Origin of the sequence: Halalkalibacterium halodurans, assembly GCF_005671335.1 — a bacterium.
GTDB lineage: Bacteria > Bacillota > Bacilli > Bacillales > Bacillaceae_D > Halalkalibacterium > Halalkalibacterium halodurans.
Window position 1 is genome coordinate 2,076,177 of sequence record NZ_CP040441.1, and the last position, 115,343, is coordinate 2,191,519.

A 115,343-nucleotide genomic window follows, 5' to 3' on the forward strand; every position below is an offset into this window, starting at 1 on the left:
GCAATACTTACGAATCATGTCAGATGAGCTGGAGCGAGTTCGCAAGCTCGTAAATGATTTTGTGATCGTCTCAAAGCCGGAGCCGCCAGAGTTAAAGAAAACGAGTCTACATACTCTTGTTGAGCAAGTAATTCGCTTTATGGAAAGTCAAGGATCTTTACATAATGTTCAAATGGAAGTAAATCATTCGATTGATGAAACGGATGAATTACTAGTAGATGCAAGTCAAATGAAGCAAGTGTTGATCAATCTCCTAACGAACGCGATGGATGCGATGGAGCGCGGGGGAGCCATTCGAGTAGAGACCGGAAAAGATTTAGGGAATGGCATGTTCTCAATCAAAGTCCAAGATGAAGGATGTGGAATGAGCGAAGACCAATTAAATCAATTATTTAACCCGTTCTTCACAACGAAAGATGATGGATTAGGATTAGGATTATCGATTTGTTATCGAATCATTAAAAACCATGGAGGAACGATCAATGTTGTTTCCCAGCTGGGTGAAGGCTCGACATTCGAAATATTACTTCCGGTAAAAGAAGGACGAGAAGCATTCATTTTTGAATGATGCTACTTGAACAAGAAAAAATTCAGTAAACGGATTTTATAACTATGAGGAGAGATAAATGTGTCAGCTTTTGAAAATGCACTAAAGGCATATATTACTGCAACTAATACCCATCGGTTTGAGGAAGTTGAAAAGTGCCTGCACCCTCACGCCGTCTATTGGTTTACAGACGAAACATGTACAACGATGGAACAAATTCGAGCTTATTTCGAGCACGCTTGGAATACCGTTCAAGATGAAATTTACTCTGCTCATAATGTATATTGGCTAACGACAGGGGATGACAATGCTACATGTATTTATACGTTTCATTATGAAGGGATTATGAACGGGAAACATGTGACAGGCAGTGGTCGAGCCACCAATGTATTTACGAAGGTTAAGCATGGAGAGTGGTTGTTAATTCATGAACATTTGAGTGCACCGTCCGAGCGGAAATAACCAAGAGGGAGGAACGAGATGGAAACTCCTTCACATCATCTAAATCTGTTTGAATCTCACTTGTTACGTTATTATCAAGCAGCATCCCTGTTCGGCGATGAGGAGAGCATTGAGCGTACGCTGCTTGCTCATTATAAATGGCTGAAAAAAAGCCATATTTTCGATCAACGAGATCTTACAGCTACAACCATTCAACGCTTCATCCATGATTGCAAACGATTTAGTCGTAAACCGAAAGACCCTTTACTCAAGCAACTACCTAATTGGTGCTGTTCACATTTTTAAGCTTCCCATTGAGCAAGCTGCCGATGTATTGGGTATTTCTTACAGTAAACTGTTGAAACGTCAACTTCAGATTATTGAAAAGGTTGAGCCTTCTGTGGCTGTCATCGGATCGTGCTCTGTACCTCAAACGTTGCTCGTTGAATATGTTTATGATCAGCTTTATTTCTGAGCGAGAGAGGGTAACAAGCTCCATGGGTTTCTGGCAGCAACAGTCCACTCATGTCGACGAAGCAAATGCCACATATGAAGGGGATTTTTATTTGCAGCCGATCCATGCAGATGAAGGATACCTCTCTTTAGAAATACGAGATCTATTTGTACATAATTGGGATGCATCGGGTGATTGGGAGTCTCATGTTGTTTATGGTGAGTGGCATTTTGAGATTCCTGTAGAAAAATCACCTACTGTCATCAAGCAGGTAGATGAAAAAACAACCATCATCGATCAAGATTGGTTTATTGATGAAGTGATATTTGCTCCGACAGCTACCTTTATCCATTATTATTCAGAAATCAACGATACTCATTTCGCTTCCTTCTCGCCTAAGATGATCGATCAAAATGGGAAAGAAGTGGAAGCGATCGATCCATTGACTCCGTTTGAAACATCTCTTTTTACTCAAGAAGTGTGGGATTCCTATTTAGTTTTTCCGCCATTGTACGACGACATTCCAGATCAATTAATCATAAAGATGACAATGGCAGAAATCTTAAAAGAGGTCTTTTTTGAACAAAAGCTTACATTACATGAAGGGGAAGAGACGACTTTTTCATTTTTAAACTCTGACATTCAGGTGAGCCGCTTATCAGGTGAGCGATTTTCAACGTTTGTCTTTACGTTCGAAGAAAACATAGAGCGGCCTTTTCATCATATTGATATTTCTGCGAGCGTTAAGCTAGCTGATAAAGTTAGAAGATTAAACAATTACTCATTTACAACCAATTCAATCATTCACCTTGAACGAAATGGTCAGGAAATTCCAGAAGCACAATTAGAGCGGTTTACTTATCAAGATTTTATAAGTTTGCCGTTAGAAATATCGATGGAATTTTCGAACATACCTGAGGATCTATCGGACGTTACGTTTGAGATTTTACTTTATTCAAAAAGTGAATTCCTTGATGAAAAAATGATCATTGATTTGTCAGAAGAATCGTTCGAAAAGCGTAGCCATTAAAGGAAGGCTATGCTTTTTCACATGACTTGAACTAAGAAAAAGTATTTTACGGAAAATAAAAAAAACTCTTGCCAAGGGAAAGAAAAACGACTACAATAATTTACGAAAGCGGTTTCATTATTTATTATATAAATTCTCTGTCTCTATGGCAATCATAGAGATATTACTAGAATCTTTTTCGAAAGCGCTTTAGTTATTTGGTGGAGAGGAGTTTTAACGTGTCGATCATTCAATTTCCGAAAGAAATGAAATGGGGAGTGGCAACCGCTTCCTATCAAATTGAAGGAGCAATCAATGCTGGAGGTAGAGGCGCTTCAATATGGGACGTCTTTGCGAAAACTCCAGGGAAAGTAAAGAACGGTGACAATGGAGATGTGGCTTGTGATAGCTATCATCGATATGAAGAAGATATTGAGATAATGAAGGATTTAGGCGTGGATATGTATCGCTTCTCTGTTGCTTGGCCGCGAATTTTTCCGAATGGTACAGGGGAGGTGTCACGTGAAGGATTAGATTATTACCATCGACTTGTTGATCGTTTAACCGAAAACGGGATTCAACCGATGTGTACTCTCTACCATTGGGATTTGCCGCAAGCATTGCAAGAAAAAGGCGGATGGGATAATCGCGACACGATCGATGCTTTTGTCTGTTATGCTGAGATTATGTTCGAAGAGTTCGGGGATAAAATCGACCACTGGATTACCTTTAATGAACCGTGGTGCGTTTCTTTCCTTTCAAATTACATCGGTGTCCATGCACCTGGGAATACCGATCTCCAGTTAGCGGCAAATGTGGCCCACCATCTTCTAGTTGCTCATGGAAAAGCGGTTCAGTCGTATCGAAAAATGGGGCTTAATGGACAAATCGGATACGCGCCAAATGTGGAATGGAATGAGCCTTTCAGCAATCAAAGGGAAGACGCGGAAGCTTGCAAACGGGGAAATGGTTGGTTTATCGAATGGTTTATGGATCCTGTCTTCAAGGGAGCTTACCCATCTTTCTTAGTCGAATGGTTTGAGAAGAAAGGGATAACCGTACCCATTGAGGCTGGAGATATGGAGACGATTCAGCAACCAATTGATTTTTTAGGAATTAACTATTATACAGGAAGTGTTGCCCGCTACAAGGAGAACGAAGGACTATTTGATCTAGAAAAAGTAGACGCAGGGTATGAGAAAACGGATATTGGCTGGAACATTTATCCTGAAGGCTTTTACAAAGTGTTGTCCTATATAACTGAGCAATATGGTCAAATTCCGATTTATATTACGGAAAATGGGTCTTGTTACAATGATGAGCCTGTGAATGGGCAAGTGAAGGATGAGGGACGAATCCGCTACTTGAGACAGCATTTGACGGCACTAAAGCGTAGCATGGAGTCAGGTGTCAATATTAAAGGATACATGGCGTGGTCATTGCTCGATAATTTTGAATGGGCCGAGGGCTACAGTATGAGGTTTGGCATCGTTCACGTCAATTATCGAACGTTAGAACGGACGAAGAAGGATAGTTTCTATTGGTATAAACAAATGATTGCCAATCAGTTCTTTGAACTTTAAGAGGTTAATTGATTTATAGCAGCAAGCGACCATTTTTTCTCAAGATTCAACTTACTTTAATGGTTTGCGAAAGCGCTTTAGGTTTTGTGATCGCATGAAAGGAGGTGAAATGAGAAAAATCGATTATTTAGGATTCTATGCTAAAAGAATGAAGGGGGAAAAACGATGAAAAAGATGAAATTGCTTAGCGTTGGTTTTGTTTCAGCACTCTTGCTCGTTGGTTGTAATGGTCAGCAAGCGTCAGACAACGATCCTGAGTCGCCTACTAGTGAAGATCAAGTCGAATTAGTGTTTTGGGAGTTTGGAAACACAGGTTATGACAAACTCATTGCCGAGTACGAAGAAGAAAATCCTCATGTGAAGATTAACCTACAAAACAGTGACATGAATGACCTTCATGATAATTTATTTACATCCATATCTGCTGGAAGTGGAGCACCAGATATTACGATGATTGAAGAAGCGCAAATGGAACGTTATCGTAACGCAGAACAAGCGTTTCACAATTTGTATGAATTCGGTGCGGAGAATGTACAAGATCAATACTTAGATTGGGTTTGGAGACGAGGCGAGAATGCAGATGGGACCTTTATGTTTGGATTACCAACAGACATTGGACCGACGGTCATGTATTACCGTGCCGATGTGTTTGAAGAAGCCGGCTTTGATTCATCGCCAGAGGCTGTAAGTGAGCTCGTCGCAACTTGGGATGATTTTGAACGCGTGGCAGACGAGATTTATGAGAAAACAGGCAAGCAAATGGCAGATGGCGCAGAGTTAATTTATAACGCAAAGCGTGATCAAGCAAAACAACAATACTTTAATGAAGAAGATCAGTTGATCATTGAAGACCACGAGCACATTCGTGACGCTTTCGACTATACCGCTCGTTTGCTTGACAAAGGTGTTATTGGTGATATTCCTCTTTGGACGCCAGAATGGTTTGCTGGTATGGGCGATGGCTCGTATGCAACGATGTTAGCGCCTGCATGGATGCAAGGAGTTATTAAAGACAATGAACCAGAAGAAGGTGTTTGGTCGATCTCCACTATGCCTGAAGGTGCTGGAAACTGGGGAGGCTCATATGTAGCAATTCCAGCGGAATCAGAGCATCCTGAAGAGGCGTACAAATTTGTCGAGTGGTTAACTGCACCTGAGCAACAATTAAAGTCATTTTTAGACTATGGACTGTTCCCATCAGCTCCAGCCGTTTACGAGATGTCAGAATTTATGGATTATGAAGATGCGTATTTTGGTGGATTGAAAACAGCACAAATATTTTCTGAAGCAGCACAAGCTGTCGAGCCTGTTTATAAAGGAAGAAACTATTATCCAATAGATGAGGAAATCAAACAAGCAATCGATAATGTTGCCGCGGGCTCAGAGCCAGATGACGAGTGGGAGGCAGCGATAAAACGGATTCAAGATGTTTTAAATCGTCAATAGGTGGCAGTTGAAGGGAGAGGGATTCTTCTCTCCCTTCGCTCCACAAAGGAAGGAGGAAATTCGTTGGCACACTCGGCGAAGGAACGATGGTTAACAGAAGAAAGACGGACGGCACTATCAGCGTATGCGTTCATCTCACCCTTTTTTATTCTGTTTGCAGTTTTCGGTTTGTTTCCAATGATCTTCAGTTTTTACTTGTCATTTTTCAGGTGGGACGGTCTGAACCCAATGAGCTATGTGGGTTTAGCCAATTTTCAACTTATTTTTAATGATCCGACGTTTTTTTCTGCCATCAAAAATACGTTCATTATTGGAATTCTCGGGACGTTACCGCAAATTATCGTCGGTATTTTACTCGCGTTCGCGTTGAATTCCGCGTTGATTCGATTTCAGCATACATTTCGGACGCTTGTTTTTTTACCTTACATTACGTCGATCGTCGCTGTGGCGATTATTTTCGGCCTCGTGTTTAATAATCAGCCGTTCGGGCTTGCGAACTATGTATTAAGTTTATTTAATATGGATCCGGTCCGCTGGAGTCAGGAATACTGGCCGGTAAAAATCGCGATTGCGACCATGGTGTTTTGGCGCTGGGTTGGGTACAACACGATTATCTTTTTGGCAGGAATGCAAAGCATTCCAAAGGAGCTTTATGAAGCGGCGAAAATTGACGGTGCCACCATTGGGCAGCAAATTCGCCTCATTACGGTACCGATGCTAAAGCCGTTTATTTTGTTTGTGGTGTTTACGGCAACGATAGGAAGCTTGCAGCTATTTACGGAGCCGTTAATCTTTTTAGGGCGCGGCCTGCGAGAAGAAGGGATCACAATGGTTGCGTACTTATGGCGAGATGCGTTTGTGCTTAATGCCTTTGGAACAGCTTCTGCTGCAGCGATTGTTTTATTTTTCATTATTATTACCCTTACGGCGATCAATTTGCTCATTACGAATCGGATTGGCCGTTCAAAAAAAGTGATGTGAGGAGGGAACAAAAGTGGATCGAACGAAAGAGAAAGAAGTAGGGAGCCCTCGATTTTCGATAAAAAAACTGGCCGTCTACCTGTTTTTACTTATCGCGTCGCTTGCCTCGCTATTTCCGTTTTACTATATGTTTGTTATGGCAACGCGGCTGAACCGTGAGATCAATCAAGTACCTCCACCTTTTACCCCAGGGCGAGACTTGGTGAACAATTTCCAAAAAGTACTTGACAACATCGACTTCTTTGGTGCAATGTGGAACTCCCTTGTCGTGTCTACATCGGTCACGATCGGAACGTTATTTCTTTGCTCACTCGCGGGCTATGCGTTTGCGAAGCTTGCGTTCAAAGGGAAAAATGTACTGTTCGTCTTTATTTTGATTACGATGATGGTCCCGCCTCAATTGGGGCTGATTCCTCAATATTACATTATTACGGAACTTGGCTGGCTGAACGATTATCGCGCCATCATTGTCCCTGGATTAATTAATGCATTCGGGATTTTTTGGATGAGGCAATATATTAAAGAAGGGGTGCCGACTGAATTAATAGAAGCGGCACGAATGGATGGGTGCTCAACCTTTAGAATTTATTGGAACATTGTCGTTCCCATGATTCTCCCTGCATTCGCTACGCTAGGAATCATCGTCTTTATGCAAGTATGGAACGATTTCCTCTGGCCGCTCGTCGTCCTGCGTGATCCTTCCATGCATACGTTGCAAGTGGCCTTACGATCGTTAAACGATGCAAGGCAAATGGATTATGGGATGATCATGTCAGGAACATTTTGGGCTACTGTCCCGCTAATTATCGTCTTTCTCTTGTTCAATCGACTGTTTATCGACAGTCTGTCTGAAGGGGCAGTGAAAAGCTAAGTCTGAAAAAAAGAAAAGCGAGGGGTTACAATGATCAATCAAAAGATGGTTCAATTCGCCCATGCGGTTTATTTTTTCACCGTGTTAAATCTCCTCTGGTTGCTAGGTTCTTTGCTAGGTTTAGGGGTTTTCGGTGTCATGCCCGCAACGGTCGCCTTGTTTTCTGTCATTCGTGCAAAGTTGAGGAGAGATCAAGAACTTCAGCTCGTGCCTGCCTTTTTCGACGCTTACAAAACGGCGTTTGTTCGCTCGAATGTCCTCGGACTTTTCTTTGGATTAGGCTTTTATGTCCTTTATGTGAATGCAGCATTTGCGACTTATTTTTATGAGAAGGATGTTCAATTTTTTATTTACCTCGTCGTGTTTTTCTTTGCGGCTATTATGACTTTAGCCTTCATCAATTTATTTTCGATCATGGCTCATTTTGAGATGAAGACCATCCAATATGTGAAAGCAGCAATTGGTCTTGTGTTTGTTCATCCACTAAAAACGGTGATGCAATTCATTTGGCTCGTCGCCTATGTTTTGCTTGCCATCTTTTTACCGAAAGTATTTCTTGTCGTAGGAGTGAGTGTGATTTCCTATGTGTGGATGAGTCAAAATCTCACGACATTTATAAAGAAATATGCTAGTTAAGGACAGTATATTGGTCGTGAGTGCCTTACTTTATGATTGACACATATAGAGACGTGAAATAGAATGGGTTCGAAAGGGTTTTCGCACAAAAGGAGATCAAACATGGCGACCATTTATGATATAGCAAAAAAGACCGGTTATTCCATCACGACTGTCTCAAAAGTGTTGAACAATTATACAGATGTTAGTGACAAAGCAAGAAAAAAAGTAATGGATGCGGTTACAGAAATGGGGTATTTTCCGAGCTCTAGCGCGCGCATGCTAACGACGAAAAAATCGTGGACGATCGGTGTCGTATTCGTAGAGAAGGCAGGAGTGGGGATGGAGCATCCTTTCTTTAGCTCGGTGATCGAAAATTTTAAGAAAAATGTCGAACGCTTCGGATATGATTTGTTATTTGCGTCCAATCAAATTGGTAATGAAGCGAAGACCTATTTAGAGCATTTCCGCTATCGCGGGGTGGACGGGATTGTTGTTGTTTGCTCTTTATTAAATGATCCTGAAGTCGAAAAACTGATGAAAGCAGACATTCCGTCCGTTGTCATTGACTTAGATAGTAAAGGCTCTAGTGCCGTTTATAGTGATAATGAGTATGGAAGCGAACTAGCAGTGGATTACTTGGTTAGCTTAGGCCATCGATCAATCGCTCACATCTCCGGTGATCAAGGGCTTTTCGTTGGCGTCCAACGGTTAAAAGGATTTAAAGATGCGATTCAAAAACTTAACCTCTCCATTTCTGATGAGTTTATTGTTGATGGTGGCTTTTTTACTTATGAAGGAGGACAGCGAGCGATGGAGGCCCTTCTTCGTAACCGTGTGCGACCAACCGCTGTTTACGCAGCAGGAGATTTAATGGCTTTAGGAGCGATTGACACGATCCGAAAGCACGGTCTTAGCGTCCCTGAAGATTTTTCTATTGTCGGTTTTGACGATATTCAGATGATCCGTTATACGGCTCCTGCTTTGACGACGATTCGTCAAAATACAGATCTGATCGGGAAAACGGCGGCAAATCTTTTGTTGGATCAAATTAATGAAAATGAAAAGCAAAGCCTTTCTGTGAAAATTCCCGTCACCCTCATCGAGAGGGATTCATGTCGAAAGATTTAAGTAGCATACTATTGTTTTATGGAGTGAGCATCCACTAGGGTGGTCACTTTTCTTTTTTGCGCTGTAAGAACATACAGGCATGGAGCATGTAGGAAGCAGGAGTTTTTAACCATCCCCTTCTCTATGGAATTCGCCTTTTTTCATAGAGAAGGGACAAACATCTTTACGCTTGTCTCCCTCCAATCATAGATTGTTAAAACCACGGATGATAGGAGGAATTAAGATGTTTGGATATTCCATGGTACAGACTGTCCGCTCCAATGCTCATAAATTAGATAAACCGTTGAGAGAACAAATGCTGAGCATGTATAAACCATTTAAATGGACACCATGCTTCTTTCACAGCGTTTTTGAAAAAATGTTGCTGAAACGTAAAACCTATTCGGTGATTGTTGAATTGAATCAAGGGTGTTTTGATCAAGGCTCCATGACGGTGGAGCATGTGTTGAAAAAGCATCAAAAGTGTCAGCTTCGCCATTCATTCTCGAAAATCCGCTGTGTTAGCGCCAACGTCACGCCAGAGTCATTGCAAGAGATGCTCGTGTGCAAAGATATTCGAAAAATCTATTTAAATCGAGAGGTTCATGCACTGCTTGATACAGCAGTTGAATCTGCTCAAGCATTTGAAGTGATTCGCAACGGGGAAACGTTAACTGGAAAAGACGTGACGATTGCTGTCATCGATACAGGAATCTATCCCCATGAAGACTTAGAAGGTAGAATTAAAGCTTTTGTTGATTTTGTCAACCAACGGGAAGAGCCATACGATGACAATGGTCACGGAACTCATTGCGCTGGAGACGCAGCAGGTAACGGAGCAAGCTCTGATGGTCAGTATCGCGGCCCAGCCCCAGAGGCTAATGTCATTGGTGTCAAAGTTTTAAATAAGCAAGGAATGGGATCTCTTGAATCGATTATGCAAGGAGTGGAGTGGTGTATTCAATATAACGAAAAACACCCAGACGATCCGATTCATATCATCAGCATGTCTCTAGGTGGGCAAGCACTTCCGTACGAAAACGAGCAGGAAGATCCAATGGTTCGCATTGTGGAAGAGGCGTGGAACGCTGGGATTACTGTATGTGTCGCTGCTGGAAATAGCGGTCCAGATGCACAGACGATTGCCAGTCCTGGGGTGAGTGAAAAGGTGATCACAGTTGGTGCCCTTGATGACCGAGATACAACCGATCGAGAGGATGATGATGTTGCCCCATTTTCAAGTAGAGGCCCTACGATTTACGGTAAACCTAAGCCGGACATTCTCGCGCCAGGTGTGAACATCGTATCGCTTCGGTCACCAAATTCATTTTATGACAAAATTCAAAAAGGAAGTCGTGTCGGCTCCCACTATACGATGATGTCAGGTACATCGATGGCGACACCCGTTTGTGCAGGAGTTGTGGCACTTATGCTTCAACATGAGCCAAACTTAACACCTGATGAAGTGAAAACGAGGCTAATGGAAGGTACGGATCGTTGGGCGGATAGGGATCCAAACGTATACGGAGCAGGATATATTTCAGCAGAGGGTGCGATTCCGAACAGCGAAGAAGAATAGAGAGTAAAAAAGATCTTAAAAATGGCAAACATTCATCTAAAAATAAGCACCGATTATCCCTTCCAGATCGATTACAATATTTTTAAAAGTCAGCGATAGAACGGAAGGGGAAAATTGTGAAACATTCACTGTCGATCATTTTTATATTAATAGCCGCTATGATGTGGGGGACAACCGGTACGGCTCAAGTATTTGCTCCGGCTGAGGCCCATCCGATTATCATTGGAGCAAGTCGACTTGCTGTCGGGGGACTGTCGTTATTTATATTCTTGATGGCCCAGGGAAAATTCCAGCTTCGAGGATGGCCAGTCCTCCCTACTTTTATCGCAGCTCTTAGCATGGCTGCGTATCAGCCCTTTTTCTTTTCAGCCGTATCGATCACCGGTGTTGCGGTTGGAACAGTGGTGGCAATTGGGAGTGCGCCGATCATTGCCGGGTTACTCGATTGGGTAATCCAGCGCAAACCTCCTGGTCCGACATGGGGAATCGCCACCATTTTAGCAATCGCCGGCTGTCTTCTGTTGACACTGCCAGGCGAAGAGGTGACAGTCTCACCGGTAGGATTCTTACTAGCCATCGGGGCTGGATTGTCCTTTGCCGTTTATACGGCTGCGAGTAAGGAGCTTCTTCAACAGCAACCGTCTGAAGCGGTAGTCGCTGTTGTCTTTTCCTTAAGTGCACTATTTTTAGTGCCACTCTTTTTTCTCTACGATTTATCTTGGCTCACAGAGTTTCGCGGAATTTTCGTTGTGCTTCATCTCGGAATCGTCGCTACAGCGATCGCTTATTTACTCTTTACCCGCGGGTTGACAGGCGTTGCATCATCAACTGCCGTTACTCTCGCATTAGCAGAACCACTCACTGCAGCTTTACTAGGTGTATTTCTTGTGGGTGAAGCTTTATCCTTTATCGCATGGGGAGGAGTATTACTGCTGTTACTCGGATTAGCTGTTTTAACCGGTTTTACTGGGGCTAAGACTCCTTCTACACGATTTTTGAGAAACAAGAAAGACAAAGTAAACGTTGAATGAAGAACAGAGTAAGAACATCAACGTTTGTGTCAAAAGCATTGTGTTGGCCTCAAATCCATTATGTTCTATAACCACAATGAAGGGTCCTTCACTGTGTTTTTTTACAGTTCGTGAATGCAATTAATCAAAATACTGAATGGGAATGTCGACAAAAAATATGAAAGCCTTTACAAATAAAAAAAGGAATTGATCACCGGCTGTCGTATTTGTCAATAGCCGCAAGATCTAACGCGATTTTCTGTCATTTATTTTTTGGAAGGGGCTGACGAATATGATGAACTCACCACTTTTACTCTCTCATTTCATTGAACGAGCAGAACGTTATTTTCCTACAAAACAAGTCATTAGCCGAACGCTTAACGGAAAAAAGAGCTTAACGTATCAGCAAATTGGGGAACGAACGAGAAGATTGGCATCGGCTCTGGCCCAATTTGGCATTAAGAAAGGAGATCGAATAGGGACCTTTGCATGGAACACACATCGACATTTGGAGGCGTATTTCGCCATACCAGGGATTGGCGCCGTGCTCCATACGATTAATTTACGTCTCTCTCAAGATCATATTGCCTATGTGATCAACCATGCCGAAGACCGGGTGCTTTTCGTCGATGCAGATGTTTGGCCGCTCATTGCCCAGCTCCGTGATCAACTCTCGTCAGTTGAAGCGTTTGTTTTGATGTCTGATGGTGAGCTTCCGGAAGTCGATTGGCCGAATGTTTTCTCGTATGAAGAGTTCATCGCGAAAGGGGACCCTTCCTTCGAGTTTGTTCAGTCGATCGATGAGACATCTCCGGCAGGAATTTGCTACACCTCAGCTACAACTGGAAAACCAAAAGGGGTTGTTTACAGCCATCGGGGAATTTATTTGCACAGCATGGCATTAGGACTTGCTGATACCGCAGGATTGTCAGAAAAAGACGTGCTCATGCCAGTCGTCCCTATGTTCCATGTAAATGCGTGGGGTCTCCCTTTTGCTGCGACTTGGTTTGGCACAACACAGGTGATGCCAGGCCCTCAGTTTACGCCACAAGTGCTGGCAGAGCTAATCGATGAAGAAAAGGTAACACTTGCGGCAGGAGTGCCAACGATTTGGTTAGGTCTCCTGAGAGAGCTAGAGACGGGAGTTTATCAAACAGAGCATCTCCGTGCCATCTTATGCGGAGGGTCTGCCGCACCAGCAGCCATGATTCAAACCTTTGAGCAAAAGTACAACGTTCCATTTCTTCATGCTTATGGAATGACAGAAACCAGTCCTCTTGTGACAGTTTCGATGGTAAAAAGCTATCAAGCTGATTTGAATGAAGAGGAAACGTTAGAATTACGGGCAAAGCAAGGGTTAGTTGTCCCAGGATTGGAGGTGAAGGTCGTTGGGCCTAATGGGGAGGTTAAACCTGATGGGGCGGAAATGGGCGAGCTTCTCATCCGTGGACCTTGGATTGCCGACCACTATTATAAGGCAGAGGAGGTATCAGATGCTTTTGCCGATGGATGGCTCCATACAGGGGATGTGGCGACGATTGATGAAGAAGGATTCATTAAGCTTGTGGATCGAACGAAGGATTTAATTAAGAGTGGGGGCGAATGGATTTCTTCTGTTGATTTAGAAAATGCGATCATGGCCCATGAGGATGTTTTTGAAGCAGCAGTCGTTAGCGTCCCTGATCCGAAATGGCAAGAACGCCCAGTTGCATGTGTCGTGCTAAAAGATCCAAATAAAGGGTCGGTAGCTGAAGCAGATATTCGTCGCTTTCTAGAAGGGAAGTTTCCATCTTGGTGGCTTCCAGACCGGGTGATCTTTATGGATGAGCTACCAAAAACATCGGTCGGAAAATTTTTGAAACGGGCTCTCCGTGAGCAAGTAAAAGAACAAATGGAAGCCAATAGGTAACAATGCGCCCTAATGGGTCTATTTTCCTAAAAAGACAACAATGCCTTTCCCTTTTCGCTCAGTTTCTTTATAATGAAACTCGAACTTAATAGAAATAACTAGGGGAGTCCAATGAGCTGGGCTGAGAAAAAAACGCGATGAAGTTTTTAAACCCTCGGGACCTGATCTGGATCATACCAGCGTGGGGAAGTTATCATGTTATACCACACGAATGTATTTTATGCCAGGGTCCGTCTGAATGACGAAAACCCTGGCTTATTTTATTAAAAAAATACACTCCTATTCCCACCTTTTATGGATTCAGAATCTTGTCCTGACGACTACACACGCGAAGGAGAGATTCCATGTCCAAATCAACGATCGACCTCAAGCAATTATCGATTCAATCCTCATTTCCAAACAGCCAAAAACGGTACGTTACAGGTTCTAGGTCTGACATCCGTGTCCCATTTCGCGAAATTTCCCAGCACCCGACCGTGACAGATAGCGGCGAAGCGGAAAATGAGCCGATCCTCGTCTACGATTCCAGCGGCCCCTATACCGATGAATCCTATGAAGTGAATATCGAAAAAGGGTTGCCTGCGATTCGTAAGTCATGGATTTTAGAGCGGGGTGACTGTGAAAAATATGAAGGACGGGATGTGCGTCCAGAAGACAATGGCTTTACGAAGGACGATGATCCACGCGCGGCGCGAGAAGTGTTTCCGCGCACCAGCTCGCACAAGCCGTTAAGAGCAAAAAAAGGTGCTAATGTGACACAAATGCATTACGCCAAAAAAGGAATTGTCACACCGGAAATGGAGTTTGTCGCAATCCGTGAAAATGTTTCCCCAGAGTTTGTTCGTGATGAACTTGCACGTGGGCGAGCGATTTTGCCGTCCAATATCAACCATCCAGAAAGCGAACCGATGATCATCGGGCGGAATTTCCATGTTAAGATTAATGCGAATATTGGCAATTCGGCTGTTTCATCGTCGATTGCTGAAGAAGTGGAAAAAATGACGTGGGCTACGCGCTGGGGAGCCGATACGATCATGGACCTTTCGACAGGGAAAAACATTCATACGACCCGGGAATGGATCATTCGCAATTCTCCTGTGCCAGTCGGGACCGTACCGATCTACCAAGCGTTAGAAAAAGTAAACGGAGTAGCAGAAGACTTAACGTGGGAAGTGTATCGCGATACGTTAATTGAGCAAGCAGAGCAAGGGGTCGATTATTTTACGATCCATGCCGGTGTTTTACTTCGCTACATTCCGTTAACAGCAAAGCGCGTGACAGGCATTGTCTCCCGCGGTGGTTCGATCATGGCGCAGTGGTGTTTGTACCATCATAAAGAAAACTTTTTATACACCCATTTCGAAGAGATTTGCGAGATTATGAAAACATATGATATCGCCTTCTCCCTAGGGGATGGACTGAGACCAGGTTCGATCGCTGATGCCAATGATGAAGCGCAGTTTGCCGAGCTTGAAACGCTAGGAGAGTTAACGAAAATCGCCTGGGAGCATGACGTACAAGTGATGGTTGAAGGTCCAGGACATGTTCCGATGCATCAAATTAAAGAAAATATGGATAAACAGTTAGACATTTGTCAGGAAGCCCCTTTTTATACGTTAGGACCGCTCACGACCGACATCGCGCCGGGGTATGACCACATTACATCAGCGATTGGAGCAGCGATGATCGGCTGGTACGGAACAGCCATGCTTTGTTACGTGACACCGAAGGAGCATTTGGGCTTACCGAATAAAGATGATGTAAGGGAAGGTGTCATCACGTATAAAATCGCAGCCCATGCAGCAGATCTGGCGAAAGGACACCCAGGGGCACAAAAACGGGATGACGCTTTATCGAAAGCGCGTTTTGAGTTCAGATGGCGTGACCAGTTTAATTTATCTCTTGACCCAGAACGGGCAATGGAATTCCATGACGAAACATTACCGGCTGAGGGAGCAAAAACCGCTCATTTCTGTTCCATGTGTGGTCCAAAATTTTGTAGCATGAGAATCTCTCAAGACATTCGCACCTATGCGAAAGAACAGGGTCTTGATACGGAGGAAGCGATTGAAAAAGGGTTAGAAGAGAAAGCCGATGAATTTAAACAAGCGGGAGGTAACCTATACCGATAAGGAGGGATCATCCTGGTTATTCAAGAGCTACGAAAAAAGCTGGAGCAATTAAAAGACGAAACAACTCGGATCGAAAAGGAGATCAAGCAGCATGAAATGAGCTGTGAGCACCATTTTCAAAAAGGCCCTACCTATCAAACGTGCGAAAAGTGTGGAAAAATAGAGCCCCTCTACTACTAAGGTGGGAAGGGGTTGTCTCAAAAGCCCTTAAAAAGAAAAGCCTGAAGTGACATTTATAAGTCGCTTCAGGCTTTTTGTCTCCGATGATCGGTTTATCTCTTCCTGAAACAGGCGGATGGTCTTCGCCTGTTTCAGGAAGTTGTGGGCGATTGCGATCAGCCCAAACTCAATGTTCACCTTGTCAAGGCCACGAAGGTGAAAACGACGGAACGACCGATTGCCCTTGATATGACCGAACACGCTTTCGACCTCTGTTTTCCGTTTTCGATAGGTCTTTGCGCCTTCTTCCGTATCAAGGGCTCGTTTCATTTTTGATTTTCCTTCTTCATATACCGGATTATAGTGAATCTGGCGATTGCCTTTCGCTTTTGTACAATCCGTCTTGAATGGACACCCAGTACAGTCTTCACATTCATATATTTTGAAGTCTCGTTCGTATCCGTAGGCATCCGTTCGTTTGCGGTAGTATCGAAAAGTCACTCTCCGGTTATTTGGGCATATATAGGTATCATCATGTTCCAAATACGTCCAGTTCTGTACCTTCCATGGGTCGTTCCGATAGACCCGGCTTTCTTCTTTTCTCATCGTATGATAAGGGATGAGGGCATCCCATTCGTTTTCAGCGATATATAAATAGTTGGGCTCACTTCCATAACCAGCGTCTGCGATTAGCTTCTTTGGAAAGGGGAGTTGGCGTTCTTCAAGCATACGAAGGTGTGGAATCAAACAACGAGTATCTGTTGGGCGTTGATGAATGGAATAACCGACAATGAATTGATTTTCGGTCCCTGCCTGTACATTATATCCGGGTTTCAGTTGACCGTTTTTCATATGATCTTCCTTCATACGCATAAATGTGGCATCTCGATCGGTTTTGGAGAAACTATTTCGATCACCGAATGTCGCTAATTGATCTTCGTATCTTTCTAAGCGTGGCAGATAGTCTGTGTTTAACTTCTTATGTAATTGGCGCCAGTGACGAGCTTCCGCTTTTTTCTCTTTTTTCAGAACCGGATCTTGTTCGTCATGAAGGGCTTGTTCCGCTTGATTCGCCTGTTTTTCCACTTGAGTGACAGCTTCACGTAACTGTTCAGAAGTCACACGCTTGTTTTCCCCTTGATCATTCTCTACCTGCTGGTTATCGGAATCAATCGTCTCTTCAATGTGGGCGAATAATTCTTCGAGCTTGTCCTGTAGCCGCTCCTTATACTTCTGGACGGACTTTTTCCAAACAAACGTATATCGATTGGCATTCGCCTCGATTTTGGTTCCATCGAGAAAGTAGTTGTCCATGGTGATGTAGTTTTGGTCGAGCAGTAACTGAATGAGGGACGTAAACAATGGCTCAATGATGTCTTTCATTCGTTCCGAGCGAAAACGATTAATGGTGCGGAAATCTGGTGTTTGACGAGCGGCCAACCACATCATCGGAAGATGTTCACGCAGGGACTTGGCAATGTCGCGACACGAATATAATTTTTGCGTGTAGGCATACAAAATGATTTTCGTCATCATCTTTGGGTGGTAGGCACTCCGGCCGCCACCTTTGTATGGGGCGTAGAAGAGATCTTCATCCACCATTTCCACCATGTCATTCACCACACGCGCCACATGGTCTTCGGGGATGAGATCGCTAAAATCCATTGGAAGGACTAATTGGTCCATGTTATAATGAATGAAAGTAGCTATAGAGTTACTCAAAAGAATCGCCTCCGTTTTCTTATTTTGTTTGTGTGGGTACTTACATTATAACGAACGGGGCGATTTTTTTGTATTCAAAAGGGCTGCCCATAAGTCAATCATTTTGACTTATGGGACAGCCTCTTTTTAACTATAGTGAAAAGGCTCTAACGGTAGGACTTCGCTTCAATTATAGATATAACGGATTTTTATGAAGTGGGCGGTCATTCATTAATCGGTCGAGCGATTTCTACGGATGATTACCCGTATTCAAAAGCATTCTATGGAACGTTCAAAAGTGCATTTCTATTTAAAATACTCTTACCATAGGAAAAATTGTTTTCGGTTGCTTTTTTAACATAGAGAGGCCTATTCATCATGCATATTTTTCCCTAGATGGCAAAGGTTAAGTTTATAAAGATGACTTAGATTGCTTTAATGATACTTTAAATGGGGAGAGAGATCGCGATGAGACGGACGAAGGGATTATCATCCATTGTAAAACGGAAGCGGCCCATTGATCAGGTTCATGAAGTGAACCATATTAGGGAAAATGAGATGCTATCTGAAAGTCTCGAGGAAAATAAAAAAAAAATCAAAGAGCTGCTCGGAAATAGTAGCGATTTAGTTATTCGTGAGTTAATGATCATCCATGAACCAGAAATTAGTGGAGTTGCAGTGTTCATCAATGGTCTGGCTGATGAGCAACTGGTCAGCGAATGTATCGTCAGTGCGACTCTCCACCCTTCAAAGGAAGCTCACTACTTTAAGGAAGATACGAAGGATAAACGTCTTTCGATAATCGAAACACAAATTTTATCGGTCGCGAGAGTACAGGCGTATGACTTGTGGAGTCCGATCATCCACTCGCTATTATCAGGCAATTCGATCGTACTAATCGATGGATTTGATAAAGCCTTAAGTTGCAGCACCCCAGGAAGCAAATGGCGCTCGATTGAGGAGCCTTCCACGGAAACGACGGTTCGCGGTCCGAAAGATGCATTCAATGAATCGCTGCAAACGAATCTTTCTCTCATTCGCAGAAGAGTAAAATCAAACCGTCTACGTGTGGAAAATACGGAGCTTGGCGAGACAACACATACCGATGTGGCCCTTGTTTATGTGGACGATTTAGTTGACAAAAAACTCTTGCAAGAAATCAAACAACGTCTCAACCGTGTCATCACCCACAAAGTGATTAGCGAGGCTAATATTGAGGAAGCGATGCAGGACGAGATGCTAACACCATTTCCAACGATTTATAATACGGAGCGACCTGATATGGTGGCATATGCACTTGTGGAAGAGAAAGTCGCTTTAATTATTGATGGAACGCCGTTTGCTTTAATTTTACCAACTGATTTCGCCCAGTTTTTTAAAGCGGCAGAAGACTATTACCAGCGGTATGATTTGTCGACGTTTATTCGTTTATTGCGTTACTTTGCTTTTACTGTTTCATTACTCGGTCCTTCTTTGTATGTAGCCTTGATTACATTTCATCAAGATTTAATCCCAACAACGCTGCTAATCCGATTGGCATCACAACGAGAGGGGATCCCCTTTCCTGCCTTGGTTGAAGCGCTTATTATGGAATTTACCTTTGAATTACTTCGTGAAGCAGGATTGCGAATGCCTCGGGCAATTGGTCAGGCAGTATCGATTGTCGGAGCTCTTGTCATTGGTCAAGCAGCGGTGCAAGCGGGAATTGTATCGGCCTCGATGGTCATCGTCGTGGCAGCGACCGGGATCGCAAGCTTTACAACACCGGCATATAACTTAGCCGTTGCCGCTCGTTTATTGCGTTTTTTTATGATGCTACTCGCTGCTACTTTCGGCTTATATGGGATTATTTTAGGGCTTATTATGCTTGTTGCTCATTTATCGAGTTTGCGTTCCGTTGGAATGCCTTACTTTGCACCATTTGCTCCGTTCAGTATGAAAGCACAAAAAGACGGACTGTTTCGCCTACCGTTAAAATGGCTTGATAAGAGACATGTAGAAGACAAAAACAGTTAAGTTTTTAGCTAGATTAGAAAGGGACGAACGCTTATGAGATGGCGCAAAACTCAGCTACTGGTTCTTTTCTTCGCGACTCTACTGATGTCAAGCTGCTGGGATGCTAGTGAGTTGTCGGATTTGTCGATTATTTCTGGTGTCGGAATCGATAAAGGGGAAAACGGAACGTACAAAGTGTCATTCCAAATTATCAATCCTTCAGAAGTATCAGCCGATGAAGATGGGGTTCAGCAAGGATCAACGTCAACGGTCGTCATTTCCAGTGTCGGAAACTCTATTTTCGAAGCAGTTCGAAAAGCATCGGAGCAGTTGTCTCGTCGTATTTATTCTCCCCATACGAATTTGGTCGTTATCGGAGAGGACTTTGCAAGAGAGGAAGGTTTAAATAAAGCCCTCGATTGGTTCGAGCGCGATCACGCCTTTCGAACGAACATCCCGATGGTCATTGCGAGAGGAAGTACAGCGGAAGAAGTCCTTCTCGTCCAGTCTCCTTTTGAGCGGATTCCTGCAAAAAAAATTGATGAAGCGATTAAAACCTCAGGAGCCGTATGGGGAGAGACGAAAGAAGTGGAAATCCAAGATGTGATTATTAATCAGCTAAGAATGGGCCGGGAAAATACGATCAGCGGAATCAAAATTGTTGGAGACTTATCTGAAGCAGTGGAAGGGGAGGGGCTAGGTAAATCAAAGCCACCTGTCATTTTGCAAGCTGCCGGAATGGCCATGTTCAGAGATGGTCATTTACACTCGTGGTTAGATCACAAAGCTGCGAGGGGGACCAATTGGATTGACAATGCGATTGAAAGTACTGTGGTTACGTTGCCATGCCATAACGATGAAAAAATAGCGATTGAAATTATCCAGTCTAATGCACAAATGGAAGCTAAGATGACGGATCAAGAAACGTTGGAAATAAACCTAACCATTTTTGCAGAAGGAAACATCGGGGAAGTTAATTGCCGTGTTGATCTGACTGTCATTGAAAACATCCATAAGGTGGAAAAACAACTAGAGGACGAAATTCGCAGCGAGGCACTAGAAGCGATTCAAATTAGTCAAGAGGAGCAAATCGATATTTTCGGGTTTGGGGAAGAGGTGCATCGTAAGTATCCTGATCAATGGAAGATGCTTAAAGATCAGTGGAATGAGCATTTTGCCGAGCTTCAAGTTAATGTCCAAGTAAATACGTTTATTCGCCGAACAGGATTCCGAAACAATCCGTTCATCGAATAAATTGAATCGAGGAGATATCCGATGAAGAATGGAACGACGATTAGCACATATCAATTTTTTTCCATGATTGTATTGTTTGAATTAGGGAGCGCCATTGTCGTCGGAGTGGGGCTAGACGCAGGACAAGATGCATGGATTACGGTTCTAACAGCAATGCTAGCAGGGTTAGTGCTTTATTGTGTTTTGTATTACTTGCATAGCCACTTTCCAAGCGATACTTGGATCGCCTATTTGCAAAAAGTTCTTACGGTCCCGATCGGTTGGTTCATCGGTTTTCTCTATTGTCTTTATTTCATTTACATTGCTACGAGGGTTTTACGTGATTTTGGCGACTTGTTAACCACGTCCATGCTAACAGACACCCCGCTCATGGTGATTAATTTAATGGTGGTTTTGGTCATTGTCTACGTTTTGTTTCATGGCATAAATGTACTTGCGAGAACGGGAGAGTTTTTTCTCATCATTTTATTTTTCATCGGCTTTTTTTCCGTCACGCTTATATTTAGTACAGACCTTTACAACATAAAAAATCTGCTGCCCATTTTAGAAAATGGCTGGATACCTGTCCTGAGACAAGCGTTCCCTGTAACGTTTACGTTTCCGTTCGGAGAAATTATTGTTTTTACAATGCTTTTTCATTTTTTAAACAAAAAAGAGATGGGATTTCGGATCGGTCTTTTAGCGATCAGCGTGAGCGGACTACTGCTCGCACTAACGACGATTTTATACATTATTGTATTAGGGGTAGATATTACGAATCGGGCCACGTTTCCACTGTTAACGATGGTAGGGAAAATCCAAGCGGCCGACTTTATCGAGCGGCTCGATGCTTTAGCGGTAACCGTGCTAGTCGTTGCCATGTTCTTTAAAGTAGCCATCTTTTTTTATGCCGGAGTCGCTGGAATTAGTGAGTTGTTTAAAGTGGACAAGTTCCAAAAAATCTTACCTCTTTTCGGTGCGATCCTTGTATTTAATTCTATACAAATTGCGGCCAATTTTAGTGAACATTTAAAAGAAGGGTTGGAGGTTGTTCCATATTATCTCCATTTACCGTTCCAAGTAGGGATTCCTTTGATTGTGTTAGGAATTCTACTCATTCAGAAAAAGATGGGGAAAGTGAAAAACTCAAGCTCACTTTCATGAGGAACGTTTACCGTAAAAGCTGGAAGCCATATAAGTCGTTCCAATCAGTGCGAAGAAGATCATCGACCAAAAAATAAGTCTCTCTGACTGAGCCATCACTTGAAACGGGTGTAAAAAATAGGTTATTGAGCGATTGAATGATACCCCTGTCAACAAATTCATAATTAAGTTATTAACCATGAGGATCGCGAAAACAAAGAGTGAAATCATGATAATTTTAATCATAGTACACCTCTAAAAGACCGTCTTTAGATTAGTGTAGGCCAGTTGAAAGGGATCATGTAAGGATAAAAAAGGAACCTTTCCATTGACAGTTGCATCACCTCGGTTGGTATACTTAAGGGGTGTGATAGATCGTATTTGCGGAGAAGGGGAGCTTCATTGTGCGGATTAAGTTTGTAACTGCTGTGTTTCTAGGAGCTTGCTCATACGGGGTTTTGTCCACTCTTGTAAAGCTTGCATACGAAAATGGAGTTCCTACAGCGGTGGTGACCTCGAGTCAATTTCTGATCGGATGGTTTTTGTTAGCAGCATTGTTAGCCTTTACGCAAAAGAAGCAAAGGCTAACAATGAAAGAAAAAATCCAATTGATGTTAGCTGGCATTCCTACAGGCCTTGTGGGGATTTTTTACTACTTATCCCTTGTCACAATTGAGGCATCAGTAGCCATCATTCTTTTATTTCAATTCGTATGGATAGGGGTTGTCCTTGAAAGTTTAATCAATCGCCAGTTTCCAACGAAAAAAACGGTCGGTTCCCTTATCATTTTGTTAATTGGCACCGTGTTAGCTAGCGGTAGCTCATGGGTCAATCAAGGGACGGTTCATTGGCTCGGTGTTTTGTTCGGTTTACTGGCGGCTGTTTCATTTGCCCTGTTCATCCTAGCAAACGCAAAAGTATTGCCCCAGCTACCCACCGTTCAACGGAGTTATTACATGGTGTCAGGCAGCTTAATGGCCGTTTTATTCATTTTTGGACCACAGCTTATCCATCAACCTTTAACAATGTACGGACAACTTGGTTGGTATGGAGTGTTGCTCGGACTTTTTGGCGTTTGTATTCCGCCATTGTTGTTTGCCTATGGGATGCCGCAAATCGGTTCAGGATTAGGCAGTATTCTGAGTTCGATCGAGTTACCTGTCGCTGTTCTGCTGTCAGTGATCGTTTTAAAAGAAACTGTAATATTGTCCCAATGGCTCGGTGTTTTCTTTATTTTTCTTGCCATCATCCTCCCGAATATAGAATGGAAAAAAGAACAGCTGGGCAAAAACCCTCTTTAATGAACGAAAGAGGGTTCTTTTATCTGGAATTGGATTATGAGGGATGAATCATTTTTTCAAGATAAGCGCGAATCGCCATGACATTGTCAGAGATCGCCCGTTCTCTAGCTCCATCGTCTGCTTGCTTTTTCTTCGCTTTTTGTAAAACGTTCTCTTCTTGTCCTTTCGGTATCACTGTAACGCCATCAGCGTCGCCTACAATGAGATCACCTGGCCGAATCGGTACGCCACCGCAAGAAATGGGCACGTTGATATTCCCAATACCTGTTTTCTGGCTAGCAGCAATCGTCGTCCCTCGGCAAAAAATCGGGAAATTTAGCCCTTTACTCGCTCGTATGTCACGGATTGCTCCATCAACCACAAATCCTGCGATTCCAAGAGTCTTCGCCATTCCTAATACAAAATCACCAGCAATCGCTCGGGTACAGTCTCCTTTAGCATCAATGACAATCACATCCCCTGGCGATGCTTCATACATGGCTTTGAGCACAGCAAGGTTATCACCAGTAGCTACTTGGACCGTTCGAGCTGGTCCAACCACTTGATCGTTTTCGTTTAACGGCTTTATGCTGGAGGTTAGATTGGTGAGACCGTCTAAGGCATCTGATATACATGTCGTCGGAATTGTGCGGAACTGCGTAATGAAATCAATCTCTGCTTGTGACATTAAAATCGCTCCTTCCAGTGTAATGGTTCTGTCTTCCATTTTGTATATCTATACTATAGCAAATAGTGCTATTGATCACGTATGAAAGCTCAATATTTCGTTATTTAAAAATCTTTAGTATTTTGATAACAAAAACTTATCAGACGTGTAAAGAGCAAGAGGAAGCACAGCTGGGAGATGCTAAAGGAAAAGTAAGCTCGCTAGTTGGAAGAGGGGAGAAAGTGTTTATTATGCGGAGACTATAGAGCTATGCTACTAAAAAGATACGGTTATTATGAATTTATACTAACTGAAATCGAAACGCGAGGAGAGTTACAGAATTTAAAGTAAAAAGAACCGATGATGGGCAGTTAATTAAGTTGATCGAGCACAATTGAAGTTGCCTCTTTTGATTTTGCCACCAGAGTTTATTGATCGAGGACGTAAAGAAAAGTGGTTTTTAGATCTGCACACACCATCACTAAACCAACTTGTCCTTGCACGTTTTATTCAAGAAGGTCATTTAGAGCGACATTTAATGAAAATGCGAAAATCTTATAAGAAAAAAAGAGATCGCCTGATCGATTGTTTACATGACGCATTTACTGGAGAAATGAAAGTACTTGGTGCATCCACCGGCCTGCATCTTATCGTTGAGTTCAGAGGCCGAACATTCACAGAACGAACGATGGAGCGGATGCGTACTTGTGGTGTTTTCGTTGACTCTGTCGAAAGTCATGCGATTAAAAAAGGAAGTCAACTTGAACGAATCATTTTAGGCTATGGTCACTTGTCAATGGAACAAATCGAAGAGGGAGTGAGAAGACTTCAACAAGCCTTGACATTTGATTAAAATGAGCAAAGTAAAGGGGATTTTATTCCTCGCTTCAGGATGTGACATTCTTAATCTTGTTATCTTAAGCCCTGAAGTAGAAGACTTAGCGCAAGTGAAATAGGTTAAAAAATCGTTCTAAGTTGTCATTTCAAACAAATTCCATTAAAGTATAAGTACGTCTTCTCGATTCATCGATTCGCTATAAATCAGCTGAGCGTTAGATCGCTAGTGACAAATGTTTTAAAGGTACAAAAAATTCACGAAATCTCCCTTTCTATTTTCCTTTGTTTTATGATACGTTCAGTTTTGGAATGTTGCATTTAATTCGAAATGAAAGGGAACAAGGAAGGGGTGTTATATGAGCAAAAAGGTTGAAAACCTCATGCTTGGCTCTTGGCTTACGGCATTAACGGCGATGCTTGGCTCGCTTTATTTTTCTGAAATTAGGATGTACGAGCCTTGTACCCTGTGTTGGTACCAGCGCATCATCATGTATCCGCTCGTACTCATTCTTTTTATTGGCTATCTTAAACGGGATGTCAACGTGGCGTTGTACTCCCTCTGGTTTTCGCTCATCGGGATGTTCACGTCGCTCTATCATTATTCAATACAAAAGCTCCCATTTTTAACGGATGCCGCTCCCGCTTGTGGTCGGGTTCCGTGTACAGGTCAGTATATCAATTGGTTCGGCTTTGTGACGATTCCATTTTTAGCTTTTACAGCATTTGTCATTATTTTCATTTGCAGTTTACTCATTATTCGTGAGAAGTAGGAGGATGACCATTGAAAAAGTTAGCCATTTTTGGAAGCATTATTGTGTTATTATTTGTAGCGATTGCGGTTGTTACCAACTTATCGCAAAAGCAACAAATTGAAGGGAATCCGTTTGGTAAGGAGACATTGGATCCGACTACAATTGAGCTGTTAGACGATCCAAATTATCAAAATGTGATTTTACCAGATGAATTGGAAGACATTTTAGCAGGAGAAGGGGAAGCAACGGTTTATTTCTACGCCTCTGATTGCCCTTATTGTAAAGAAGCAACACCGCGCCTCGTTCCGATTGCTGAAGATTTAGGAATTGACCTTGTCCAGTATAATGTGAAGGAATTTCAACAGGGATGGAATGACTACAACATCGAGTCTACACCAACGATCATTCATTTTGAAAATGGTGAAGAAGTGGCTCGGCTTGTAGGTAGTCACTCTGACGAAGGATTCACGTTATTCTTAGAAGAAAACGTACTCGATTAACGATGTGGAAAAAGGGCTGGGACAGAACACAGTGAATAAGAGTGGCACTTTCACCGCCGGTGAGTGCCACTCTTATTTTTCTGGTGTTTTGTAGTTTGAAGAAACCATTCAAAGGAAGGAGAAGGGTCATGCTCCTTGAGACACCTGAGCTTCGCCTACGCAAAACAACAACGGAGGACCTAGCGTTTGTTTTAAAGTTAGAAGCGATCGAGGAAAATAAACGATATATTATTCCGTGGGATGAAAGAAAGCATCAACAGACCTTGGAAGATCGAGATTGTCTACACCTTATGATTGAAAGTAAAAAAGCAGGAAAAACGGTCGGCTACGTCATTCTCCACGGTGTACACAATGAAAATGATAGCATTGAGCTTGTTAGACTTACGATCCATGACAAGGAAAAAGGGTTTGGACAACAGGTGCTTAGTCTAATGAAACAATGGGTTTTTACAGAGGCAAAGGCCAACCGATTATGGCTTGATGTGAAGACAAACAATGCTCGTGCAATGCACGTATATGAAAAGCAAGGATTTGTCCTAGAAGGGACACTTCGAGAATGTTTAAAAAGTAAATATGGTTTCGAATCCTTGAATGTGATGAGCGTATTAAAGAGTGAATACGAGGAAGAACAGAAGAAAAAAGAACTACTATGAAAAAAATAATCTTAAATTGTTACCTGCTAGGAATGATAAACTTCACTTGCGCTTTTGGTATTGTTTAAATTTATTGTAAAAAGAACGCATGAAGTGTTTAAGTCAAAGCAGCAGTCAAGTATTCATTTCAATGGTGCAAAACGTAAAGCTCGTTCCAAGCTGGACGATTGTTTCGACCTAACGAAAAAAGACAGTATACTGTTGAGACCGTTGTTTTAACAGGTCATAGGAAGAAAGCAAGGTTTTCTAAAAGACTTCAAATTTTTTTCACAATCTAGTGGTAGAATAACAAACAGAGTGAGTTTATGACGAAGGAGAAACATGAATGAACCAGAGCCGATTGATTTGTTTCGTTGCACTGCTGTTTATGTTGAGTGGGTGCCAAGGAAAACATGTGACGATTCCAGAAGAAGATGGTCCTATGGTCGTCGTCTCCCATATAAAAGAATCGACCTTTTCCTTTATTAGCAAAAACAAGATGGAGTTGCTAGAAACCGAGGAAAGTCCCTATCCATTGACCGCGATGGTGGACATCGAGGGTGGACATATTGTGGTTACAAGTCAAACGGAAGACACGCTTTTTTTATTTGATACGGTTCAAGGGAAGATCCTGCCGTTTATAACGCTAAATAAAGGCTTAACCGTGATGGAATTTGATCGAGCCAAACGGATGCTATTTGTCGCTGATACGTTAAATGATGAAATCATCCAAATTGATGTGGACAAACGAGAGGTACAGACGCGGATCGCAATCGATTGTTCACCAACGGATCTGCAAGTAATCGATGATCTGTTATTTATTTTGAGCAGTGAGACAAGTACGGTCTTTATCTACGATATGCGATCGGAAACGATGATCCAATCATTTTCGGTTACCGAACGACCAGCAGGGATGTTTTATGATGGATCTCATCTATGGATCGGTGGACATGGGCCTTACGGGGATTTAAACAAACGAATCTTCGCGTATAACATAAAAACAGGTGTAATTGATCAGGAAGTTGAAGTGGGCCTAATGCCAATTACGATTTATCAAGACCAGCACGACACCTATGTATACGTTCTCTGCCATGGAGATGATGCTTTGTACAAAGTAGATCTAGACGCAAAGCGTGTCGAGGCATCCCTCTCAGTTGGTCATAATCCTTATTATCTAAAAGGGGACGGCGATCATTTGTACGTGAGCAATTTGGACGATGATACTTTTTCCATCATTGAACGAACAACATTTCAGGTAGTAAATGAGATTAATGTGCCAGCAGGGCCTTACGCCATTGTTTTGGAGGAAGAAGAATGAACAAGCGGCATAACATTTTGATTGTAGATGATGAACTAGATCTACGCGAACTCGTAACGTCCTATTTACGAAAAGAAGGGTTTGCTGTTTATACAGCAGAGACGGGAGATGAAGCAATCAAACGGCTTGAACAGGAGCCAATGGATCTTGTCGTCCTTGATGTCATGATGGATGAAATGGACGGCTTTACTGCTTGTAAAGAAATCCGTGCGTTTTCGCAAATACCGATTATTATGTTGACAGCAAGAGGTGGAGAAGACGACAAAGTCATGGGCTTACAAATCGGAGCCGATGATTACATTGTCAAACCGTTTAGTCCCCGTGAGCTCGTCGCCCGAATCGAAGTTGCCTTGCGAAGAACGCAAGGAATCCAGCAAGTGGATGATACCGGATATCGCTTCAACGAGCTTCGCATCCAGCCTAGCGGTCGCAAGGTGTTTGTGAATGGTCAAGAGATCTCACTAACAAAAAAAGAGTACGATTTGCTAGTTTTTCTATTGGAACATCGTGGACGTGTGTTTACACGAGAGCATCTCCATGACCGCTTGTGGGGAATGGATACCCAGCAAGGGACGCTTCGGACAGTTGATACTCACATCAAAACGTTACGCTTAAAACTAAAGCCAGCTGATCGATTCATCAAAACCGTTTGGGGTGTCGGGTATAAGTTCGAGGTAGACTCATGAAAAATTGGTCGATCAAAGCAAAAGTATGGAGCGCTATATTCGCAATCATCGTCGCCGTTAGTGTTGGCGCCCTTTCGATGACATTTTTCCTTTATGAACGACTTTATATCGACAAGCAGATCGATCGTTTATTCATGGAAGGGCAAGAGCTTCGCACTGTATATGCGGAGCATGGAGCGAATGACTATTTTTTCGAACGGATTCAATGGGCAAACGACAGCAAAGAGCTCACGCTAACTTATACAGAGGATCCGATGCAGCTTGGGAGTGGCTCACCATTTGAACCTTTTGCAAATGAACATTTGATCACGTTTGACGAAAGACAGCAGCTGCTAGAAGGGGAAACGGTCGTCATGATACGGGAGAATGCGTACTTTGAGCAAAAAATTCTCGGGGTAGCGATCCCTTTATTTGACAATGAACAACTCGCTGGAGCGTTATTTTTTTCGCTGCCGCTATCCGATGTGTATGAGCCGTTTTTAAACGTAGGAAAAATACTATTGCTTTCTTTAAGCGTCATCATCTTGCTGATTATCCTAATCGGTAAAAAGGTTGTGAACCATGTGGTTACCCCACTGACCGACATGAAAGAAGCAGCGATTCAGATGGCGAAGGGGGATTTTTCGTTACGTATTTCTTCAACAAGAAGTCGAAAGGACGAGATAGGTCAACTGGCTGAATCCTTTAATACGTTATCGTCATCCCTCGAACGAGTGGAAGAAAAGCGGCGGGAGTTTCTTGCTGATGTGTCTCATGAGCTGCGTACGCCGCTTAGTTATATGAAAGGTTACGCAGAGGGTGTAGAGGAAGGAGTGATTGATCCGAGCAAAGGGCTTTCCATCATTCAAAAGGAAGCAAACCGATTGGAGCGACTCGTTAATGACTTATTGGATTTGGCTCAACTAGAAGGGGAGTCCTATGTGATGAAGGATGAACCGATTGCATTCGCCCAGCTAGTCTATGAGGTAGTGGAGCAATTTCGCTATCTCGCAGCGCAAAAAAGGCTTCAGGTCCACTTAGATCTAGATGAGGATGTCATTATTTCAGGAGATCCTGATCGGATCGAGCAAGTCATTCGCAATCTGTTAGATAATGCGATCAAATACGCACATGAAGAGACAACAATCTCACTTACGATAGGGCGTGAAGGAAGCAGGGCCCAATTTATTCTTTCGGATCAAGGGATCGGCATTCCCGAGGACAAGCTCGCTCTTGTGTTCGAACGTTTTTATCGTGTAAATAAATCTCGGTCTCGGAAAAAGGGCGGGACGGGATTAGGCTTGGCGATCGCCTCACAAATTATTAAAAAGCATGGGGGCACCATAGACATCACTTCACAGGAACTAAAAGGGACGACCGTAACGATTACATTGAAAACGTTATAAAGGCCTTGCACGATTTACAAGAGAAAACATACGATAAAGCAGTGAAAAAAATTAACTTTTTTATGATGAAGCTTGCCTATAGTTTAAAAAATATTGTTGACAGGTAAAAAATAAACGTGTTACATTCAAACATGTAAATTGAATCATCCTCGTTAGGTGAGGCTCCTGTGCTGGAGATACGCTGCTGCCCAAAAACGTCCAAAGACGCCAATGGGTCAACAGAAACCATCGACATAAGGTGGTTTTTAACGTAGCTGGCTTCGTCCTATGCCGCACAGTGCTAAAGCTCTACGAATGGAGGAGTTTGGTGATCATTAGTCATGCTTTTTTTGTGTTGCTCATGTTGACACCTTCCATTCGTGGAGGGTGTTTTTTGTTTAAATTTCAAGGAGGTGAGGCACGATGGATAGTAGTCCTGAACCCAGCCTGATGCCATCAATCCAGACAACTGAATTAAGGAAGGCAGGCGTGCCTTACTCTCTTAGAGGCATGTTCTTCCTTTCATAAAAAAGGAGGAATTTAAATGGTAAGATTAACAAAACAAACAAGAGATGATTATATTCGAACTGTGGTTGATGTTATTACATCGAAAAAGATCGAGAGATTTCGTGAACTGTTTTTAGATCTACACCCGACCGATCAAGCGGATCTATACTTATTGCTTGATGCGGAGGATCGTCAGTTTGTCTACGCTGCTTTAACGCCAGAAGAAATGGCGGAAGTGTTCAAGCAGTTAGATGTCAGCGAACAAAAAGAGCTCATTTTAGAGTTGGATCGTGAATACTCTACTGCGATGCTTAATGATATGTACGCCGATGATGCGGCCAATTTTTTAGCAGAGATTGATCAAGTGAAGGCACAAGAAATTTTAGTGGCGATGAATAAAAAGGAAGCAAGCGAGATCAAGGAGCTTATGTCCTATCCACCGGAGACGGCTGGAGCGATTATGACGAAAGAATTTATTGTCCTTCGCTCGACCGATACGGCTGCTGACGTCATCGACCATTTGCGAAAAGAAGGCCCTGATGCGGAAACGATCTATTATTTATATGTAGTGGATGAACAGAAAAAACTCGTTGGCGTTGTGTCGTTACGGGATTTGATAACCGCCCCATCGGATCAAACCATTGAAACGATTATGAGCACTCGCGTAGTTTCTGTTTTGGTAGGTGAGGACCAAGAAGACGTGGCAAAATTAATTAAGAAATACGATTTCCTCGCAGCACCTGTCGTTACAGAGCAAGGGACATTAGTTGGAATTGTGACGGTTGATGACATTATCGATGTACTAGAGGAGGAAACAGAAGAAGACTTTGGAGAAATGGCCGCTGCTAGAGGCTCGATGGATACCAACATTTCTGCCTTTACAGCTGCAAGAAAACGGGCACCATGGATCATTATGCTGATGTTTTTAGGCCTCATTACCGCAGAAGTGATCGGTCAATTCGAAGAAACGTTGGAAGCTGTCATTCTTTTATCTGTCTTTATCCCGCTCATTATGGATTCAGCTGGAAATACGGGAACACAGGCTTTGGCGGTTGTTGTTCGTGGATTAGCTGTTGGAACAGTAGACCGATCCACCGTTGGTAAAATGCTGAAGCGAGAGTTTGGAACCGGCATTATGCTCGGAATCATGTGTGCCGTAACCCTTTTAATCGTCATTCCTTTCCTTTATGGAAGCTTCGTGTTAGCGGGAATCGTCGGTGTTTCGTTACTATTGACATTAAGTGTCGCGACAATGGTAGGAGCCACAATCCCTCTCATCATTAATAAACTAAAAATTGACCCAGCGGTTGCATCAGGGCCGTTCATTACGACCTTGAATGACATTCTTGGCCTTTTCATCTATTTTTCGATCGCAACCGCATTGCTTCAATATTTGCCGCAATAACGTAAAAGGTGCTGCCTCAAAAGTCTATCTTTAGAGGCAGCTTTTCTGATTCGTTTAAAATCGCGACTTGGCGGACGCTTTCACCAAAAGCACAAGTGCAACCATCGACTCACGCACATCTTGTTTGCATTCGTTGTGTTTTCTTTGCCGCGGGCAACGCTCCAGCTTCCTTGTTTGCTTTTCCCGAAGGAGTCGCCGCCTGTCTCTCGTTCGACTCCCATTAACGCGCGAGAGAACATACAAAAAAATTGCCCGATCGTTCTTATAAGGAATGACATGAAAAGTGTGAGATTCTAGACCTTTTCAAGAAGTTGTATGGTTCCCACTTTAACAATCCTCAGCTCAGCATTGCTTAAAACGGATGATTTTTATAATGAATTGTCATACAATAGAAAGGGAGTTGGTAAAAAACAACAGATCTAGGCGGGAGTACATTTGTATGCTAAGAGAATCTTGCCGCGAGGGTGTGTCGATCGTAGGAAAGGTCAATTGACACGAACGTGAATCTGGATATTCGATTGCTTTACGAAAAAGCTGACAAATACCTTCAAAATGTTAAAGGCAAGATAAAAGGAGAGGGTGATATGAACGAACAAATCATCGAGGATTTGTCGAGTCCGTGGTCAGGTAATACGGTTCACTTAGTCACGGTAGACGGGAGTCAATTGATTAAAAAGCAATACCGAAAAAAAGAAGGGTATTTACGAGAAGTGCATGCGCTACGTACTGTCCCTCAAGCCATTTGTCCTTCTCTCGTGGATGCATATGAGCAGCTGACATACGAGCCGCTACAGAAAAACATCCAAGCGGCTGACTTAGACGAAATTATTGGAAGCTTATTACGTGAACTTCATCAACATACTGTTCAAAAGCCAAGCGTGTTTGACCCTGGAAATGGTGTAACGAAAGAAACCTGGCTTGATTACCTTGAATCGTTTGCACCGAATTGGCTCCAGACGATTGGAACAGAAAAATATGAGTCTATGTATTGGTCGGCTATCAATTCCGTCCGAGCAGCCTACGATAGAAATCAAAGAGCACTTTGTCTCATCCATCGCGATGCTAGGCTTGCAAATGTTGGAGAGGGAAGTGATGGTCGTTTTCTTTTCCTAGATTTTGAGCTAGCGATCATTGGGGACCCGTTGTGGGATGTGGCTCGGTATCTTATTCAATCCGTTCATTCTGAAACAACGTTTCTTAAAGCATACGAATTTGATCACACGGAGATAGAAGTGTTGCAAGCCTACAAAAAGCTTTATGCGATGAGCTTTATGAACTATTTAATAAAAAACAAGCAAGCAGACACTCTTGATTTTAAAAAATGCGTAAACGTATTGACCAATTGAACAGTCGATGAAATAAAAGGAGGATGAGATGAGATCAATCAAAGTAGAACATTACGAAGCATTTAGTACAGTACCATCGAAAGGAAATCCTGCTGGAATCGTTTTAGACGGGGAGGGCTTGACTGATTCGGATAGGCAAAAAATCGCGAAGGAAGTAGGTTTTAATGAAACTGCCTTCCCGCTTCCATCCGAACGAGCAGATGTAAACATTCGGTTCTTTACACCAGGTCACGAAATAAATCTTTGTGGACATGCCACAATGGCAACGATCTATGCGTTAAAGACGAAAGGATTACTTCCAGATCGAGACGAGATCACGATTGAAACGAAAGCAGGCATTTTGCCCATTCGGCTGAGCATAGATGTAGATCGTTCGATGATGATTACGATGAAGCAAGCCGCACCTCAGCTTCGAGCATTTAGTGGATCACGATCGGAATTGGCCGCTTCGCTTGCCCTTGAAGAAAAGGATCTCCATGAGGAGCTACCAGTAGTCTATGGTAGCACTGGTACGTGGACCTTACTGATTCCGATTAAAAAGCTCGATGCTTTTAAGCGAATGCAGCCAAACAATCAACATTTCCCTCATATTTTGCAAGAAATGCCTCGCGCCTCTGTCCATCCGTTTTGTTTAGAAACGTATGACCAAGAGGCCGATATGCACGCTCGCCATTTTTCTTCACCGTATTCCGGTACGGTAGAGGACCCAGTTACAGGAACGGCTTCTGGCGTGATGGGCGCCTATTATCATAAATACATAGAGTCATCACCTTCGCTCCAGTTAATCGTCGAACAAGGGCATGAAATCGGTAAAGATGGTCGTATTGCCGTCACAGTTACTGAGCAAACGGATGATGTCATGATCGAAATCTCAGGTAATGCCGTGCTTATAAGGGAGTTTGAAGTTCGTATTTAATTTTCGAATAGCAAAAGGGGGAGTAGTTAACACATTAAACGAACAATCAATCATCGTGACGGGGGCAGCCAAAAGCGCCGTTGCTTGGATTGACGAAAAGCTGTGTGATGATCTTCGCCCCATGGATTAGAAGATGAGACGCTTCATTTGATTGCTTCGCCTTTGTTGCCAGAAAAAAGTAGCTGATACCGTCGTTGTTTGCTGTCAGATCAGGCGAAGCACTATACAGGAGACACATTTAATCAAAAAAGCGAGCTGCTTGATCCTTTGAAAACGTCAGCTCGCTTCTCTTTATTATTAAGGCTCAAAAACGACTTTCATGGTTTGGCCTTTTTTCTTATTTGCCGCAGTTGCCAGTGCTTCACGGTACGCTTCCAACGGAAAACGATGGGTAATTAAAGGGGAGAGATCTACCTTCCCGTCGGCTATTAAATCGACTGCGATTTGTAACGTTCGTTTTTTTCCTCCCTGCCAATCTTCCATGCCGTAAGTGAAACTGCCTTTAACCTCTAGCTCATTTAGCCAAATCATCGTCATATCAAGGTTGTCGATAAAGCTTGCGAGTCCGATCAAGACGACTTTGCCCCCTTTACGGGCAAATCGCAAAGAGTCATGCAAGCTTTTGCGATTTCCGACACATTCGTATACGATGTCCGCCCCTCCATGTACAATCGGTTCACCAAAAACGGGATGAAGGACATTGGCGTTGAATGACTCGGCAACCGCTGTAACGTAGTCTCGTTTTCGCGAAAGAAATACGATTTCGTCCGCCCCAAATTGCTTAGCAAGTTCCGCTTGAAAGGGGTGTTTGGCTAACGTCACGATTTTGCATGGGATCTCTAACGCTCTAATGGCAGCGATCACGCAAATGCCAATCACCCCCGATCCGATGACAAATACCGTGTCTGAAGGCTTCGGCCTGTTTTGCAAGACCGCATGAAGGGCACAGGCAAATGGCTCCACGAGTACACCATTGTCATCATCCACACTAGAAGGCAACGAAATAACCTGACTTTGATGGGCGACCAAGTACCGGCCCCAACTACCACCTGTGTCTTTGCATGTTCCTGTCAATAAACCAGGGGCAATGTCGCCATCGTTCATATGGTGACATAGGTTATAATTTCCGTTTGCACATTCAGAACAGACGGGGGTAATGCCGCGAACCTCGCAGGAAAGAAGCGGATCGATGACGACGCGCTGACCCACTTGTAAATTTGTCACACTTTTTCTTGCTTTAGAAATCGTCCCAACCATTTCATGCCCAAGGGTAAACGGGAAGGAAACGAAAGGAGAGGTAGCTGGACTGTCATTTAAAAAAATGAGGTTTAGGTCACTCCCGCAGATTCCCCCATATTTCACTTTAATTTCTACCCAGTGGTCGTTCGGGAGAGCCGGTTTTTCTACGTCTCTTAGTTGAAGGCATGAAAACGGCGATTCCACATAGAGAGACGAATTCATTTTTCCCATCGCCTTGCTTAATGCATATTTAGGAATGCTTAGATCAAATTGGATCGCTTTCATGTTTTCACCTATTTCTTCTGTTTTTTTATGGTGAATTTCGTTATAATGATTCTAATCCATCGGAACTTGAGGAATGATTTTTCCATCAATCCGTTCGAAAATGTCATCTAAATCACGACCGGTGATCGTGAGCCCATGGTTTTTCAAGCCGATTACCGTTCGAGACGGATCCTCCGATTCACTAACCATTTGCGCAACGGTTTCGGCTAGTTCAAGGGTGCCGCATGGATAATTGAATTGTGTCGCTTGAATCCCGTCCATCCATGCGTGAATATGAACGATCGCACCGACCTCAGGATGCTCACGATAGATCATCCAATGCTCGATCGCATCTACAGACGCCCGCTTCGGCTTGATTTTTGGCGGGATGCTCACCTTCATCGCATTGCTTTTTTCATCGTAGCCAGAAATGTATAGAAAGTCTTTGCCTACATCGCTCATATTTGATTTGTCAATCCCGCTTGCGCTCATCCAGAAGTTGTTCTCATCTTTTCGTGCACTCAAGTTTCCATAGCTCAGGCCACCGATACCATAAAGGCGATTCAAATGACGAATGTCCCTTGGGGTAAGAACTTCCTCTAACGGGAAGGGAGCAGGGAGTAAATTCATCGTATCTAATTTCTTACCTGACACACTTAAGGATTCCGTCACTTCATCTCCTTCCCAGAGCGGCTCTGGTAAATCTTCATAGAAATCATTGTTGATCACAAGCCTTGAGGATGCGAGGGGTTCCAGCCGTTCAAAGATTTTCTCGAAAATTTCCTCATCGCTTTGATTTGAATCAACCATGATCGAATATCGCCCTTGCTCAGGCGTTAGAAAATATAGCTCGGTTCCGTCGCTATGGTGTACAACATACATTAGGTGGTTGGCAAGTGTCCGCACTAAATAGGGATACGCTTCTTTATGAATATCCTTTGGTTTTTGAAACGTTTCAATGATAGTTACTACAAATGTCGCTTGAGATTTTCTGCGATAAGGTCGTGGATTCTCCATATCCGCTAAATGAAACACGAGCTTAGGGTGATCTTCTGGAGCAGGCAAATAGGTATAGCCTCGCGTAGAAAAAATCTCTTTCATTCCTTCCGTTAACCAACTGGAAAACGGCTGATTCGGTATACCGTGAAATGTAAATGTTTTCATATATTCAACCTCCAGAATGTATGTAAATTTCTCTTCTTATGAATAATATCTTCAACCAAAACCAAAATTATACATATAAACACACGATGTTTTTTTTGACGAACGGGAAAGAGGAAGAAAGAAGGTGGTACAGGTCATGTACGGTTTTATAGTCAATAAAGCTTCTGGTAACGGGAAAGGGCAACGTACGTGGAAAAAGGTTGAGTATGAGCTACAAATAAGAAACACGCCCTACCTTGTCCGTTTTACAAGCGGATCTGGTCATGCAACAACGATTGTCAAAGAGCTTTTAACAGAGGGAGTGAAAACAATCATTGCCGTTGGTGGGGATGGCACGATTAATGAAGTAGCCAATGGTCTTGTTAACCATCGCGTCCCACTAGGAATTATTCCAGCCGGCTCTGGCAACGACTTTGCCCGCTGTTTAAATATTCCGATGCATTATGAAAAGGCGTTACACCGTATTTTTGAAAACAAGCAAAAAAAAGTGGATTTGCTCCACCTTGGACAGCGACATTGTTTAACGGTTACAGGTATTGGATTTGATGGGAAGATAGCAAAAACAGTGAATGAGGCGATCTATAAAAATTGGTTCAACCAGTTCGGTTTTGGTGGGCTTTCCTATGTGTTAAGCATGCTAGAAGTCTTGAAGGATTACCGTCCAACGAATATTCAAATCACAGTCGATGGAAAGGAATTATTTTTCTCTGGTGTTTGGCTTGTGGCGGTGGCGAACTCACCTAACTACGGGGGAGGGATTCGGATTTGCCCAGAAGCTAGTTACGATGATGGCCTTTTAAACATTTGTGTGGTACACGGAATGTCAAAGTGGCAGCTGCTCCGATTGTTTCCGAAAGCGTACAAAGGAAAACATGTAGTGATGGAACAACATGTGACTCTTTTGACCGGTAAGGATGTTTACGTTCAATCTGATACCCCCGTCCTTGTCCAAGGCGATGGGGAACCAATAATGGAAAGCCCTGTTCGTTTGCAAATTAAAAAAGGTGCTCTCTCCGTTGTGTGAGGGCATCTTTTTTAGTGAAAAGGTAGTCATGTTCAATCTTGGCCATCCTGAGTCTGTTCATGATGAGGCTTTTCTTCCTCAAACACCTGACCGTACTCATGCTGGATAAGGGAGTAAATTACTTCTGTCATCGTTTCCTTCATTTGATCAAAGGACAAATTCACATTATTCACTCCTTTCTTTTAGTTCCCTCGTCAATTGCAAAATCCACGTTTTCAAATCGACAATTCGCAAAAACGGTGGCTGAGACTCGGTTCCCGCCACGAGTAACGGAATAAGGGAGTCATCGTTATGAAAGCCACCATGGCTTGCTCCGTTTTCATGATGGGGGGTACTTTCTCCGATAAATTCATGGCCTGGCTTTGTCGCGCAAACAACAAAATCACCGTCATGAGAGTGAAGGCAGCTATGAAGCCTTTTTAAGGCGTCAGGATACTCGCCAAACGACAGGTTCGACCCATTTACATTCAAATCAAGGACGGTGGTGTCGCCTTCAATCGTCCACATCTGCTCATATACGTCTTTTACGTTTCCATTTTCCTTAAATCGCAGCGTGCCTTGTTTATCTCCAGAAATAACGTGAATCCACTCTTGCTCTTTCCACGCGATGACTTCAATTCGAGCGTCAGATTGTAGTTTTTTCGCAATTTCGTCTAATGGGAGAACGTCTGGATGCAAGGAGTAGACAAAGCAAGAACGTAAATTCATCCCGAGTACGATTTGGTCATCAGGCTGCACACCTTTTCTTAACTTTGTGATTTTCCAAGGCTCCAGAAGGCGACGGAGATCCACTAGTGCCTGCTCTTTGTTTTCGCCAACCGTCGCTTGACCGTTATCACCCATAAGAATCCAAATGTTGCGCTCAAGGGCTTCTTCCCAAGAAGAAAACGCGTTTAACAGTTGCTGTAGTTGTTCGTCCATTTGCTTTATGCCTTTTAGGTCCATTCGGCCATGCTTATGAACGCGCTTATCATGATCGGGCAAATAGACGATAGAGAAGTGGGGGATCATGTCCTGTTCAACAAAATAGGTAAATTCCTGTATGGAAAAGTGGTTGTTAAAACCGTATTTATTCCAAACATGACTGTATTTTGTCCATGGGCTCATTTTTGAAAACTTCCCGTACACAAAGTGCGAAGGGCCTTTGGTTGGGATGGTCCGATCTAACGGAACAAACAAGCGGAGCAAGCGAGGTAGCTTTAACTCATTTTCAACAGACCCTCGATAAACGAGCGCATTGACCGAAGCGGCTGTCTTCCCTTCTTGATAGAGGTCTTCATAAATCGTTGTAACATTAGGGTTTAAATGCTCGTTGTTTAAACGATAAAACGTGTCATATACACACCTTGATAAACCGAGCTTCATCTGTTCTATGACATGGGTTCCATAATTAATAATTCGCTGTTCTTTTTGATTAAACCAAGCTAACGCGGGGATGTGATGCTGATCTGAATAGTGGCCAGTGATAAACGTACTTTCCACATTGACAGACATCGTTGGAAAAGGAGCAACGACATCAGGATAATAATGGTTTGCTTTCTCCATGAAAAACTGTAATGCCGGCAATGACTCTTCCTCTAACGCCCGTTGTAGAGGTTCGTCCATTAATGTATCAAGCATCATCATGATCACATGTTCACGTGGATTGTTCTCAGACATGTCAACCTTCCTTTGATCGAAAAATGTAAGTTGTCACTTAGTATGATAAACTCCGCCAAATTTATACTTTTGTTGCTTATCGTGATGCGATTTCTTTGAAGATGAATGGAAGGAATTGAGCAACAATCCATTGAATGATTCACACGCCCCTTTGTCACAATATATAAGGACGATCATGGCTTCGACATCTTTGAAAGAGAGGAAATGAAAATGGAACGAGGACCATTGATATTTTCCGCTTCTATAGGCAATGGACATAACCAGGCTGCCAAAGCCCTTCAAGTGGAGTTTCAAAACAAAGGATATCAACCAGAAATCATTGATACGTTTTATTCGTTAAGTCCGGCCTTACACAAATTTATGCTTACGAGCTATGTAAACTTGCTTAAGGTGGGTCCAAGGATCTGGCAAAAGATTTACTTTCAAGCGGAAAAATATCCGTTGTTTTTGTTTTTAGATCAGTTTGCTACTTTCTTTGTAGAAAGCCTCCATGCGACTGTGAAAAGCAACCGGTGTTCCTTTTTAGTTTCCACCCATCCGTTTGTCACCGCCTTTCTCGTTCGTTTAAAAAGCAAGAAGCAGTTAAATCTGCCGTTATATACAGTGATTACCGATTTCGTTCTTCACCCAGCCTATCTCCGCCCTGAAATTGATGGCTACTTTACAAGTGATCCGAACTTTACCGACTTTGCGAAATTGAACAACGTATCCGATGATCGCTTCTTTCCAACGGGTATCCCGATTCCTAATCTGGAATCAATCGATCAACCGAAATGGAAAGTGAGGAACGATCTAGGATTAGACCCTCAACGTAAAGTGTTGATTATTGCAGGAGGGGGCATTGGCTTAACCAATTACGCTCAAGTGATCCGCGCCCTTGAATGTTTACCCGAGCCCATTCAACTGTTATGTATGATTGGTCACAATTACCAGGTGAAAGAAAAAATTTCACGAATCAAAAGCAAACACGAATTAAAAGTAATCGAGTTTACCGATAAATTTTTACTATACCTCAAAGCAAGCGATGCGATTTTGTCTAAGGCCGGGGGCTTAACGATGGCTGAATCATTAGTGTGTGAGACGCCAATTATCATTCACCAGCCAGTGCCTGGTCATGAGGAACACAACGCAAAATTTTTAATTGACGCTGGCGCAGCGCTAAGGGTAAAGGGAAGCAAGGAAATTCCTACAACAATCAAGCGAGTTCTTTACGAAGAAGCGTGCTTTGGTCCGATGATCGAAAATGCGAGAAAACTAAAAAAGCCAAATGCTTCCAATGAGATTGTGGAGCAGATGTTGCTTTTAGTGAAGGAACAGCAGCACGCCTTCCGCTAGCTAAGAAAAGATCACCAATCAAATGAGTGTGATCTTTTTTCGTGTAGTTCTTTTGATCTGATTTTAAAATGAGGCAAAAGACCTTAAAAGTAAAGAAGATCAAGGGTGGACGCGAAAAGACAAATAAAACATACTAAAACGGTTGAAATTGACAAAGAAATACGTTGAAACTACTATAGATTGAGGAAATAACCGATAGTACCTGGGCGACTGATTTTTCTATTAAATAAATCTTCTTGACTTTTAAAGGATGGTGTTATTATTACAGAAAAATCCAGTTCTTGATACATGTGAAATGCTGAGCGAATAAGTATCTGTCGATTTTTGATTCAGGACGTCGGTTGAAAATGAGGAGGAAAACATTGATACACGTCATCATTGCGACTGAGGATGCAACATTCGCCGACCGTCTTAAATCCATCATTGTTTCAGCGCAAAACCAATTTAGCCGTTTAGCGATTTCAGATTCGGATCAAAAAATGCTGCAACTTGTAAAAGATTTGTTTACAATTATATTGATTGACGAAACAGATTTACCGCTTCAGAACAACATGGATCTGATTCAAACCATACAAAAACAGCATCCGAAAACACAAACCGTCCTTTTAAGAAATCGAAAGAACTTTAATGATGAAATAATGAAAACGGAACAAAGTAGTAAACATTCAGCTCCAGAAATCGTTTTGAAAAATGTACTACATGAAATGTTTCAAGAAATTGTGCAGAAACAGGAAAACTGTTATGAAACCTTTGTACGTTCTTTAATACATGGAGATCTTGGAACGGGTGTTTCGTTTACAAATAGCCACCGCTATCGTCATCATTTACTGGTATTGTGCTGCGCTGAATTAGTTTCATCGTTTGACCAAAGCAAAGAGATTCCGGCACAAGTCTTTTGGAAACAAAGTGATTGGCAAGAACGCTTATCTGTACAGTTAAAAGGAATTGCTGAATGTACTATAGTGGATGGGGCAACGCCCTCAGAAAAATGGCTCATGATTTCATTTTATCAACAGCAGAAAGATCATTCGGTTCAACATTGGATAGAACTTGTCGGCAACCTCTTAAACCAAGGTATGAACGTTACGATTAGTCACAGTAATTTATTTCACTCATTTGATGAAGTACGTGAATTAACTAAAATGTTAAGAATGGTCTTGATCAAGCATATTCGCTTAGCTGTTTCTGACTGTTTTTCTCTAGCTGATCTTGAACGTACAGTAGCTGATCCGGCTCCTGATCCGATTTTTGAAAAAGAATTCGCTTTTGCTCTTGAGCAAAGAGATCTAAAACTTGTCAAGAATGTGTTGTATGGGCTTTTCGTTCAGTGGCAAGAAACAAAGCCGCAGCAAAACTATCTAGCTAGACAGCTAATGGGGATCTTGATTAAAATCCAGCAAGTCTTTCATTGCTCTTCATCCTACACACTAGATTTATTTTACGCAGACTTGAGTGATGCCATGCTACGTGCATTGGATTACGATGACTTGTATCGATCGACTTGTCGAATGATCGATTTATTTGCAGCCGTAGCAAAAGACATTGTTGAGGGTCAACATCATGACAACGACTTGCTAGCTCAAGAGATTGAAGCGTATATCGATGAGCATTTTCCCGAACCGATTAATCATCAAACATTATCTCAACGGTTCGGACTGGTTCCTTCATATTTAAGTAAAATTTTCAGTCGTTATAAAGGGATATCTCCAGCAAAATATATTGTGAAACTTCGATTAGAGGCAACAAAAGAGTTGTTGTTAGAAAATCTAGGATTAACAATTAAAGATATAGCCTATGTTGTTGGTTTTGAAGATCCTAGTTATCTCAGTCGTATATTTAAACGAGAGACAGGGTTAAGTCCATCAGAATTTCGTAAACAACAAAAGGTTTTACCTACCGTTGACGATTTTTCAATGTACAGAAAGTGAGGCAGAGGATTGTGAATGTTTATTATCAAACATCTCAAGCTCAGGTATACTGGGACCCAGCCTTAAAAGCCGTGGTTCTAAGATGGAAAGGATTTGCCCAGGGAAAACAGTTTAAAAAAATTAACGACAAAGCTCTTGAATTATTGAAACAGAAAAGGGGAAAAAAATTGCTGATTGATTCAAGAGAGCAGTCTGTTATTGTTCAGGAAGATGAAGCTTGGCTTTCAAAAGATTGGATGCCAAAAGCGGTTGAGATAGGATTAAAATATAGTGCACTTGTTAAGCCGAGGAATGCGATCCCTAAGGCGAATTTAAAAAATCATGCTTTAAAATGGGAAAATTGCCATACACGGGAATTCTTTTCGACTATCATTAGAATGATAAGAAAATATAATCAAAATTCATAAATAATCCTAAATTTTATTATAAATAAAATTCGATACAATGAAAGAAAGGGGGAATGAAATTGAATATTCATGTTACTATTCGTGAAGCGACAGAGGGAGACTTAGAGCAAATGGTTCATATGCTCGCTGATGACGTGTTAGGCCGTAAACGGGAGCGTTATGAAAAGCCACTACCAGTAAGCTACGTCCGCGCATTTAAAGAAATTAAAAAAGATAAGAATAATGAGTTAATTGTCGCTTGTAATGGGGAAGAGATCGTCGGTATGTTGCAAGTAACATTTACCCCATACCTTACGTATCAAGGGAGCTGGCGAGCAACGATTGAAGGGGTAAGAACTCATTCAGCTGCACGCGGCCAAGGAATCGGGAGCCAATTGGTATGTTGGGCAATCGAGCGAGCAAAGGAACGAGGCTGCCACCTCATTCAACTGACAACAGATAAACAGCGTCCCGACGCTTTGCGTTTTTATGAGCAGCTAGGCTTTAAAGCTTCTCACGAAGGACTTAAAATGCATTTTTAAGCTTTTGTATCATGAGCGTTGATTAGACTTCGTCTTTGAAATACTTCAAAGCGAAGTCAGCAATCGCTCTAAATCGTATAAATAACCGCCAAGCGATACTGGATTTGTTTCAACCCAAGCATGCACTCGTACTCATCCTGTTCTTGCACACTCACTTTCAATCGTTCGATCTCTAACTCAATGTCTTGGTAGTCTTCGAGCTCTCCTAGAAGTTGCATTTTCCATTTTTGATTGGCATAGTGCGCTTCAAAATTTTCAATGTTTGCAAGGGCTTCTTCCCATTTCTGATGTTCAATTTGCTGCTGCAATTCCATTACTTGATCAAAAAGAAGCTCATCATTTTTCGTCTTAAATAAGTCTCCCACATTACAGCCTGACAATAATGTCAAAAGAAGAGCTGCTGTTACGATGTATACATATTTTCCCATTCAGATTCCTCCCTCGATTAATAGAGAAGTATGACTTCCATTAGTTTGCCCCATAATAAACAAAAAATCGCCTTTTTTTAAAGAGGGAGGAAACAGATGACTGATTTAGGGAATGTTTTTATTCGAGGAGTCGTTGCTTTTATTGTTTTATTTATATTAGTGCGGATAATGGGAAAAAAGCATATCACCGATATGACGTATTATGAATACATCGTAGGCATTACAATTGGTAACATTGCTGCGCAACTAACGTTTAGTCCACATGTAAGAATGTCGAACACTTTATTTGGAATGATCATCTGGGCGATCTTTCCGATGGTTTTGTCAAAGCTTGAATTAAAATCTTTTCGCTTCCGTTCTTTATCCGAAGGTGAACCAACGGTTTTAATCGAAAATGGAAACATCCTTGAAGAAAACTTGAAAAAGGAAAACTTAACCGTTGATGAGCTAATGATTCACCTTAGACAAAAGGATGCGTTTAAACTTGATGACGTTGAATCTGCTGTAATGGAGAAAAGCGGACTCATAAGTGTTATGAAAAAAAGCAATGTTCAACCGCTCACCCCAAAGGATGCTGGACTAGTGATCGAGCTAGACCATTCTCCGCAAATTGTCATGATTGCTGGGAATGTGCTCGAAAAAAGTTTGCAAGATTATGGATATACGAAAGAATGGTTGCTCGCAGAAGTGACAAAGCAAGGGGCAAAACGATTTGAGGATGTTTTTCTTGCCCAAATTGATTCAAAAGGGAACGTCTATGTCGATTTATACAATGATCAACAATCAAACATGCCTGAAGTGAAACAAAAATTGTTAATGGCAGCAAACATTAAACAATTGCAAGCCGATCTCATCCAAATTTCCATGCAGGTGACAGATGCTAAAACGAAGGAGCAATTTAAAGCGCATGCAAAGCAAATGGATCAACTCTTTCATGAGCTATCAGCACACATGGTGGAGACATCTTCCACTTAGTCATAGATTTTTTGCGTAACATTCATTTCTCAGAAAGAGCGGTTGCTGCAATCAATTTGGAGAACGGTTTGTGGGATAAAATGTAGTCATCGACCCAATCAGCATGGCCATTGTTTATGTGATCTTCGTCTAAAATTTCACACACAATGTACGGATCAGTATTTTTCATTTTGGCCATCTGTTTAATGGTTGACGCGATTAACAATACCTTTCCATCTTCAGCTGTTACGTCAACCGGGTAGTCGGAGGCAAAAAGACAAACCGACTTTGCTTCCAGTACATTCGCTTTATCAAGAATTTCAACCTTACTTGGATCGCCTTTTACATAATAAACGTTGTCATCGTCAATCGGAGCCTCTTCCAGCTTATCGATTACGACGATATCCGTTGTCTTCTTTTCGTTTAGAATTTCCATAATGGAGAGTTTTGCCTTCTCAGACCAGGTGATCATCACGACATGATTTTTGCCTTGATAGACCATCGTGTTGTCCTCCTTTAACTCCTCATACTTTTGAATAAAATCGATCCATTTCGCAATCATCACCGCAAAAAAACTAATACCAAAAAGGTAAATCACAGTCGTGAATCATCTTCCTGCAACGGTCTCTGGAATGTAATCTCCTAAACCAACTTGGGATACCGTTGTCATAACGAACCAAAATCCGATATAAGGGCTTTTAAACTCTTCAGGTTCAATCCAATGAATCACAAATGAGCTAATGAAAATAAACAGAATTCCAAAGAAGATGATTTTCCAATGTTCAATTCGGATGCTGTGGTGAAGCACTTTTTTAATCAAACTAATCATCATTATATATATAAAAACTCCTTACTTTTTATACTAAGGTTGTGCGGAAGTCGAGATTTCATTCTTTCCAAATGTTAAATGATGATTAGATACGATCACTGCTAGCGAAGAACCGGATGTTTAGGTGCAATATGATGTGAGTAAAGGGAGATGTGCATGTTATGAGTTTCGTTGATGGATCCAAAAAATATATCGGAAATATTGTGATAGCCAAGTTGCTTTAACGTTTGATGCAGCCAGTCTTCCGTTAAGCCTAAGTTGTGTAGCACTTGCTTTTGAACCGTTCCTTCCACAATAATGGGGTAGGCAATCGTCCCTTTTTCGGGTGGTAACTGAAAATCCTTTCTTGTGACTGGGACGTGCGATGATTTCATCTGTATGCTTAAATCACCGTTAGCCTCAATGATTCCAAGCTCGACCAAGGATACATCAAAAACATTTTGCTGGCGCAGCATGGACAGGATATTATCGACTGTATAGCGTATGTTTTTTATTAAGTTCTGCTCAAGAAATTGCCCGTTTTGGATGACGATCGTAGGAGGAAAGGTGATTAATTTGCGGAAGCGATCAAAGCTAATCAGTGACGTTGCCACAGCTTTTTGAAGAAGAGCAATCGCAAGTATGGCAATCACCGTTGGAAGATGTTTGACGTCCGGGTCTGCCAAATCTGCCCCAACGACCGATCCCAGTACTAAAAACACAATGTAATCGAAGACGGGAAGTTCTGAAATTGAGCGTCTCCCCATAAATAGGGTAACGACTAATAGCAAAGGCAAGATCATGGCGACTCGACCTAATACCGTAGGAATATCCTGAGCCCATTCCATCTGTTTCACCTCGAACATAAGATAACTTGCCGTTGTCCACTGTTAAGGAGAGGAATTTGATAGTGTTCATGGTTTGGATGTATGACAGCTGCAAGCCCATCCTCTAAAAACCATTGTTTTGCTTCCTCTCTCCCCATTAAATGAGAGACGAACATACCATCCACATAAAGGTCTGATCCTTTAATTTCCATAAGCCCTTCTGTCACTGACGCGATGTCCCCGATTTTTTGCCGCTCCGTAAAGCGCTTCAGCAAATAAAATAGACTCAAACCGACCGCGGCCCCAACGAAAATTTCAACCCATCTAGAAACGTCTAAAAACTCTTGAAGTAGCTGAATTGTCAAGGCTGTTGTAAACGAAACAAGCATGGCGATATAGTTTCGCGCTTCGAAGATTTTTGCAATCCCATCGATGTATGCATCTCCACGTCTTGCAAATTCATCACCTTCAAGATCTAGCAAGCTTTCCCGTTCGGTTTTTCGCACGTCACGGAAATACTGAATGGCTAACGCAAGAAAGGTCACAGCAGCAAAGCCTTTGCCATTAATGTCGGAATGACAATAGCCCCTAATGCGGAGGCTAGCCCGCCTGTGACGACATGAATAAGGTATCCATTCGGATAATTCGGATATTGCCGATAGTCTAATTTAATAGTCAGAAGCCGAGCGATGGTGCCAATCACTGTTGCTGTAATAATTAACACTAACATTTCTGGTGAAATGATGTCATTGTTATTTGACATAAAGGGTGAACTCCTTACGAACAATTTTGCTATTAGGATGAATAAAACGTCTATTTTTATTCAATAGCAAATCATCCCCAAAGTATGCGAATGGGTTTTCGTTAATAAGCAATACTAACAAAATGAACCTTTTTGTTTGGAAAAACTTGTTTTTCAGAGGTGCTTTATGATGAGTCGAAGTATTGGAAAAAGCATTTATCGTAAAGAGGCAATGGCAAAAGTGACAGGGGGCTGCAAAATATACGGCAGACTGGGCGACATCCGAGATGCTACATATCAAGCTTGTCACAAGCCCTTATGCCCATGCACTCATAAAAGATATTGACTTAACCGAAGCCTATCAAGTACCGGGTGTTCGGCGAATTGTCATCGGACAGCCATTTCCTCTTACTGGAGAAGAACTACAAGATCGCCCTCCGATCGCCTATCATAAAGTACGCTACCACGGGGAGCCTGTCGCGGCGGTTGTTGCAGATGATCCTGTGCAAGCAAAAAAAGCAGCGGAACAGGTTAAGGTTACCTATGAACCCCTTCCCGTTGTGAACTCGGTCACCGATGCGCTTCATCCCAACGCGGTGTTGGTTCATGACCATGTCGAAACCTATGAACGGATTGAACATGTATATCCTGAAGCAAACAGCAACATAGCAGACCATACAAAAATCCGCAAAGGAAACATAGAAGAAGGCTGGGCGCAAAGTGATGTGACGGTCAATGCTCACTTTTCGTTTTCACCCTCGGACCATATCGCGATGGAAACTCGCTGTGTTACAGCGGAAATCTGCCCAGACGGGAAAGTTGTCTTTACCTCATCGACCCAATCACCCTATATCATCAAAAAGTTAATGAAAAAATACTTTGAGATTGATGAAGGGAGCGTGATTGTGCACACTCCGTTAGTAGGAGGGGGCTATGGCGGGAAGGTAGCGGTCCAACTTGAACTCATTGCTTATATGGCAACGCTCGCAGTCGGTGGAAGAAAGGTGAAACTTTTAAATACACGGGAGGAGGATATGATTACATCGCCCGTGCACATCGGGCTCGAAGCAGATATCAAACTAGGAGCATCAAAAGATGGATTTTTAAAAGCAGCCGAAATCTTGTACAAGTTTGATACAGGGGCCTATTCTGATAAAGGGGCGACGATCAGCCGAGCGGCGGCTGTCACTTGTACAGGCCCATATCACATCGAAAACATTTGGTGCGATTCCCTTTGTGTCTATACAAACCATCCGTATGCGACAGCTTACAGAGGGTTCAGTCACTCTGAGCTACTATTTGTTTTCGAGCGAGCGATGGATCAACTAGCGCGAAAATTGGGAATAGATCCATTAGAAATACGGCTAAAAAATGCCATCTTACCAGGGCATACAACCCCGACGCAAATGCGATTAAATCAAAGCACTGTCGGAGACTTGCCGCAGTGTATCAATAAATTGAAAACGTTAATGAATTGGACAGAAGGCCAAGTTATTCCAATTAATGACCGAAAAATACGGGTGAAAGGCGTAAGCTGTCTTTGGAAAACATCAACAATTGATTCACAGGCAAGCTCCGGTGTTGTCCTAATCTTTAATGCAGACGGAAGCATCAACGTCCTATCGGGTCTAGTTGAAATCGGGACAGGGACAAAAACAATCCTAGCTCAATTACTTGCAGAAAAGTTGAGCATGGATGTGGATAAGATCCACGTCAAAATGGAAGTAGACACCCAATCGATGCCAGAGCATTGGAAAACCGTGGCAAGTAGAGGGACGTTAATGGCGGGAAGGGCGTTATTACATGCTGCAGACGACGTCATTCGTCAATTAAAGGATTTGGCCTCACGGGTTCTCATCTGCTCCCCTGAGGATTTAGAAGTTGGAAATGAGAGGGTGTACGTTCGTGATGAACCTGACACATTTATTAAAGTCTCCGATATTTGTCATGGCTATAAATACCCGAGTGGTTACGCCATCGGGGCACCGATTGTTGGAAGAGGTCACTACACATTAAGGCACATCACCCACCTGGAGCATGATACTGGGGTCGGAAAGCCTGGACCTGAATATGCTGTTGGTGCCCAAGGGGTAGAAGTGGAATTTGACCTGCGAGACTATACGTATAAAATTTTGAAGGCTTACGCCGTAATCGATATCGGAAGAGTGTTAAATGAAAAGGCGGCAAAAGGGCAAGTAATGGGGGCGATGAGCATGGGGTTAAACTTTGGTAGCAGTGAGACATTCGTGTTCAATGAGGATGGTCAAGTGTTAAATCCTCGCCTGCGAACCTATACACCGTTTCGTTATGGTGACCACCCTGAATATATAGTGGATTTTGTCGAGACTCCCCATATTGATGGACCCTATGGTGGGCGTGGCATCGGTGAACACGGCTTAATCGGCATGCCGGCAGCATTGGCCAACAGTCTGTCACTTGCTGCAGGTGTGGATCTCAATCAGCTGCCATTAACTCCGGAGCTCATTTGGCAAGAGAAAAGGCGGTCCTCCTCATGATTTCGTTTGAATTTGAATATTACAAACCAGCCTCCGTCATAGAAGCGACAACATTATTTCAATCGTTGGATCAAGCGGGGAAAGACCCGATGTATGTTTCGGGCGCTACCGAACTCATTACGCTAGGGCGAGTCAACCAACTAAAATCAGGTGCCATCATTGATCTGAAGGAATTTCCGCATGCGTTTAGCGGGCTTTGCGCTTTTCCGTTTCGAGATCAAACCATGGAGCAATGGTTAAATGATCATCAATTATCTACAGAACAACGGATTGAAAAATCGATTGAGCAAGTGCCGGCGCCGATTGTAAATGACGTGCATGGATCATCCGAGTACCGAACGTTTGTCCTAAAAAACACATTGACTGATGTATTGAATGAGTTGGAGGGCGAAGGTCATGTATAAAACAGAAATCACATTAGACGTAAACAACGAACAGCGAACGGTTTATGTGAGAAATGCCGATCTATTGTTAGATGTATTGCGTGAGCCATTAGGGTTAACAGGAGCGAAGCCAGGTTGCTTAAATGGAGATTGCGGCACATGTACCATCGAGGTGGATGGGGAAACAATGAAAGCGTGCTTAATGCTAGCCGTAGAGGCTGTCGGAAAAAAATCACAACGATTGAAGGCTTAAAAGGTACGCTAGTGCAAGGAGCGTTCATTGAGAAGTTCGCCTTCCAATGCGGGTACTGTACACCGGGGTTTATTATCAATTGCCATACACTCTTGCAAAAATACCCGACGGCAGACGATACCGTCATCAAGGATTGGTTAGAATCGAACATATGTCGTTGCACAGGTTACCAAGAAATTGAGGAGGCAGTAAAAGCGGTCCAAGATCAATTAAAAAATGGCTCCCGAGAATAAAGGGTATGCATGACTACGGAAGGTTACATACTAACGATGAAACAGCAACAATCATCATGAGGAGGTCGATCAAACATGCAACAAAACCAGCAAGCCCAACAAGCGGCGCAACAAGCAGAACAAGCGATTCAACAGGCGCAACAAGCCATCCAGCAAGCAACACAACAAGCAAATCCTCAAGCGATTCAGCAAGCGCAGCAACAGTTAAACCAAGCCGCTCAGCTCGTACAGCAAGCGCAAACAAGCGCACAACCTGCCCAACAGCAACAATTTCAGCAGGTTCAGCAACTGTTACAACAGGCGACACAACAGCTAACCCAAGCGCAACAACAGCAACAAAGCCAACAATAACGTTTGTTTGACAAGAGGCTGGGACAAATCTAACTAAGAAGTAATTGTAGAAAGGGCCGACCATCAAAATAAGATGTTTGGACCCTTTTTAGTTGTATTTTTGGTCATCTGTTGTCCTATTAACTGCTCATGGCGGTGTACTTTCTCAAGTTCACCGCCATGAATGCAAAACCTAATTCATTTTTTACCTTCTCTTTTCCTCTCACTGACATACGAGTGAAACCCAAATTAGCCTTCAAAAATCCGAAGACTGGTTCCACATCAATCTTACGTTTACCGTAGATTTCGCCCGTTTTCTCTTCTGAAAGCTTTTGTCTGATGGATTCCTTTTGCTGTTCCCATTTTTCATTGTAGTGTATTTTTCGATTATGGCCTTCTTTAGCCTTGGTGCATTGGGAACGGAATGGGCAACCTGAACAATCCTCACACTCGTAGACTTTAAATGCTCGTGTAAAACCACTTTTATCTTTCCGATTCGATAGGTAACGGAACGTCAACTTTTGCCCGTTTGGACATGTAAAAGAATCTGTTTCCTCGTCATATTCCCAATTGGCAGAGTGAAAGTCGTTATTTTTATATCTTTTTTTCTTCTCCTTACGGTACATATTATACGTGATAAGTGGAGTGCACTCCCGATTCATTACATCTTCATAATTCTGTTCACTACCATACCCTGCATCAGCGACAATGTACTGGGGCAGCTTAAAGAAGTGTTCCTCAATCTTATCCAGAAAAGGAATAAGCGTGCGTGTATCTGTTGGATTTGCGAAGACATCAAATGCAAGCGTATATTGCCCTTCTGTCGCAATTTGCACATTATATCCTGCTTTTAGCTGGCCGTTCTTCATGTAATCATCTTTCATTCGCATAAAAGTGGCATCCGGATCCGTCTTGGAATAACTGTTACGCTCTCCGAATATGGACATGTCGTTTTGGTATTTTTGTTTGCGGGCCAAAAAATCTTTGAACTGTTTGAGGTACTGTTTCGATCTTTTGCGTTCCGAACGTAGTTGTTTACGTTCCTCTACTTCTGCACTTTCTTTAATTTTTTTATCAAATTCCTCCACTTTCTCGTCAAGCTTTTGCACGACCTCGTGGAGTTCTTTAGGAGATAGTTCTTCCTGATCTTCCCGTTCTATTACCGGAATAATTTCCTTTTCCAGCAATTCATCATACATTTGATTGGATTTCTCCACCAAAGCTGCACTGTATTTTTCCGTCGCTTTGCGCCAAACAAACGTAAATTTATTGGCGTTCGCTTCGATCTTCGTCCCGTCAATAAAGATAGCTTCTTCCTCTATCAATTTTTCCTGCACAAGCTGGCAACGAAATTGGACGAAGCACTGACGTAGTAGTTCTTTTACGTCTTCGTGGACACGAAAGCGATTGATGGTACGGTAACTCGGTTCGTATCCTTGAGCCAGCCACATCATACGAATACTATCCTTGAGTAATGCTTCCATTTTTCTTCCGGAGAAAACAGATTGTGTGTAAGCACATAAAATCACTTTCATCATCATTCGTGGATGGTAAGCAGGGCTGCCCGTGTCACGCAAAAAACTGGCGAAGGCTTCATCAGGAATCTGTTCCACGAGGTCATTTACAGTGTAGGCAATATCCTTTTCCTGAAGCTTTACTTCTAAATCTAACGGCAAAATCACTTGATCCATGTTATAATATTTAAACATAAGGACACCCCCGGTAAGTTATTGTGTGGTTACTTTAATTTTACCAGAAGGTGTCCTTTAGGTTTCAACAAATTAGTTGATTGTAGCGAAAGGAGCGAGACGCCTTCGGGAAAAGCATTCGGCGAAGATCCCGCAGGGCGGTTTTCCCGAGGAAGCTGAGGCAATGCCCGAGGCAAGCGAGCATCCTGTAGCGAAAATCAACAACAAAGTTTAGCAGAGCATAAAAAGGAAAGAGAGACACCCACCCAAACTTATTGGGATGAGTGCCTCTCTATTTTTTATTTACCGGGTTTTGTCCCAGCCTCTTTCTTTTTTTAACCTGTTTAACTAGGCTAAAGAACCTCTTTCCCCACAGACTACATACACCACGTTCAGTGGGAAGGAAAAGAGACCTCTTACTGAATGAAATTTTACTTCGAGATGTAAGTCAAGAATGAAATAAGGATCATTGCGAGAGTGATTGAAAAGCTATTGCAATACAGGTCAAACAGGTCTTAATCAGGAAAGACGTCCTCTTTTTTACAATTTTATCGTATAGAACCTTAAGTCAGCGACAAACTAAGGTTGTCATAAAAATTTCCAGTACGATATGTACATCATTTCATGTACGTAAAAACAGATTGGAGGAAAGTGGAGTGGACAAAGACCAACAAGGAACCGAATCATCTGAAAATAAGAAGAATGAACAGCTAGAACCATTCAAGGTGGATCACAAAAACACGAAGCTCACAACGAATCAAGGGGTGAGAGTATCTGACACGGACGATTCCCTTAAAGCAGGGGATCGAGGCCCTACCTTAATGGAAGACTTCCATTTTCGGGAAAAAATGACTCATTTTGATCATGAACGGATTCCTGAGCGTGTCGTTCATGCGCGAGGTTTCGGTGCCCACGGCTACTTTCAAGTGTATGAGCCAATGACCGAATATACGAAAGCATCATTTTTACAGGACCCTAATGTAAAGACACCGGTGTTTGTCCGTTTTTCTACAGTGGTCGGTTCGCGCGGGTCAGCCGATACGGTTCGTGACGTAAGGGGATTTGCGACGAAGTTTTACACAGAGGACGGAAACTATGACCTAGTAGCAAACAACATCCCGATCTTTTTTATTCAGGACGCTATTAAGTTCCCAGATGTGGTTCACGCCTTAAAACCTGAACCGCACAATGAAATCCCGCAAGCTTCTGCAGCGCACGACACGTTCTGGGATTTTGTCGTTAGCAACACAGAAACCGCTCATATGATTATGTGGCTCCTTTCAGACAGAGCAATCCCGCGCAGCTTTCGAATGATGGAAGGGTTTGGCGTCAACACGTTCCGGTTCGTGAACGAACAAGGGAAGGCCCGATTCGTAAAATTCCATTGGAAGCCGAAGCTCGGAGTTCATTCGCTCGTTTGGGATGAAGCGCAAAAGCTTGCCGGGAAAGATCCTGACTTCCATCGTCGCGATTTGTGGGAAGCGATTAACATGGGAGAATACCCTGAATACGAGTTAGGCGTGCAAATGATTGAGGAAGAAGATGAGTTTTCGTTTGATTTCGATATCCTTGATCCGACGAAGTTTTGGCCAGAGGAAATGGTTCCGGTAAAGCTTATCGGGAAAATGACATTGAATCGAAATCAGGACAATTTCTTCGCCGAAACCGAACAAGTCGCATTTCATGCAGGGAATGTCGTCCCAGGGATTGATTTCAGCAATGACCCGCTCTTACAAGGTCGGCTTTTCTCTTATCTTGACACCCAACTGCTTCGCTTAAGTGGTCCGAACTTTCACGAAATCCCGATCAATCGACCAATTGCCCCTGTCAACAACAACCAGCGAGATGGATTCCATCGGATGACGATTGACAAGGGGGCTGTTAGCTACTCGCCAAATACGCTTCGCAATAACTCGCCTGAACCAGCATCGGATCAAGAACACGGATACGTTCATTATATGGAAAAGGTCGAAGGACAAAAAATTCGCAGGCGCAGTGAGAGCTTTAACGATCATTTCAGCCAAGCCACTTTGTTTTGGAACAGTTTGTCGACAGCGGAAAAACAACACCTGATCAAGGCGTTCCATTTTGAAGTCGGAAGTGTAAAGGATAAAAACCTCAAACAACGTGTTGTTGAGATGTTTAATCAAGTCGATGGAAAGTTAGCGGCAGAGATCGCGAAAGGAATCGGTGTCAACCCTCCGACCACACCTGGGGGAACGGGAGTAACAGCGTCATCTCCAGCCGTCAGTCAAGAAAATACGATCAAACTGGCAAGAACGCGAAAAGTGGCCGTTCTAATTGATCATGGCTTTGCTTTCGACGAGGTGTCACAAGTGGTCACTGCGCTACAATCCGCTGGTCTCGGAGTAGATCTCGTGAGTAAGCAGTTAGGGATGATTTCCAGCGCTGAAGGGGAGCAACTAGAAGCAAACAAAAGCTTCGCCACTACCGGTGCCATCATGTACGACGCACTTTACATCGGCGGTGGTGCCCAATCCATTAGTAGCCTCAATTTGTACAGTGAATCGAAAACCTTTGTTGATGAAGCATTTAAACATGCGAAAACAATCGGAGCTACAAATGAAGGCATTGAACTACTAATAGCTGCACAAGTTCAAGGAATTACATTCGCAGGTCCTGATTCGAACGATCATGTTGTGAACGACCTAGGGATTATTACAATTCAAACAGATAAAGATTTTAAGGCATTTACTGATGAAATGATCCACGCCATTGCCCAGCACCGCCATTGGATGCGGGAATTTAAGGATGGCAAATTGTCCGGTTAAGCGGTAAGACGAACGCCCCTTTCATTAAGTTGCGAGGGGTGTTTACATTTAACAAAAAAACGTAAATCCTCTAAATTTTTGTTGACACCTCTAACTTAAAGCGCTTACAATAAAAGCAGTTATTAGTTATTAGAGGTGGAACCTTCTTGTCCAAACATAAAAGTCATCGCATCGGTCAGCTCGCGATTTTACTAGCGGTCAGTGAAGAACCTGGCATTGTTGAAGCGAGCATTCTGTCATCAGACTATCAATCTTGTATCGGTCGAGTTGGGTCCATGGAGTCAAATAAGATTGTTGCTGCGATTGAGACGGCAGCGAAGAAAAATGGATTCATCCGTGAAGGGGTTTACCGAGAAGCCCATGCCTTGTACCACGCAATTATCGAAGCATTGCACGGAGTCACAAGGGGGCAAGTCCAATTAGGTTCATTTCAGCGAACGGTTGGATTACGGTTCGCCATTGTCCGCGGCAAGCCTTACAAGGAGGAAGCCGAAGGAGAGTGGATCGCGGTTGCCCTTTATGGAACAATCGGTGCTCCGATCAAAGGTCAAGAGCATGAAACAATTGGATTAGGCATCAACCATATTTAATTTGCCCAGAGTGATTAGACATGAGGGGGCTATATCTAAGGATCTTGATGATTCTTTGGTATAGCCCCTTTTTGTGTCTAAACAAGGGCATAAGTGGAGGAAGGTGACGAACTTGAAGTTGTTAGATGGACGCTCCTTATCCCTTCATGATTTGCATCGAATCATTTATGAAGGTGAGACGGTAGGAGCTTCAGATGAAAGTATGGAGAAGGTAAAACAGAGTCGAAAAGCAGTCGAACAAATCGTCGCAGACGAAAAAATTATTTATGGGATTACGACCGGGTTTGGGAAGTTTAGCGATATTTTCATCGATCCAGACGATGTGGAGAATTTGCAGCACAACTTGATCTATTCTCATGCTTGCGGTGTAGGGCCCCCGTTCCCAGAAACAGTAAGCCGAACCATGCTCGTTCTTCGGGCCAATGCCCTACTAAAAGGATTTTCTGGCGTAAGGCCCCTTGTGATTGAACGACTTCTCGCCCTTGTGAATGCAAATATTCATCCCGTTATTCCCCAGCAAGGGTCACTTGGAGCGAGCGGTGATTTAGCCCCGTTGTCTCACTTAGCCCTCGTACTCCTAGGAGAAGGAGAAGTGTTTTACAAAGGCACGAAAACGAAGGCAAGCTTCGCCTTAAAGGAAGAAGAGATTGAGCCGATTACGTTAACTGCAAAGGAGGGGCTCGCCTTGATCAATGGGACACAAGCGATGACAGCAATGGGGGTGATTGCTTATTTGGAAGCGGAGAAGCTGGCCTTTCAATCGGAAATCATCGCCTCTTTAACAATGGAAGGATTACGTGGCATCATCGACGCCTTTGATGAACAAATTCATTTCGCTCGCGGCTATGTCGAGCAAGTCGACGTCGCTCGAAGGATGGAGTCCTATCTTCAAGACAGTCAATTAACGACTAGGCAAGGAGAGCTCCGAGTCCAGGATGCGTACTCGCTGCGTTGCATCCCCCAAGTCCATGGTGCCACGTGGCAAACGTTGCGCTATGTGAAGGAAAAGCTAGAAATTGAGATGAATGCAGCGACCGACAATCCATTAATCTTTGATAATGGTCAAAAAGTGATCTCTGGCGGAAATTTTCATGGGCAGCCAATTGCCTTGGCCATGGACTTTTTAGGAATCGCCATGGCTGAGCTTGCCAACATTTCCGAGCGCCGTATCGAGCGTTTAGTGAACCCTCAATTAAATGACTTGCCGCCATTTTTAAGTGCGGCACCTGGCGTTCAGTCAGGGGTCATGATCTTGCAATATTGTGCGGCTTCACTTGTCTCTGAAAACAAGACGTTAGCCCATCCAGCAAGCGTCGATTCGATCCCATCCTCTGCTAATCAAGAAGACCATGTCAGCATGGGGACGATCGGATCTCGTCACGCTTATCAAATCATCCAAAATGTCCGTAACGTTCTTGCGATTGAATTGATTTGTGCCATGCAGGCGGTTGACATTCGCGGCCGGGAAAAGATGGCTAGTTTCACGAAAAACATACTAGAAAAAGGAAGAGAGCACGTTCCTTATATTGATCAGGATCGAATGTTTGCCAAAGATATTGAACGCGCTGCTAAATGGCTGAAGGATGGCAGTTGGGATTTCACAAAAATGCGTGAAAAGGAAAGGACCAATCACTACTAAAAGGGAGGCTTTGATGATGGTAAAGGAAACAAAACGTATGATCCAAGCAAAGAAAGGTATAGAGCTAGAATGCAAAGGCTGGGAACAAGAAGCGGTGTTACGGATGCTTTACAACAATTTGGACCCTGAAGTAGCGGAAAAACCTGACGAGTTAATTGTTTATGGTGGGATTGGAAAAGCCGCTCGCAACTGGGCTGCCTTCGAAGCGATCGTCGAGCAGCTACGAACGTTAGAGAAGGATGAGACCCTTTTGATTCAATCTGGTAAACCAGTTGGGCGGTTCAAAACCCATGAGCAGGCGCCGCGCGTCTTGTTATCAAATTCTGTTCTAGTGCCAAAGTGGGCCCATTGGGAGCATTTCAATGAGCTTGAGAAACAAGGGCTTATGATGTACGGACAAATGACGGCAGGAAGCTGGATCTATATCGGGTCGCAAGGGATATTACAAGGGACGTATGAGACGTTTGCTGAACTGGCGAGACAACACTTCGGGGGAAGTTTAAAAGGAACGCTCACGTTAACAGCAGGACTTGGAGGCATGGGTGGGGCTCAGCCGCTTGCTGTTACGATGAATGGAGGCGTCGTCATCGGTGTGGATGTGGATCGATCACGGATTGAGAAGCGAATCGCAACAAAGTACACCGATCGAATCACCGAATCACTCGATCAGGCATTGGCTTGGGCAAGCGAAGCAAAGGCTAAAGGTGAACCGCTCTCTATTGGACTTGTTGGAAATGCTGCCCACCTTCACCATGAAATTTTACGACGGGGAGTCGAAGTAGACGTAGTCACCGATCAAACATCGGCTCATGATCCATTGAACGGCTACGTTCCTGAAGGGCACTCGTTAGAGGGAGCTGAGCTTCTGCGAAAAGAAAACCCACAACGGTATATGGCGCTAGCCAAACAGAGCATGAAAAAGCACGTGGAAGCGATGCTTGCGTTTCAACGACGAGGGGCGATTGTCTTTGATTATGGGAACAACATCCGTCAAGTAGCAAAAGATGAAGGATTAGAAGAGGCGTTCGCTTTCCCAGGATTTGTGCCAGCTTATATTCGACCATTGTTTTGTGAAGGGAAAGGGCCGTTCCGTTGGGCTGCTCTGTCAGGAGACCCAGAGGACATCTACCGGACTGATCGTTTAATCAAGGAACTGTTTCCTGAGAACGAAGCTTTAATTCGTTGGATCGACATAGCGCAAGAAAAAGTCGCGTTTCAAGGACTTCCAGCTCGAATTTGTTGGCTCGGGTACGGCGAGCGAATGAAAATGGGACTTGAAATCAACCGGCTTGTTCGCAATGGAGAACTTAAGGCACCGATTGTCATTGGTCGGGATCATCTTGATTGTGGTTCGGTTGCTTCGCCTAACCGAGAAACGGAAGCGATGAAGGACGGCAGTGATGCTGTTGGGGATTGGGCGATCTTAAATGCTTTAATTAACACTGCTGCAGGGGGAAGCTGGATATCCGTTCATCATGGCGGCGGGGTTGGAATGGGCTATTCGTTACATGCTGGAATGGTTGTTGTTGCGGACGGAACAGAGAATGCCGAAAAACGATTGCGTCGTGTGCTTACAACAGATCCGGGAATGGGCATCATTCGACACGCGGATGCGGGTTATGAGCTGGCAAAACAAGTGGCGCGGGAAAAAGGTGTCATGATTCCAATGGAGGACAAAAATGAGGAGGGAGTTTAATGGTTCAGCATTTTGATACATTACTCGTTAACATTGGCCAGCTATTGCCAATGGAAAGTAAAGGACCGAAAAGAGGGAAGGAGATGAGTGAGCTGCAGCTATTGGAACATGCAGCTCTCGGAATACGCGACGGCAAGGTAGCCTTTATCGGGACGATGGTGGAAGCAGATACGTTTACAGCCAATCAAATGATCGATTGCCAAGGAAAGCTCGTCACACCGGGCCTTGTTGATCCCCACACCCACCTTATTTTCGGAGGGTCACGGGAGCACGAAATGGCGTTAAAGCAACAAGGTGTTCCTTACCTTGAAATCTTGAAAAACGGAGGAGGAATCCTCGCGACCGTGGAAGCCACACGGGCCGCTTCGGAAGAGGAACTGATCACTAAAGCAATCTGTCACCTCAATCGCATGCTTTCATACGGAGTGACGACAATTGAGGCAAAGAGTGGCTACGGTCTCGACCGGGAAACAGAATGGAAACAATTACGTGCAGCTAAAGCTGTTGGAGAGCAACATCCAATCGATATCGTCTCTACGTTTCTAGGAGCTCATGCGATCCCGACATCCCATCGAAATGATCCTGATCGCTTTCTTGATGAAATGGCAGATATGCTTGGTGAAATCAAAGAACAGAATCTCGCCGAATTCGTCGACATCTTCACGGAAACGGGCGTATTTACTGTTGAACAATCTCGAACGTTTTTACAAAAAGCAAAGGAAAAAGGATTTGGTTTAAAGCTACATGCTGATGAGATCGATCCACTTGGAGGAGCTGAGCTTGCAGGGGAGCTTGGAGCCATTTCAGCCGATCATCTTGTTGGCGCTTCAGATCAAGGCATTCAAAAAATGGCCGTTGCAGGAACGATAGCATGCCTGCTGCCAGGGACAACGTTTTATTTAGGAAAAGATACGTACGCACGAGCAAGGGACATGATCGATCAAGGATTAGCGGTGACCATTTCAACTGATTTTAATCCGGGAAGTTCCCCGACGGAAAACCTCCAGCTGATAATGTCCATCGCCGCTTTACGGTTAAAAATGACACCAGAAGAGATTTGGCATGCGGTGACGGTGAACGGTGCCCATGCCATTGGCCGAGGGGATACAGCCGGTCAACTAGCGGTCGGACGCGCGGCAGATGTAGTGGTTTGGGACGCTAAAAATTATTACTATGTACCATATCATTACGGCGTCAATCACGTGCATTCAGTATGGAAAAAAGGGGAGGTTGTGTATGAGAGGAGAAGAGCGTTTGAAGGGCTATCCATTTCTCGATAAAGCAAATGCTCCTTTTGTGGATCGCCATGTGACAAAAGCAGGAGAGATTTTTTATCCGTGGGATGGAAAGAGAATTGACGGATTCGGATTAATCGGGGCCCCATTATCTAAATCATCAATTAGCCACTCTGGCGCTTCGTTCGCCCCGACAGTTATTCGTAAATGCTTACATGCCTATTCTACCTATTCTGTGGAGGAAGATCTGGACTTAGCACAGTTAAAGCTACCAGACCTTGGCGACATTACGATGCACGTGACCGATATTGTTGGCTCGCAGGCTCGGATCGAAGAAACGATGACAAAGCTGCTAGAAAATGAGCCGAATTGGCAGCCAATCGTTCTAGGAGGCGATCACTCGATTAGCTTCCCGAGTATTAAGGCGTTCGCAAGTGCAAAAGGAACCGTTGGCGTCATCCAATTCGATGCGCACCATGATTTACGCAATTTAGAAGATGGCGGGCCATGCAATGGAACTCCGTTTCGCAGCTTACTCGAAACTGGATCGCTTGTAGGAGAACATCTCGTCCAAGTCGGAATCCGCGATTTTTCGAATAGCTATCCTTATAGAAAATACGCAGAAAAGCACAGGGTCAAAGTGTACACGATGAAAGATGTAAACGCCCGTGGCATCCTGACGATTCTAGATGAAGCGGTGGCAAAATTGAAGAGGAGCGTAGATGTTATCTATGTTTCGGTTGACATGGATGTGCTCGATCAAGCCCACGCTCCCGGCTGTCCTGCGATCAGCCCGGGCGGGATGGATAGCACAACATTGTTACAAGGAATCTTTCATTTAGGAAAGGACTCGCTCGTACAAGGGATGGATATTGTGGAAGTCGATCCTACCCTTGACTTTCGTGAGATGACGAGCCGGGCAGCCGCTCACGTCATTTTGAATTATTTAAAAGGAAAATGCATCAAATCAATCGGCTAGTGGGGCAAATGCCCCTTGCTAGCTTCTGAAAGGTCGGAATTTTCGGTCGAATCCACAATGAAAAAGGGAGGTAAGGTATGTTCAATGCTGTCGTAATCTCCGTTGTTGTCATGATCGTGTTAAGCTTGCTGCGGGTGAATGTCATCCTTGCCATCATTCTTGCCGCTATTACAGCAGGACTTGTTGCTTCATTATCGATTACAGACACGATGCAACTTTTGCTATCGGGTATGGGAGGGCAAGCCAATACTGCTCTAAGCTATATTTTGCTAGGTGGATTTGCTGTGATGATCGGGTACTCGGGAATTACGAGCTTTTTAGTTAAACGTCTCATTACGGTCTTGAAAGGGAGACGGGCCTTTATGCTCCTAGCTATTGCTGGGATAGCGTCCCTCTCTCAAAATGTCATTCCTGTACACATAGCGTTCATTCCGATATTGATTCCACCGCTTTTGCTCTTGTTTGACAAAATGAAAGTGGATCGCCGCGGGGTTGCAGCTTCTTTAACATTTGGCTTAAAGGCTCCGTATATTCTGATTCCTGCAGGATACGGCCTTTTGTTTCATAGTATTATTGCTGATGAAATGACCGCAAACGGCATGAGCATATCGATAAAACAGATTCCGCTAGCAATGCTGTTTCCAGGACTTGCAATGGTGGTAGGTTTACTCGTTGCTATATTCATTACATATGGAAAAGATCGCAACCCACGAAATGATGCTCAAGTCGATGAACAATCAACAATTAACGAAACTGCAGCCACAGAAGAAAGGGAGTCCTTTTCACTTAAACATGTACTCACACTTCTAGCGATTGTTGCTGCTCTTACCGTTCAGATCCTGTTCCAATCCCTCGTCCTCGGAGCGTTAACAGGTATCATCCTCATGTTCGCTTTTCGAGTCGTTCCTTTTCATCGAGGCGACGAGGTGATGAATGAAGGGGTTAAAATGATGGGTACGATTGCCTTTGTGATGCTGATTGCTTCTGGTTATGCAACTGTCTTGAAAGAAACGGGTGCTGTTGAACAGCTTGTCGCCTCAACCTCAAGCTCATTAGGAAGCCATTCATTTCTTATTGCACTCGTGTTAATCTTCATTGGTCTAGTGATTACAATGGGCATCGGCTCCTCCTTTGGAACAATTCCGATCATTGCGGCACTCTATGTTCCGTTATGCGCAGCGGCAGGATTTTCTCCGCTAGCAACGGCTGCATTAATCGGGACTGCAGGCGTCCTAGGTGATGCTGGATCTCCAGCGTCTGATAGTACTCTCGGTCCTACGTCTGGCTTAAACGCCGACGGAAAGCATCACCATATTTGGGATACGTGCGTACCGACCTTCCTTCACTACAACATCCCACTGATCGTCTTTGGTTTGATCGCAGCAATGGTATTATAGTTTCTTTCGATCATTTCCATGAGAAATTACAAATAAAGAAAAAAGCGTTTAGGATCTAAAAGTGACAGGAAAAAAAGGATTTACTTCAGAGTGACAAAGAAGATGGAGCATTTGAAAGCGATCGTGAAAAGCAATACGGAATAGACTGTTTGAGCACCTCTCCACCGAGGAGGAGAAGACTCACATATTGACCTCTATTAATGGGGTCTCTTTGTTTTTATATTGGATCTATAAATATCTTAATTAACGATGGCGATAAAAGGAGAAAAACCTCTATTATTGTAGCTTTTTGCGTTTTTATTGAATATTTAGACGATTTCTGCCGATTGAGGTCGCATTTTATCTAATCTATGATGTAGTTAATTCATAGAAAACAAGCTATTTCTGATCAACATCCTTCAAGCAAAGCAACATTTTTGTCATTCCTCAACTTTACATACAACTGTAGCGCAAGCTGTCGAGACTTCCACCAACTTTATAAGAGAAATCACACAAACAAAATAATACAAAATTTAATAGTAATACGTCCCATGCTCCATTCGTTGTTTTTGACCTTTTCTCCAAAGCATCCAGATTATAGAGATGAAGGAGGGACAGCTTTTGCCTGAACAAATTGCACATCAAGAAGTAGCCAATTCATTAAATGAATGGTATGGTGCCATCTTGAAGCGAGATAAATGGACGGCTACTCAATTACGTAAAGAAATAGAAGACAGCTTACCATACATGACAAAAAATCAGAATATTCTCCTATATTTTAATTTAATTGAATCTAGACACAAGTTGTTAATGGAAGAATATGATGATTCGGGCAAAATTTTAGGGAATATTGAGACAATAAAAGCACTTGAGCAAGTGACAGACGAAGTCATTCAATATTATTATTATTTCTTTTCTGGTGTCTACGAATTTTACCAAAAAAAATATATTCAGGCGATTCGCTTTTATCGCCAGGCGGAAGCCATTATTGATAAAATTCCTGACGAGATTGAGGTCGCAGAATTTCACTATCAATTAGCGATGGCTTATTACCGAATCGATCAACACTTTTTTTCGATCAACCACGCAGAACAAGCCTTACAATTATTCAAATGCCAACAAGGATATGTTGAAAAAGAAATTTATTGTGAAATGATCATCGGGGCAAACAAATTAGACATGAGGAATTATACCGAGTGCGAAAAACACTATCAAAATGCCTTGAGAAAATCAATACAAGCAGGATTTACATTTTCTGAAAGCTTAGCGTATTTCAATTTAGGGCTGTGCTATGGTAGGCAGCATCTTTATCCGACGTCTGCTGAATATTTTAAAATGGCTTTAAGTATTCACGAACATAAGAGTTCTACTGTTGGAATGAAATCCATGTTTGAGCTAGCACATGTTTTATATAAAGATGAAAAATTCGAAGAAGCTCAAGAGTGGCATAAAAAAGGCTTATACGAAGCCGAAAAAGGAGGCGAAGAAGAGTACAAGGCTAAGTTCATCTTTATTGACGGTCTGTACAACACAAAGGATGCTCTTTCTATGGAATTAGCGCTTGATCATTTAGAAGATCAGAAGCTCTGGACAGATGTTGCAGAATTAACGTTAGATGCAGCTTTCCATCACAAGAAAAAAGGAGATACTTTGCTATCGTCACACTATTTTGAAAAGGCTCATTATGCAAGAGATCAAATTATAAGATTAATGGAGGGATTAAATTGAAAAAAGTATTCGGAGTAGTTCTAGCGTCGGCGCTCGTCTTATCAGCAGCATTTTCTGTATCAACTGTGATTTCAACCGAATCTGGAGTAAGCAATTCATCAAACGATGCTCTCATGGCTGGTAAAGCTGAATTTGGAGTTTAAATGTTTAAACAGCGATCTCTTATTAGAGAGGTCGCTGTTTTATCTAGCTTCAAGGCATCTTTTGTTCGTTTTTTTGCCCTCCTTGAGGTTTCAACGAGGTAAATGGCGCTCGAACAATGACTTCGAACCAGCTTTTCAACTTTAAGGGAGCAAAAGGGGTCATATAATACTCACCGAAGCTGCGGAGTCCTACGAGATGAATGTTAATGGCGATATAGACGAGAATGATTCCGTATAACCCGAGGGAAGCTGCTGCAAACATCATAAGAAACCTTAAGATGCGAAAGGTTATACTGACACTATAGGCTGGAAGCACAAACGAGGCAATCGCGGTTAAAGCAACAACAATGACCATGATTGGACTAACAATTCCTGCTCGTACCGCTGCTTCACCAATAATTAAACCACCGACAATGCCAACGGTTGACCCAATTAATCGCGGAAGCCTAACCCCTGCTTCTCGTAACAGTTCGATGGCAATTTCCATGAAAATCGCTTCTAAAAAAGCAGGGAAAGGAACTCCTTCACGAGCTGCTGCAATCGAAAGAGCAAGCTGGGTAGGAATCAACCCAGGGTGAAAGGACGTTAATGCAATATAAATGGACGGAAGAAGTATGCTAATAAATAATGCTAAATAGCGTAACAATCGAATCAACGAACTAAATACCCAGTTTTGATAATCATCTTCTGGTGAATTAAGCAACTCTGAAAGCTTGACCGGCGCCATTAGTGCAAAAGGGGAACCATTGAGTAAAATAACGACCTTACCCTTGAGCATTTCTGATACCGCTTTGTCTGGGCGCTCAGTATGGGAGAGTTGAGGAAAAATGGTCATTGGTTCATCTTGAAGCAGTTGTTCAATCGCACCCGTTTCCTGAACATCCTCATTAATGCAGGCGATTCGATAACAGACTTCATCCACGAGCTCACTCTTACAAAGTCCTTTAATATAAACAATTGCATACCTGTTTTTTAAATGTTGACCAATGTTTCCGACTTGGACCGTTAAATCTGGATTAATGATTCTCGTGCGTAACAGGGCAATATTTGTTTCCAATGACTCAATAAAGCCGTCCCTTGGCCCTCTAATGGTTACTTCACTTTCTGGCTCTTCAATGCTACGGTGCTCTATTTTTTTTGTGCTTAAGGTGATGAGTTTGTCAACACCTTCCAGCATGATCAATGAATGTCCCGTCAATAGGGAAGGGATTGCTTGCTCGTACGTCTCATGGACAGATAGTTCGGTTACGGTTACGACGTCCTGACTTAACAAGTTCACCCACTCGGAGGACGGGGTACGTTCAAGCGTTTCTTTTGGGCAACGAAGAAGAGGGGTTAATACCTCACGCTCGATCGTCTCCACTTTTGTTAATCCTTTAATGTAAAACAACGCAGCTGGTACCGTTTGCGCGACCATAAAGCGACGAAACCCTACATCGTTGCTATCAGCTATGATCTGTCGGAACGTCGAAATGTTTATTTCCAAATCAAAAGAGGGAGAGGGATTTTTTTGCGCCTTCTCAAGTATGGATTTTGAAACGAGTCGATTCAACCGTTTTTTCATTCATGTCGCCCTTTCAGTAATCTACATTCTCCTGGAGCATCTGGTGTCGTATTTTCACACTTGCGCTAATGTCGATTTGTACGTCTTTATATTGTCCGTCCTCATCGCTCCAAGTGTCCTTCACTTTTTCCCAATATGGATAGTCGCTGTGTTTTATGAAGTTGATGAAATCAAAAATATCCACTTGAAACTCTTCCTGGGTTTTTCTCACAATATCATTTGCTTGTTTTTCAATCTTTTCTTCTATCGCTTTTTTTACTTTAGCACCCTCTAATTCTAATTCCTCTAACCAGCTTTCGACAATCGTCCCTTTAGCTTCAATATTGACCTTAAAACGATCTTGCCCATTTTCTCTTTCATAGTGGACGTTCGTGATCATCTGATCGGTTTCAAATACGACCGTTTTTTGTCTTCCTTGCTCCTCTATCCCTACATGAAGGACTCCGTTTTTTGCTTCTCCCACCATCCAGTTATACCCTTGGAGATCGTACTCTCCAAGCCAGCCAACCATTCGGTCATCTCCCCCTCGAAATACAGCAGCACCGGTCATCACATAATCTCCTTCATTTGGTCCCATCGTAATCCGAGGAACAATATAACTCTGATGTTCTATTATATTTTGGGATAACTCTCCAATTTCTTTCACTTTTGGCATTTGCAAGACGTTTGGATCATTTTCTGATAGCTTTTCCATAAATAACGCAGGAATGTCTTCTAAGGGAACCGTTTTTTCAAGTATCGCTTTTCCTTCTACATCTGAAATAAAAACAAAGGTTTTTCTTCGCATTTGATGGTCACGTATATAAAAATCAACTAAATGCCCGAGCAGCCCTTGACGAACAAGGTCTTCATGGATAATGAGCACCTTCAAATGTTCAAAGTTGAGAAATCGGCTATTTTTCGCCGCTGCCCGCCTTGCCGCATCCATATTGCTTGCATTTGTCGATACAATGTTTACAAAAGGAGCTTCTCCATTAGATGAACCAGCACTTCCACCTACTTGGGTTAATCGCTCGGGAATAGCTGTTTGATGAGTAATTCGAAACAACGGTTGATTAATATCGAAACCATTCACGTTTTCTCCGGCTTGTTGCTGATCGTTGATCGGATCAAGGGCCACTCCCATGACAAACCCAACGTCTTCAATCTCCAATTGATCCCAGCAGCCAGTTAAAAATACTAGCCCGACTAGCAAAATCAGTTTACGCCTTTGTGCTCTCACCATGTCTATCTCCTAATTCCCTTCGCTTTTTTCTCCAACCTACTGTCACATAACCGACCAGAAGACTGAGGATGAGAACCGAAAAGCCGAAATACCCGATCCAATCTCCCCATGTCAACGTATCTGAAATCGACTCTGGTATGAACGCAATGATGATCGTGATAAAAACAATCACTGGAGTAAGGTAGTTTCCTGATTGAGTCTGTTTTTTAAAGATTGAGAAAAGATCATTATAAATCAAGATAATAATCAATTGAGACATGGCAATCGTATTAAAAATCGCCATCGTCCATACTGTGATCATCATCGATTCAACCCGTTCAAAAAAACCTCCAGGTACTTCGACTACTTTCGCTAATTCCACCGTCGTGAAATTAATAACTTTCGACTGCTCGACACCAAACACAAAATACGTGAAAAAGGTGATCAAAAAATAGAACAGCGTGACAATGCCAACACCGATGTTTAATGGCCATGCCTTTACGTCTTTTCCTTTCATCCTCCCCATAAAGAACAGAAGGATTTCCACTCCAACATACGCAAGAACGACGTTAGGTAACCCTTTCAATGGATGGAGAAACCCTTTTGGTGCAACGGGACGAATGGGATCAAAATTAATATGTTGGACATTAAATAACAAAATAGCTAATAGCACAGTTAATATAAAAGGGATAAATAATACATTTAAATGAATAAGACCTTGAACCCCCTTGCTCACCGCATAGCTTGTGACGACGAGAATCGCGCAAATGACGATAACGGAAGGAGTACGGTCAATCAAATACATGTCAAGAACGATCGCCAACATTCGAGATTCAAAACCCATTAGCATTAAAAAATGAAGACTAAAGAGAACGCCCAGTAGAACAGCAAGCCACTTGCTCTTGTGGCCCGCCAGTAAAAATTGTAGTAAGGTTTGTTCCGGAAACTCTTTTTGTAGCCTTACGGTGACATAAACGAGGGTAAAAATGATGGAACCACCAACAATGATGGTGATCCAGCCATCGGCTGTATTTAACGTGTCCGCCAAACTACCTGGTAAAGTCAAAATACCAACGCCGATAATAAACGCAATGAGAGCGATCGATATTTCTAATGGATCGATGGTGTAGTTGTTATTTCGGTTCAAATGACGCCCCCCTTAAGAGGTGTGAAAGACAACAAAAATAGTTCGCTCTATTTCTTTGTGGACATTTGTTTTAGGATGGCTTCACGTTGTTTTTTCTGCTCTTCCGCCATCCAAGGTTGTTGTATCGTTTTCGCAAGCGAGCGATAAAGACGCTGCACGCCATACAGGAACAACAACGTAAGGAAGGCGGCCCCGAAAATCGACCATTCTGGTAATATAATTCCTTCTTGAAATACCATTGCAATCCCTCACAGGAAAATGTTGTTTTTATTATGTAACATCTGTTCCTGTTTATACGTCACGAGCAAAAGATAGGAGAAGGAAGGTGATAGACGGTTTTTCAATTGAGTATCGATCTCGCCTTGAAGTATATATGTTGTCTAACATAAACCATACGTTGCACTATAAGAGGCTCCTAAACCGTTGCAAATGGAGCACTTTTGAACTTTTTACACTTATAAAACGTTTAACATTTTAAAGATAGAGCATTAAGAACATAATGACTTCTACTATAGGAGTGGATAAATACAATTTTTTACCAAAGTGAAAAGGATAGCTCTGCTGCGCACTGTTACCCCTTGAGCTACTCTCATTTGACAAAGAGTATCTTTTTCCGCTCCTTCTCCCGAGTCGCTTCTATGGTATGATAGATTTCAAACGGAAGGTGTGACAAACCTTAAAGTCGTCCGTTATGGGGGAAACAAATGTCGATGAGAAAAACGCTTTCAATCGTGCTTCTTTTTGTAGTTATTATTACAAGTTTTCGGGTTATTTGGTATATTAGCCTATTGCCCCTTCATCAACCGTTTGCTGAGCAAGGGGTTTTAGACTTGTCTGAATTTTCCTTATCTGATAAAGATTCCGTTGTACTCGATGGGGAATGGTCGTTCTATCCGAATGTCTTCGCGACAACTGAAGATCAATTAATAGGACAAGAAGAAAAGACAATTAAAGTCCCACTCGGATGGAATAAAGTCTCCCCTTTTGCCGAAGAAAGTGAACAAGTCGGAACGTATCAACTTCGCATCCGCGTTCAAGATGCAGGGGAGCGGTACGCGTTAAAAGTGCAACGAATCTTTGACTCGTTCCTCCTTTATGCGAACGATGAGCTTGTGGAAGAGCGAAGGGCCCCTACTATAGCAGAAAGCGTCGCTCGATCTTCACTCATTCCATCCATTGTAAGAGTAACTCCTGATGAAAACGGCTGGATTCATCTTATGATCGCTGTTTCTTCAAGTGAAAACATTTATGATGGTGGCGTCTTAAAATCGATTCGTTTTGGAACAGAGGTCGCAATGAACCGAGAGCATTGGTCCACTTCGGCCGCTCAGCTCATGGTTGCTGCAATCATGTTCATCCATGGAATTTATGCTTGTATTTTATTTTTTATCCGTCCAAAAAAGATTGAGCTTTTGTACTTTATGGTCGCTGTATTACTATCGGCTTTCTCAGTTCTAGTTAGCGATGAACGCCTCTTGCTTCAGTGGGTACCATTGAATTATGAATGGTTCGTTAAGCTTGCTTACCTGTCGTACACTGGTCTTTCGCTTTTCTTTTTATTGTTTGTGAGGTACCTGTTTTCAAATTATAAACGAAATCAAGCGGTGCGCTGGATTTCTGGCTTTTGCGCACTTTATGCACTGTTTATTTTAATCGCACCAGCAACGACGATCAGAGAATGGACGATCATGCTACTTTTCGTGTTAGCCATCCCGTTTACGACGATTATTTTGCTCGTCGTTCAAGTCATTTTAAAAAAAGAACGGGACTCTCTTTTCTTGCTTCTTGCAGCGATTAGCGTTGCCTCTAGTATCTTGTGGTCTTCCTTTACGGGAAGAGTGAAATCATTTGAATGGGGCATTCTTAGTCAGATCGATTATTCGTTTTATCCCGTTGATTTAACTCTTGCATTTTTATGCTTTTCTACTTTTTGGTTTATTCGCTTTTTCCGTGCAAATGACGACAAGGCGGATCTTGTTACTAAATTGCAGAAGGAGCATGTGAAAAAAGATCAGTTTCTCGCGAATACATCTCACGAGCTTCGCAACCCGCTTCACGGAATGATCAATATAGCGCAAGGCGTGGTCGAACAGGAGGGAGGTCGTCTCGCTCCTGAAAGCAGGCAAAACCTAGAACTGCTTATGACCGTAGGGCGACGAATGTCCTATTTGCTGAACGACTTAATCGATGTAACAAAAATGAAGCAAAAGAAAGTAACTTTAACGAAACAACCGACCAATCTTTTGGCAGCCGTTACGACTGTTGTCAACGTTCAACGGTTTATGGTGGAGGCGAAAAATCTTCGCATCGAGGTGAACATTCCGCACGATTTTCCTCTTGTCTACGCCGATGAAACGAGGCTCGGTCAAATTTTGTTTAACTTGGTTCACAACGCGATTAAGTACACAGAGGAAGGTACGATCGTGATCGAAGCCAAGGTGAAAAAGAAACGTGCCGTCATCCGCGTAAAGGACACTGGAATTGGCATGGATGAGGAGACACAGAAGCGGATTTTCCACCCATATGAACAAGGGGCAAAGGAACATTATCATGAGAACGGTGGATTCGGACTAGGGCTAAGCATTTGCCGTGATCTTGTCTCTATGCACAACGGGACATTGGCCGTTCAATCAGCACCATCGAAAGGCTCTATATTCACGTTCACTTTACCACTTGCATCATCATCTGAACGTGAGGAAAAACAAAGGGATGCCGGGCAAGAAGTGGTGCGGTTCCGAGAACATAAGATCGATGAGGAGGTTGCTGCCTCCCACCTTCCTACGTCTGCCCCCGTAAGGACGGAGGGGCTTGAACGCAAGCCGAAAATTTTAATCGTTGACGATGATGCCGTCAACCTGCACGTGCTTAAAAATATTATCTGTTCCGAAGCCTATACGATCGAAGCTGTAACGAGCGGCGAGGAAGTTTTAGATCGATTGGATCAAGGATGGGATCTTATCCTAGCTGATGTTATGATGCCAAGCATGTCTGGATATGAGTTAACCCGCGAGATCCGAAAGCAATTTTCAATTTCTGAACTACCGGTATTATTGCTAACTGCTCGCGGCCAGCCAGAGGAAATCTATACAGGATTCATGTCTGGGGCGAATGACTACCTAGTAAAGCCGATTGATGCGTTAGAGTTAAAGGTGCGAATTCGTGCTGTCATCGAATTGAAGCATTCCATTCAGGAGCGTTTACGAATGGAAGCGGCGTGGCTTCAAGCCCAAATTCAGCCCCACTTCCTATTCAATACGTTAAATACCATTGCTTCCCTCAGTGAAATCGACACGAAGCGGATGGCCGCACTGCTTGAGAAGTTTGGACAATTTTTAAGAAAGAGCTTTGATGGTCAAAACATACATTCATTAGTGCCGATTACGCATGAACTAGCGTTAACTGAATCTTATGTATATATCGAACAGGAACGATTCGGCGAGCGGCTTAAGGTTCATTGGGATAAAGATGAACATGTCGTGTGCAATCTTCCACCGCTATCAATTCAACCTCTTGTGGAAAATGCATTAAAGCATGGCGTACTAAAAAAGCCTGAAGGAGGAAACGTTCACATCCGAATCAAAAAACAAGAAGAAACGGTCAAGATCATGATTACAGACGACGGTGTCGGCATGGATAAAGCAACACTGAACAATGTTCTCACGAGAAAACCTGATCAAGTGAGTGGGATTGGAATGTTAAATACGGATTTACGGTTAAAACAACTGTTTGGAAAAGGCCTTTTCGTCGAAAGTCAACCTGGGAAAGGAACGAGCATCTCGTTTTACGTTCCCTTGAATAAGCTGGAATAGGGACAAATAGCCTTAGGAAAAGACACCTCATCTCCTTAAATAGTCACAAAATAAATAGTGAAAAAGAATCTTAGTTGATCTTGATCTATATAGGTGAACCTCCCATAGAGGACTAGATGATTTCCATTTCTAGTCCTATTTTTCATGCCTTGTACAGAATTTGTTCAGACCGTTTAGGTAAAATGAATTGAACCTTGAAGAAGGGAGGGAGGCTATGAACAAACTTTTGACATCAGACAATCGACATAAAAAACGACGAAGAAATACATCATGGCAAGGCAAATGATCGTTGAGTGGATGAAGCGAACATCGAAGGGGGGTAATGCTTGATCACTCCTTCATGTATGGGCTGATTTCATGGACCATCAGACCTATGAATAGGTCGCTATTGAATTTTCATGGAGGAGGAACATTGATTGAAGCATTTAAGCAACAAGCTACTCTTGCTAGCGATGGTCGCTGTCTTGATACCGCACACGTTTCTAGCAAGTATAGGCTTACCCTTACAGGCGATCGCGAATGCAACTGCGAACGTTTTTACGAATGTAGAATTGAAAGATGACGATGGACGGACTATTGATGCCGCTCAGTTTCCAGAGCATACCGTAGCCATCGATTCAACCGTCCAATTAATCATTTCTTGGGCGATTGATGGGGAAGATGTGGCTGAGGGGGAGTCACATTCATTGCAAATTCCATCCGAGCTCAACGCAACACCTCAGCAAGGTGCTCTCGTTACAACAGACAATGAACAAGTGGGTGCCTACGAGGTAGTCGGCGAGAACATCACGTTGACTTTTGCGGAAGAGGCGAGTGGTAGTGGAACCATTGCCGTACCAGCAACCTTTAACGAGGAGCTAGTGGATGGGGAAAGTGAATTATCCCTTACGTTTCTTCTACATGGTGAATCACGGACCATTGTCGTACCGTTTACGGTAGAAGAAGAGGCTGAGGAAGAAGTAGCAGAGGAAACGACTGAAGAATCAACTGAGGAGTTAACAGAAGAAACGTCAGAAGAAACATCTGAATCTGAAAGCGAACCTGTAACAGAGGAAGAGGGCGCTGAAGATGAAGAGCACCTATTTTCATCATGTCGGCTAGCGAAATAGCAGAAAACATTATCACGGGTGTCGAAGTAAGAGATGAGGATGGAAACATACTCCAAGCGGACTCGACTAACCATTTAGACCTTGGGGATCCGATTGGAATTACGTATCACTGGAGCTTGCCTAATGGTCACGGCTACACAGTCGGTTCGACTTTTACGTTCCAATTGCCAGATGTTTTCCATCTTTATAACGACATTGAGAATGAGCCGTTAGTATTTAACGGAACAGAGGTCGGAACGTTTACGATCACGCAGGACGGGACCGTGACGATGACCTTTAATGAAATGATTGAACAGCTTTTCAACATTAACGGAATGCTGCAAGTGTGGACGGAAATAAAAGAAGATCTGCAAGGAGACGTTCGTCGAGATATCGTCTTTGAAGCAAAAGACGAAGAGCTTCTACGACTTCCAGTCCAGTTCCGAGTCCCGTCCGCTTCGATGATTGATAAGCAAGGAATCGTCGATCGCGGCTACAATGCGACCGAAATTACGTGGACGGTCGATTTCAACAAACAAATGCGGGAAATCGATAATGCAGTGTTACGAGATCCGATCCAGTTAGGTCAAGCGTTACAAGCTGGATCAATCGAAGTATACGAGCTAAACGTTCAATTAAATGGAAGCGTTGTGCAAGGAGACTTAGTGGACCCTAGCAACTACTCGATCGGGCAAATCGATGGCGATGATTTCCAAATTAATTTTGGCGACATTGATTCTGCTTATCGCGTTGTGTTTAAGACGGATATTACGGACGGAGACGCTACATCTTATCAAAACGTCGCCACACTCGACGGTGATAACATTGACCCGATGCCGGCCAATGCATCCGTTGGAACACAACGAGGGGTGCCTATAGCCAAAACGTCTACTGTCTACAATTCAGCAACTCAGACCATTTCGTGGGAAATCCGTTACAACTACAACGAAAAAACGATTGCTGAAGCGGACGCCATTTTAACCGACTGGTTTACTAACTCACAAGAGTTGATACCGGGGTCATTCCGAGTTATTCGAATGACGATCGATGAAAATGGAAACGCAACGGAAGACGAAGAAGTTAGCAACTTTACGCTGACGGAAACGTCGAATGCTAGCCAAAATGGATTTGAGCTTCAATTCAATGAGGATATCAACAATGCATATAAGATCGTTTATCAGACGACCTCCTCAGAGCGGGTGCTCGGCAACCAGACGATCCAAAACACTGTTGAAACAGGTGAAGGACGGACAGCCGGCGCGAATCGTTCCATCGGTCAAGTCGTGTTCCATAAAAGACATGGAACGCCAAACTACCAAGAGAAAACGATTCCTTGGACGATCACTCTAAATGACGATTCGTATGAAATGACGAACGTTACCATCACCGATGTGTTTAACAATGGTGGACTGACGTTGATTGATGGCACGTTTACGATTCGTAGCGGCTCAACTACTTTGGTACAAGGTGTTGATTACACGTTCGCTCTTGATGGGGCTGATGGGTTTACGATTGAATTCACTAACCCAATTACACCCCCTCACGTCATTGAATATGTCACAGCGTTTGATTATGAAGCGAGACAGGACAAATCTCGAAACGTATTAGACAATGTGGCAACTCTCGAGTGGGTTCCAGAGGGAGAAACGGATTCGCGCTCAATGCAAGCCACAGCAGTGTTTGCTCCTGACAGCAACACGCGTAACAACGGCTTTAAAAACGGTTCCTACAATGCTGTCACAAAAGAGATTACGTGGAACATTGGTGTGAACTACAACTTGCAGGAATTACATGATGCCGTTGTCGAAGATTTCATTCAAGAAGGGCAGCATTTGGTCGCTGATTCGATTGAAGTATTCGAAATGGGGCTCACAGGTGGAGCGAACGGCGTGAACCAAGGGGATCTGTTAACTGAAGGCGTGGATTATGACCTTGTCATGGTTCAAGACGGAGATGGAAACCCAGGTTTCCGAGTAGAATTCAGAGACACGATTGATTCTCCGTACTGGATCAGCTTTAAAACGAGCCTCGATGAACGGTTAATCAAACAGACCTACGAAAACGAGGCCATCCTTAGTAGCTCAAATACAGATGACTTTCGTTTAGATGCTGCTGTATCGGTTCAGCACGGCGGGGAATACGTCAACAAATCGGGTGTACAAGATGGTCGAGTGATCGATTGGCGGATTAACATTAACTACACTCAATCGACGGTCACCAATGCAAAGATTGTTGATGTGCCGAGCCCGAATCAAATCCTGTTAGAGGATAGCTTCCAATTATTTTCAACAAACGTAGCGACAAATGGTACCATTACAAAAGGGGCACCATTAGAACGCGGAGTTGACTACATTTTAGAGATTTTTACTGATGAGGATGGCAACGAAACATTTGAGCTTTCATTCCCAAATGTCATTGACCGAGCGTACATTTTAGAGTACAAATCGTTCATTTACGCTCAGAACAATGAATTCGTCTCTAACCAAGTATCGTTTGAAGGGGATGAAATAACGACCAATGAGTCGACGAACTCCTCTGAATCCATTCAAGTCCGTCTATCAGGAGGTTCTGGTACGGGTAGCGGTGAAAGAGGAAGCATTGAGGTTACAAAAGTTGATGCCACTTCAGGGGAAACACTTGCGGGGGCAACGTTCGTTCTCTATGACAGCACAGGTGAAATTGTTCTCCGTACGGTTGTCACTGGAGAAGATGGGATAGCGACCTTTGCTAACCTTATGTATGATGATTACATTTTAAGAGAGACTTCTGCACCAGAAGGCTATTTAGTCGGCATTAACGACTCGGAGCATATTACACTCAATACCGAGTTGCATGAATTAACCGTCGAAAACGCAAAAATTATTCGTGACGTACAGCTGCATAAAATCGATGATGAAACAGGTGAATCGTTACAGGGGGCTGTGTTTACATTACAGCAAAGACAAGGCAGCGATTTCGTCGATTATCGAGAAAATTTAGAAACAGACGAAAACGGAGTCGTGGCCGTTGAAGATTTAGAGCCGGGTGACTATCAGTTTGTAGAAGTAGCAGCACCGTCTGGCTACGTATTAAACGCAGACCCGATTCCATTTTCGATCGGGGAAGAGCAAACAGAAGTCATCGAACTGACGAAAGAGAACGAAATCATTCTCGGGTCAGTTGAGCTCGTGAAAGTCGATCGTGATGACTCGTCGATTGTTCTCGAAGGGGCGGAATTTTCTCTTCTTGATGAAGATGGAAATGTCCTTCAAACGGGATTGACGACAGACGATGAAGGGAAGCTTGTTGTAAGCGATCTTCGTCCAGGCAACTACCAGTTTGTCGAAACCACTTCACCAGAACACTATCTTCTTGACGATACACCGTATCCTTTCACCATTGTATTGGATCAGCAAGAGCAACTGACTGTCACAGCGACGAACCGCCTCATTCCAGGCTCGGTTCAGCTCGTGAAAGTCGATGCCGATGATTCATCCATTGTTCTAGAAGGGGCAACATTCTCCCTTCTTGATGAAGATGGAAACATCGTACAAGAAGGTCTAACGACAGATGCGAACGGACAATTGATTGTAACTGATCTTCGTCCAGGCAACTACCAGTTCGTTGAAACGACAGCTCCGGAGGATTACATTCTTGATGCTACTCCTCGAGAGTTTACGATCGAGAGAAGTCAAGCAGGATCAATCTCGCTTGTCGTTGAAAACGAGCTCATTCCAGGTTCGGTTCAACTCTTGAAAGTAGACGTGAATGAGCCATCCGTTACTCTTGAAGGAGCGGAATTCTCTCTCCTCGATGAAGAAGGGAACGCTCTGCAAGAAGGATTAACAACAGACGAGAACGGGCAATTAGTTGTGACGGACTTGAAGCCAGGCAACTATCAATTTGTAGAGACAAAAGCACCAGAGCATTATCTCCTTGATGGAACACCTCTCACGTTCACGATTGAGAGAAGTCAGGAGGAGCAGCTAACCGTGACAGCGACGAACCGTTTGATCCCAGGCTCGGTTCAGCTTGTGAAAGTAGATGCGGATGAGCCATCTGTTACTCTTGAAGGAGCGGAGTTCTCTCTCCTTGATGAAGAGGGGAACATCCTGCAAGAAGGATTAACGACCAATGAAGCTGGCGAGCTTGTCGTAAGCGATCTTCGTCCAGGTAACTACCAGTTCGTTGAAACGGCAGCACCAGAGCATTATCTCCTTGATGAGACACCTCTCACGTTCACGATTGAGAGAAGCCAGGAGGAGCAGCTAATCGTCACAGCGACGAACCGTTTGATCCCAGGCTCGGTTCAGCTCATTAAGGTGGATAGTGAAGATTCAACAATCACACTCGAAGGGGCAGAATTCTCTCTTCTTGATGGAGAAGGGAATGTTCTTCGAGAAGGAATCAGAACAGGTGAAAATGGTCAGTTTGTGGTGGTCGATTTAAGACCAGGAGACTATCAGTTTATCGAAACAAAGGCTCCTACTGGCTATGAGTTAGATGACACCCCAATCGTTTTTACGATTGAAAAGAGTGCAGATGAGGTGCTGACACTCGTAGTTGAAAACACGGTAACTCCAAAGCCTGATCCAAGCGGCCCAGGAGGAGGGTCAAAAGACCCAGGCGATTCAACCGGAACAGGAGATTCTGAGAAACCAGGAGATTCGAACGATCGTATCGACCGTTTACCACAAACGGGTGAAGAATTCCTCACTTTCTTACTAATCTTAGGGCTACTGTTGATGACTGCTGGAGGCGTCTTGCTTCTAAAACGTAGAAACTTGACGGAATGTTAATTAAGGAGGTACGAATGAACAAGACCAGAAAAATACTAGGTGTGATGCTTTTACTCACAGGGTTGATTCTGGTCTCGATTCCCCTCTATTATGAATGGCAACACGGAAGAGAGGTAAGGGCTTTGGAAGAAGCCCTTTCTCTCATTTCTGATTATGAGCAAGTCGAAGGCACTTCCTTTACGACTGATGAGCTGAATGCGGTACTGGAGCTAGAGATACCATCGATTGAGTTGAAGCAAAAAGTGTTAAGTGAAACAACAGAGGAAAATTTAAAGCTTGCCTTAACTCAGTTGAAAGAGAATCAGCACCCAGGTGAAGGGAACTTTGCGATTGCCGGCCATAGAGGGTATCGAGGCAACCGACATTTTAGTCGCCTCCCAGATGTGACGATAGGAGACGAAGTGTTTCTCCATACGAAAGAAGAAACGTTTGTTTACAAAGTTACCGACATAAGCATTATTGAACCGACTGATGTAGACATATTGGATGATCGAGACGGGAAAAATGAAATCACGATGATTACATGTACGAGATCAGGGAAGCAACGGGTAGCCGTTCGGGGTGTATTAGTGGAAACAAACGGACAAAAAGCATGACACATGAACCAGGTAAGAGAAAAAAGCAATAAAAAAAAAGACACTACTAAAATCGATGGTAAAAAGGTATGATGTTGGAAATGACAGCGGGAGGTATCCAGTTTGCGGATCATACTAGTAGATGATGAGCCTTTAGCTCTAGCATACTTGGAAAAACTTTTAGTTGAAATCGGCGGTCTCACCATCATTGGATCCTATACAAACCCAAATCAAGCGATGCAATCCGTAATCCAACACAAACCTGACCTCATTTTTCTTGATATTAACTTGCCAGAAATCAACGGTATTGACTTCGCCGAACAGGTGCAATCTACCCTACCCGAGATCCATATCGTCTTTATTACCGCCTACGATGAATATGCTGTTAAAGCATTTGAGCTTAATGCGATTGATTATGTGATGAAGCCTGTGCAGCGTGATCGTTTAAACCGTACCATTGAGCGGATAACCGATCGCAAAACGGTTGAACCGCATAGCTCACAGACGGAATCGAAGATCATCAGCTGCTTTCAAACCTTGCATTTTCAAAATGGGTCTGAAATAGGAAAAGCTGATCCAATAGATGTAAATTGGCGGACAGCGAAAGCTCGAGAATTATTCGCCTATCTTGTTCAGCATCGAAAACAACCGGTACGAAAAGATGTACTGCTCGAATTCTTCTGGCCTGAGTCAGATGTAAAAAAAGGATACGCTCAACTTTACTCAGCGATTTATCAAATTCGTAAAATGTTGGACTCCTTGCAAATGAATAGTACAGTCGTCAGTTTTGATAAAAGCTACAAGCTTAATTTAAATGATACCAAGCTAGATGTCGAAGAATGGGAGAGAGAGCTTAGACAACTACCGAACATCACGGAAGATACAATGCCAACCTATCGAAGACTATTAGAAACGTATAAAGGTGATTATTTAGCGGAGGAAGCGTATCTATGGGCAGAAAATGAGCGGGAACGCTTGCGAACACTCTATCATTCCACGTTTAATAAAGTTACAACTTACTACTTGGAGTGCGGGTATTATACGGATGCTATCACCCTTTGCCAGCGTGTACAAACGCTGCATCCACTTATGGAAACGAGCTACTTTTTATTAATGCAAGTATACGCCAAAATGGGGGATAATCACTCGGTGAAATCGCAATATGAAAAGCTCAATCACGTATTAGAAGCAGAATATGGCATTCATACGAGTGATAGCATTGAAAACTGGTATAACGAATGGAAAAAGCAACTACAATAGTTATAAAAAGTCCTTTCCCACAAAGGGAAAAGGGCCTTTTTTATTGAGACGATTTATGACACCTGCTTTAGCCTGCGTATTGCTCACATTTTGCAACAGACATTCCTTCACTTGTCTCTCCCCATATTAGAAACGGATAGGCTGCTAGTTTACCTTCATAGATTTTCTCCGTACAGATTAAATCCGTCAAATGATAAGGTTGCACAAATTGAGGCGGAGTTGACACTAGTTTTGTCGATCCACCATTTAAAATGGTCGCGACGAACTGTGAGCAAAAAAACGCTCGTTCTCGTTGAATATCCCACTTACACATGAGACCTATTAAGCCTAGCAAATTATATCGATAATCGTCCTGTTGTTTTTCAATCATCGCTACCTTCTGTTTCATGGCTTTATAATCTGCTAGACTGACCTCGCAACGGTAGACGGCACAAGACGCCCGATAAAAGAGTGGTGCATGGACGTTCTCCCTAACAAAGCCCCCAAGAAAAGGATTGTGTGGTCTTTTTCGGCCGAAGCTGTACAGCTCAGAAAGTTCTCGATCAAAGGCGATGGAGGCATGGTTTAATTTTTGTTTTGTATATAAGCGAATCATTCTTGTAAACAACGTTCCAGTGTCTGTTAGTAGAATATAAACATGTTTAGTTTCTTTCATCTAATTCATCCTTACCCATTCATCTCTATCATTCTTTCAGCTCCAAAATGTAAACATTGGAAACTCTTCCTCATCATATCAAAAGTTATAAAATGCTAACAGAGTCTTTCGCTAGATTTTAGAAAAACTTAAGAATTTTTTATTCAGCTTTAGTAGAAAGACTATTTAGAGCCGACGTCTTTGAAAAAAGGATTCATTTCTTGAATATCATGGAATTCGTACGGAGAGGTCGTTACTGACCCGATGAAGGAATTGTTTCAATTAGAGGAGCTAGATTAAGTCCGAGGCGCACAACTAGGGAAGGTCACCTTCTGGAATTGGTAAAACGTAAAAAAAGACCAAAAGAGAACATGGACGCTCTTTTGGTTTATGATTTCTTCAACTTCCTTAAAATGAGCCAGAGGACACCAACGATCACGATGAGGGATAAAAACAACAGACTATTTGACGTACCAATAATCGAGATCAGAATCACATTCCCTCCCATAGAGAATTTGAGCTTGAAGCAACTCTCCCTAAGTATGCCATAAATTCAAAATGATTGTAAGTGTTTTCTTTAAATGTTTTTTGATAATGCTAGAATGGGCAAAAGAAGTTTATAATAAAGTGGAAACATCATTTATGGTTAATGGCATGGGATCAAACCATTCGTTTATTATCATAAGCACTCTTGACTTTATTAAATGATTAAGCAAAAATATTAGTAAAAGTTTTACTAATAGTATTTGTAGGAGGGGACACAATTGGCAACAATAAAAGACGTAGCAGAAATGTCGGGATACTCCATCTCCACCGTCTCCCGAGTGTTAAACAATGACCAAAATCTTTCTGTTACAGAAGAGACAAGAGAAAAGATCTACGAGGTCGCTGACAAGTTAAACTATCGCAAGAAAACTGTAAGAGCGCTCGTTAAAAATGTCGCTTTTTTATATTGGCTTACCGATAAAGAAGAATTAGAAGATGTATATTTTAAAACGATGCGGCTCGAGATCGAAAAGCTCGCTAAGGCATTTAATGTAGAATTAGAAACGTATAAAATCTCTGACGGGATTGAAAAAATCCCCGACAGCATTGAAGGTTTTATTGCCGTAGGAACTTTTTCAGATGAAGAGCTTGCTTATTTAAGAAAAAAAACGACAAACGGGGTATTTATCGATTCAACCCCAGATCCGAATCATTTTGATTCTGTTCGACCAGATTTGGCACAAATGACAAAACAAGCCATCGATTTTTTGATTATGAAAGGTCATCAGCAGATTGGCCTTATCGGTGGGACATATCATAACCCTAATACAGATATGGATGAGATGGACATTCGTGAACGTGCCTTCAGACAATATTTAGACGAAAAGCAACGACTAAAGGAAGGGTTTATTTTTTGTCGTAGAGGGTTTTCCGTCGATAACGGCTACCACTTAATGAAGCAAGCGATCGAAACCCTCGGTGATGATTTACCAACAGCTTTTTTTGTCGCTGGCGACCCTATTGCAGTTGGCTGCTTGCAAGCGCTTAACGAGAAAGGAATAGCCATTCCAAATCGCGTGAGCATTATAAGTATAAATAACATTAGTATTGCAAAATACGTGTCTCCGCCGTTAACGACGTTTCATATCGATATTGAAGAGCTTTGCAATAACGCGATCAAATTGTTGCTTGAACGGCTAGTGGATAAACGAAAAAGCGTGAAAACACTCTACATTGGAGCCGAGCTCGTCATTCGCAAAAGCACGAATTGATACAAACCTAAGGGGAGTTCCTCTTAGGTTTTTGTTTTCCGAAAATATTTTACTCATTTAAGTAAAAAAGTTGTTTATTATTTTCTTTTCTAGTGTTATATTAATCTTATAAAACGCTTTCATAGATAGACTCACAAAAAAATAAAAAGAAGGGGAGTTCGTATGATGAAAAAACGTCAACGATTCATAGGCATCGTAAGTGGAATAGCGCTAAGTCTCGCTTTAGTCGCTTGCGGCCCGCAAGATGAAGGTGGGGAAAGCACAGCTGAGGCACCTGCAAGCAACGAATTACTCATCTGGGAAGACCAAGAAAAATCAGAAGGGATCGAAGAAGCAGTTGCTCAATTTGAAGCTGAGCATGGCGTCACCGTTACAGTGGTGGAAAAGCCTTATGCTCAGCAGCTTGAAGATTTGCGACTCGACGGCCCAGCAGGGACTGGCCCCGACGTGTTTACGATGCCTGGGGATCAAATCGGAACAGCTGTCACTGAAGGGTTGGTAAAAGAATTAGTCATGGGTGAGGACATCCAATCCCTATACACAGAAGCAGCGATGCTCTCGCAAATCGTTGATGGTAAAGTTTATGGCTTACCGAAAGCAGTGGAAACAACGATGCTTTACTATAACAAAGAGCTCATTTCCGAGGATGATTTACCCGAAACGTTAGATGAATGGTTTGACCTATCGAAGGAATTTCGTGAAGATGACATGTACGGTTTGTTAGCGTTATTTGACCAAATTTATTATGCACAAAGTGTACTAGGTGGCTATGGTGGATACGTATTTGGACTTGATGATCAAGGAAACTATGATCCGACAGACATTGGCTTGGATACAGAAGGCGCCATTGAAGGGGCCGAACAAATTCAACGTTTTTATGGAGAAGGGTTGTTCCCGTCAGGAATCATCGGCGAGCAAGGGATCAATGTGCTCGATTCATTGTTTACAGAAGGAAAAGCAGCAGCCGTCATTTCTGGCCCGTGGAACCTTGAACCATATGCAAGAGCAGGGATCAACTACGGTGTTGTAAAATTGCCCGAGCTAGACAATGGTTTGAATATGAGCTCATTTATGGGCGTAAAAAGCTACAATGTGAGTTCGTATTCTAAAAACGCCGAGCTAGCTGAGGAGTTTGTGAAATTTATCGCCAACGAAGAAAACTCGCGCACGCGTTATGAAAGAACAAAAGAGGTTCCAGCATTCCAAGCGTTAGCTGAAGATCCAGTCGTCACTGAAAGCGATGCGGCAAAAGCGGTCGCAGAACAATCGCAATTCTCTGAGCTGACTCCGAATATTCCTGAAATGAATGAAGTGTGGACCCCGACTGATGCCGCATTACAAACGATCGCCACAGGGAATGCAAGCCCCCGAGATGCTTTAACTCAAGCGGTTGAAACGATCAGAGGACAAATTGAAGCGAACCATAGTGACAAGTAGAAGGATTTAGAACCAAATGGTGTCCAGTGCTCAAAAGGCGCTAGACACCATTTGTTCAACGTTTTTTCGTTTCGTCATTTGTGGATATAGAGAGGTGAAAACATGCAGCATCGAAAAATAGCTTTATTATTGTCTGTGATCCCGGGACTAGGCCAATTTTATAACAGACAATGGGTGAAGGGTTTGCTTTTCTTGTTTCTCGCCATATCGTTCTTATTTGTATTTGGCGATTTATTAAATATGGGATTTTGGGGTCTGTTCACATTGGGGACACAAGTCCCTCGTGATAATTCGATCTTCTTATTAGCGGAAGGGATTATCGCAGTGATTGTCACATGTTTTGGTCTTGCCATGTATTATATAAACTTACGAGATGCTTATAAAAATGGAGAGTTACGCGATGAAAACAGGCCACTTCACTCTTTGAAAGATCAATACCGAAACCTTGTTGAACAAGGATACCCTTATTTGGTTAGTGGACCTTCTTTGTTTATTTTAATCTTCGCGGTTATTTTTCCAATCTTATTTAGCTTCGCCTTAGCGTTTACAAACTATAATTTATATCATTCACCACCAGCCAATTTAGTTGATTGGGTTGGACTTGAGACGTTTTCAAAAATTTTCATCGTTGATATATGGCGTGCCACTTTTTTCGATGTGCTCTCATGGACCGTTATTTGGACTCTTGTAGCCTCCACATTTCAAGTGAGCCTGGGGATTCTTCTAGCCGTGGTTGTCAACCAGAAGGATTTACAATTTAAGAAGTTTTTCCGCACTATACTGATCTTGCCTTGGGCGGTACCAGGCTTTGTTACGATTTTAATTTTTGCCGGACTGTTTAACGATAGCTTCGGAGCGATTAACAACGACATTCTCGCCGCTTTTGGGATTGATCCGATTCCGTGGATGACGAACTCTACTTGGACAAAGGTGGCGTTAATTACGATACAAGGGTGGCTTGGCTTTCCGTACATTTTTCTTGTGACGACAGGGGTGTTGCAGTCGATTCCTGATGATCTTTATGAGGCTGCTACCATTGATGGAGCATCAGTGTTTTCCAAATTTCGTCACATCACGCTGCCAATGATTTTAATTGCCATTGCACCGGTGATCATTACCCAGTTCACCTTTAATTTTAATAACTTTAACATTATTTATTTGTTTAATGGCGGGGGTCCTGCGATGCCTGGGTCAACAGCAGGAGGCACGGACATCCTTGTATCCTGGATTTATAAATTAACGATGCAGTCCAGTCAATATTCATTAGCGGCTGCTTTAACGATTCTATTATCTATTTTCGTTATCTCAATTGCTTTATGGCAATTTAGACGGACTAATTCTTTCAAGGAGGGGGCATAAGCGGTGAAAACAAACATGAAGCAAAAGAAGTTCATTCGACTTCTTCTTTCATACTTACTATTAGCCATTATGGTATGTGTCATCATTTATCCCCTGCTTTGGACGGTTGGCGCGAGCTTCAACCCTGGGAACAGTTTAATTAGTACATCGATCATTCCGGAAAATCCATCGCTCATTCATTATCAAGAATTGTTTGCAGGAAAAGGTAGCTTGCAATATGTCCAATGGTATAAAAACTCGCTGAAAATTAGTCTTTTCACGATGGTCGGTACGATGATCAGCGTTTCGTTTACAGCCTACGCCTTTTCTCGTTTTCGATTCAAAGGAAGAAAGCATGGCTTAACGCTCTTCTTACTGCTACAAATGATTCCTCAGTTTTCAGCGTTAATTGCCCTCTTTGTCCTAGCGCAAATGCTCGGGTTAATGAATAGTCATTGGCTGTTGATCATGCTTTATATCGGTGGGCTCATCCCGATGAACACCTATTTAATGAAAGGGTACATGGATTCCATTCCAATCGATTTAGATGAAAGCGCGCGAATCGATGGTGCGAGCCATACGCGGATCTTTCTCCAAATCATCATGCCTCTTTCAAAGCCGATGCTCGCTGTTGTAGCGATGAACGGCTTTACAGGTCCTCTCGGCGACTTTATTTTAGCGTCCACGATTTTAAGAACGCCAGATGCGTATACGTTACCAATCGGGCTCTTCAATCTAGTAAATGATGTTATGGGGGCGAGCTACACAAAATTTGCCGCAGGAGCGATTTTAATCAGCATTCCCGTTGCATTCATCTTCGTTTTACTGCAACGTCATTTTGTTTCCGGTTTAACAGCGGGAGGAACGAAAGGATAGCTAGGTCGCAACTCCTGCAACGGAAGCCTCTACGAAGTCAAAACTTCAGTAAAAAAAGAACGAGAGATAAGAAGGAGAGAGCTATGTCCATACACGGTAAAACATTTGTCACAAAGGCTAAGCATATGCTTCACGGCGGGGATTACAACCCCGATCAATGGTTAGATAGGCCAGATATTTTAGCAGACGATCTTCACTTGATGAAGCTGTCCCATTCAAACACCTTTTCAGTCGGTATTTTTGCATGGAGCACACTAGAACCCAAAGAAGGAGTTTATCATTTTGAATGGCTTGATGATATCTTTGAAAACATCCATAAAATCGGGGGAAACATTATTTTAGCGACACCGAGCGGGGCTCGACCAGCTTGGTTATCGCAAAAATATCCTGAGGTGTTGCGCGTCGATGAAAATCGTGTCAAACAGCTTCATGGCGGCCGCCACAACCATTGCTTTACCTCTGAAGTGTATCGAAAAAAAACACAGCAGATCAATCGCTTGCTCGCAAAAAGGTATGGAAACCACCCAGCCCTCTTAATGTGGCACATTTCGAACGAATATAGCGGCGAATGCCACTGCGAAAAATGCCAAGAAGCGTTTAGAGATTGGCTTAAATCAACGTATAACAACGACTTAGATGCGTTAAACAAGGCCTGGTGGACCTCGTTTTGGAGTCACACTTATACCGACTGGTCACAAATTGAATCCCCCTCTCCAATCGGAGAGAAGGGGGTGCACGGTTTAAACTTAGATTGGCGGCGCTTTGTTACAGACCAAACGATCTCCTTTTTTGAAAATGAAATTGTCCCATTGAAGGAGCTCACGCCAGAGATTCCCATTACGACTAACTTTATGGCGGATACGTTTGATCTTATTCCTTTTCAAGCCCTTGATTACAGCAAGTTTGCCAAACACCTCGATGTCATTAGCTGGGATGCTTATCCTGCATGGCATAACGATTGGGAAAGCACCGCTGATCTGGCGATGAAGGTCGGCTTTATTAACGACTTATATCGCAGCCTAAAACAACAACCGTTTTTGTTAATGGAATCAACGCCAAGTAAAGTCAATTGGCATGACGTCAATAAGGCAAAACGCCCAGGGATGCATCTGCTTTCTTCGATGCAAATGATTGCCCATGGCTCGGACAGTATTTTGTATTTCCAGTGGCGGAAATCCCGAGGTTCCTCGGAAAAATTCCACGGAGCTGTCGTTGATCATGATAACAGTCCGAATAATCGAGTGTTTCAAGATGTCAGTGAAGTTGGGGGAACATTGGAAAAGCTAGCACCAGTCGTCGGTACGAACCGCACCTCTGAAGTAGCCATCTTGTTTGATTGGGAAAACCATTGGGCACTCGGGGATGCCCAAGGATTTGGGATGAAATCAAAAAGGTACCCACAAACGCTGCAGCAACACTACCGTACGTTCTGGGAACGAGATATTCCAGTCGATGTCATTACCAAAGAGCAAAATTTCTCCGCTTATCGATTGCTCATTGTTCCTATGCTCTATTTAGCCAGCGAGGAGACGATTGCCCGTTTAAAGTCATATGTGGCACACGGAGGTACGCTTGTAATGACTTATATTAGCGGGATTGTGAACGAACATGATTTAACCTATACGGGCGGTTGGCCAAAGGACTTACAAGACATTTTCGGGATGAGACCACTCGAAACCGACACGTTGTATCCAAGTGATCGAAATTATGTCACCTACCAAGATAAAACGTACCCGATAAAAGATTACGCCACCATTATTGAGCTTGAATCAGCCCAAGCGGAAGGATTCTATAAGGAAGACTTTTATGCAAAGCTTCCAGCCGTTACGAGTCACTCTTACAAAGGTGGAAAAGCATACTACATTGGCGCCCGGCTAGACGATGAGTTCCATCGTGATTTTTATAGTCGTCTCATGACTGATTTATCTCTAACATCCGTTCTACCAGTGAATCATGGTCCAGGTGTTTCTGTGCAAGCAAGGCGAGATACCGTAACCGACTATGTGTTCGTCATGAATTTTACCGAAGAAAAGCAAACGGTTACTATTCAATCTGAAGTACAGGATCTAGTAACGAAAGAAAACGTACCTGCTGAGTTTACGTTAAAGCCCTATGAAGTGAAGATTCTTGTCTATTCAAAATCTAACAAATAGCCCTTAGAAGACCACCCTAAACTGGGTGTGCTCTTCCTGCTCAAAATGTAAGCGTTTACTAGTTGAAAGATTGAATGAAAGGTGAGGAGGACATGTTCAACAAACAGACGATCACATGGAACGCCCTTATGTTAGCAATCGTTGTCATTCTTATTAGCACATTCAATGGTCTTATGTTCAAGCCAATCGCCAAAGCATCCAGTAGCCCTAATCATGTAACGAATGGTGGATTTGAAACAGACTTTTGGGAAGATAGCTCGTGGGCCATTGAGCATACGCCTGATGAGGTCGATATCCATCATTTTGCCTATGCAGATGATCCGTGGATCAGAGCGGATGAAGGAGAACACGCCCTTAACTTTTGGATAAGAGACACAGCGACTGGATCTCAATCGTTCATCCTAAAGCAAGCGACTTCTGAATTAAGAGCCGGCATATATGAGCTAACGGTCCGAGCGATGGGAGGTTCTAATGAGGAGGCAGGAGCGATCCAATTGTTTGCCGAGGATGAGACGACTTCAGCCGTTACGACGACAGGCTACAACGAGTGGCAAACGATTACGTTGCCACTTGAAGTAGACGAACAATCAACGATTGAAGTTGGTGCCGTTATAACAGGAACATCTAGTGCATGGGGCTATCTCGATCAATTCTCCTTAACATTAGTTGAGGAGCCAGGAGGTAATGACGTGATCTCAGATCCAGTTGAGGCTGATATTTTCGTTGAGAGAGTAGACGGAATCCCTGACGATTTTATGAAAGGAGTTGACATTTCAAGCATCATCGCCTTAGAGCAAAGTGGTGTGACCTTTTATGATGATCACGGGAATGTTCAAGACATTTTTCAAACGTTACAAGAGGCAGGAGTCAATTACATTCGCATCCGCATTTGGAACGATCCATATGATTCCAATGGAAATGGTTATGGCGGTGGAAATAATGACCTTGAAAAAGCTATTGAAATTGGTAAACGAGCAACGAAAAATGGAATGAGAGTACTTGCAAACTTCCATTATTCCGACTTTTGGGCTGATCCCGCCAAGCAAAAGCCCCCGAAAGCATGGGAGACGTTAAGTTTCGAAGACAAGAAACAAGCGCTCTATGAATTTACGAAAGAAAGTGTAAAGACGATGTTGGATGAAGGCCTCGATATAGGGATGGTTCAAGTCGGTAACGAAACGACGAACGCCTTTGTCGGGGAGACAAACTGGGAAAAAATGAGCGAGCTACTCAATGAAGGAAGTCGCGCCGTAAGAGAGGTAGATGAGACGATTTTAGTGGCCCTCCATTTTACAAATCCGGAGACCCCAGGTCGATATGAGACGATTGCCCAACGATTATACGAATACAATGTGGACTATGATGTGTTTGCAAGCTCCTATTATCCGTTTTGGCACGGGACATTAAACAATTTAACGACTGTTTTATCCCATGTAGCTGATACGTACGACAAACTCGTCATGGTTGCAGAAACCTCTTATACGTATACGCGCCAGGATGGGGACGGACATGCAAACACAGCGCCGAGCTCTGGTCAAACATTGAATTATCCGATCACCGTTCAAGGCCAAGGGACAGCGGTTCGCGATGTTATTGAAGCCGTTGTAAACGTAGGCAAATCGGGAATAGGCGTCTTTTACTGGGAACCTGCGTGGATTCCCGTCGGTCCACCTGAAAGCATCGAACAAAACAAACAGTTATGGGAAAGAGACGGCTCTGGCTGGGCGACAAGTTATGCGGCCGCATATGATCCAGAGGATGCAGGTGAGTGGTACGGCGGGAGCGCTGTCGACAACCAAGCGCTGTTTGATTTTCAAGGGCATCCATTACCTTCCTTACATGTGTTCAACTATGTGGAAACCGGAACGATCTCTCCAGTAAAAATCGATGAAATTAAAGATGTCTATCTTACCGCTTTTGTAGGCGAAGCTGTGACATTACCTGAAACAGTAGAGGTGCGCTTTAACAACGGAACAACTGGGACAATGAACGTTATGTGGGATGGAGAAGCATTGGAAGAGGCGTTGGCCAGTGGAGCGGGATCGTATGTAATCGAGGGGATTGTCGAAGAAGGCTCAGCTGTAAGAGCCCACCTGCAAATCGTCCAGCAAAACTACGTTCGCAATCCAAGCTTTGAAGAGAATGATCGAAGCATGTGGATTATTTCTTACGAGAATGGAACATCACCACATACGAACTATCAAAACAAACCATCCGATGCAAAAACAGGGGATTATTCGTTGCACTTTTACTCGCCTGAGGCTGTCGACTTTACGGTAAAGCAAACAATTACTGATTTAGAGCCGGGCTATTATACGCTATCGATGTTTATCCAAGGCGGAGATGCTCATGATTCGGATATGTTCCTATTTGCCGAGACAAGCAGCGAACGATTTAAAACGTCCACATCTGTGAACGGCTGGGTAAATTGGCGCAATCCTGAAATAACGGAAATTCTTATCCTAAACGGTACAATTACGATCGAGGCAAAAATTCAAGCGAACGGTGGGGCGTGGGGAACGTTATATGACTTTGCCTTATATCGGATAGCGAACGTGGAAGAAGAAGAGTTGTCGCCAACGAAGGAGCCTATCCGTGGAAAAGAGCCAGCAAAAAACAATACGGATCATGACGACAATCTTAATTCGACAGAAGAAAAGGAACAGCAGCTTCCTAGTCCCGAAAATAAGAACGATAACAGGAATCCTTTGAAGAACAAGGAGCTATTAAATCAAAAAAATACCGATGGGAAATCGCCTACAGATGGGAAAGAAGGAGGACTTTTACCGAATACAGCAACGAATCATTTCGCCTACATCCTTGTCGGCTTGCTTCTCCTTTTAGCCGGTAGCACTGTTCTCCTCTTAAAGAAGTAAAGTGCCATTGGGTAAAAAAAGAAGACATTTGACGAGCGAACGATTTTTAACTAAAATGAAGATACTTTATGAAAAGGAGGTGGGTTAGGTGAATCGAACTGGTAAAGGCGTGACGTTTATTCAAGACTATTTATGGATCCGTCGTGCTATTTTTTCCCACGTGTCTAATCAACGGGATACGTATGCCCTTTTGCACACACTTAAATAGGGAAAAATACCAGGAAGAGACATCTACCCACAAACGACTAATTTAAAGATGGTGGAGAAAGCTCTGCCATCTTTTTTTGCATTCATAAATGAGTGTCTCTTCCCTTATGGAGGGAAGATAATCATGATTATATGTAGTTTGCAGCATGTGAAACAAATGTACGGAGCTCATACGATTTTTCACGACATTTGTTGTGAAGTGAAAAAAGGGGAAAGAATCGGTATCATCGGCCGAAACGGGGAAGGAAAATCAACATTGTTACACGTAATGGCAGGGAAAGAGCCCCCGAGTAAAGGTACTGTGACTCGGAAAAAAGGTTTGTCCCTCGGTCTGTTAGAACAATTACCAAAGCTTGACCCTGAAAAGCCAGTTCGCGGACTTTTGCATGACGTGTTTTCCGACTTAAATGAACTGAAAGGAAAATTAGCTGAAATCGAACGAGCGTTAGCGGAAAATCCAGCCTCTCTAGAGCAACTTTTAGAAACATACGGATCGTTGCAGGACCAGTTTTTGCAATTAGGCGGGTATGAAATCGATAGCCGAATTAATCGCGTCGTGAGCGGCTTACAGCTTGTACATTTACTCGATAAAAAATGGCAAGAGTTAAGCGGTGGTGAACGAACGAAAATTGGGCTTGCCAGGCTACTCCTCAGATCGCCTGAACTGCTTTTGCTTGATGAACCAACAAACCATCTTGACTTATCTGCGATCGAATGGCTCACAGATTTTATCCGCCAATACGATGGTACCGTAGTCATTGTGTCTCATGATCGCTATTTCTTAGATGAGGTAACAACGAGTATTTTTGAGTTGGAGCATGGTGAACTTCACACGTATCAAGGGAATTACTCCAGCTATATGAAAGAGCGTGAAGAACGGATTTTACGGGAATTTCAACACTATCAAGACCAACAAAAGAAGATTAAGAAAATGAAGGAAACGATTAAACGATTAAAAGAATGGGCTAATCGTTCCAACCCGCCAAATGACGGCTTGCACCGCCGAGCCAAAAGTATGGAAAAAGCGTTAGCTCGGATTGAATTACTTAAAAAACCGATTTTGCAACATAAAAAAGTAGACTTGGACTTCCATATTCAAAATCGAAGTGGAACCGATGTGATCATGATGGAGAATGTAGCGAAAACATACGGTGAAAGGGAATTGTTTCATGACGTTCAGCTCCATGTACGCTTTCAGGAACGGGTCGCGATTGTCGGAGAAAATGGTAGTGGCAAATCAACGTTATTAAACATGATCCTTGGGAAACAACAGCCGGAGAAAGGGCGTATTCAGATTGGCAGCAATGTGTCTATCGGCTACTTATCACAGCACAACGAGGAAATGGACGGGAAGAAGACGATTTTAGAAGAATTTCGTGCCAAGGTAACAGTCACTGAAGGCGAGGCGCGACACATTTTAGCACGCTACCTCTTTTATGGAAACACCGTCTTCCGGAAAGTAAAGGACTTAAGCGGAGGAGAGCGGATGCGTCTCCGATTAGCCCAGCTCGTCCATCAGCGCCACAATTTGCTTATCCTCGATGAGCCTACAAACCATTTGGATATTGATTCAAGGGAAGTATTAGAAGAAGCTCTTTCTGAATTTCAAGGGACGGTCATTGCCGTGTCCCATGATCGCTACTTCCTCGATCGGTTGTTTCCTGTCACATACTGGCTAGCAGGTCACTTGTTGACGCGACATGAAGGAAATTATACCTTTGCGCGAGAGAAGAGGAAGTATTAATACGAGATCATGCGCATTTTTCCTAGATTTCTCGAAATGATGACGATACTTGAAGACTCCTTGTTTTACCCTTTCAACTATTCGTAAATAAGAATAGTTTCCGTTTACTATTGACTAGAGGTGCGATTCATAGAAATTGCACCTTTTTTGCTAGGTTCATTATTTTTTCTAAAATGAACTTTTTCTTATCGACTTGACTCTTATTAGGGAGAGAGGTGAAGGAATGAATGTTGGGCGACTTGTGAAAAGAGCAAAAAAAGGAAATAAAGAGGCGCTGCTGCAGCTCGTGATGGCCGAAAAAGATCGCTATTACCGACTGGCTCTCACTTATATGGGGAATCCCCATGATGCGATGGACGCCATGGAAGATATGATCGTTACACTGTATGAAACAATCGATCAGCTTCAAAAAGAGGATGCTTTTTATAGTTGGAGTAACACCATTTTAGTGAACCGTTGTAAGAGAATGCTTAGCAAACAACAGAAACTCATACACGCAAAGGAGTGGAATGAAGAGGAAACAAATAGATACTCGACTTTGATCGATCCATTTATACAACGTGAACAGCATCTCGATATTATGCGTTTACTAGATCATTTGAATGAACAGCAAAAAGAGGCGATTCAATTAAAATATTTTCACGATCTCGACTATCAAACGATTGCTAACATGACAAATGTCTCCGTTGGAACGGTCAAATCAAGAGTTTTTCAAGGATTAAAAAAACTACGAGAGCATATTGGAGGTGATTACCATGAATGAGATAGAAAAACGATTGGCTGCTGAAAAGAAACGAATCGACGCCATCCACGCACCTGAACAAATCGAACAGCGGTTAAGGCGCGCGTTACGAGCAGCACCTTCAAGTAAGCGAAGATCCAAGATGTGGAAGTTTGCCGCCGCTGCGTTATTTCTTTCCCTTCTTATCGGCACACAGTACAATGCGATTGCCTTTTACGGTAAGACACTGTTTGGCTTTGGAGAATTGACCAGTGATACGTTAGCTCGGCTCAACGAACAAGGGAAGGGACAAGCAATTGAAAAAGGGATGACTCTTCTAGATGGTACCGAATTAACAATCGAGGGGATCATGACAGACGCAAATCAACTCATCTTGTACTACCGTTTATTCAATTCAAAGGGTGTCGACGAGGAAACAAGCGACTTATTTAACACCCGCAACATAACTGGATTTTTAACGAATGCCCATGTAATTAGCGGAACATCAATCATGAATGACGATCGGACAGAGATAAAGGGGATATTGTCGTTTGAGCCAGTTAGTCCATTTTCCAAAAAGCTGACTTTGCATTTTTCCCAACAAGTAGGGAGTAGCCAGTATAGTGAAGAAGCCCTAACGTTTCCATATGATCCCAATCAGGCAATGCCAACGATGTTAAAGCAGTCAATTAGACAAACGGTGGAAGTGGACAAAGGGATCATCAGCTTCCATTCGATCACCGCGACACCGACGATGACCGTAATCACCGGCTCCTTAAACGTAGAAAACTTTGATCGCGTATCCGACCTTAGCGGCATTCAATTAGTGGTGGACGGAGTTTCTATTGATCAAATCGGAAGTAGCATCGAGTCTTCCTTCAATGGAAGCAAGCTTGAATTAAAGTATGATGCCTTACCGGAAGAAATAGAGAATCTCGAGCTTATCGTTGAGGCATTTGCTGGATATGAGACTCTTGAAAAGAAAATTTCGCTTCCATTAAGAGATGAACGAGCAGAAATGCTTTCGGGAAAACAACTTTGGATTGATCCCTTGACAAGAACTTCCCAAGGGATAGAGCTCACCATCGCAACAGATGAAGATGTGATGCTAGATCAAGTATCGGTTGTAACTACCGAAGGGATCACTCCGCTGGAGACTACGCTTAATCAAACCTATATGGAACAAGATGGACAAAGCTTAAAAGTACGGACATTATGGTTTGAAACAAACGAACAGCCGGAAGAATTATTAATCGAAGGGATGCATTACATGAAACGATACGGTCACGTCATTGAAATTCCAATACAATAAGAAAAGGAGGATAAATGCTACTTTTTTAATGGAGATCAAGCTTTTTATCGAATGTAGTCTTATTTCGGGGAGGGGATTTGATGAATCTTAAACAAACAGAAGAGGTCTGACGAGAGTGCCCAACTAGCCGGTTCGCTACTTGAACACAAGCTCATTGATCAACTAGTATTAAAGGTGAATCCCGTCCTCATTGGGAAAGGTAAACGTCTGCTTAGTGAAATGAAAAACCAATGGCATTTAGACCTAGTAGACATAAAGCAATATTCAACTGGCGTGTTTAAGCCGACATACAATATCATCTATTCTAGCTAGCGGAACAATCTCTTTTAAAATCTTCATAAAATCGCCACCATTTTGTGCCTTTTTGGCAACAGATTTTACCTGTGCGAATTGGTACAATGATTTATGTAAACATCGGTTGAGATTAATTTCAATAAGGGGTTGTTACAATGAAAAAGATTTGGCTATCATTAATGGGCTTAACTCTTGCTGTTGGTCTAGCTGCATGCGGTAGTTCTGACGACACGTCGACGGATGCGGAGCAAGAAGCTACACCATCTGAGACTGAAGAGGCTGCATCTGGTGCTGAATCAGAAGTTAACGGAGAAGACGTAGTCACCCTCCATATTCAAGCAGACAATTTTTCTTTTGATCAAGAGCAATATGAAGTGCCTCTCGGTGCTACTGTAGAAATTACGTTTGAAAATGTTGAAGGGCATCATGAGGCAGTCATTGAAGGGTATAATGTGTCCCTCTCTGAAGGGGAACCTGTCACATTTGTTGCGGACCAAGCTGGAGAATTTGAGCTTGCTTGTAGTGTTGTATGCGGACCAATAGATGACCACGAAAATATGGTCAGCAAGCTAGTAGTCACAGAATAAAGCTATAAAATGACACCTTCCTTTCTCGACCAACGACAAGGGAGGTGTTTTTTCTTTGCGGATAATCCTGAATAGCTGTTTGTTTTACTCGTGTGAAGGATGGTTGGTAGAATGAAGATTGGCAGGACAGGATGATGTTGTTCAAAATAAAGCTGAATCAAAGGCTGTAGGAGAAGTGGATCTTGTTCTACATGGAGGAGGAAGTCTGAAATAAACCAATGATGTAACAACTAAAGTAAAAGAGTATGACAAATAAGCCATCCAGAGATGACTGTTTAGCAAATTATGGTATATCAAACAAAACTTAAGTTACTGTTTCCATAATTCGAAAGCCTTGGGATTTTGCCAACGAGATTGCTTGTTCAATCGTAATTTCGCGATTTACTGGAAGAACATCGGCTTTCTGATACAGATCTGGGTTATAAGGTTCTTTTTTCTTCAAAATGTGGTAAATTGCTGTTAACAACATTCGCGCTATAGCGATAATGGCACGTTTGTGTCCGCGACGTTTTTTAAGTCTTAAATAGCGGTTTCGGACTTCGGGATGCTTATCGCTTTTGACTACAGCCGTAGCACACTGTACCAAAAGGGGCTTGATATAAACCCCTGCTCTCGAAACCCTTACGGATTTTTTCTTGCCAGCACTTTCGTTATTCGTTGGTGTTAGCCCTGCCCAGGAACATAAATGCTTAGCTGTCGGGAACACGTCCATATTGACACCTATTTCCGAAACCACTGCAATGGCGGAGAAGATGTTTTTAAAGGGCGGAACAGTTAAGATCAAGTTAATTTCTTCTGTGTAGGGCTCGGCAAGAGAAAGGATCAGCTGTTCAAGATCTGCTTTACGAGCTTGAAGATCATCATAATGTTGTTTAATCACAGCTATTTTCCCTGCTTGCTCAGGTGAAATAACACCATCAATGGCAAGTTCTAACTCGGGAATCTTGTCCTTCATCGAACCGTGTATAAGGGGTTCGATATCAAAATCTGTATCTGTTGGGTCTTCCAGCAGTTTTTCAATAATATTCATGGAACTCTTTCCAAAGGTATCCGACACGGTATTACCAAGCTGGATGTTCGATACCGTTAGGCTGTTTTGAAATCGATTCTTTTCACTGGACGTAAAGTTGGTCAATTTAAAACGATAACGCATCAGGTCACGAAGTTGCCGAATAGCTAGGGGAGGCATAAAGCTTCCAGCTACAAGATCATGTTTAAATAAATCAGCAATCCATTTGGCATCTTTTTTGTCCGTCTTTTTACCCCGAATGGCTTTGACGTATTTGGGATGAGCCAGAGTGATGTTGCAGGAATCTTCAAGAACATTGAACACGGGAATCCAGTATTTCCCGGTAGATTCCATACAGACATCTTTACAGTTGTTTTCACAAAGCCATTGTGACAGCTCTTTCAGCCCTTTGTTATAGGTAGAAAAGCGATGGCGTTTGTAAGTAGTCACTCCTTTGTTGGTTGAAGCAATACAGGCCACAACAAAGGTTTTGTGGACGTCAATTCCACAACAGACGGGATAGACAATTTTTAAACCCATAGGGAGAACTCCTTTCCAAGATATATAGGGATAGACAGCATTGACTGATTACCTAGCTATAAACGAGTTGTTTATACAAAGATAAGTCTGCGTGCTCGAAGTCACACTTATTTGTGCTTGGAAAGGTAATCTACACATATAATCATGCGGTCACTCCATAACTGGAGCAGCCCACTCACCTCCACGTGATTTGTAGTGTACTGGTATCCCTATAAGTCTAGAATAATAAAAAAATCGCTCAGCACAAGTTTATTTCATGCCGTTTTGTGCCTTGAGCGAAGCGAAAGGAATGGGCATAATCATGAAACTATTAATTATTTTAGTAGCACTCGTTTGTATAGTAGCTCTTGTCATCACATTAGCGTTAACAAAATCTGAAGACACGAGTTACAGTAGCCATAAAAGTATTAGCAATCAACTCTTATTGTACCTTGCTCTTATTCCGATTATAGGTGTGATTATTGCCTCACTTTATTGGGTTTTGTTTGCTTAGAAAAGATAAGAGAAAGGGGTAGAATTAAGAGACCATCAAAGATTTCTCTTTAAGGCAGCTTTCGGTACAACGATTGTTATGACCGTTGTTGCTTTCTTCACAGGGGTTATATAATAAAGACAAGGCAAACCCTCGGTTCGTTTTGAGATTTGCCATTATTTAAAAGAGGGAGAGATTCGATGACGCAAGAAGTCGTAATCGCCAGTGGGGTTCGGACGCCGATTGGTCGCTTCGGTGGTCATTTAAAAGATTTGAAAGCGCCAACATTAGGAGCGCTTGTAATCTCAGAAGCGCTCCACCGGGCGGGAGTTCTTAATGAGCAGGTAGATGAGGTGATTATGGGGAATGTCCTCCAAGCTGGACTTGGACAAAATCCAGCAAGACAGGCGGCGCTCCAAGCCGGCTTGCCTGAAACAGTTCCAGCGATGACGATTAATAAAGTTTGCGGTTCTGGCTTAAAAGCGGTCCACTTAGCGTCCCAGGCAATCGCTTGTGGTGATGCCGAGATTGTTGTCGCCGGCGGAATGGAAAATATGAGCCAAGCTCCTTATCTAGCAGTAGGGGCAAGGGATGGCTATCGAATGGGGCATCATCAACTAATTGATAGCATGATCCATGACGGGTTATGGTGTGCATTTAATGATTATCACATGGGGATCACCGCTGAGAATCTATGCGAGCAATATGGACTGTCACGGACCGAATTAGATGAATTTTCCGCATGGAGTCAAGAAAAAGCCGTCCAAGCGATTGAATCAGGTCGGTTTAAAGATGAAATTGTACCAGTAGACATCCCACAAAGGAAAGGCGAACCGATCCAGTTTGATACCGATGAATATGTGAAAAGAGGGACGACTACTGAAACGCTAGGAGCTCTTCGGCCCGCATTTAAAAAGGACGGCAAGGTTACGGCTGGTAACGCCTCTGGCATCAATGATGGAGCAGCAGCGGTCGTCGTTATGAGTAAAGAAAAGGCCGTTGAGCTCGGGATCAAACCACTGGTCACAGTTAGAGCGAATGCAACAGCAGGGGTGGAGCCGAGGATTATGGGAATCGGTCCCGTTCCAGCAACAAAAAAAGCGTTAACGAAAGCCAGGCTAACGATGGATGACATTGACCTCATTGAAGCCAACGAAGCCTTTGCCGCTCAATCATTGGCCGTTGCCAAAGAACTTTCTTTCGCAAAGGATCGGTTGAATGTCAATGGTGGTGCTATCGCATTAGGTCACCCAATCGGTGCAAGCGGCACGCGAATTTTTGTTACCCTCCTTCACGAACTCTTGCGCCGCGGGGAAACCTATGGTTTAGCGACCCTCTGCATCGGTGGCGGGCAAGGCGTAGCGACAATCATTGAAAGAGCATAACGACAATGAAGCCAAAAGGGGATGACTCCTTTTGGCTTTTTACACTTTCCTAATTCAAGAAGGCTTCTGACTTAGCAGAACGACCTTTCTTTTTACGGTAGAAAAAGAGCTTTTTAAAGCGTCACCCCAAACACTCTAATCATTCAGCATATCTATTTACAGATTGCTCGTCCACGATTATAATACGTACTTGTGGATCTTTATGATCGGGTGGGAGAGGGAAACTGAATAAGGACTGTTATGATGGTCAAATGGATGAAAAACTATTTTGATTTGCCAGGTCATGAAACAACGCTAAAGCGGGAGTTTCTTGCTGGCCTAATCTCGTTCATTACCATTGTGTACATTATTGCTGTGAATGGAGCGATTTTGTCAGAATCAGGAATCCCTTTAGAGGCCGCAATCATTGCAACAATTATCACGTCGTTCGTCGGTTGTTGGTTAATGGGGTTTTGGGCGAATGCCCCCATTATCCTCGTACCGGGCATGGGAATTAACGCAATGTTTTCTTATACGCTCGTTCATTCCATGGGTCTCACATGGCAGGAAGCGTTAGCGGTCGTCGTCATTTCTGGGCTTATTGTGACGATCATTTCCTTTACACAACTCGCGCAGCTTTTACTCGATTCGATTCCAAGTTCACTAAAGCACGGAATTACGGTCGGCCTAGGGTTGTTTTTAGCATTAATCGGGTTAGAAAAGGGTGGTCTAATTACGCGGGGTGAAAATTCCCTACTTGCGTTAGGGGATTTGAGCAGCCCATTTGTCATTGCGACCTTAATGTCAGTCGTACTCGCCGTCGTTCTTTTCATGCGAAACGTTCCAGGCAACTTTCTTATTAGCATAATAGCCGGTACGTCAATCGCAGCGGTTTTAGGCGTGATCAGTTTCGACGAACTCAGTACTTGGACTGTACCGCTAGATCAATACCCTAGCCTATTTGGGGACATTTCATTTTCAGGATTCAGCAGCTTTTCGTTTTTCGTTGCTGTCTTTTCTTTAACCATGGTGCTGTTGTTCGAAAACATCGGGTTAATTAATGGTCACCTTAATATGACAAATCGTCCTGAGAAGTTTTCCCGTTCCTTTCAAGCAAATGGCGTCTCTATTTTCACGAGTGGAATTTTTGGCACAAGCCCTACTGTTGCAACGGTTGAAACGACAGCAGGAATTGCAGCCGGAGGAAGAACAGGAGTCACTGCGATTGTTACAGGAAGCTTGTTTTTGCTTTCGCTCTTTGCGATTCCTTTAGTGAAACTGATTCCAGGCAGCGCCATTGCCCCTGTGCTAATGATCATTGGTGGATTAATGGTACAGCAAGTAAAGCAAATTGATTTCCAGGATTTTTCAGAAGGATTTCCTGCTTTCCTTGTAATTGTCATGATCCCATTTTCATATAGCATTGCGGACGGAATTGCATTCGGCTTTATCGCCTACCCACTGGTGAAGTTTGCATTAGGAAAAGCAAAAGAGGTTCCCATTCCTCTTTATGTGATCGCAACGTTATTTTTCTTAACGTTTGTTGCACACGTATATTAATCTCGTAAAACCCCACCCTTGCCACACTATACATGGAGAGGGTGGGGAAACTTTTAGTGCAGCTCTTTTTGCGTTTTATTAATAGACTTTAACGGGTTGATCGTCACTTCAATTTCTTGAATCTCCGGTTGGTCTTTGTTATCTGACTTTTTCCATTGTTCGGGATGGAAGCGGTAAAGATAATCACGTACTTGAAAGACATCGGCTCCTAGTTCCTTCGCCTTGTTCATCGTAATCGTTACTTCTTGTTTTGAGCATATCTTCTAGCTCTCTTTTAATTTCCTCAACCGTCATTTGGTTTGAGGAATAACACTTGTCATGTCCATTTGACATCTAAGTGTAGTGTGATTAAATCTAGAAGTGGTAAAGTCGCTTGAGATATATTCAATCATACATTTTTAGGAGGAATGAACTTGGAAGTTTTTGCAGAGTATTTAAAAGGCATCGATCACCCTGATCACCGCGATCGAACAGAGGAGATATTATCGTGGGTTGCTGCTACATTCCCAAATTTAGAACCACAAATGAAGTGGAATACGCCGATGTTTTCCAATCAAGGTACATTTATCATTGGCTTCTCCACCTCGAAACATCATTTGAGCGTTTCACCCGAAGAAATAGGCATTTCGCAATTTGCCGATGCTATTGCACAAGCGGGCTACAGCGCGACCAAAGGCTTGTTTCGAATTCCTTGGAATGATCCAGTCCATTACGAACTGCTTAAACAAATGATTGAGTTTAATATTCAGGATAAGGAAGGCTATTCCATTTTTTGGCGTAAATAAAAGGTATCCATGTTGTCGACTTCCTTCAGAGTTCCGCGATAAAATTTGACTGCAAACTTTCTGAGAGTGTTCACAAAGAAGCCTTGTTTCGTTTGTTGAAACGAGGCTTCCCGTAATCAATACAAGGTTTATAGCCGCTCGTGTGAAGGATCGTCTGCACTATCATCTTAAATAGATACATTCTACCCCCGATTATTTCACAAGAAGTGTAAATTGGGGTTTTGCACCTGAAAATTTGGCATCAAATGATTTAAAATATAGCTTTCCTAAAAGTAGAAGGAAGCTCAGCTTCACAGCAGAATGTTGCAAAAGCTTGATTAACATTAATGATACTTTTTTGATTTAAGTAATAGTCTAATGACTAAGTGTATTAGCTAGGTAAAATTCTCTATTTTCCCCCGCGAAACTTTCCTCATGTTTGACTTTAGTATTCAAACACTTTTAAAAATGGGGAAACTCAGATCTCTTTCAATAAGTCTATTGATTTCCTCTGCTGCTAAATCTTCTTATGTAAGTCGTGACAATTCCCTTCTTTTTCTTATTATTGTACCTAAAGTAGTCATACCTTTTTCATCTCATAAAAAAATAGAAACTATTGCACTAATAGATTATCCTCATTTTCAAATTATAGAAAATGTAAATAATATTAGCAATATAAAATATAATTTGACATTTATTTTAGGGTATCATATTATGAACGTAACTATTTAACAAATTAAACCATAGCTACATTTTAGGAGGGACCTATCATGAACAATAAAAAGAAATTCTATTCGTCTTAACACGTTTCATCCATTCAAGTTTCACCAGCTGACCCTATTTGCTAACGATAAACAAATAGTAGGGGACGTGGTCGTGAAATAGATTTTTGTCGATTCTTTGCTTATTAAAAGCCACACCTTTTTTGCATATTCTTGTTTTAATAAGTATAGGCGATAGCGAGGTGAAGGAATGTTATCCGAACGAACAAAACTAGACGTTGAATGGGATCGAAAGAAAATTCCTTACACGGGTGATGTTGTATCACATGTTTTAAAAGTCTTCGATCAGAAAAAATCGAAAGATAAAAATTGTTGTGAAGATAAAGTGTGGGTTCTCACTCATAAAAAAGAAAATCGAATTGCAATTATCGAAGAGTTGAAACAACACCTTGTCAACAACATAGAGACTTTGACGATCGGAGGAGTTTGGGAAACAACCGGTTATAGTGGAATAGCTACTCAATTAAGAACCATCATTACTTATCTACTAAAAAAAGGATACCACAATTTTTTAGAAACCTTTGCTCCGGAAATCATTTATCTCTTCCCAGATCTAACTTCCGTACCACCCTTTAGAAATGCTAAGCAATTAGACGCAATAGCTCTTTCTCCCTCACGTCGTAGATTGCATAAAGAATCTGAACAAATGTTCAGAGTCACCCAAATGGTCGTAAGCCTTCTCTTAAAATATGTAGAGCATACAGGCAAAGACGTTGTTTTTCTTTTTGATCAAATTGATAAAATGGACGAACATACAATTCGTTGCTTTACACGCCTATCTAAATGTATCCATCATTGTCAAGCTGTTGTTGTTGCAACGTTTTCTGAGGCGTCCGATAATGACCCGCGTTTTAACTTTAAAATAAACACTGATAACCAGCCTTACATTAGCTTAGCTGAAAACCGTAATCGACTGCTTCATACAGCACATAAACAGACTTCCCCACTTGTGTTAGAACCAACACTAACAAATGATCTCTTTCATAAAAAGAATACCATTATCGCTTCTGAGAAGAATACGCAACTTATGACTAAAGAGGTTCAGACGACTACAACTCTCCTAGAAAGCATACATAAAAGAAAGTTAGACAATCTTGACTCCGAAGTGATTGACGCTCTAGAAGAAAGTATATTTACTCAAAACTATGAACACGCACTTTTCCTTATCAACAAGACCTCCCCTTATATGGATCATCTTAAAAACAAAACGAAGGTAGAAGTATGGATTTACATCGGCATAGGCTACGCATTCATGCTCAAGTATGAGAAAGCTCTCACATTGTTCCAATACGCCCTGAAAAATTCAGAAGACACACTGCAAAAGTCAGAAATACAGCTACTTATCGCTTTGTTGTATACTAAGCGACTCAACAACCCACTACTTGGCAGGGAAATCATTGACAACGCACTTCAAAACATAGGATCACTTACTGGAAATCGAGTAGAGGTAGAACGCACTTGGCTTTATAACCTAAAAGCTCTCACGTTTGTTGAGCGGCGAGATTTAGTGAATGCTTATAAAAATTGTCGAAAAGCTCTTGAGCATATTAAAAAGGGCGATCGATCAGAAGATGCCATTCATATCAAAATAAATTTGCTTTCCAATATTTCTGTTTTGTATGAGTACATGAATAAAGTAGACGCATCCCTAACAAAATGGATGAAATTCGATAAGTTCATTCTACAATCTAGTCCAGTGTTTACAAAACATTATTTGTATCGAAAAGCTGGATTACTCTACAAAATGAAAAACTATCTCGAGGCGATTGAAGCCTTAAAAGCAAGTTATAAGATCGCAGCAGAACTGCACGACTATTTTCATATGGATATCATCGCCAGAGGCTTAGGCGCTATTCTTTTCGAGGAAGAGAACTTCTCTGAAGCAATTCAATGGTTTAGATGTAGTTTAAATGCAAAGTACAAATTATTAGAAGATGAAGATATTCCCCGAGTAGTTGCAGCAATAGCTATTTGTTTTAATCAGTTAGGAGAAAGTCACAAAGGGATGAAAGAAATTGAGGCGTGTTTACAGACACACACAAAAGGTGATGCCGCTCAAATGGTTTTGGATATGTTAACTCAGTGGGAGCATCAAGATAACGACAAGTGGAAGAGCTATGTTAAATGGGCCATTCAAAAACCAGATTCTAAACTTAACCGACCTTTTGACTTGACCAATCTCTATTGTGAAAGGACGGAGAGCTCGTAGTGTGGTTCAATACTTCCACATGGCGTTGGTTAAAGCCATTTGTGCTCCGCAGTACCTCTATCCCCATCGAGATGGTTTTGAACTTAAGGTTAAAAGAATCAATAAAGCAACTAAATGAATGGAGCAAAAGCCAACAATCATTTGATCAATGGTGCAACCATTGGATTAAAGAAATTAGGTCTGTACCAGTAGAGCGAATAAGTCTTCCGCACCAACGAAAAGTCATACGAAGAATAAAAAAAAGAAACCCACTAACCGAACAAGATAAAATCATTGTTACCAAGTGGGGAATGGAAAAGTTGATTGATGAGTACTGCTCACAGCAGCAATCATTAATAAGCTTAAAGAAAAAGGCGCAACAATCTTTTCATGAAGAGTTTGAACGACTACAACAACAGTTAATTGAGAGGTTTCAATCTAGCCAATATGAATTAGCTCTGTATACATTGAACCACAAGCTTTGGCATTTCTGGATTAAGGAGAATCGTCTTGAAAATCTAACTGATGCACAAAAAAAACAAACATGTAGAACCCTTTTCGCCTATCTTCAACGGGTCTCAACTAAAAATGACACTATCGGTGAATATGGCCCTATCAGTTATGGTGCATTCAATCAAGGCAAGCTGATTCAAACTAGGCAAATTACGAAAAGAAAAGCCTATTTTGCCTATCAAGGGCTACAAAAATTGCTAAGTGTTATAAAAAAGGATTTAATGCCGCAGGCTCATGCCTGGAATCTCCCATCGTCCACGGTAGATGGGTGGAAGCTTGTTAGAGAACGGGTTGAAGATTGTAATGATCCTCGTTCAGAAATATGGATACGAATCCTAGATCAACTTGAGGAGACTAGACATTTGTTTGAGACGTCCACTCAACCAAACGAAAAAGAACAAGCCTTAGCTCAAGCTGAGAAACTATTTACAAACATAACAGGGGAGGCTTTTCAAGGAGAGAATCAGCAATACTTCGCAGATAAAACATTGCTGTATGAAGAATGCCATGATCAGCAATATTTACCCGTCACCCTATCTGTCGATTTATGGACAGAGTTAGATCATGCTTTGTTGATTCATGCCAAACTACGCCTAGACATTTGGAGATCTTGGCAAAATATTGCGGTCCAGAAATTCGAGCAATTGGCGAATGGAAATGTTTCGATTCCGTTAATGAAATGGGTTTCCTATTGGTTGCGTTATCCTCCAAGCCTTGACAACCAATCAGCAACCGATCTGCTTTCACCTTGGCTAGTTGATCGTAATGGCTACCTTTCAATTAAACTCCCGGACCGAGTTATCCGAAGCTGGCGGAAGGAGATTAACTCATTCAGATGGTTACTCTCACCTGATTTAATGGTAAAAGGAAAATTTGAGACTAATCGTTTCAATGTAGCATCCATCGTGATAGGGGAATTACATCACGGTTTTACCGCCGATGGTTGGATGTTTGAATTTCATCCTGACAAAAAAGAAATCAATCGAATAGTCCGGCAAGCTATGCCAGAAAAGAATCCAAGCTTTACTTGGGCTAATTGGATCTTTCAAAGGAAAATGAAAAGTACTCCGCAAGAGTACCCAGGTGTATCAGTAAAGCTTACAGGTCATTCTGAATACCCAGATGAGAAGTCATTCTCTCTATATGACTTGGAGGTTAGAAGGTTAGGCGATAAAGTGGCTGTTTTTTTACAAGGAACTGATAATGCTCTAATGTTTTATCCCCCTGCCTATGGATTTAACGAAACAAGCTTTTTCCCTTTTGCACTTTTCTGTTCACCTATGATGGAACCTTCATCCAATTACTCAAAAGGGAGACACAAAGCAATAAAGTTAGGAAATGTCACATTAATTAGGGAACATTGGGTTTTCGAGCCGACAGATTGGGGAGAAGTCCATGCATCACTTGATGGATTTCAACAAATGGCGTGTTTACAAGAGATTAAGGTTAAATATCAATTACCGCAAGTAGGATACTTAAGATTTTCTCAAGAGCTAAAACCTGTTTGGTTTGACTTTAATAATCCATTTTGTGTCGATTTGTTTTTCAATATGGCTAAAAAAGCAGAATGGTTTACGTTTTCCAGAATGGACCCAGGGGTGGAGGATTTATTTCTGAAGGATGATCGAGGCCATTATTGTTGTGAATTGCGAACCTTTGCTTATCGGCAAGAGATAACTTCCAAAGATATGCTCATGGGTTAATTTAGTAAAGGAGGTGATAGACATGGCCGACAAGGTTACACCTGAAGAAGAGTTAGATCTAGAATTAGAAATTGAAGACCTTGATGACATCGACTTTGATCTAGAGGAAATTGAAGATAAAGTCGCTCCTCTGGCTCTTTAATTCGGGAAACCTTCTGTATAGGAATCTGCTAAGTGTGAGCAGATTCCTATACACAATAAGCGTTTATAAGGGGAACTTGAAATGCAAAACTTGCATATTTTTGGAGAACAAAAAAAAACAGACTGGGTGATTTTCGAGAATCTCGAGAAAGTAGAGTCTAAAACATTAACTGAAGAAGGAAGCGCGATTCGCTTGAATAGCGGAAAATACCGAAAGCTTAAAGCAATATCTTCCGTTGATCCAGATGTTCTGTATTCGACATGCAAACAATTTTTACCCTTGAATGAATTAGAAGTTTTAAATAAATGGGAACCCAGCTGGGGAAAAGTAAGGGAAGATATTTTAAATTCGAAAGTGGAATTATGGAATCAATGCATGCATGAATCAGCCTGCCAATATGCTCCTGAAGTGGTCTCAACGAAAGCTTATTGGAAATCGGTCCAACAGCATATTTGGTTTTGTACCTCTAGTTCAGAGTTGAAAGAGGATATTAGAACTTGCTTTATGCTAGATTTTTATATCACAGTCCAAAAAGAGGGACGTACGAAGCAATCAAACTTGACTCGTAGCTGGTTATCTCCAATAAATGTTCAGGAAGAGGATTTGCAAGAATTAGTCTTATATACAGCTAACGCTGCAATGGAAAAGTTAGATGCTAGGCCTTTCCCTTCAGGATCTTATGCTTTAATTTTAGGCCCGCTCGCGGCACCTGGTATATTTCACGAAGTTGTAGGTCACGGATTAGAAGCCGATATTGCTTCCATCCCTCAGTCTGCTTTTCATCAACGATTAGGTGCTATGGTTGGATGTGAAAAGGTTACGATTATCGATGATCCGACAAAAGAAGGGCTTCCTGGAAGTTATTCGCTTGATGATGAGGGAACGATCGCACAACAAACAACATTAATAGAAAAGGGAAGGGTAGTCAATTATTTAAGCCATTTACACACAGGCCACCCTACTAACGGGCATGGACGTGTAATAAATTATCAACATTTACCGCTTGTTCGCATGTCTAATACGTTTTTATTACCAGGAACAGACGATCCAGAAGAAATGGTTAGCGATACAGAGGTGGGTCTATACGTCAAAAAAGCGATAAATGGAGATGTTAATATGATTACTGGCGAATTTGAGATTCATGTCGCAGAAGGATACCTGATTGAAAAGGGACAAATAACCTCTCCAATCCTGCCAACAACGTTAAAGGGTGATGGGCAAAAATTACTTCAATCAATTGATAGAGTGGGTAATGATTTTGCGATTCATTCCGAAGTGCGTGGAGGTTGTGGAAAATTAGGTCAATCTCCCCTACCTGTATCAGCAGGATCACCGACCGTTAGAGTATTAGACTGGTACGTGAAGGGAGCAGACCGATGAGAACGTACGCAGAGTATTTTGGAGAAGAGGCAACAAACTACTCTTGGGTACTAACAGAGTTGGAGCATTTGTACTCCGAACAAAAAGTTACCGGAGCTACCGTACGAAAGTGGACGGAAGACCGAATGACTACTATTAGCCGACAATTACCTGATATGGCTAGTGTGAAAGAACAGCCTTGGCATGAATGGAACAGTGAACATAAGGTTAAGTCTCAGTTCCCCAAACGACTGGACCCTATCGATATAACCTTCCCCGATTTAGAATTATATCATCCGGTGGAAAGTTATACTGAAATAGAACAATTTTTACATAGTGGGAGGGCCATTCTTGGTTCAATCCCTGAACTGACATCAGCTCCAACCCTTCATTTTGAATCGCAAGAGAAGAATGTTTTTTATCAGGACACGGAAGGAAGAGAGCTCGAAAAGAAACATTGTCGTCACACGTTATCTGTTCTAGTTCATCGCAAAACAGAGCGCGCAAATGTTAAAATTTCTTGCCGCAACCTTTCGAAAATCAATTGGCATCATCTTTATGACTCCTTACAACGTGAGCTATATATCGAAAATTCCAATAATAACAAAAATGCTGTCACAAGTTCAATTATCTTATCTGAGAATGGAACGAAAGAATTTATTAAAGCATTGGGCAATCTTTTTATAGCAGATACGATTGATCGCAGTGTTCCTGCGCTTTGGAAAATGAAAGGAAAAAGAATAGCAAGTACGGTGTTTACATTAAAGGATCAAGCCCATCTTCCTCAGTCAATCGCGAGCTCTCCCTTTGACGATGAAGGTGTTCTAAGTCAAGATATTACGATTCTAGCAAAAGGAACATTTCAACATGCACTTCATTCCATAACTTCTGCATCCAAGCATCATCAGATATCGAATGGTCGAGCCTATCGAAAAAGCTTTGACCTTGCACCGAAAATCCAATATACAAACTTGCTAGTGGAACCGGGTACAAGGTCTACAGAAAATCTACTGAAGGAAATGAAAACAGGTTTCCTAATCAATCGTAGCTTTGATGGACAAATTATAGCCGGACGTCTCATGTTCAAAGCAGATGGATGGAAGATACATGAAGGCCAGCGAGTTGAACGAATCTCTCGTGTAAGAATAGAGGCTCCATTATTTCAAATGTTACGTTCGATTGTAGCTGTTGCAAAAGATGGCTATGGAGATCTTTCAACATTCCACAACATCCTTTCACCCTCGATATGGATAAAGTCTTTGTTGGTAATTTATTAAAAGAGGTGGACTATGAAAATAATCAATGAGTCTGCACAAAGTAGCTTAAAGGAATGGATGGACCGATCCCCGTCTAGTCAGTGGCTCTCTGCTTCTCCGAGCTTTACTGGAAAAGAACATACCGACCCATTCTCTCTTCCAAAGAGAAGCGGGATTTACATTCAACTACTAGACGATACGTACAGTCCAGGTATGCTTATGCAAGAAGTATGGAGAAAAATTGTGATTCCATACAAAGAACAAGCGATCGATCATTTGCAACATAACATTTTAGAACAAGCGATGCTTGATAATAGAGAATGCTGGCTAACACCTTTACCAGCCCATCCTAAAGATCGTCAATTTTCAACGAATATGGAAAAGATATTAAGGATTTCAAATGATATGGTGACCTATTTGCTTGAACTTCGTCAATCAAATGAAATGTTGGATGTCCCTTGGATCTTTAAAGTAAACATCTCTTTGTTAGATAAGGTAAGCACCATTTTTCTGCAACGACTAATACTACGCTCAAAAGAAATGCCGATTGCATTTGATACTTATTATTTCTGGAAAAATCAACAAAAAGAAATGCCTGGAGATGTTAATCAATTAATATACCGTAGAGTCAAGGATTTCTATAACTCTATTGGAACATTTCGATTGGAGCCAACTCACCTAAGGCAGCCGATAGACATTAATCGTTCTTCTCTTCCATTAGAAAGAGCTCTTATTTGGTGCGAAGGTTATGCTGCTCTAAGTCACGGCAGTGATTTGAAGTTCAATGCAAATAATGATGACGAGGAAGCAGAAGCTTTAATGATTATGATGAGAGCCTATTTGTTTGAACGGCAGCTCTCTTCTGCAGCACGAATATTACAAAAAATCGTGCAACAATCAAAATGTTCAAAAGTCATTAGAGCAAGAGCTTGCATCTTCTATGCATTGCTTCTAGCCAATCACATTAAACAACCGGAGGCAGCTTTACCCATCGTCACCCAAGGGAAAGCTTTATTAAAAAACGAAACTGGGGAAGCTGCCAATCGAGAAATGGGTTGGTTAAACAATGTAGAAGCTTTGATTTTCTATCGATTAAAACGCCTTTCGGCAGCAGCAAAAGCTCTCCAACAAGTTAAAACTTACATCACGCTCGTAGAAGAAGAAGATGCTGCCTTATTATCCGCAGCTTTCACTCAGAACTCCAGTTACCTTTATGAAGCAATCGGAAAGATAGAGAAAGCTATCCAGACGCAACAAATATTCCTTAAAAGAGGGGACAATCTCAACGATGAGTTGTTAATGAGCCACTGGTTTCGAATCGGGTTTTTAAAAGGAGAGATAGGGGAGTACGAAGAAGCTGTAAATTGGTTGTTGAAGGCTTATCAAACATGTTCTGACATGGGTGATTGGTACATGCAAGAGTGGATTGCTAGGAGCGCAGCTTATATTTGGTTAAAGGCAAATCAACCAAATCAAGCAGTAAAGTGGCTTGAAAGAAGTGCCGAAGGGTGCAAGAAAGTGCATATGATAACGGAGTGGGTAGATGTTACCGTTACTCGCATCGCCGTATGCCAATTAATAGGAGTCCAAAAGCAACCATTTATCAGACAACTAAATCGTTTAAAAAACTCGCATCAAACAGAAGTTGAGGATGGGTTGAAAAGACTCGAGCGGTTTAAAAGAGAAGAAATACAACTGCATCATTTACTTCCAAAACCTAATTCTCGATTTTACTACCCTTTTCATAAGCTTTGGTTTTAGAGGAGGAGAAACCGGTTGGCACAAATGACGCCGTTGCACAAAAATAAAAGTTTCATTTTTTGGGTGTTAGCACAAATTGTTTCACCAATTGCAGAGAGCTTTGCTGCACTATTAATCACTTGGACTGTATGGCAACAATCCTCCTCAACTGGAATTTTGGCGTTAACACTATTACTTGCTGCGATTCCCCAAATCATTTTTGGAGTAGTCGCTGGAGTGGCTACGGATTGGTTTAACCGTAAGCATATCGTTATGCTTTGCAATGTCATTAGAGCAGTCATTATGATCCTGTTAGGAATGCTCGCTTTTTCCCAACTTTTAAATGAGTTGGTTTTCATGTTAGCTTCTTTTTCTTTAGGTTTTTTACGACTTTTCGCAATGACTGCTTACAAAGCTGCTATGCCTGGAATTGTCCACAGCGACCAATTGATGAAAGCAAACGCGATCACCAATAGTTGTCGGATGGCTTTCTGGTTAATAGGTCCAGTTTTCGCTGGGTTTTGCCTAACATTATTAAACACAGGTCAAATCATGATTATGAACGCGATTTTGTTTATTGTCTCCGTCTTTTTACTCATTCCAGTTCATATCAAACAGGCAAAAGTCGAACAACATCAGAAACACATGTTTAAAGATATCGCTGTTGGTCTAAGACTGGTAACTCAGGACCGGCTCATTTACTCAGTATTAATGACATTTGCAGCCTTCACTTGTTTTGGACGTGGGATAGCCCATTTAGGTAATTTAATGGTTTCAAATGAAATCGGCCTAGACTCATCCGGCTTTGGCATTCTTTCTAGTGCAGATGGCTTTGGTTATCTTATCGCTGGATTACTTTTAGCTCGATTAAGCATCAAAAATTCGTTTCGTACGATGATGCTCGCTTGGCTTCTTGGAGGTATCGTCTTTCTATTTATGCCATTTAGTTCTGCATTATGGCTTCCATTTATTCTTTTGTTCATAGTAGGTATGAGCCAACCATTCGTTGATGTCCCGCTCGTGACTATGATTCAAAAACGAGTTGCAGATCAGCACCTTGGAAAAGTTTTCGGATTTCACACGGTTACCATTTGGATAGGTGAGTTTTTAGCCTATGCCACGTTCGGCTATTTGTTTGGAGCCTATACCCCTACGATGATTTATGCGTTATCTGGAGTCATAGTAGCAACATTAGCCATTACAATGTTGATCTTGGGTCGAATAAAAAGATTCAACGAGCTTGAGACAAACGAAGAAAAACAGGTAGATGAACGGCAACAACTATCAACATAGGAGGTGTCTAAATGACGACCAAATTCATAAACGAAAAGCTTAATGATCCATTAGACCAAGGGGAATGGCGCTTCTTTCCTCATATGATTTTGAGAAGTGCCGGATTTCCATTAAAGTGGCTTACCCAGTTCACTTTTACCGATACGATGAACCTGGTAGAAGAAAAAAAGAGGCTCGATGAAAAGTGGAATGAGACTATAAGTGAGTGCAACAACGAACTAGAAAAGATGCTCGACTTAACAACTAAACAAAAAAAGAAATTAATCAGTCAGTTACGCCGTTATAAAATACCGACAGCTAAAGGGAGTACTGAATTATTAGCCAACTTAGGGGCTGGATTTCAGATCAAGTTGGAAGATATGATAGAAAAAATGAATTACCTAGAGGCGCAAATTTCAAAAACCTTTCAAACTGAGCTTGATCGTCAACGACATCATTTAAAGCAGGTATATTTAGAGAACGAAAGCCTTCAAGAAGCGGTCTTTCTATCATCCCCAGATGCTTATCATAACGGACTTAAACATTTTCTTTCCAAAGAACTTGAACAATCCCGTCCACGTGGACAGCGACAAAAAGAGCAACTGGCGGCCATCTATTTGCAAAGATTCACCTCGAAAAATGAAACCGCAAGTTATTATGGACCTACAAATTACGGGACATTTACATCACAACCGGGATTATTAGAATTACACGTTAACGGGCCAATCAAACGTCAATTGTTTATGTCATATTGGGCTGTTCAAAGCTTAGCGAACTACATGGCAGAAGACGACTCCATCCTGCCCTATCTCAAGCCAAAACTTTCGCCATTTATTAAAAGAGAAAACTCCAACCTTAGACAGTCATCCAATGGAAAATTAATCCAATTACCTGAGATCTATCATAAAATGATTCGGTATAGTGACGGTAATCATAATATCCATCAAATAGCCGCCATGCTCGACCTATCGACAGCCGAGTGTATCGCTCGTATTCAAAAATTAAAAGAAAAACGTATAATCCTTTTAGAAATTGACTTTCCGACGTCTGTCTTTGATCCATTTGAAAAACTGAAGGAAAAGATACAACAACTTCCAAATGATTGCTCTTCAAAATCAAAATGGTTACATGTAATCAACGAGTGGTCGAGTCATTTAATCACATGGAAGGAAAGCGAATCATTCCAACAACGTCGCCATATCTTAACCTTACTTGAAAACTCTTTTGAACAAAATGTTGGACTATCTTCCCGAAAAGACAGGGGTAAGCACTATACGGATCGATTAATTGTGTTTGAAGAAGCCCGAGGTGATGTAGAAACATGCCGAATTGGATTGAACATGCAAAAACAATGGAAAGAGCAACTTGAACCAATTTTTAAACTCATCTCTTGCCGTGCAGCAGTAGAACATCGAGCATTAACTGAATTTGCTTATAAAGAATATCAATCGTTTAATAGTGATGTAAATTTCCTAACATTTGCCTTGCATATGCAAGGATGTAAGACTGAGGCCCTTCAGTATGCAAAAGAAAAGCTCAAGGAATTTGACAATAGGTTGTCAGAATGGACAGCATTACACCCATTTGAGAAAGGAAGTATCGTGATTGGAAAAGAGGATGTGGATGCCTTTTGCTTAAACTTCCCTCAACCAGATGTGGCACTCTTTAGTCCAGATATTATGATTGCAGCAGATGATGTAGATGCAATTAATCAAGGAAAGTACAAACTTATACTTGGGGAGGTCCATAGCGGAATTCAAGTTTGGAGTGTACTCAACTCTGTATATCCGGATCAGCTTCGATTGAATGAGGAAATCTATCATCATCTTGGCCCTACTTTACAATCATTCTGGCTAGAGCATGTTGGACCGAGGGCACCAGGGAAAACGTTTAGACCTGAGTTAAGCCAAGGAACAACCGTGGAAAATCTAGGTCGCTCGATGAAATCACGTGAATATGTCCGATCGATTGCAGAATTAGGCTTAATTTATGAGAATGAACGTTTTTATGTAACTGAGGGTGAAAAGCCGAAACTAATGGATTTAGAGACAGACGTAGAACCGCTAAATCAAATCTTTAGTTTGCCTAGTGTTAAGTCTTTCTCCATCCAGATCGGGGAGCATACACCTCGAATTGAAATCAACGGCGTTGTTTTTCAAAGAGAGCGGTGGACATTCGCTTGTGAGGAGCTACTGGTAAGGGTTAATGGTTATACGGATTGGCTCCTGTTAGATTGGGCCACCGATTTAAGAAAAAACTACAACATGCCGCGATATGTATATGCTAGAGGAAACAACGAGCCGAAGCCC

At 42.5% G+C, this 115,343-nt stretch carries 91 protein-coding genes, 4 pseudogenes and 2 riboswitches (2 of these 97 cut by a window edge); of the genes and pseudogenes, 75 read left to right on the forward strand and 20 right to left on the reverse strand.

Features of this window, described 5'->3' with window-relative positions:
• From FED51_RS10160 to thiC, 14 genes are all read left to right on the forward strand, one after another.
• Window positions 1–568, forward strand: the 3' portion of a protein-coding gene (locus tag FED51_RS10160) for an ATP-binding protein (protein ID WP_138090467.1). It extends 1,076 nt beyond the left edge of the window; 568 of the gene's 1,644 nt are visible here — the last part of the coding sequence; its start codon lies off the left edge, out of view; its stop codon occupies window positions 566–568.
• 60 nt (window positions 569–628) lie between these two features.
• Window positions 629–1,009, forward strand: coding sequence for a YybH family protein (locus tag FED51_RS10165; protein ID WP_053431208.1), 381 nt, complete (start codon window positions 629–631; stop codon window positions 1,007–1,009).
• Between the two features lie 18 nt (window positions 1,010–1,027).
• Window positions 1,028–1,294: a hypothetical protein gene (locus tag FED51_RS10170; RefSeq protein WP_134229730.1), complete on the forward strand. Its 267-nt coding sequence runs from the start codon at window positions 1,028–1,030 to the stop codon at window positions 1,292–1,294.
• A 191-nt stretch (window positions 1,295–1,485) separates the two neighbouring features.
• Entirely contained in the window at window positions 1,486–2,472 is a 987-nt protein-coding gene (locus FED51_RS10175) for a hypothetical protein (protein ID WP_053431206.1), read from the forward strand.
• A gap of 218 nt (window positions 2,473–2,690) precedes the next feature.
• Entirely contained in the window at window positions 2,691–4,034 is a 1,344-nt protein-coding gene (locus tag FED51_RS10180) for a GH1 family beta-glucosidase (protein WP_053431205.1), read from the forward strand.
• Between the two features lie 165 nt (window positions 4,035–4,199).
• Window positions 4,200–5,480 carry an ABC transporter substrate-binding protein gene (locus FED51_RS10185; protein ID WP_053431204.1) on the forward strand — a complete coding sequence of 427 codons (1,281 nt, stop codon included), beginning with the start codon at window positions 4,200–4,202 and terminating at the stop codon, window positions 5,478–5,480.
• Between the two features lie 63 nt (window positions 5,481–5,543).
• Window positions 5,544–6,461 carry a carbohydrate ABC transporter permease gene (locus tag FED51_RS10190; RefSeq protein WP_053431203.1) on the forward strand — a complete coding sequence of 306 codons (918 nt, stop codon included), beginning with the start codon at window positions 5,544–5,546 and terminating at the stop codon, window positions 6,459–6,461.
• A gap of 13 nt (window positions 6,462–6,474) precedes the next feature.
• Window positions 6,475–7,332 carry a carbohydrate ABC transporter permease gene (locus FED51_RS10195; protein ID WP_010898086.1) on the forward strand — a complete coding sequence of 286 codons (858 nt, stop codon included), beginning with the start codon at window positions 6,475–6,477 and terminating at the stop codon, window positions 7,330–7,332.
• A gap of 30 nt (window positions 7,333–7,362) precedes the next feature.
• Window positions 7,363–7,968: a YesL family protein gene (locus tag FED51_RS10200; protein WP_053431202.1), complete on the forward strand. Its 606-nt coding sequence runs from the start codon at window positions 7,363–7,365 to the stop codon at window positions 7,966–7,968.
• A gap of 102 nt (window positions 7,969–8,070) precedes the next feature.
• A complete protein-coding gene (locus FED51_RS10205; RefSeq protein WP_053431201.1) occupies window positions 8,071–9,078 on the forward strand; it encodes a LacI family DNA-binding transcriptional regulator in 1,008 nt (335 codons plus the stop codon).
• Between the two features lie 223 nt (window positions 9,079–9,301).
• Window positions 9,302–10,636, forward strand: coding sequence for a S8 family peptidase (locus FED51_RS10210; protein WP_053431200.1), 1,335 nt, complete (start codon window positions 9,302–9,304; stop codon window positions 10,634–10,636).
• A gap of 116 nt (window positions 10,637–10,752) precedes the next feature.
• Entirely contained in the window at window positions 10,753–11,667 is a 915-nt protein-coding gene (locus tag FED51_RS10215) for an EamA family transporter (RefSeq protein WP_083445532.1), read from the forward strand.
• 271 nt (window positions 11,668–11,938) lie between these two features.
• Entirely contained in the window at window positions 11,939–13,555 is a 1,617-nt protein-coding gene (locus FED51_RS10220; protein WP_053431199.1) for a long-chain fatty acid--CoA ligase, read from the forward strand.
• Between the two features lie 90 nt (window positions 13,556–13,645).
• Window positions 13,646–13,760: riboswitch (TPP riboswitch) on the forward strand.
• A 139-nt stretch (window positions 13,761–13,899) separates the two neighbouring features.
• Entirely contained in the window at window positions 13,900–15,687 is a 1,788-nt protein-coding gene (gene thiC / locus FED51_RS10225; protein WP_010898092.1) for a phosphomethylpyrimidine synthase ThiC, read from the forward strand.
• A gap of 207 nt (window positions 15,688–15,894) precedes the next feature.
• On the opposite strand, the gene FED51_RS10230 is transcribed toward thiC, so the two are convergent.
• Window positions 15,895–17,532: an IS1182 family transposase gene (locus FED51_RS10230; protein WP_138091084.1), complete on the reverse strand. Its 1,638-nt coding sequence runs from the start codon at window positions 17,530–17,532 to the stop codon at window positions 15,895–15,897.
• A 483-nt stretch (window positions 17,533–18,015) separates the two neighbouring features.
• On the opposite strand from FED51_RS10230, the gene FED51_RS10235 reads away from it, so the two are divergent.
• The 3 genes from FED51_RS10235 to FED51_RS10245 are packed head-to-tail and all read left to right on the forward strand — an operon-like array spanning window position 18,016 to window position 21,939.
• Window positions 18,016–19,563, forward strand: a complete 1,548-nt coding sequence (locus tag FED51_RS10235) for a spore germination protein (protein ID WP_053431198.1) — start codon at window positions 18,016–18,018, stop codon at window positions 19,561–19,563.
• 33 nt (window positions 19,564–19,596) lie between these two features.
• Window positions 19,597–20,796 carry a Ger(x)C family spore germination protein gene (locus tag FED51_RS10240; RefSeq protein ID WP_083445531.1) on the forward strand — a complete coding sequence of 400 codons (1,200 nt, stop codon included), beginning with the start codon at window positions 19,597–19,599 and terminating at the stop codon, window positions 20,794–20,796.
• 21 nt (window positions 20,797–20,817) lie between these two features.
• Window positions 20,818–21,939 (forward strand): spore germination protein, encoded by a 1,122-nt coding sequence (locus FED51_RS10245; RefSeq protein WP_053431196.1) that lies wholly within the window; start codon window positions 20,818–20,820, stop codon window positions 21,937–21,939.
• Here the strand turns inward: FED51_RS10245 and FED51_RS10250 are convergent.
• A complete protein-coding gene (locus tag FED51_RS10250; RefSeq protein WP_053431195.1) occupies window positions 21,934–22,164 on the reverse strand; it encodes a YczF family membrane protein in 231 nt (76 codons plus the stop codon). The two genes, FED51_RS10245 and FED51_RS10250, sit on opposite strands and share 6 nt — an antisense overlap.
• Window positions 22,165–22,322: 158 nt before the next feature.
• On the opposite strand from FED51_RS10250, the gene FED51_RS10255 reads away from it, so the two are divergent.
• Complete coding sequence (locus tag FED51_RS10255; RefSeq protein ID WP_053431194.1) at window positions 22,323–23,219, forward strand: EamA family transporter; 897 nt, start codon at window positions 22,323–22,325, stop codon at window positions 23,217–23,219.
• Between the two features lie 34 nt (window positions 23,220–23,253).
• Here FED51_RS10255 and FED51_RS10260 read toward each other — a convergent pair whose 3' ends face one another.
• A complete protein-coding gene (locus FED51_RS10260) occupies window positions 23,254–23,886 on the reverse strand; it encodes an RraA family protein (RefSeq protein WP_138090469.1) in 633 nt (210 codons plus the stop codon).
• Between the two features lie 388 nt (window positions 23,887–24,274).
• Between FED51_RS10260 and FED51_RS10265 the strand changes: the two genes are divergently transcribed.
• The 10 genes from FED51_RS10265 (at window position 24,275) to FED51_RS10310 (ending at window position 34,128) form a co-directional block, all read left to right on the forward strand.
• A complete protein-coding gene (locus tag FED51_RS10265) occupies window positions 24,275–24,718 on the forward strand; it encodes an aminotransferase-like domain-containing protein (RefSeq protein ID WP_053431193.1) in 444 nt (147 codons plus the stop codon).
• 340 nt (window positions 24,719–25,058) lie between these two features.
• Window positions 25,059–25,472 carry a disulfide formation protein C gene (locus FED51_RS10270; RefSeq protein WP_010898100.1) on the forward strand — a complete coding sequence of 138 codons (414 nt, stop codon included), beginning with the start codon at window positions 25,059–25,061 and terminating at the stop codon, window positions 25,470–25,472.
• Between the two features lie 11 nt (window positions 25,473–25,483).
• Window positions 25,484–25,954 (forward strand): thioredoxin family protein, encoded by a 471-nt coding sequence (locus FED51_RS10275; RefSeq protein WP_053431192.1) that lies wholly within the window; start codon window positions 25,484–25,486, stop codon window positions 25,952–25,954.
• A gap of 128 nt (window positions 25,955–26,082) precedes the next feature.
• Window positions 26,083–26,607, forward strand: a complete 525-nt coding sequence (locus FED51_RS10280; RefSeq protein ID WP_053431191.1) for a GNAT family N-acetyltransferase — start codon at window positions 26,083–26,085, stop codon at window positions 26,605–26,607.
• Window positions 26,608–26,932: 325 nt separating this feature from the next.
• Window positions 26,933–27,904 (forward strand): YncE family protein, encoded by a 972-nt coding sequence (locus FED51_RS10285; protein ID WP_053431190.1) that lies wholly within the window; start codon window positions 26,933–26,935, stop codon window positions 27,902–27,904.
• Window positions 27,901–28,590 (forward strand): response regulator transcription factor, encoded by a 690-nt coding sequence (locus FED51_RS10290; RefSeq protein ID WP_010898103.1) that lies wholly within the window; start codon window positions 27,901–27,903, stop codon window positions 28,588–28,590. Before FED51_RS10285 ends, FED51_RS10290 begins: the two co-directional genes overlap by 4 nt.
• On the forward strand, window positions 28,587–29,975 hold the full coding sequence (locus tag FED51_RS10295; RefSeq protein ID WP_053431189.1) for a sensor histidine kinase: 1,389 nt from the start codon (window positions 28,587–28,589) through the stop codon (window positions 29,973–29,975). The genes FED51_RS10290 and FED51_RS10295 overlap by 4 nt, the downstream gene beginning before the upstream one ends.
• 141 nt (window positions 29,976–30,116) lie before the next feature.
• Window positions 30,117–30,282, forward strand: a riboswitch (M-box (ykoK) riboswitch).
• A gap of 216 nt (window positions 30,283–30,498) precedes the next feature.
• Window positions 30,499–31,866, forward strand: coding sequence for a magnesium transporter (gene mgtE, locus FED51_RS10300; RefSeq protein ID WP_053431188.1), 1,368 nt, complete (start codon window positions 30,499–30,501; stop codon window positions 31,864–31,866).
• A gap of 584 nt (window positions 31,867–32,450) precedes the next feature.
• Window positions 32,451–33,212: an aminoglycoside phosphotransferase family protein gene (locus tag FED51_RS10305; RefSeq protein ID WP_010898108.1), complete on the forward strand. Its 762-nt coding sequence runs from the start codon at window positions 32,451–32,453 to the stop codon at window positions 33,210–33,212.
• A 28-nt stretch (window positions 33,213–33,240) separates the two neighbouring features.
• Window positions 33,241–34,128: a PhzF family phenazine biosynthesis protein gene (locus FED51_RS10310; protein ID WP_138090471.1), complete on the forward strand. Its 888-nt coding sequence runs from the start codon at window positions 33,241–33,243 to the stop codon at window positions 34,126–34,128.
• Between the two features lie 297 nt (window positions 34,129–34,425).
• Here the strand turns inward: FED51_RS10310 and FED51_RS10315 are convergent, their stop codons facing one another.
• Window positions 34,426–35,652 carry a zinc-dependent alcohol dehydrogenase gene (locus FED51_RS10315; RefSeq protein WP_010898110.1) on the reverse strand — a complete coding sequence of 409 codons (1,227 nt, stop codon included), beginning with the start codon at window positions 35,650–35,652 and terminating at the stop codon, window positions 34,426–34,428.
• A 51-nt stretch (window positions 35,653–35,703) separates the two neighbouring features.
• The gene (locus tag FED51_RS10320) at window positions 35,704–36,795 is read right to left on the reverse strand and encodes a class II aldolase/adducin family protein (RefSeq protein WP_134229602.1); all 1,092 of its coding nucleotides are present in this window, start codon (window positions 36,793–36,795) and stop codon (window positions 35,704–35,706) included.
• A 136-nt stretch (window positions 36,796–36,931) separates the two neighbouring features.
• Between FED51_RS10320 and FED51_RS10325 the strand changes: the two genes are divergently transcribed.
• The gene (locus tag FED51_RS10325) at window positions 36,932–37,819 is read left to right on the forward strand and encodes a diacylglycerol/lipid kinase family protein (protein WP_053431183.1); all 888 of its coding nucleotides are present in this window, start codon (window positions 36,932–36,934) and stop codon (window positions 37,817–37,819) included.
• Window positions 37,820–37,851: 32 nt separating this feature from the next.
• Here the strand turns inward: FED51_RS10325 and FED51_RS21570 are convergent, their stop codons facing one another.
• Complete coding sequence (locus FED51_RS21570; RefSeq protein WP_010898113.1) at window positions 37,852–37,983, reverse strand: hypothetical protein; 132 nt, start codon at window positions 37,981–37,983, stop codon at window positions 37,852–37,854.
• Between the two features lies 1 nt (window position 37,984).
• Entirely contained in the window at window positions 37,985–39,478 is a 1,494-nt protein-coding gene (locus FED51_RS10330; RefSeq protein ID WP_053431182.1) for an alkaline phosphatase family protein, read from the reverse strand.
• A 210-nt stretch (window positions 39,479–39,688) separates the two neighbouring features.
• Between FED51_RS10330 and FED51_RS10335 the strand changes: the two genes are divergently transcribed.
• From FED51_RS10335 to FED51_RS10350, 4 genes are all read left to right on the forward strand, one after another.
• The gene (locus tag FED51_RS10335; RefSeq protein ID WP_053431181.1) at window positions 39,689–40,813 is read left to right on the forward strand and encodes an MGDG synthase family glycosyltransferase; all 1,125 of its coding nucleotides are present in this window, start codon (window positions 39,689–39,691) and stop codon (window positions 40,811–40,813) included.
• A gap of 362 nt (window positions 40,814–41,175) precedes the next feature.
• Entirely contained in the window at window positions 41,176–42,741 is a 1,566-nt protein-coding gene (locus FED51_RS10340) for an AraC family transcriptional regulator (RefSeq protein WP_053431180.1), read from the forward strand.
• 11 nt (window positions 42,742–42,752) lie between these two features.
• Window positions 42,753–43,148 carry a hypothetical protein gene (locus FED51_RS10345; RefSeq protein WP_053431179.1) on the forward strand — a complete coding sequence of 132 codons (396 nt, stop codon included), beginning with the start codon at window positions 42,753–42,755 and terminating at the stop codon, window positions 43,146–43,148.
• A 53-nt stretch (window positions 43,149–43,201) separates the two neighbouring features.
• Complete coding sequence (locus FED51_RS10350) at window positions 43,202–43,669, forward strand: GNAT family N-acetyltransferase (protein ID WP_041820556.1); 468 nt, start codon at window positions 43,202–43,204, stop codon at window positions 43,667–43,669.
• A gap of 68 nt (window positions 43,670–43,737) precedes the next feature.
• On the opposite strand, the gene FED51_RS10355 is transcribed toward FED51_RS10350, so the two are convergent.
• On the reverse strand, window positions 43,738–44,097 hold the full coding sequence (locus FED51_RS10355; RefSeq protein WP_053431178.1) for a DUF4363 family protein: 360 nt from the start codon (window positions 44,095–44,097) through the stop codon (window positions 43,738–43,740).
• A gap of 96 nt (window positions 44,098–44,193) precedes the next feature.
• Between FED51_RS10355 and FED51_RS10360 the strand changes: the two genes are divergently transcribed.
• Window positions 44,194–45,072: a DUF421 domain-containing protein gene (locus tag FED51_RS10360; RefSeq protein WP_053431177.1), complete on the forward strand. Its 879-nt coding sequence runs from the start codon at window positions 44,194–44,196 to the stop codon at window positions 45,070–45,072.
• A 22-nt stretch (window positions 45,073–45,094) separates the two neighbouring features.
• On the opposite strand, the gene FED51_RS10365 is transcribed toward FED51_RS10360, so the two are convergent.
• The 4 genes and pseudogenes from FED51_RS10365 to FED51_RS10380 form a co-directional block, all read right to left on the reverse strand.
• Window positions 45,095–45,553, reverse strand: coding sequence for a TrkA-related ion transporter (locus tag FED51_RS10365; RefSeq protein WP_175414318.1), 459 nt, complete (start codon window positions 45,551–45,553; stop codon window positions 45,095–45,097).
• A gap of 105 nt (window positions 45,554–45,658) precedes the next feature.
• Window positions 45,659–45,883 (reverse strand): potassium channel family protein, encoded by a 225-nt coding sequence (locus FED51_RS10370; protein WP_053431175.1) that lies wholly within the window; start codon window positions 45,881–45,883, stop codon window positions 45,659–45,661.
• Window positions 45,884–45,981: 98 nt separating this feature from the next.
• Complete coding sequence (locus FED51_RS10375) at window positions 45,982–46,707, reverse strand: DUF421 domain-containing protein (protein WP_053431174.1); 726 nt, start codon at window positions 46,705–46,707, stop codon at window positions 45,982–45,984.
• 5 nt (window positions 46,708–46,712) lie between these two features.
• Window positions 46,713–47,449, reverse strand: a pseudogene (locus tag FED51_RS10380) (YIEGIA domain-containing protein).
• A 169-nt stretch (window positions 47,450–47,618) separates the two neighbouring features.
• Between FED51_RS10380 and FED51_RS10385 the strand changes: the two are divergent.
• The 4 genes and pseudogenes from FED51_RS10385 to FED51_RS10400 all read left to right on the forward strand — a co-directional run bounded on the left by FED51_RS10385 (window position 47,619) and on the right by FED51_RS10400 (window position 51,164).
• Window positions 47,619–49,944, forward strand: a pseudogene (locus FED51_RS10385) (xanthine dehydrogenase family protein molybdopterin-binding subunit).
• Window positions 49,941–50,348 (forward strand): FAD binding domain-containing protein, encoded by a 408-nt coding sequence (locus FED51_RS10390; protein ID WP_053431173.1) that lies wholly within the window; start codon window positions 49,941–49,943, stop codon window positions 50,346–50,348. Before FED51_RS10385 ends, FED51_RS10390 begins: the two are co-directional and overlap by 4 nt.
• Window positions 50,341–50,813, forward strand: a pseudogene (locus FED51_RS10395) ((2Fe-2S)-binding protein). Before FED51_RS10390 ends, FED51_RS10395 begins: the two are co-directional and overlap by 8 nt.
• Window positions 50,814–50,888: 75 nt before the next feature.
• Window positions 50,889–51,164 (forward strand): hypothetical protein, encoded by a 276-nt coding sequence (locus FED51_RS10400; RefSeq protein ID WP_010898137.1) that lies wholly within the window; start codon window positions 50,889–50,891, stop codon window positions 51,162–51,164.
• A gap of 119 nt (window positions 51,165–51,283) precedes the next feature.
• Here the strand turns inward: FED51_RS10400 and FED51_RS10405 are convergent, their stop codons facing one another.
• Entirely contained in the window at window positions 51,284–52,852 is a 1,569-nt protein-coding gene (locus tag FED51_RS10405) for an IS1182 family transposase (RefSeq protein WP_138090473.1), read from the reverse strand.
• Window positions 52,853–53,487: 635 nt separating this feature from the next.
• On the opposite strand from FED51_RS10405, the gene FED51_RS10410 reads away from it, so the two are divergent.
• From FED51_RS10410 to FED51_RS21130, 9 genes are all read left to right on the forward strand, one after another.
• The gene (locus FED51_RS10410; RefSeq protein ID WP_010898138.1) at window positions 53,488–55,623 is read left to right on the forward strand and encodes a catalase; all 2,136 of its coding nucleotides are present in this window, start codon (window positions 53,488–53,490) and stop codon (window positions 55,621–55,623) included.
• A gap of 146 nt (window positions 55,624–55,769) precedes the next feature.
• Entirely contained in the window at window positions 55,770–56,213 is a 444-nt protein-coding gene (gene hutP, locus FED51_RS10415; RefSeq protein WP_010898139.1) for a histidine utilization transcription antiterminator HutP, read from the forward strand.
• 112 nt (window positions 56,214–56,325) lie between these two features.
• Window positions 56,326–57,852, forward strand: coding sequence for a histidine ammonia-lyase (gene hutH, locus FED51_RS10420; protein ID WP_053431976.1), 1,527 nt, complete (start codon window positions 56,326–56,328; stop codon window positions 57,850–57,852).
• 37 nt (window positions 57,853–57,889) lie between these two features.
• Window positions 57,890–59,548, forward strand: coding sequence for a urocanate hydratase (gene hutU, locus FED51_RS10425; protein WP_420810280.1), 1,659 nt, complete (start codon window positions 57,890–57,892; stop codon window positions 59,546–59,548).
• Window positions 59,548–60,828, forward strand: coding sequence for an imidazolonepropionase (hutI, locus tag FED51_RS10430; protein ID WP_053431171.1), 1,281 nt, complete (start codon window positions 59,548–59,550; stop codon window positions 60,826–60,828). The genes hutU and hutI overlap by 1 nt, the downstream gene beginning before the upstream one ends.
• On the forward strand, window positions 60,785–61,762 hold the full coding sequence (hutG, locus tag FED51_RS10435; RefSeq protein ID WP_420810277.1) for a formimidoylglutamase: 978 nt from the start codon (window positions 60,785–60,787) through the stop codon (window positions 61,760–61,762). Before hutI ends, hutG begins: the two co-directional genes overlap by 44 nt.
• Window positions 61,763–61,839: 77 nt before the next feature.
• Window positions 61,840–63,159: a Na+/H+ antiporter family protein gene (locus FED51_RS10440; RefSeq protein WP_053431170.1), complete on the forward strand. Its 1,320-nt coding sequence runs from the start codon at window positions 61,840–61,842 to the stop codon at window positions 63,157–63,159.
• Between the two features lie 600 nt (window positions 63,160–63,759).
• The gene (locus FED51_RS10445) at window positions 63,760–64,866 is read left to right on the forward strand and encodes a Rap family tetratricopeptide repeat protein (protein ID WP_053431169.1); all 1,107 of its coding nucleotides are present in this window, start codon (window positions 63,760–63,762) and stop codon (window positions 64,864–64,866) included.
• Window positions 64,863–65,009 (forward strand): hypothetical protein, encoded by a 147-nt coding sequence (locus FED51_RS21130; RefSeq protein WP_010898146.1) that lies wholly within the window; start codon window positions 64,863–64,865, stop codon window positions 65,007–65,009. The genes FED51_RS10445 and FED51_RS21130 overlap by 4 nt, the downstream gene beginning before the upstream one ends.
• Window positions 65,010–65,058: 49 nt before the next feature.
• Here the strand turns inward: FED51_RS21130 and FED51_RS10450 are convergent, their stop codons facing one another.
• Genes FED51_RS10450 through FED51_RS10465 form a run of 4 tightly spaced genes read right to left on the reverse strand, consistent with a single transcriptional unit; the run spans window position 65,059 to window position 69,163 of the window.
• A complete protein-coding gene (locus FED51_RS10450) occupies window positions 65,059–66,573 on the reverse strand; it encodes a spore germination protein (protein ID WP_138090475.1) in 1,515 nt (504 codons plus the stop codon).
• Between the two features lie 13 nt (window positions 66,574–66,586).
• Window positions 66,587–67,798 carry a Ger(x)C family spore germination protein gene (locus tag FED51_RS10455; protein WP_138090477.1) on the reverse strand — a complete coding sequence of 404 codons (1,212 nt, stop codon included), beginning with the start codon at window positions 67,796–67,798 and terminating at the stop codon, window positions 66,587–66,589.
• Window positions 67,776–68,924, reverse strand: coding sequence for a spore germination protein (locus FED51_RS10460; protein WP_138090479.1), 1,149 nt, complete (start codon window positions 68,922–68,924; stop codon window positions 67,776–67,778). Before FED51_RS10460 ends, FED51_RS10455 begins: the two co-directional genes overlap by 23 nt.
• A 47-nt stretch (window positions 68,925–68,971) precedes the next feature.
• A complete protein-coding gene (locus FED51_RS10465) occupies window positions 68,972–69,163 on the reverse strand; it encodes a hypothetical protein (RefSeq protein ID WP_138090481.1) in 192 nt (63 codons plus the stop codon).
• 465 nt (window positions 69,164–69,628) lie between these two features.
• On the opposite strand from FED51_RS10465, the gene FED51_RS10470 reads away from it, so the two are divergent.
• From FED51_RS10470 to FED51_RS10490, 5 genes are all read left to right on the forward strand, one after another.
• Window positions 69,629–72,733: a hybrid sensor histidine kinase/response regulator gene (locus FED51_RS10470; RefSeq protein WP_233443897.1), complete on the forward strand. Its 3,105-nt coding sequence runs from the start codon at window positions 69,629–69,631 to the stop codon at window positions 72,731–72,733.
• Between the two features lie 416 nt (window positions 72,734–73,149).
• Entirely contained in the window at window positions 73,150–73,842 is a 693-nt protein-coding gene (locus FED51_RS10475) for a hypothetical protein (RefSeq protein ID WP_138090483.1), read from the forward strand.
• Window positions 73,824–78,599, forward strand: a complete 4,776-nt coding sequence (locus tag FED51_RS10480) for a SpaA isopeptide-forming pilin-related protein (RefSeq protein WP_138090485.1) — start codon at window positions 73,824–73,826, stop codon at window positions 78,597–78,599. Before FED51_RS10475 ends, FED51_RS10480 begins: the two co-directional genes overlap by 19 nt.
• 14 nt (window positions 78,600–78,613) lie before the next feature.
• The gene (locus FED51_RS10485) at window positions 78,614–79,195 is read left to right on the forward strand and encodes a class D sortase (RefSeq protein WP_138090487.1); all 582 of its coding nucleotides are present in this window, start codon (window positions 78,614–78,616) and stop codon (window positions 79,193–79,195) included.
• 102 nt (window positions 79,196–79,297) lie between these two features.
• A complete protein-coding gene (locus FED51_RS10490) occupies window positions 79,298–80,434 on the forward strand; it encodes a response regulator (RefSeq protein WP_138090489.1) in 1,137 nt (378 codons plus the stop codon).
• Between the two features lie 67 nt (window positions 80,435–80,501).
• On the opposite strand, the gene FED51_RS10495 is transcribed toward FED51_RS10490, so the two are convergent.
• The gene (locus tag FED51_RS10495; protein ID WP_010898175.1) at window positions 80,502–81,089 is read right to left on the reverse strand and encodes a hypothetical protein; all 588 of its coding nucleotides are present in this window, start codon (window positions 81,087–81,089) and stop codon (window positions 80,502–80,504) included.
• 743 nt (window positions 81,090–81,832) lie between these two features.
• On the opposite strand from FED51_RS10495, the gene FED51_RS10500 reads away from it, so the two are divergent.
• From FED51_RS10500 to FED51_RS10550, 11 genes and pseudogenes are all read left to right on the forward strand, one after another.
• The gene (locus tag FED51_RS10500) at window positions 81,833–82,825 is read left to right on the forward strand and encodes a galactan degradation operon transcriptional regulator GanR (protein WP_010898176.1); all 993 of its coding nucleotides are present in this window, start codon (window positions 81,833–81,835) and stop codon (window positions 82,823–82,825) included.
• A gap of 165 nt (window positions 82,826–82,990) precedes the next feature.
• Entirely contained in the window at window positions 82,991–84,262 is a 1,272-nt protein-coding gene (locus FED51_RS10505) for a galactooligosaccharide ABC transporter substrate-binding protein GanS (RefSeq protein WP_053431973.1), read from the forward strand.
• A 102-nt stretch (window positions 84,263–84,364) separates the two neighbouring features.
• Entirely contained in the window at window positions 84,365–85,621 is a 1,257-nt protein-coding gene (locus FED51_RS10510; protein WP_053431164.1) for a galactooligosaccharide ABC transporter permease GanP, read from the forward strand.
• Between the two features lie 15 nt (window positions 85,622–85,636).
• Window positions 85,637–86,476 carry a galactooligosaccharide ABC transporter permease GanQ gene (locus FED51_RS10515; RefSeq protein WP_041821527.1) on the forward strand — a complete coding sequence of 280 codons (840 nt, stop codon included), beginning with the start codon at window positions 85,637–85,639 and terminating at the stop codon, window positions 86,474–86,476.
• An 83-nt stretch (window positions 86,477–86,559) separates the two neighbouring features.
• Window positions 86,560–88,629, forward strand: coding sequence for a beta-galactosidase GanA (locus tag FED51_RS10520; RefSeq protein WP_053431163.1), 2,070 nt, complete (start codon window positions 86,560–86,562; stop codon window positions 88,627–88,629).
• A gap of 92 nt (window positions 88,630–88,721) precedes the next feature.
• The gene (locus tag FED51_RS10525) at window positions 88,722–91,505 is read left to right on the forward strand and encodes a glycosyl hydrolase 53 family protein (protein WP_138090493.1); all 2,784 of its coding nucleotides are present in this window, start codon (window positions 88,722–88,724) and stop codon (window positions 91,503–91,505) included.
• Window positions 91,506–91,836: 331 nt separating this feature from the next.
• Window positions 91,837–93,456, forward strand: a complete 1,620-nt coding sequence (gene abc-f / locus FED51_RS10530) for a ribosomal protection-like ABC-F family protein (protein WP_138090495.1) — start codon at window positions 91,837–91,839, stop codon at window positions 93,454–93,456.
• 223 nt (window positions 93,457–93,679) lie between these two features.
• Window positions 93,680–94,219 carry an RNA polymerase sigma factor gene (locus tag FED51_RS10535; RefSeq protein WP_053431160.1) on the forward strand — a complete coding sequence of 180 codons (540 nt, stop codon included), beginning with the start codon at window positions 93,680–93,682 and terminating at the stop codon, window positions 94,217–94,219.
• Window positions 94,212–95,489, forward strand: coding sequence for a DUF4179 domain-containing protein (locus FED51_RS10540; protein WP_053431159.1), 1,278 nt, complete (start codon window positions 94,212–94,214; stop codon window positions 95,487–95,489). Before FED51_RS10535 ends, FED51_RS10540 begins: the two co-directional genes overlap by 8 nt.
• 120 nt (window positions 95,490–95,609) lie before the next feature.
• Window positions 95,610–95,801: pseudogene (locus FED51_RS21575) on the forward strand (dihydrofolate reductase family protein); the annotation flags it as partial.
• A gap of 137 nt (window positions 95,802–95,938) precedes the next feature.
• Window positions 95,939–96,370, forward strand: coding sequence for a cupredoxin domain-containing protein (locus FED51_RS10550; protein WP_010898186.1), 432 nt, complete (start codon window positions 95,939–95,941; stop codon window positions 96,368–96,370).
• A gap of 304 nt (window positions 96,371–96,674) precedes the next feature.
• On the opposite strand, the gene FED51_RS10555 is transcribed toward FED51_RS10550, so the two are convergent.
• Window positions 96,675–97,919 (reverse strand): IS110 family RNA-guided transposase, encoded by a 1,245-nt coding sequence (locus FED51_RS10555; RefSeq protein ID WP_138090497.1) that lies wholly within the window; start codon window positions 97,917–97,919, stop codon window positions 96,675–96,677.
• Between the two features lie 289 nt (window positions 97,920–98,208).
• Here FED51_RS10555 and FED51_RS10560 point away from each other — a divergent pair, with 289 nt between their 5' ends.
• The 3 genes from FED51_RS10560 to FED51_RS10570 all read left to right on the forward strand — a co-directional run bounded on the left by FED51_RS10560 (window position 98,209) and on the right by FED51_RS10570 (window position 101,315).
• Window positions 98,209–98,412: a BshB3 potential contributor to bacillithiol synthesis gene (locus tag FED51_RS10560; protein WP_233443756.1), complete on the forward strand. Its 204-nt coding sequence runs from the start codon at window positions 98,209–98,211 to the stop codon at window positions 98,410–98,412.
• Window positions 98,413–98,591: 179 nt separating this feature from the next.
• The gene (locus FED51_RS10565) at window positions 98,592–99,776 is read left to right on the forward strand and encodes an acetyl-CoA C-acetyltransferase (RefSeq protein WP_138090499.1); all 1,185 of its coding nucleotides are present in this window, start codon (window positions 98,592–98,594) and stop codon (window positions 99,774–99,776) included.
• 243 nt (window positions 99,777–100,019) lie between these two features.
• On the forward strand, window positions 100,020–101,315 hold the full coding sequence (locus tag FED51_RS10570; protein ID WP_138090501.1) for an NCS2 family permease: 1,296 nt from the start codon (window positions 100,020–100,022) through the stop codon (window positions 101,313–101,315).
• Between the two features lie 53 nt (window positions 101,316–101,368).
• Here the strand turns inward: FED51_RS10570 and FED51_RS10575 are convergent, their stop codons facing one another.
• Window positions 101,369–101,575, reverse strand: coding sequence for a Ger(x)C family spore germination C-terminal domain-containing protein (locus FED51_RS10575; RefSeq protein ID WP_276403825.1), 207 nt, complete (start codon window positions 101,573–101,575; stop codon window positions 101,369–101,371).
• Between the two features lie 153 nt (window positions 101,576–101,728).
• Here FED51_RS10575 and FED51_RS10580 point away from each other — a divergent pair, with 153 nt between their 5' ends.
• The 9 genes from FED51_RS10580 to FED51_RS10620 all read left to right on the forward strand — a co-directional run.
• Window positions 101,729–102,100, forward strand: coding sequence for an iron chaperone (locus FED51_RS10580; RefSeq protein ID WP_138090505.1), 372 nt, complete (start codon window positions 101,729–101,731; stop codon window positions 102,098–102,100).
• Between the two features lie 951 nt (window positions 102,101–103,051).
• Entirely contained in the window at window positions 103,052–105,070 is a 2,019-nt protein-coding gene (locus FED51_RS10585; RefSeq protein ID WP_010898191.1) for a tetratricopeptide repeat protein, read from the forward strand.
• Between the two features lie 299 nt (window positions 105,071–105,369).
• Window positions 105,370–107,265, forward strand: coding sequence for a hypothetical protein (locus FED51_RS10590; protein ID WP_138090507.1), 1,896 nt, complete (start codon window positions 105,370–105,372; stop codon window positions 107,263–107,265).
• Between the two features lie 22 nt (window positions 107,266–107,287).
• Window positions 107,288–107,407, forward strand: a complete 120-nt coding sequence (locus tag FED51_RS10595; protein ID WP_010898193.1) for a pearlin biosynthesis carrier peptide BhaA — start codon at window positions 107,288–107,290, stop codon at window positions 107,405–107,407.
• An 81-nt stretch (window positions 107,408–107,488) separates the two neighbouring features.
• A complete protein-coding gene (locus FED51_RS10600) occupies window positions 107,489–108,787 on the forward strand; it encodes a TldD/PmbA family protein (protein WP_010898194.1) in 1,299 nt (432 codons plus the stop codon).
• 125 nt (window positions 108,788–108,912) lie between these two features.
• Window positions 108,913–110,043: a TldD/PmbA family protein gene (locus FED51_RS10605; RefSeq protein WP_161598561.1), complete on the forward strand. Its 1,131-nt coding sequence runs from the start codon at window positions 108,913–108,915 to the stop codon at window positions 110,041–110,043.
• 12 nt (window positions 110,044–110,055) lie between these two features.
• The gene (locus FED51_RS10610) at window positions 110,056–111,783 is read left to right on the forward strand and encodes a tetratricopeptide repeat protein (protein ID WP_010898196.1); all 1,728 of its coding nucleotides are present in this window, start codon (window positions 110,056–110,058) and stop codon (window positions 111,781–111,783) included.
• A gap of 24 nt (window positions 111,784–111,807) precedes the next feature.
• A complete protein-coding gene (locus tag FED51_RS10615) occupies window positions 111,808–113,055 on the forward strand; it encodes an MFS transporter (RefSeq protein WP_233443917.1) in 1,248 nt (415 codons plus the stop codon).
• Between the two features lie 11 nt (window positions 113,056–113,066).
• A protein-coding gene (locus FED51_RS10620) for a lantibiotic dehydratase family protein (protein ID WP_138090511.1) crosses the window boundary here: on the forward strand, window positions 113,067–115,343 show its 5' portion. Its footprint extends 180 nt past the window's final position; 2,277 of the gene's 2,457 nt are visible here — the first part of the coding sequence; its start codon is at window positions 113,067–113,069; its stop codon lies off the right edge, out of view.

Bases quoted from the DNA above. Each gene is read 5' to 3' on its own strand.
- FED51_RS10480 (WP_138090485.1), top strand. From the start codon at position 73,824: ATGTCGGCTAGCGAAATAGCAGAAAACATTATCACGGGTGTCGAAGTA.
- FED51_RS10470 (WP_233443897.1), top strand. From the start codon at position 69,629: ATGTCGATGAGAAAAACGCTTTCAATCGTGCTTCTTTTTGTAGTTATT.
- FED51_RS10250 (WP_053431195.1), bottom strand. From the start codon at position 22,164: ATGATTAAAATTATCATGATTTCACTCTTTGTTTTCGCGATCCTCATG.
- FED51_RS10585 (WP_010898191.1), top strand. From the start codon at position 103,052: ATGTTATCCGAACGAACAAAACTAGACGTTGAATGGGATCGAAAGAAA.
- FED51_RS10365 (WP_175414318.1), bottom strand. From the start codon at position 45,553: ATGGTCTATCAAGGCAAAAATCATGTCGTGATGATCACCTGGTCTGAG.
- FED51_RS10560 (WP_233443756.1), top strand. From the start codon at position 98,209: ATGGGCATAATCATGAAACTATTAATTATTTTAGTAGCACTCGTTTGT.
- FED51_RS10510 (WP_053431164.1), top strand. From the start codon at position 84,365: ATGCAGCATCGAAAAATAGCTTTATTATTGTCTGTGATCCCGGGACTA.
- FED51_RS10465 (WP_138090481.1), bottom strand. From the start codon at position 69,163: ATGGTATTTCAAGAAGGAATTATATTACCAGAATGGTCGATTTTCGGG.
- FED51_RS10600 (WP_010898194.1), top strand. From the start codon at position 107,489: ATGCAAAACTTGCATATTTTTGGAGAACAAAAAAAAACAGACTGGGTG.
- FED51_RS10405 (WP_138090473.1), bottom strand. From the start codon at position 52,852: ATGTTTAAATATTATAACATGGATCAAGTGATTTTGCCGTTAGATTTA.
- FED51_RS10525 (WP_138090493.1), top strand. From the start codon at position 88,722: ATGTTCAACAAACAGACGATCACATGGAACGCCCTTATGTTAGCAATC.
- FED51_RS10605 (WP_161598561.1), top strand. From the start codon at position 108,913: ATGACTACTATTAGCCGACAATTACCTGATATGGCTAGTGTGAAAGAA.
- FED51_RS10315 (WP_010898110.1), bottom strand. From the start codon at position 35,652: ATGAAAGCGATCCAATTTGATCTAAGCATTCCTAAATATGCATTAAGC.
- FED51_RS10230 (WP_138091084.1), bottom strand. From the start codon at position 17,532: ATGGACCAATTAGTCCTTCCAATGGATTTTAGCGATCTCATCCCCGAA.
- hutI (WP_053431171.1), top strand. From the start codon at position 59,548: ATGGTTCAGCATTTTGATACATTACTCGTTAACATTGGCCAGCTATTG.
- FED51_RS10485 (WP_138090487.1), top strand. From the start codon at position 78,614: ATGAACAAGACCAGAAAAATACTAGGTGTGATGCTTTTACTCACAGGG.
- FED51_RS10495 (WP_010898175.1), bottom strand. From the start codon at position 81,089: ATGAAAGAAACTAAACATGTTTATATTCTACTAACAGACACTGGAACG.
- FED51_RS10370 (WP_053431175.1), bottom strand. From the start codon at position 45,883: ATGATGATTAGTTTGATTAAAAAAGTGCTTCACCACAGCATCCGAATT.
- FED51_RS10535 (WP_053431160.1), top strand. From the start codon at position 93,680: ATGAATGTTGGGCGACTTGTGAAAAGAGCAAAAAAAGGAAATAAAGAG.
- FED51_RS10515 (WP_041821527.1), top strand. From the start codon at position 85,637: ATGAAGCAAAAGAAGTTCATTCGACTTCTTCTTTCATACTTACTATTA.
- FED51_RS10200 (WP_053431202.1), top strand. From the start codon at position 7,363: ATGATCAATCAAAAGATGGTTCAATTCGCCCATGCGGTTTATTTTTTC.
- FED51_RS10440 (WP_053431170.1), top strand. From the start codon at position 61,840: ATGTTCAATGCTGTCGTAATCTCCGTTGTTGTCATGATCGTGTTAAGC.
- FED51_RS10360 (WP_053431177.1), top strand. From the start codon at position 44,194: ATGACTGATTTAGGGAATGTTTTTATTCGAGGAGTCGTTGCTTTTATT.
- FED51_RS10170 (WP_134229730.1), top strand. From the start codon at position 1,028: ATGGAAACTCCTTCACATCATCTAAATCTGTTTGAATCTCACTTGTTA.
- thiC (WP_010898092.1), top strand. From the start codon at position 13,900: ATGTCCAAATCAACGATCGACCTCAAGCAATTATCGATTCAATCCTCA.
- FED51_RS10235 (WP_053431198.1), top strand. From the start codon at position 18,016: ATGAGACGGACGAAGGGATTATCATCCATTGTAAAACGGAAGCGGCCC.
- FED51_RS10205 (WP_053431201.1), top strand. From the start codon at position 8,071: ATGGCGACCATTTATGATATAGCAAAAAAGACCGGTTATTCCATCACG.
- FED51_RS10450 (WP_138090475.1), bottom strand. From the start codon at position 66,573: ATGAAAAAACGGTTGAATCGACTCGTTTCAAAATCCATACTTGAGAAG.
- FED51_RS10260 (WP_138090469.1), bottom strand. From the start codon at position 23,886: ATGTCACAAGCAGAGATTGATTTCATTACGCAGTTCCGCACAATTCCG.
- FED51_RS10240 (WP_083445531.1), top strand. From the start codon at position 19,597: ATGAGATGGCGCAAAACTCAGCTACTGGTTCTTTTCTTCGCGACTCTA.
- abc-f (WP_138090495.1), top strand. From the start codon at position 91,837: ATGATTATATGTAGTTTGCAGCATGTGAAACAAATGTACGGAGCTCAT.
- FED51_RS10280 (WP_053431191.1), top strand. From the start codon at position 26,083: ATGCTCCTTGAGACACCTGAGCTTCGCCTACGCAAAACAACAACGGAG.
- FED51_RS10335 (WP_053431181.1), top strand. From the start codon at position 39,689: ATGGAACGAGGACCATTGATATTTTCCGCTTCTATAGGCAATGGACAT.
- hutG (WP_420810277.1), top strand. From the start codon at position 60,785: ATGAGAGGAGAAGAGCGTTTGAAGGGCTATCCATTTCTCGATAAAGCA.
- FED51_RS10540 (WP_053431159.1), top strand. From the start codon at position 94,212: ATGAATGAGATAGAAAAACGATTGGCTGCTGAAAAGAAACGAATCGAC.
- FED51_RS10270 (WP_010898100.1), top strand. From the start codon at position 25,059: ATGAGCAAAAAGGTTGAAAACCTCATGCTTGGCTCTTGGCTTACGGCA.
- FED51_RS10320 (WP_134229602.1), bottom strand. From the start codon at position 36,795: ATGAAAACATTTACATTTCACGGTATACCGAATCAGCCGTTTTCCAGT.
- FED51_RS10570 (WP_138090501.1), top strand. From the start codon at position 100,020: ATGGTCAAATGGATGAAAAACTATTTTGATTTGCCAGGTCATGAAACA.
- FED51_RS10305 (WP_010898108.1), top strand. From the start codon at position 32,451: ATGAACGAACAAATCATCGAGGATTTGTCGAGTCCGTGGTCAGGTAAT.
- FED51_RS10210 (WP_053431200.1), top strand. From the start codon at position 9,302: ATGTTTGGATATTCCATGGTACAGACTGTCCGCTCCAATGCTCATAAA.
- FED51_RS10175 (WP_053431206.1), top strand. From the start codon at position 1,486: ATGGGTTTCTGGCAGCAACAGTCCACTCATGTCGACGAAGCAAATGCC.
- FED51_RS10520 (WP_053431163.1), top strand. From the start codon at position 86,560: ATGTCCATACACGGTAAAACATTTGTCACAAAGGCTAAGCATATGCTT.
- FED51_RS10285 (WP_053431190.1), top strand. From the start codon at position 26,933: ATGAACCAGAGCCGATTGATTTGTTTCGTTGCACTGCTGTTTATGTTG.
- FED51_RS10330 (WP_053431182.1), bottom strand. From the start codon at position 39,478: ATGTCTGAGAACAATCCACGTGAACATGTGATCATGATGATGCTTGAT.
- FED51_RS10615 (WP_233443917.1), top strand. From the start codon at position 111,808: ATGACGCCGTTGCACAAAAATAAAAGTTTCATTTTTTGGGTGTTAGCA.
- FED51_RS10245 (WP_053431196.1), top strand. From the start codon at position 20,818: ATGAAGAATGGAACGACGATTAGCACATATCAATTTTTTTCCATGATT.
- FED51_RS10375 (WP_053431174.1), bottom strand. From the start codon at position 46,707: ATGGAATGGGCTCAGGATATTCCTACGGTATTAGGTCGAGTCGCCATG.
- FED51_RS10595 (WP_010898193.1), top strand. From the start codon at position 107,288: ATGGCCGACAAGGTTACACCTGAAGAAGAGTTAGATCTAGAATTAGAA.
- FED51_RS10310 (WP_138090471.1), top strand. From the start codon at position 33,241: ATGAGATCAATCAAAGTAGAACATTACGAAGCATTTAGTACAGTACCA.
- FED51_RS10400 (WP_010898137.1), top strand. From the start codon at position 50,889: ATGCAACAAAACCAGCAAGCCCAACAAGCGGCGCAACAAGCAGAACAA.
- FED51_RS10550 (WP_010898186.1), top strand. From the start codon at position 95,939: ATGAAAAAGATTTGGCTATCATTAATGGGCTTAACTCTTGCTGTTGGT.
- FED51_RS10220 (WP_053431199.1), top strand. From the start codon at position 11,939: ATGATGAACTCACCACTTTTACTCTCTCATTTCATTGAACGAGCAGAA.
- FED51_RS10555 (WP_138090497.1), bottom strand. From the start codon at position 97,919: ATGGGTTTAAAAATTGTCTATCCCGTCTGTTGTGGAATTGACGTCCAC.
- FED51_RS10185 (WP_053431204.1), top strand. From the start codon at position 4,200: ATGAAAAAGATGAAATTGCTTAGCGTTGGTTTTGTTTCAGCACTCTTG.
- FED51_RS10455 (WP_138090477.1), bottom strand. From the start codon at position 67,798: ATGGTGAGAGCACAAAGGCGTAAACTGATTTTGCTAGTCGGGCTAGTA.
- FED51_RS10295 (WP_053431189.1), top strand. From the start codon at position 28,587: ATGAAAAATTGGTCGATCAAAGCAAAAGTATGGAGCGCTATATTCGCA.
- hutU (WP_420810280.1), top strand. From the start codon at position 57,890: ATGATCCAAGCAAAGAAAGGTATAGAGCTAGAATGCAAAGGCTGGGAA.
- FED51_RS10350 (WP_041820556.1), top strand. From the start codon at position 43,202: ATGAAATTGAATATTCATGTTACTATTCGTGAAGCGACAGAGGGAGAC.
- FED51_RS10565 (WP_138090499.1), top strand. From the start codon at position 98,592: ATGACGCAAGAAGTCGTAATCGCCAGTGGGGTTCGGACGCCGATTGGT.
- FED51_RS10610 (WP_010898196.1), top strand. From the start codon at position 110,056: ATGAAAATAATCAATGAGTCTGCACAAAGTAGCTTAAAGGAATGGATG.
- FED51_RS10355 (WP_053431178.1), bottom strand. From the start codon at position 44,097: ATGGGAAAATATGTATACATCGTAACAGCAGCTCTTCTTTTGACATTA.
- FED51_RS10325 (WP_053431183.1), top strand. From the start codon at position 36,932: ATGTACGGTTTTATAGTCAATAAAGCTTCTGGTAACGGGAAAGGGCAA.
- mgtE (WP_053431188.1), top strand. From the start codon at position 30,499: ATGGTAAGATTAACAAAACAAACAAGAGATGATTATATTCGAACTGTG.
- FED51_RS10505 (WP_053431973.1), top strand. From the start codon at position 82,991: ATGAAAAAACGTCAACGATTCATAGGCATCGTAAGTGGAATAGCGCTA.
- FED51_RS10390 (WP_053431173.1), top strand. From the start codon at position 49,941: ATGATTTCGTTTGAATTTGAATATTACAAACCAGCCTCCGTCATAGAA.
- FED51_RS10290 (WP_010898103.1), top strand. From the start codon at position 27,901: ATGAACAAGCGGCATAACATTTTGATTGTAGATGATGAACTAGATCTA.